Annotated in this window: 98 protein-coding genes, 1 tRNA gene and 1 pseudogene; 63 read left to right on the plus strand and 37 right to left on the minus strand. The window is 63.7% G+C overall.

Annotation, left to right across the window (positions count from 1 at the left end):
• The first annotated feature begins 23 nt into the window (after positions 1 to 23).
• Complete coding sequence (locus AC0YKC_RS18185; RefSeq protein ID WP_320295813.1) at positions 24 to 854, plus strand: UDP-2,3-diacylglucosamine diphosphatase; 831 nt, start codon at positions 24 to 26, stop codon at positions 852 to 854.
• A gap of 196 nt (positions 855 to 1,050) precedes the next feature.
• Positions 1,051 to 2,265: an MFS transporter gene (locus AC0YKC_RS18190; RefSeq protein ID WP_488512038.1), complete on the plus strand. Its 1,215-nt coding sequence runs from the start codon at positions 1,051 to 1,053 to the stop codon at positions 2,263 to 2,265.
• Here the strand turns inward: AC0YKC_RS18190 and dgcA are convergent.
• Positions 2,236 to 3,219: an N-acetyl-D-Glu racemase DgcA gene (gene dgcA, locus AC0YKC_RS18195; protein WP_488512039.1), complete on the minus strand. Its 984-nt coding sequence runs from the start codon at positions 3,217 to 3,219 to the stop codon at positions 2,236 to 2,238. The genes AC0YKC_RS18190 and dgcA overlap by 30 nt on opposite strands.
• 77 nt (positions 3,220 to 3,296) lie before the next feature.
• Here dgcA and AC0YKC_RS18200 point away from each other — a divergent pair, with 77 nt between their 5' ends.
• From AC0YKC_RS18200 to AC0YKC_RS18215, 4 genes are read left to right on the plus strand one after another with little or no spacing between them, the layout of a single operon-like run.
• Positions 3,297 to 4,481: an ABC transporter permease gene (locus AC0YKC_RS18200; protein WP_488512040.1), complete on the plus strand. Its 1,185-nt coding sequence runs from the start codon at positions 3,297 to 3,299 to the stop codon at positions 4,479 to 4,481.
• 1 nt (position 4,482) lies between these two features.
• On the plus strand, positions 4,483 to 5,295 hold the full coding sequence (locus AC0YKC_RS18205) for an ABC transporter ATP-binding protein (RefSeq protein WP_488512041.1): 813 nt from the start codon (positions 4,483 to 4,485) through the stop codon (positions 5,293 to 5,295).
• Positions 5,296 to 5,309: 14 nt separating this feature from the next.
• Positions 5,310 to 6,683 (plus strand): MlaD family protein, encoded by a 1,374-nt coding sequence (locus tag AC0YKC_RS18210; RefSeq protein ID WP_488512043.1) that lies wholly within the window; start codon positions 5,310 to 5,312, stop codon positions 6,681 to 6,683.
• A gap of 37 nt (positions 6,684 to 6,720) precedes the next feature.
• Positions 6,721 to 7,374 (plus strand): ABC-type transport auxiliary lipoprotein family protein, encoded by a 654-nt coding sequence (locus AC0YKC_RS18215; protein ID WP_320295807.1) that lies wholly within the window; start codon positions 6,721 to 6,723, stop codon positions 7,372 to 7,374.
• An 89-nt stretch (positions 7,375 to 7,463) separates the two neighbouring features.
• On the opposite strand, the gene AC0YKC_RS18220 is transcribed toward AC0YKC_RS18215, so the two are convergent.
• Positions 7,464 to 13,880 (minus strand): coiled-coil domain-containing protein, encoded by a 6,417-nt coding sequence (locus AC0YKC_RS18220; RefSeq protein WP_488512044.1) that lies wholly within the window; start codon positions 13,878 to 13,880, stop codon positions 7,464 to 7,466.
• 301 nt (positions 13,881 to 14,181) lie between these two features.
• Here AC0YKC_RS18220 and AC0YKC_RS18225 point away from each other — a divergent pair, with 301 nt between their 5' ends.
• The 3 genes from AC0YKC_RS18225 (at position 14,182) to AC0YKC_RS18235 (ending at position 16,327) form a co-directional block, all read left to right on the plus strand.
• On the plus strand, positions 14,182 to 14,550 hold the full coding sequence (locus AC0YKC_RS18225) for an Hpt domain-containing protein (RefSeq protein WP_320295805.1): 369 nt from the start codon (positions 14,182 to 14,184) through the stop codon (positions 14,548 to 14,550).
• 99 nt (positions 14,551 to 14,649) lie between these two features.
• A complete protein-coding gene (locus AC0YKC_RS18230) occupies positions 14,650 to 14,970 on the plus strand; it encodes a 2Fe-2S iron-sulfur cluster-binding protein (protein ID WP_127253704.1) in 321 nt (106 codons plus the stop codon).
• Positions 14,971 to 15,295: 325 nt separating this feature from the next.
• Positions 15,296 to 16,327: an NAD(P)/FAD-dependent oxidoreductase gene (locus AC0YKC_RS18235; protein ID WP_488512045.1), complete on the plus strand. Its 1,032-nt coding sequence runs from the start codon at positions 15,296 to 15,298 to the stop codon at positions 16,325 to 16,327.
• A 220-nt stretch (positions 16,328 to 16,547) separates the two neighbouring features.
• On the opposite strand, the gene AC0YKC_RS18240 is transcribed toward AC0YKC_RS18235, so the two are convergent.
• On the minus strand, positions 16,548 to 18,023 hold the full coding sequence (locus AC0YKC_RS18240) for an MDR family MFS transporter (protein WP_488512046.1): 1,476 nt from the start codon (positions 18,021 to 18,023) through the stop codon (positions 16,548 to 16,550).
• 200 nt (positions 18,024 to 18,223) lie between these two features.
• Positions 18,224 to 18,844, minus strand: a complete 621-nt coding sequence (locus AC0YKC_RS18245) for a DUF922 domain-containing Zn-dependent protease (RefSeq protein ID WP_488512047.1) — start codon at positions 18,842 to 18,844, stop codon at positions 18,224 to 18,226.
• Between the two features lie 84 nt (positions 18,845 to 18,928).
• On the opposite strand from AC0YKC_RS18245, the gene folP reads away from it, so the two are divergent.
• Genes folP through folK form a run of 3 tightly spaced genes read left to right on the plus strand, consistent with a single transcriptional unit; the run spans position 18,929 to position 20,641 of the window.
• Positions 18,929 to 19,783: a dihydropteroate synthase gene (folP, locus tag AC0YKC_RS18250; protein ID WP_488512048.1), complete on the plus strand. Its 855-nt coding sequence runs from the start codon at positions 18,929 to 18,931 to the stop codon at positions 19,781 to 19,783.
• 2 nt (positions 19,784 to 19,785) lie between these two features.
• Entirely contained in the window at positions 19,786 to 20,145 is a 360-nt protein-coding gene (gene folB, locus AC0YKC_RS18255; protein WP_140642958.1) for a dihydroneopterin aldolase, read from the plus strand.
• A complete protein-coding gene (gene folK, locus AC0YKC_RS18260) occupies positions 20,129 to 20,641 on the plus strand; it encodes a 2-amino-4-hydroxy-6-hydroxymethyldihydropteridine diphosphokinase (protein ID WP_488512049.1) in 513 nt (170 codons plus the stop codon). The genes folB and folK overlap by 17 nt, the downstream gene beginning before the upstream one ends.
• 10 nt (positions 20,642 to 20,651) lie before the next feature.
• On the opposite strand, the gene AC0YKC_RS18265 is transcribed toward folK, so the two are convergent.
• Together AC0YKC_RS18265 and AC0YKC_RS18270 are read right to left on the minus strand one after the other, a co-directional pair.
• The gene (locus tag AC0YKC_RS18265; RefSeq protein ID WP_488512050.1) at positions 20,652 to 21,200 is read right to left on the minus strand and encodes a DUF924 family protein; all 549 of its coding nucleotides are present in this window, start codon (positions 21,198 to 21,200) and stop codon (positions 20,652 to 20,654) included.
• A 10-nt stretch (positions 21,201 to 21,210) separates the two neighbouring features.
• Positions 21,211 to 23,046 (minus strand): monovalent cation:proton antiporter-2 (CPA2) family protein, encoded by a 1,836-nt coding sequence (locus AC0YKC_RS18270; RefSeq protein WP_488512052.1) that lies wholly within the window; start codon positions 23,044 to 23,046, stop codon positions 21,211 to 21,213.
• Between the two features lie 142 nt (positions 23,047 to 23,188).
• On the opposite strand from AC0YKC_RS18270, the gene AC0YKC_RS18275 reads away from it, so the two are divergent.
• The 3 genes from AC0YKC_RS18275 to AC0YKC_RS18285 all read left to right on the plus strand — a co-directional run bounded on the left by AC0YKC_RS18275 (position 23,189) and on the right by AC0YKC_RS18285 (position 25,894).
• Positions 23,189 to 24,178, plus strand: a complete 990-nt coding sequence (locus AC0YKC_RS18275; protein WP_488512053.1) for an AraC family transcriptional regulator — start codon at positions 23,189 to 23,191, stop codon at positions 24,176 to 24,178.
• A 59-nt stretch (positions 24,179 to 24,237) separates the two neighbouring features.
• Positions 24,238 to 25,446 (plus strand): MFS transporter, encoded by a 1,209-nt coding sequence (locus AC0YKC_RS18280; RefSeq protein WP_320295797.1) that lies wholly within the window; start codon positions 24,238 to 24,240, stop codon positions 25,444 to 25,446.
• A gap of 181 nt (positions 25,447 to 25,627) precedes the next feature.
• Complete coding sequence (locus AC0YKC_RS18285) at positions 25,628 to 25,894, plus strand: hypothetical protein (RefSeq protein WP_320295796.1); 267 nt, start codon at positions 25,628 to 25,630, stop codon at positions 25,892 to 25,894.
• A gap of 74 nt (positions 25,895 to 25,968) precedes the next feature.
• Here the strand turns inward: AC0YKC_RS18285 and AC0YKC_RS18290 are convergent, their stop codons facing one another.
• From AC0YKC_RS18290 to AC0YKC_RS18305, 4 genes are all read right to left on the minus strand, one after another.
• Positions 25,969 to 26,523: a hypothetical protein gene (locus tag AC0YKC_RS18290; protein WP_041000684.1), complete on the minus strand. Its 555-nt coding sequence runs from the start codon at positions 26,521 to 26,523 to the stop codon at positions 25,969 to 25,971.
• Between the two features lie 165 nt (positions 26,524 to 26,688).
• Entirely contained in the window at positions 26,689 to 27,771 is a 1,083-nt protein-coding gene (locus tag AC0YKC_RS18295) for a YcjF family protein (protein ID WP_488512054.1), read from the minus strand.
• Entirely contained in the window at positions 27,768 to 29,234 is a 1,467-nt protein-coding gene (locus tag AC0YKC_RS18300; protein ID WP_488512055.1) for a YcjX family GTP-binding protein, read from the minus strand. Before AC0YKC_RS18300 ends, AC0YKC_RS18295 begins: the two co-directional genes overlap by 4 nt.
• 63 nt (positions 29,235 to 29,297) lie before the next feature.
• Positions 29,298 to 29,801, minus strand: coding sequence for a SixA phosphatase family protein (locus AC0YKC_RS18305; protein WP_320295792.1), 504 nt, complete (start codon positions 29,799 to 29,801; stop codon positions 29,298 to 29,300).
• A gap of 249 nt (positions 29,802 to 30,050) precedes the next feature.
• Here AC0YKC_RS18305 and dksA point away from each other — a divergent pair, with 249 nt between their 5' ends.
• Entirely contained in the window at positions 30,051 to 30,467 is a 417-nt protein-coding gene (dksA, locus tag AC0YKC_RS18310; RefSeq protein ID WP_095765270.1) for an RNA polymerase-binding protein DksA, read from the plus strand.
• 214 nt (positions 30,468 to 30,681) lie between these two features.
• On the opposite strand, the gene AC0YKC_RS18315 is transcribed toward dksA, so the two are convergent.
• The gene (locus AC0YKC_RS18315; RefSeq protein WP_488512056.1) at positions 30,682 to 31,404 is read right to left on the minus strand and encodes a hypothetical protein; all 723 of its coding nucleotides are present in this window, start codon (positions 31,402 to 31,404) and stop codon (positions 30,682 to 30,684) included.
• 211 nt (positions 31,405 to 31,615) lie between these two features.
• On the opposite strand from AC0YKC_RS18315, the gene cckA reads away from it, so the two are divergent.
• On the plus strand, positions 31,616 to 34,195 hold the full coding sequence (cckA, locus tag AC0YKC_RS18320) for a cell cycle histidine kinase CckA (protein ID WP_488512057.1): 2,580 nt from the start codon (positions 31,616 to 31,618) through the stop codon (positions 34,193 to 34,195).
• A 168-nt stretch (positions 34,196 to 34,363) separates the two neighbouring features.
• Complete coding sequence (locus AC0YKC_RS18325; RefSeq protein ID WP_434722745.1) at positions 34,364 to 35,071, plus strand: purine-nucleoside phosphorylase; 708 nt, start codon at positions 34,364 to 34,366, stop codon at positions 35,069 to 35,071.
• A 96-nt stretch (positions 35,072 to 35,167) separates the two neighbouring features.
• On the opposite strand, the gene AC0YKC_RS18330 is transcribed toward AC0YKC_RS18325, so the two are convergent.
• A complete protein-coding gene (locus AC0YKC_RS18330; RefSeq protein WP_320295788.1) occupies positions 35,168 to 35,473 on the minus strand; it encodes a ribbon-helix-helix domain-containing protein in 306 nt (101 codons plus the stop codon).
• A gap of 120 nt (positions 35,474 to 35,593) precedes the next feature.
• A complete protein-coding gene (locus AC0YKC_RS18335; RefSeq protein ID WP_488512058.1) occupies positions 35,594 to 35,839 on the minus strand; it encodes a hypothetical protein in 246 nt (81 codons plus the stop codon).
• Here AC0YKC_RS18335 and AC0YKC_RS18340 point away from each other — a divergent pair.
• The 3 genes from AC0YKC_RS18340 (at position 35,817) to AC0YKC_RS18350 (ending at position 38,457) form a co-directional block, all read left to right on the plus strand.
• The gene (locus AC0YKC_RS18340; RefSeq protein WP_320295786.1) at positions 35,817 to 36,212 is read left to right on the plus strand and encodes a VOC family protein; all 396 of its coding nucleotides are present in this window, start codon (positions 35,817 to 35,819) and stop codon (positions 36,210 to 36,212) included. The two genes, AC0YKC_RS18335 and AC0YKC_RS18340, sit on opposite strands and share 23 nt — an antisense overlap.
• Before the next feature lie 76 nt (positions 36,213 to 36,288).
• A complete protein-coding gene (locus AC0YKC_RS18345; RefSeq protein ID WP_488512059.1) occupies positions 36,289 to 36,837 on the plus strand; it encodes a gluconate 2-dehydrogenase subunit 3 family protein in 549 nt (182 codons plus the stop codon).
• Between the two features lie 48 nt (positions 36,838 to 36,885).
• Positions 36,886 to 38,457: a GMC family oxidoreductase gene (locus AC0YKC_RS18350; RefSeq protein ID WP_488512060.1), complete on the plus strand. Its 1,572-nt coding sequence runs from the start codon at positions 36,886 to 36,888 to the stop codon at positions 38,455 to 38,457.
• 59 nt (positions 38,458 to 38,516) lie between these two features.
• On the opposite strand, the gene AC0YKC_RS18355 is transcribed toward AC0YKC_RS18350, so the two are convergent.
• Positions 38,517 to 38,906: a hypothetical protein gene (locus tag AC0YKC_RS18355; RefSeq protein ID WP_488512061.1), complete on the minus strand. Its 390-nt coding sequence runs from the start codon at positions 38,904 to 38,906 to the stop codon at positions 38,517 to 38,519.
• Positions 38,907 to 39,214: 308 nt separating this feature from the next.
• Between AC0YKC_RS18355 and urtA the strand changes: the two genes are divergently transcribed.
• From urtA to AC0YKC_RS18385, 6 genes are all read left to right on the plus strand, one after another.
• Entirely contained in the window at positions 39,215 to 40,525 is a 1,311-nt protein-coding gene (gene urtA / locus AC0YKC_RS18360) for an urea ABC transporter substrate-binding protein (RefSeq protein ID WP_320295782.1), read from the plus strand.
• A 108-nt stretch (positions 40,526 to 40,633) separates the two neighbouring features.
• Complete coding sequence (gene urtB, locus AC0YKC_RS18365; protein ID WP_488512062.1) at positions 40,634 to 42,250, plus strand: urea ABC transporter permease subunit UrtB; 1,617 nt, start codon at positions 40,634 to 40,636, stop codon at positions 42,248 to 42,250.
• Positions 42,247 to 43,458 carry an urea ABC transporter permease subunit UrtC gene (gene urtC / locus AC0YKC_RS18370; protein WP_488512063.1) on the plus strand — a complete coding sequence of 404 codons (1,212 nt, stop codon included), beginning with the start codon at positions 42,247 to 42,249 and terminating at the stop codon, positions 43,456 to 43,458. Before urtB ends, urtC begins: the two co-directional genes overlap by 4 nt.
• A gap of 6 nt (positions 43,459 to 43,464) precedes the next feature.
• Complete coding sequence (urtD, locus tag AC0YKC_RS18375) at positions 43,465 to 44,211, plus strand: urea ABC transporter ATP-binding protein UrtD (RefSeq protein WP_488512064.1); 747 nt, start codon at positions 43,465 to 43,467, stop codon at positions 44,209 to 44,211.
• 70 nt (positions 44,212 to 44,281) lie between these two features.
• Positions 44,282 to 44,977, plus strand: a complete 696-nt coding sequence (gene urtE / locus AC0YKC_RS18380) for an urea ABC transporter ATP-binding subunit UrtE (RefSeq protein WP_488512065.1) — start codon at positions 44,282 to 44,284, stop codon at positions 44,975 to 44,977.
• Between the two features lie 266 nt (positions 44,978 to 45,243).
• A complete protein-coding gene (locus AC0YKC_RS18385; protein ID WP_095765283.1) occupies positions 45,244 to 45,420 on the plus strand; it encodes a hypothetical protein in 177 nt (58 codons plus the stop codon).
• Between the two features lie 23 nt (positions 45,421 to 45,443).
• Here AC0YKC_RS18385 and AC0YKC_RS18390 read toward each other — a convergent pair whose 3' ends face one another.
• The 10 genes from AC0YKC_RS18390 to AC0YKC_RS18435 all read right to left on the minus strand — a co-directional run bounded on the left by AC0YKC_RS18390 (position 45,444) and on the right by AC0YKC_RS18435 (position 54,765).
• Positions 45,444 to 46,589 carry a GGDEF domain-containing protein gene (locus AC0YKC_RS18390; RefSeq protein ID WP_488512101.1) on the minus strand — a complete coding sequence of 382 codons (1,146 nt, stop codon included), beginning with the start codon at positions 46,587 to 46,589 and terminating at the stop codon, positions 45,444 to 45,446.
• 112 nt (positions 46,590 to 46,701) lie between these two features.
• Positions 46,702 to 46,956, minus strand: a complete 255-nt coding sequence (locus AC0YKC_RS18395; RefSeq protein ID WP_488512066.1) for a hypothetical protein — start codon at positions 46,954 to 46,956, stop codon at positions 46,702 to 46,704.
• A 312-nt stretch (positions 46,957 to 47,268) separates the two neighbouring features.
• On the minus strand, positions 47,269 to 48,072 hold the full coding sequence (locus AC0YKC_RS18400; RefSeq protein WP_488512067.1) for a DUF72 domain-containing protein: 804 nt from the start codon (positions 48,070 to 48,072) through the stop codon (positions 47,269 to 47,271).
• A 27-nt stretch (positions 48,073 to 48,099) separates the two neighbouring features.
• Positions 48,100 to 48,558, minus strand: a complete 459-nt coding sequence (locus AC0YKC_RS18405; RefSeq protein ID WP_488512069.1) for a GNAT family N-acetyltransferase — start codon at positions 48,556 to 48,558, stop codon at positions 48,100 to 48,102.
• Positions 48,555 to 48,965: a DUF302 domain-containing protein gene (locus tag AC0YKC_RS18410; RefSeq protein ID WP_488512070.1), complete on the minus strand. Its 411-nt coding sequence runs from the start codon at positions 48,963 to 48,965 to the stop codon at positions 48,555 to 48,557. The genes AC0YKC_RS18405 and AC0YKC_RS18410 overlap by 4 nt, the downstream gene beginning before the upstream one ends.
• Positions 48,965 to 51,886, minus strand: a complete 2,922-nt coding sequence (uvrA, locus tag AC0YKC_RS18415) for an excinuclease ABC subunit UvrA (RefSeq protein WP_488512071.1) — start codon at positions 51,884 to 51,886, stop codon at positions 48,965 to 48,967. Before uvrA ends, AC0YKC_RS18410 begins: the two co-directional genes overlap by 1 nt.
• Positions 51,887 to 52,991: 1,105 nt before the next feature.
• Positions 52,992 to 53,273: a hypothetical protein gene (locus AC0YKC_RS18420; protein ID WP_320295959.1), complete on the minus strand. Its 282-nt coding sequence runs from the start codon at positions 53,271 to 53,273 to the stop codon at positions 52,992 to 52,994.
• Positions 53,274 to 53,351: 78 nt separating this feature from the next.
• Positions 53,352 to 53,954 carry an ATP-dependent Clp protease proteolytic subunit gene (locus tag AC0YKC_RS18425; RefSeq protein WP_347349926.1) on the minus strand — a complete coding sequence of 201 codons (603 nt, stop codon included), beginning with the start codon at positions 53,952 to 53,954 and terminating at the stop codon, positions 53,352 to 53,354.
• Positions 53,955 to 53,980: 26 nt separating this feature from the next.
• Positions 53,981 to 54,454, minus strand: a complete 474-nt coding sequence (locus AC0YKC_RS18430) for an SRPBCC family protein (RefSeq protein ID WP_488512072.1) — start codon at positions 54,452 to 54,454, stop codon at positions 53,981 to 53,983.
• Positions 54,451 to 54,765: an ArsR/SmtB family transcription factor gene (locus AC0YKC_RS18435; RefSeq protein ID WP_127863847.1), complete on the minus strand. Its 315-nt coding sequence runs from the start codon at positions 54,763 to 54,765 to the stop codon at positions 54,451 to 54,453. Before AC0YKC_RS18435 ends, AC0YKC_RS18430 begins: the two co-directional genes overlap by 4 nt.
• Positions 54,766 to 55,001: 236 nt before the next feature.
• Between AC0YKC_RS18435 and AC0YKC_RS18440 the strand changes: the two genes are divergently transcribed.
• From AC0YKC_RS18440 to AC0YKC_RS18450, 3 genes are read left to right on the plus strand one after another with little or no spacing between them, the layout of a single operon-like run.
• Positions 55,002 to 55,526: a single-stranded DNA-binding protein gene (locus AC0YKC_RS18440; protein WP_488512074.1), complete on the plus strand. Its 525-nt coding sequence runs from the start codon at positions 55,002 to 55,004 to the stop codon at positions 55,524 to 55,526.
• 28 nt (positions 55,527 to 55,554) lie between these two features.
• Complete coding sequence (locus tag AC0YKC_RS18445; protein ID WP_488512075.1) at positions 55,555 to 55,953, plus strand: DUF2306 domain-containing protein; 399 nt, start codon at positions 55,555 to 55,557, stop codon at positions 55,951 to 55,953.
• A gap of 28 nt (positions 55,954 to 55,981) precedes the next feature.
• Complete coding sequence (locus tag AC0YKC_RS18450; protein WP_488512076.1) at positions 55,982 to 56,407, plus strand: OsmC family protein; 426 nt, start codon at positions 55,982 to 55,984, stop codon at positions 56,405 to 56,407.
• Positions 56,408 to 56,470: 63 nt separating this feature from the next.
• On the opposite strand, the gene AC0YKC_RS18455 is transcribed toward AC0YKC_RS18450, so the two are convergent.
• From AC0YKC_RS18455 to AC0YKC_RS18465, 3 genes and pseudogenes are all read right to left on the minus strand, one after another.
• Complete coding sequence (locus tag AC0YKC_RS18455; protein WP_488512077.1) at positions 56,471 to 57,100, minus strand: MarC family protein; 630 nt, start codon at positions 57,098 to 57,100, stop codon at positions 56,471 to 56,473.
• A 92-nt stretch (positions 57,101 to 57,192) separates the two neighbouring features.
• Positions 57,193 to 57,569, minus strand: a pseudogene (locus AC0YKC_RS18460) (VOC family protein).
• Positions 57,570 to 57,601: 32 nt separating this feature from the next.
• Positions 57,602 to 58,132, minus strand: a complete 531-nt coding sequence (locus tag AC0YKC_RS18465; protein ID WP_488512078.1) for a hypothetical protein — start codon at positions 58,130 to 58,132, stop codon at positions 57,602 to 57,604.
• 85 nt (positions 58,133 to 58,217) lie between these two features.
• Between AC0YKC_RS18465 and AC0YKC_RS18470 the strand changes: the two genes are divergently transcribed.
• On the plus strand, positions 58,218 to 59,045 hold the full coding sequence (locus AC0YKC_RS18470; protein WP_488512079.1) for a helix-turn-helix transcriptional regulator: 828 nt from the start codon (positions 58,218 to 58,220) through the stop codon (positions 59,043 to 59,045).
• A 27-nt stretch (positions 59,046 to 59,072) separates the two neighbouring features.
• Here the strand turns inward: AC0YKC_RS18470 and AC0YKC_RS18475 are convergent, their stop codons facing one another.
• Both AC0YKC_RS18475 and AC0YKC_RS18480 read right to left on the minus strand, forming a co-directional pair.
• Positions 59,073 to 59,696: a ParB-like protein gene (locus AC0YKC_RS18475; protein ID WP_320295764.1), complete on the minus strand. Its 624-nt coding sequence runs from the start codon at positions 59,694 to 59,696 to the stop codon at positions 59,073 to 59,075.
• Positions 59,693 to 61,420 (minus strand): SulP family inorganic anion transporter, encoded by a 1,728-nt coding sequence (locus AC0YKC_RS18480; RefSeq protein ID WP_488512080.1) that lies wholly within the window; start codon positions 61,418 to 61,420, stop codon positions 59,693 to 59,695. Before AC0YKC_RS18480 ends, AC0YKC_RS18475 begins: the two co-directional genes overlap by 4 nt.
• A 173-nt stretch (positions 61,421 to 61,593) precedes the next feature.
• Here AC0YKC_RS18480 and gyrA point away from each other — a divergent pair, with 173 nt between their 5' ends.
• Positions 61,594 to 64,380 carry a DNA gyrase subunit A gene (gene gyrA, locus AC0YKC_RS18485; protein ID WP_320295762.1) on the plus strand — a complete coding sequence of 929 codons (2,787 nt, stop codon included), beginning with the start codon at positions 61,594 to 61,596 and terminating at the stop codon, positions 64,378 to 64,380.
• A gap of 51 nt (positions 64,381 to 64,431) precedes the next feature.
• Here gyrA and AC0YKC_RS18490 read toward each other — a convergent pair whose 3' ends face one another.
• The gene (locus tag AC0YKC_RS18490; protein ID WP_127883694.1) at positions 64,432 to 64,584 is read right to left on the minus strand and encodes a hypothetical protein; all 153 of its coding nucleotides are present in this window, start codon (positions 64,582 to 64,584) and stop codon (positions 64,432 to 64,434) included.
• Positions 64,585 to 64,776: 192 nt separating this feature from the next.
• On the opposite strand from AC0YKC_RS18490, the gene coaD reads away from it, so the two are divergent.
• The 9 genes from coaD (at position 64,777) to AC0YKC_RS18535 (ending at position 71,081) form a co-directional block, all read left to right on the plus strand.
• Positions 64,777 to 65,277 carry a pantetheine-phosphate adenylyltransferase gene (coaD, locus tag AC0YKC_RS18495; RefSeq protein ID WP_320295760.1) on the plus strand — a complete coding sequence of 167 codons (501 nt, stop codon included), beginning with the start codon at positions 64,777 to 64,779 and terminating at the stop codon, positions 65,275 to 65,277.
• A gap of 18 nt (positions 65,278 to 65,295) precedes the next feature.
• Positions 65,296 to 65,901, plus strand: a complete 606-nt coding sequence (locus tag AC0YKC_RS18500) for a peptidylprolyl isomerase (RefSeq protein WP_430699249.1) — start codon at positions 65,296 to 65,298, stop codon at positions 65,899 to 65,901.
• A gap of 30 nt (positions 65,902 to 65,931) precedes the next feature.
• A complete protein-coding gene (locus tag AC0YKC_RS18505) occupies positions 65,932 to 66,444 on the plus strand; it encodes a peptidylprolyl isomerase (protein WP_040987166.1) in 513 nt (170 codons plus the stop codon).
• A gap of 10 nt (positions 66,445 to 66,454) precedes the next feature.
• Entirely contained in the window at positions 66,455 to 66,904 is a 450-nt protein-coding gene (locus tag AC0YKC_RS18510) for a DMT family transporter (RefSeq protein ID WP_434722728.1), read from the plus strand.
• Entirely contained in the window at positions 66,904 to 67,992 is a 1,089-nt protein-coding gene (gene queA, locus AC0YKC_RS18515) for a tRNA preQ1(34) S-adenosylmethionine ribosyltransferase-isomerase QueA (RefSeq protein ID WP_488512081.1), read from the plus strand. Before AC0YKC_RS18510 ends, queA begins: the two co-directional genes overlap by 1 nt.
• Positions 67,982 to 68,251 carry a hypothetical protein gene (locus AC0YKC_RS18520; RefSeq protein WP_434722726.1) on the plus strand — a complete coding sequence of 90 codons (270 nt, stop codon included), beginning with the start codon at positions 67,982 to 67,984 and terminating at the stop codon, positions 68,249 to 68,251. Before queA ends, AC0YKC_RS18520 begins: the two co-directional genes overlap by 11 nt.
• Positions 68,244 to 69,374, plus strand: coding sequence for a tRNA guanosine(34) transglycosylase Tgt (gene tgt, locus AC0YKC_RS18525; RefSeq protein WP_488512082.1), 1,131 nt, complete (start codon positions 68,244 to 68,246; stop codon positions 69,372 to 69,374). Before AC0YKC_RS18520 ends, tgt begins: the two co-directional genes overlap by 8 nt.
• A gap of 207 nt (positions 69,375 to 69,581) precedes the next feature.
• The gene (locus tag AC0YKC_RS18530; protein ID WP_488512083.1) at positions 69,582 to 70,001 is read left to right on the plus strand and encodes a hypothetical protein; all 420 of its coding nucleotides are present in this window, start codon (positions 69,582 to 69,584) and stop codon (positions 69,999 to 70,001) included.
• A 39-nt stretch (positions 70,002 to 70,040) separates the two neighbouring features.
• The gene (locus AC0YKC_RS18535) at positions 70,041 to 71,081 is read left to right on the plus strand and encodes a hypothetical protein (RefSeq protein WP_488512084.1); all 1,041 of its coding nucleotides are present in this window, start codon (positions 70,041 to 70,043) and stop codon (positions 71,079 to 71,081) included.
• Here the strand turns inward: AC0YKC_RS18535 and AC0YKC_RS18540 are convergent.
• A complete protein-coding gene (locus tag AC0YKC_RS18540; protein WP_434722721.1) occupies positions 71,071 to 71,490 on the minus strand; it encodes a DUF4864 domain-containing protein in 420 nt (139 codons plus the stop codon). The two genes, AC0YKC_RS18535 and AC0YKC_RS18540, sit on opposite strands and share 11 nt — an antisense overlap.
• Positions 71,491 to 71,704: 214 nt before the next feature.
• On the opposite strand from AC0YKC_RS18540, the gene AC0YKC_RS18545 reads away from it, so the two are divergent.
• From AC0YKC_RS18545 to glpK, 15 genes are all read left to right on the plus strand, one after another.
• Positions 71,705 to 71,941: an Lrp/AsnC ligand binding domain-containing protein gene (locus tag AC0YKC_RS18545; RefSeq protein ID WP_040995065.1), complete on the plus strand. Its 237-nt coding sequence runs from the start codon at positions 71,705 to 71,707 to the stop codon at positions 71,939 to 71,941.
• A gap of 168 nt (positions 71,942 to 72,109) precedes the next feature.
• Positions 72,110 to 73,522 carry a circularly permuted type 2 ATP-grasp protein gene (locus tag AC0YKC_RS18550; protein WP_320295752.1) on the plus strand — a complete coding sequence of 471 codons (1,413 nt, stop codon included), beginning with the start codon at positions 72,110 to 72,112 and terminating at the stop codon, positions 73,520 to 73,522.
• 155 nt (positions 73,523 to 73,677) lie between these two features.
• A complete protein-coding gene (locus AC0YKC_RS18555) occupies positions 73,678 to 74,619 on the plus strand; it encodes an alpha-E domain-containing protein (protein ID WP_488512085.1) in 942 nt (313 codons plus the stop codon).
• Between the two features lie 21 nt (positions 74,620 to 74,640).
• Entirely contained in the window at positions 74,641 to 75,435 is a 795-nt protein-coding gene (locus tag AC0YKC_RS18560; RefSeq protein ID WP_320295750.1) for a transglutaminase family protein, read from the plus strand.
• Positions 75,436 to 75,467: 32 nt separating this feature from the next.
• Complete coding sequence (locus AC0YKC_RS18565) at positions 75,468 to 76,199, plus strand: proteasome-type protease (RefSeq protein ID WP_320295749.1); 732 nt, start codon at positions 75,468 to 75,470, stop codon at positions 76,197 to 76,199.
• Positions 76,200 to 76,300: 101 nt separating this feature from the next.
• Positions 76,301 to 77,713 carry a pyridoxal phosphate-dependent decarboxylase family protein gene (locus AC0YKC_RS18570; RefSeq protein ID WP_488512086.1) on the plus strand — a complete coding sequence of 471 codons (1,413 nt, stop codon included), beginning with the start codon at positions 76,301 to 76,303 and terminating at the stop codon, positions 77,711 to 77,713.
• Between the two features lie 125 nt (positions 77,714 to 77,838).
• Positions 77,839 to 78,606 (plus strand): DeoR/GlpR family DNA-binding transcription regulator, encoded by a 768-nt coding sequence (locus tag AC0YKC_RS18575; RefSeq protein WP_320295747.1) that lies wholly within the window; start codon positions 77,839 to 77,841, stop codon positions 78,604 to 78,606.
• A gap of 126 nt (positions 78,607 to 78,732) precedes the next feature.
• Positions 78,733 to 80,259 carry a glycerol-3-phosphate dehydrogenase gene (glpD, locus tag AC0YKC_RS18580; RefSeq protein WP_488512087.1) on the plus strand — a complete coding sequence of 509 codons (1,527 nt, stop codon included), beginning with the start codon at positions 78,733 to 78,735 and terminating at the stop codon, positions 80,257 to 80,259.
• Between the two features lie 39 nt (positions 80,260 to 80,298).
• Positions 80,299 to 81,378, plus strand: coding sequence for an ABC transporter ATP-binding protein (locus tag AC0YKC_RS18585; protein ID WP_488512088.1), 1,080 nt, complete (start codon positions 80,299 to 80,301; stop codon positions 81,376 to 81,378).
• Positions 81,379 to 81,388: 10 nt separating this feature from the next.
• The gene (locus AC0YKC_RS18590; RefSeq protein WP_488512089.1) at positions 81,389 to 82,456 is read left to right on the plus strand and encodes an ABC transporter ATP-binding protein; all 1,068 of its coding nucleotides are present in this window, start codon (positions 81,389 to 81,391) and stop codon (positions 82,454 to 82,456) included.
• Positions 82,457 to 83,323, plus strand: coding sequence for a carbohydrate ABC transporter permease (locus AC0YKC_RS18595; protein WP_320295743.1), 867 nt, complete (start codon positions 82,457 to 82,459; stop codon positions 83,321 to 83,323).
• A 1-nt stretch (position 83,324) separates the two neighbouring features.
• Positions 83,325 to 84,239 carry a carbohydrate ABC transporter permease gene (locus AC0YKC_RS18600; RefSeq protein ID WP_488512090.1) on the plus strand — a complete coding sequence of 305 codons (915 nt, stop codon included), beginning with the start codon at positions 83,325 to 83,327 and terminating at the stop codon, positions 84,237 to 84,239.
• Positions 84,240 to 84,242: 3 nt separating this feature from the next.
• Positions 84,243 to 84,530 carry a DUF2160 domain-containing protein gene (locus AC0YKC_RS18605; RefSeq protein WP_320295741.1) on the plus strand — a complete coding sequence of 96 codons (288 nt, stop codon included), beginning with the start codon at positions 84,243 to 84,245 and terminating at the stop codon, positions 84,528 to 84,530.
• Positions 84,531 to 84,609: 79 nt separating this feature from the next.
• The gene (locus AC0YKC_RS18610) at positions 84,610 to 86,334 is read left to right on the plus strand and encodes an ABC transporter substrate-binding protein (RefSeq protein ID WP_320295740.1); all 1,725 of its coding nucleotides are present in this window, start codon (positions 84,610 to 84,612) and stop codon (positions 86,332 to 86,334) included.
• A 93-nt stretch (positions 86,335 to 86,427) separates the two neighbouring features.
• Positions 86,428 to 87,921, plus strand: coding sequence for a glycerol kinase GlpK (gene glpK / locus AC0YKC_RS18615; RefSeq protein ID WP_488512091.1), 1,494 nt, complete (start codon positions 86,428 to 86,430; stop codon positions 87,919 to 87,921).
• Positions 87,922 to 87,995: 74 nt separating this feature from the next.
• Here the strand turns inward: glpK and AC0YKC_RS18620 are convergent, their stop codons facing one another.
• The gene (locus AC0YKC_RS18620) at positions 87,996 to 88,457 is read right to left on the minus strand and encodes a BA14K family protein (RefSeq protein ID WP_320295738.1); all 462 of its coding nucleotides are present in this window, start codon (positions 88,455 to 88,457) and stop codon (positions 87,996 to 87,998) included.
• Between the two features lie 291 nt (positions 88,458 to 88,748).
• Between AC0YKC_RS18620 and AC0YKC_RS18625 the strand changes: the two genes are divergently transcribed.
• The 3 genes from AC0YKC_RS18625 to AC0YKC_RS18635 all read left to right on the plus strand — a co-directional run bounded on the left by AC0YKC_RS18625 (position 88,749) and on the right by AC0YKC_RS18635 (position 90,430).
• A tRNA-Lys gene (locus AC0YKC_RS18625) sits at positions 88,749 to 88,824 on the plus strand.
• Between the two features lie 19 nt (positions 88,825 to 88,843).
• Positions 88,844 to 89,188: a hypothetical protein gene (locus AC0YKC_RS18630; protein WP_488512092.1), complete on the plus strand. Its 345-nt coding sequence runs from the start codon at positions 88,844 to 88,846 to the stop codon at positions 89,186 to 89,188.
• Between the two features lie 96 nt (positions 89,189 to 89,284).
• A complete protein-coding gene (locus AC0YKC_RS18635; protein WP_488512093.1) occupies positions 89,285 to 90,430 on the plus strand; it encodes a hypothetical protein in 1,146 nt (381 codons plus the stop codon).
• A 31-nt stretch (positions 90,431 to 90,461) separates the two neighbouring features.
• Here AC0YKC_RS18635 and dprA read toward each other — a convergent pair whose 3' ends face one another.
• From dprA to AC0YKC_RS18655, 4 genes are all read right to left on the minus strand, one after another.
• Positions 90,462 to 91,589 carry a DNA-processing protein DprA gene (gene dprA, locus AC0YKC_RS18640; protein ID WP_488512094.1) on the minus strand — a complete coding sequence of 376 codons (1,128 nt, stop codon included), beginning with the start codon at positions 91,587 to 91,589 and terminating at the stop codon, positions 90,462 to 90,464.
• Positions 91,586 to 92,167, minus strand: coding sequence for a glycerol-3-phosphate 1-O-acyltransferase PlsY (plsY, locus tag AC0YKC_RS18645; protein ID WP_434722710.1), 582 nt, complete (start codon positions 92,165 to 92,167; stop codon positions 91,586 to 91,588). The genes dprA and plsY overlap by 4 nt, the downstream gene beginning before the upstream one ends.
• A 286-nt stretch (positions 92,168 to 92,453) precedes the next feature.
• Complete coding sequence (locus AC0YKC_RS18650; RefSeq protein WP_488512095.1) at positions 92,454 to 93,740, minus strand: dihydroorotase; 1,287 nt, start codon at positions 93,738 to 93,740, stop codon at positions 92,454 to 92,456.
• Positions 93,737 to 94,702 carry an aspartate carbamoyltransferase catalytic subunit gene (locus tag AC0YKC_RS18655; protein WP_126082627.1) on the minus strand — a complete coding sequence of 322 codons (966 nt, stop codon included), beginning with the start codon at positions 94,700 to 94,702 and terminating at the stop codon, positions 93,737 to 93,739. The genes AC0YKC_RS18650 and AC0YKC_RS18655 overlap by 4 nt, the downstream gene beginning before the upstream one ends.
• Before the next feature lie 175 nt (positions 94,703 to 94,877).
• Between AC0YKC_RS18655 and AC0YKC_RS18660 the strand changes: the two genes are divergently transcribed.
• From AC0YKC_RS18660 to AC0YKC_RS18670, 3 genes are all read left to right on the plus strand, one after another.
• Positions 94,878 to 96,506 (plus strand): DNA alkylation response protein, encoded by a 1,629-nt coding sequence (locus AC0YKC_RS18660; RefSeq protein WP_320295732.1) that lies wholly within the window; start codon positions 94,878 to 94,880, stop codon positions 96,504 to 96,506.
• A 212-nt stretch (positions 96,507 to 96,718) separates the two neighbouring features.
• Complete coding sequence (locus tag AC0YKC_RS18665; RefSeq protein ID WP_488512103.1) at positions 96,719 to 97,276, plus strand: hypothetical protein; 558 nt, start codon at positions 96,719 to 96,721, stop codon at positions 97,274 to 97,276.
• Positions 97,276 to 97,617, plus strand: a complete 342-nt coding sequence (locus AC0YKC_RS18670; RefSeq protein WP_488512096.1) for a DUF6105 family protein — start codon at positions 97,276 to 97,278, stop codon at positions 97,615 to 97,617. Before AC0YKC_RS18665 ends, AC0YKC_RS18670 begins: the two co-directional genes overlap by 1 nt.
• On the opposite strand, the gene ruvX is transcribed toward AC0YKC_RS18670, so the two are convergent.
• Positions 97,559 to 98,041, minus strand: a complete 483-nt coding sequence (gene ruvX, locus AC0YKC_RS18675; RefSeq protein ID WP_320295730.1) for a Holliday junction resolvase RuvX — start codon at positions 98,039 to 98,041, stop codon at positions 97,559 to 97,561. The two genes, AC0YKC_RS18670 and ruvX, sit on opposite strands and share 59 nt — an antisense overlap.
• A gap of 115 nt (positions 98,042 to 98,156) precedes the next feature.
• Between ruvX and AC0YKC_RS18680 the strand changes: the two genes are divergently transcribed.
• The coding region (locus AC0YKC_RS18680; RefSeq protein WP_488512104.1) for an MBL fold metallo-hydrolase at positions 98,157 to 98,268 on the plus strand (112 nt) is incomplete at its 3' end.

Consider the following 98,268-nt stretch of genomic DNA (forward strand, 5'->3'; position numbering starts at 1 on the left):
CGAAAGCCAAGGGTAAAATCGTGATGTCAGACCCAGAGCCCCGCACTTTCCGCGCCCTGTTCATTTCCGACGTGCATCTCGGCTCGAAAGCGGCCAAGGCCGATTTCCTGATCGACTTCCTGCGCTATCACGACGCCGAGATCATCTATCTGGTCGGCGATATCGTCGACGGCTGGCGGCTGCGGCGCAGCTGGCACTGGCCGCAGAGCCACAACGACGTGGTGCAGAAGTTGCTGCGCAAGGCGCGCAAGGGCGCCTCGATCACCTATATCGCCGGCAATCACGACGAATTCGCCCGCCAGTTCCAGGGCGTGCATTTCGGCGGCATCGTCGTCGCCGACCGCGCCATCCACGAGACCGCCGACGGCCGGCGCCTGCTGGTCATCCATGGCGACCAGTTCGACACGGTGGTGCACAACCAGCGCTGGCTCGCCTATCTCGGCGACCATGCCTACGACGCGGCGATGCTGGTCAACCGTGTCGTGACCAGGCTGCGCCACCTGCTCGGGCTGCCTTACTGGTCGTTCTCGTCATGGGCCAAGGTCAAGGTCAAGAAGGCGGTCAACTTCATCGGCTCGTTCCAGACCGTGCTTTCGGAAGAAGCGCGGCGCTCGCATGTCGACGGCGTGATCTGCGGCCACATCCATCATGCCGCAATCGAAAGCTATGGCGACGTGCAGTACATCAACACCGGCGACTGGGTGGAAAGCTGCACGGCGGTGGTCGAACATTTCGACGGCCGCATGGAGATCCTGACCTGGGCGCATGTGCTGCCGGAGGCTTCGGCCGGCAATGAAGCGCTGGTGCCGGTCGATATCATCGACCTCAAGGGCAGGGCGGCCCAGGCGGCTTGAACGCAGCTGCCTTGTTCCCGGTTCAGCCTGCCGCCTTCGTCGCGCTGATGTAAAGGCGAGCCGCGCTCGCTCCCAGGCCTCGTTCGTAACAACTTTGCTCTTGATCGATTGGTCCAGCCAGTTCCGCCGCGCTTTGCCGCATGTTAGGGATCGGACACGTTGCATGGACTAGAATGCAGCGAAATTGGATCGATTCATGTCGCTGCCGCCGCTATCGCCCGAACAGCTTGTCAAGCCAAGCCATTTCGAACTGCGCATGAGCCTGATCTTCGCGACCTTGTTCGTGTCGCAAGGCACCCACCTGCCTTACTTTCCGCTCTGGCTGCAGGCGAAAGGTTTTCATGCCGAGCAGATTGCGGTCATCCTGGCGGCGCCGATGTTTCTGCGCGTCGTGACGACGCCGATGCTGACCGCGCTTGCCGACCGCGCGAAGGACCGCGCCGACGTCTATATCGCGCTGGTCGCCGGGTCCATGGTCGTCTCCGCCGGCTATTTCCTGCCGGCCACCTACGCCATCGTGCTTGCCGTGTCGCTTTTGCTGACGACCGCGTGGACGCCGCATTCGCCGATGGCCGACTCGCTGGCGCTCTCGGGCGTGCGCCGCTTCGGCTCGAACTACACGGCGATGCGCAAATGGGGCTCGGTCTCGTATCTCGGCGCCAATGTCGTGGGCGGCTTCATCCTTGCGGCTACAGGCCCCCAGGCGGTTCCGGTCATCATCTTCGTCGCGCTCGGCGTGGCCCTGGTCGCGGCGCTGGCGGCGCCGCGCATGGGGCGGCCGCGCAAGGCCTCGCCGCTTTCGGCCACCGAGATGCAGCATAAGGCGCCGAGCCTGTTCAACGCCTATTTCCTCTATTTCACCCTCGGCGTTGGCATCATCACCGCCAGCCACGCCTTCCTCTACGGCTTCGTCTCGATCTACTGGAAATCGATCGGCATCGGCGATTCCGTCGTCGGCCTGCTATGGGCCTGGGGTGTGGTGTCGGAAGTCTGCATGTTCCTGTTTTTCAACCGTATCTTCGCGTCCGTCTCGGTCGCCAGGGTGATGGTGATCGCCGGTATCGGTTCGATCGTGCGCTGGATCGCCTTTCCGCTGGTCTGGCCGCTCGGCCTGGGCGTTGCCGGCTTCTTCGGTGTGCAGACGCTGCATTCGGTGTCGGTGGCGATGGTGTTGATCGGCCTGCAGAAGATGATCGGCGAGACGGTTTCCGAGGAACGCACCGGTGCTGCGCAAGGTATCGCCTATTTCTTCAACGGCTTCTTCATGGCGGCGGTGACACTCGCCTCGGGCCCGCTCTATGATCGCCTGGGCGTCGACGGTTTCTGGGCGATGATCCCGATCGCGATCATCGGCATGGTGTTGATAGGCCTCGCTTCCCGCTCAGCCCCAAAGCACCCTGTCAGGGGGTGAAACGACCGATCCCTGGTAGACAAGGCCAGGTTCGCGATCGCGCGCCAGCAGCAGTGGACCGTCGAGGTCGACGAAGTCCGCATCCTGCGCCAGGAGCACCGCCGGGGCCATGGCGAGCGAGGTGCCGACCATGCAGCCCACCATGATACCGAAACCCAGGTCGCGCGCGCGGTCGCGCAACTTCAACGCCTCCGTCAAGCCGCCTGATTTGTCGAGCTTGATGTTGACGGCGTCGTAGAGGCCGACCAGCGCATCGAGGTCGTTTGCGGCATGCACGCTTTCGTCGGCGCAGACCGGCACCGGATGCGCGATCCGGCGCAGGATGTCGTCCTTGCCCGCCGGCAGCGGCTGCTCGACGAGCGTGACGCCATGCTGCGCGGCGAAGGCGAGGTTCGCTTCGACATTTTTGTCCGTCCAGCCTTCATTGGCATCGAGGATGATGCGGCTTTGGGGAGCGGCTTCGGTTACTGCGCGGATTCTGGCCATGTCATTGTCGCCGCCGATCTTGACCTTGAGCAAGGGCCGCGCGGCATTGGCGCGCGCCTGCGCCGCCATGGCCTCCGGCGTGGCGAGCGACAGGGTGTAGGCGGTTTCCAGCGGCTTGGCCGGAAGGGCCCCGATCGTCGCCGCCACCGACGTGCCGGTCAGCTTGGCTTCCAGGTCCCACAGGGCGCAGTCTATGGCATTGCGTGCCGCGCCTGCCGGCATGGCATCAAGCAGCGCGATCCTGCTTATGCCGCCGGCGATCTGGTCGCGCATCGCCTCGATAGCGGCGTATACGCCTTCCATGGTCTCGCCGTAGCGCTTGTAGGGCACGCATTCGCCGCGTCCGGAACGTCCCCCGTCGGTGATCGTTGCGGTGATGACTTCGGCCTCGGTTTTGGATCCGCGTGAGATGGTGAAGGTGCCGGCGATCGGGAATCGCTCCATTTCGACCGAAATGACACGCGCCATAATTTTCTTCTCCGGCTGTGCGACACCGGTCTGCCGGCAAATCGACACGCAAGTCCCGCCACGCTAAACAGGACGCCATGTTGACCATCCGCAAACGCGAAGCAAGCGGCGAGGCCAAGGACGCCGAGCACCGGCCGCGCGTTGCCGTGGGCGAGGAAGGAGGCGTGCTGGGTTGCGCCTTTTCCGGCGTGTGGACGACGCGAACCGTGGCGTTGGTCGATGCCGACATGCGCAAGATCGAGCAAAAACGCGGCGCAAAACAGCTGATGCTCGACCTTTCCCATATCGAAAAGATGGACACGGCCGGCGCCTGGCTGATCGACCGACTGGCCAGCGCCTTCGAGAAGAAGGGCGTCGAGGTCCATTTGCAGGGGCAGAGCGAGATCGCCTCGATCCTGCTCGGCGCGGTCGGCGATGCGGTTCGCCGCGAGCCCGAATCGGGCCCGTCCGGGCCGCCCAACATCATCCTGCGCGCGTTGGAGCTGGTCGGCCGGCGGGTCTATGAGATGCGCGACGATTTCTTCGCCTCGATGAACATTCTCGGCGCCACGATCCGCGGCGCGCAGATGAAGCTTGGCCGCGGCCACGCGGTCAATCCGGCCGCGATCTTCAACCAGATCGACCGCATGGGCGTCGGCGCGATACCGGTGGTGGTGCTGATGTCGGCCATCGTCGGCGCCATCGTCGCCCAGCAGGGCGCCTACCAGCTCAGCTATTTCGGCGCCAACATCTTCGTCGTCGACCTGGTCGGCGTGCTGATCCTGCGCGAGCTCGGTGTGCTGATGACGGCGATCATGCTCGCGGGACGTTCAGGCAGCGCCATCACCGCCGAGATCGGCTCCATGAAGATGCGCGAGGAGGTCGACGCGCTGAAGGTGATCGGCCTCAATCCGATCGGCGTGCTGGTCTTTCCGCGCCTCGTCGCGCTGGTGATCGGGCTACCGTGCCTCACCATCATCGCCAATTTCGCAGCCCTTGGCGGCGGCATCGTCGCTGCCTGGCTCTATTCCGACATTCCGCCGGCCGCGTTCATCGACAGGCTGCGCGTCGCCATCGATCTCAGCACCATCTTTGCCGGCCTGATCAAGGCGCCGTTCATGGCCTTGATCATCGGCATCATTGCGTCGGTCGAGGGCATGAAGGTCGGCGGCAGCGCCGAGTCGCTCGGCCTGCACGTGACCGCGTCGGTGGTGAAGTCGATCTTCGTCGTCATCATCCTCGACGGGCTTTTCGCCATGTTCTACGCAGCGATCGGGTTCTGAAATGGCGAACGGCAACGGCGCCACGGCAGCAGAGCACACGGACGACGACGAAATCGTGCTTTCGGTGCGCGACGTCACCGTCGCCATAGACGGCAAGCTGATCCTCGACAAGCTTTCACTCAACATCAAGCGCGGGGAAATCCTCGGCTTTGTCGGCGCTTCCGGCGCCGGCAAATCAGTGCTGTTGCGCACCATATTGGGACTGATGCCGAAGCAATCGGGGACGATCAGCCTGTTTGGCGTCGACGTCGACAAGGCAAGCGACGCCGACCGCCTGCGCATCGATATGCGGCTTGGCGTCCTTTTCCAGCATGGCGCGCTGTTTTCGGCGCTGACGGTGCTGGAAAACGTGCAGGTGCCGATGCGTGAATATCTCGACCTGCCCAAGGCGCTGATGGACGAACTCGCCTTGCTCAAGATCGAGCTGGTCGGGTTGCCGGCCGACGCGGCGCGGAAATTTCCCTCCGAGCTTTCCGGCGGCATGATCAAGCGCGCCGCGCTGGCGCGCGCCTTGGCGCTCGATCCCGACATCGTCTTTCTCGACGAGCCGACATCGGGGCTCGATCCGATCAGCGCGGCCGAGTTCGACGAGCTGGTCGTCAAGCTGCGCGACACTATGGACCTGACGGTCTACATGGTCACGCACGACCTCGACACGCTGTTCACCGCTTGCGACCACGTCGCGGTGCTCGGCAAGAAGAAGGTGCTGGTCGAAGGCACGATCGACGACATGCTGAAGAGCGATGAGCCGTGGGTGAAATCCTATTTCCGCGGAAAACGTGCCCGGCAACTTGATCTTGCGGCGCGCGCATAGCCATAAGTGAGGCGATGGAAACAAGAGCCAACTACGTAATTGTCGGCATCTTCACACTGGGCGCGATCCTGGCGGCCTTCGCCTTCGTCTATTGGACCGCGGCGATCGGCGACAAAGGTGAAACGATCATGCTGCGCGTGCGCATTCCAGGGTCGGCCTCGGGCCTCGGCCGCGGCAGTTTCGTGCTGTTCAACGGCGTCAAGGTCGGTGACGTCAAACGGGTTTACATCGACGTCGACAATCCGACGGTGGCCATCGCCGATACCGAGATCGACCGCTTGACGCCGATCACCAAGTCGACACAGGCCGATATCGGCCTGGCCGGCCTGACCGGCCAGGCCAATATCGAGCTGCGGGGCGCCGACCCCAAGGAAGTGAAGCTGCTCGACGAGGCGGAGAAAGAGGGCAGGATCCCCGAGATAACGGCCAATCCGTCGGCGGTCACCAACCTTCTGCAGACGGCGCAGAACATCTTCACCCGCGCCGACAAGGTGCTGAGCGAGCTCGAAGGCTTCACCAAGGACGTTCGCGGCCCGCTGACGCAGACGGTCAAGAATGTCGAGACCTTCTCGGACGCGCTGGCCAAGAATTCCGACGGCATCGACAAGTTCCTGACGGCCGTCAGCTCGCTTTCCGATCAGTTGAAGAATGTCTCGGGTCGCCTCGACAGCACGCTGAAGGCCGCCGAAGGCCTGCTCAATTCCGTCGACAAGGACCAGATCAAGAGCATCGTGGCCAATGTCGACACGGTGACGGCGAACCTGAAGGAGACCTCGAAGCAGTTCGATACGGTCATCGGCAACGTCAACACGGCGGTCGGCTCGATCAACGATTTCGCCAAGCAGACGCAAGGGACGCTGGCCAAGGTCAACGGCGTGCTCGACGGCATCGATCCGGCCGACGTCAAGGCCGCCTTGGCCAACATCCAGAAGGCCAGCGCCAGCGCCGACAAGGCGGCCTCGGACATCGCCAAGGTGACCGACAAGATCGCCAACCGTTCCGACGATATCAATGATACGATCAAGAATGCCCGCCAGCTCTCGCAGCGGCTCAACGATGCCTCGGTGCGCGTAGACGGCATCCTGGCCAAGGTGGACAAGCTCCTCGGCTCCGGCGAGGCCAACGGCGTGATGGCCGATGCCAGGGCGACGTTGAAATCCTTCAAGCAGGTGGCCGACACGCTGAATGCGCGGCTTGGCACCATCACCGACAATCTGGCGCGTTTCTCCGGCCAGGGTCTGCAGAATGTCGAAGCGCTGGTGCAGGACAGCCGGCGCTCGATCAACCGCATCGAGGAAGCGGTGACCGACCTCAGCCGCAACCCCCAGCGCATTCTGTCCGGCGGCGACGGCGAGGTCCGGCAGTTCGATGGAAGGGCACGGCGTTGACTTCGGCCGCCGCGACCGCCAAGAAAATAAACCGTGAATGCGGGTTGATCGTAAGATCCGGGGACAACGGGGATCACGCGTGAAGTCGGTCAGGGTGGTAGCGGGTCGTTTGAGATTGTCCGCAGCAGCGTTGCTGGTGCTTTCGCTTGCCGGCTGCGCGGCCCTCGGCGGCAAGCCGACGCCGCTCGACACGTTCGAGTTGTCGGCGCCGTCGGTCGACGTGCATGCCCACAGCCGCCGCCAGATCCTGATAGCCCAGCCATCGGCGCTGAAGGCTCTGGACAGCCAGAACATCGTCATCCGGCCGTCCGATCAGTCGATCCAGTTCCTCAAGGGCGCGCAATGGGCGGACCGGCTGCCGCTGATCGTGCAGGCGAGGCTGGCCGAAACCTTCCAGCGCTCCGGCAGCTTTGCCGGCGTCGGCAAGCCGGGCGAGGGGCTGGCGATCGACTACCAGATCATCGTCGAGGTGCGCGCCTTCGAGGTGCGCGTCAATGGCGGCGAGCATGCCGAAGTCGAGCTGTTCGTGCGCATCCTGAACGACCGCAACGGCGAGGTGCGCGCTTCGAAGAATTTCACCGCGAGCGCACCGGTCTCCGGCAGCGGCAACGCGGCTTACGTCGGCGCGCTGGACAACGCCTTCGGCCAAGCGGCGAAGGACATCGTCCGCTGGACGGATTCGGCGATCTGAGCCTCTCGGCCAGGCCGACAATCCAACTTATGGACATGAAAAAGGCGGGTCGAGACCCGCCTTTTTAGTTCCGATTCTGCTTGGCTGCGTCAGTGCAACCGGCCGCTGGCGTGGGCCAGCATGGTGTAGACCTTGCCGGTGTCCGACGTCAGATAGGTCTGTGCCATGATGTTGTCGCGGTCGTTGCGCGCGACATCCTTGAGCAACTTCTCGAAATCCTCGCAGTAGCGATCGACCGCGGCGCGGAATTCCGCCTCTGCCTGGTACTTGCGACGGATCTCGTCGAAAGTCTGCTGGCCCTTCAGCGTGTAGAGGCGACGCGTGAACACGTCGCGCTCGCCGCGCCGGTAGCGGTTCCAGAGCTCGATCGAGGCGTCATGGTCGATGGCCCGCGCGATGTCGACGGAGAGCGAGTTGAGCGACTCCATGACATGTAGCGGCGAGCGCTGGGCAGGCGTCGCGCGCGGCGCCTCCACCGGCGCTGCCGGCCGCAGCTCTTCCTCGCGCGAGGCGTTGGTGAGGAGATCGCGCACCCAGCCACCCTGCGGGGGCTTGCCGTTCGGATCGCGGCGCGGCGCCTCGGCGGGACGTTCCAGGTCGAGCGTGCCGCGCAGCGTGGTCTCTGCAAGCGGCGCCTGCGGAGCGCGAGCCGTTGGCTGTGGTTGCGGCTGTGGCTGCGGCGCGGGCGGACGGCGCAGCGGCGGCTCGGTGGCGCGGGCCGGCGCCTGCGGAGCAGGGCGCAGACCGCGCGGTTCGCTCTGTTCGCTTGAGCCGCTGCGGCCGGATTTCGCAACGATATCCGACAGTTCCTTGAGCGCATTGATCTGCTCGGCGACAGCGCGACGGATGGCCGAGGTCGATTCCTTGGCCTCTTCCGGCATCTCGATGACGCCCTTCTTCAGCTCGGCGCGGGTCAGGTCGAGCTCGCTCTTGATCGAGCCAGCGGTGCGACGCATCTCCTCGGTCGCGTCGGCAAAGCGACGCGTCGCCGAATCGACGACCTCGGCGATGGCGGTGCGGATCTTTTCCGCCGATTCCATCGTGCGGCCCTCCGCCGTCTGCATCGTCTGGCCGACGAGGCTTTCGAAGGAACGCATCACCTTCTCGAGGTCTTCCGACTTCTTGACCAGGCCGACGGCGAGGTCTTCCAGCGAGGACTGACGCTCCAGCGTGTGCTCGAGATTGCTCTGCGCGGAGCTGAGCAAATTCGAGGCGCTGGAGAGCAGGCGGCTGTGCTCGTCGAACTTGGTGGCGATCGAGGCCACCTCGCGCAGCGTCGCCGAGGACAGGTCGGTGAGCCGCGTCGTGTTGGAATCGACCAGACGCGCCGAGCTGGCGAAGGTCTGTGCGGCCTTCTCCGTGGTCGTGGCGAAGCTCTGCGTGCTGCCCGAGAGCCGCTCCTCGACCTGGCCAAGGTTGACGGCAGCCTGCTCGATCAACTGGCCGAGCTGCGCGCTGGAGGTCGTCATGCGGCCGATGAGATCGGCCACGCTGTCGGAAAGCGAGGAGCGAGCGCCTTCGACGGCCGAAAGCGTCTCGGCCGTGCGGCTGGCCAGCGCGTTGACGAGGTTCGTGTTCTCGCTGCGCAACTTCTCGGCCGCCCGTTCGGTGACTTCTTCCATACTGCGCTGCAGTTCGGAGCCGCCCTGGGCGAAGCGCTCGACCAGCGGCTTGGCCGTCTCGTCGAGGATCTTGGCCATCTCGGCCGAACGCGCCGCCAGCATGGTGTTGAGCTCGCGGGTGTTGGCGCCGATGGTCTTGGCGGCTTCGTTGGTGCTCTGGCCAATATGCTGGCCGACCGCAGTGAAGGTCTCTGCGATGACGTTGGCGCGCGCGATCAGCTGGGCCTCGGCGCTGGAGACCTGCTCGTTGAGCTTCTGGCCCATGGTCTCGGCGGTGTAGGCGAGGCGGTTTTCCACGCTCGCGACCTGGTCCTCGACGCGGGCGGCAGCGGCAGAGGCGCTTGCGGCCAGCCGCTCGTCGGCGCCGGCCAGCGCCTGCTCGATCTCGCGGGCATGCACGGCAAGCTCCTGCCCGGTCTGGCGGGCACGGTCGGCGACACGCTGCTCGGTGGCGGCGAAGGCACCGACGATCGTGTCGGCATGCTCGCCGATGGTCGAGCTGGTCGAAGCAATGCGCGACACTAGGCGGTTGTCGGCGTCGTCGAAGATTCGGCCGATTTCGCCGGCGCGGGCGGAAAGCGCTTCCGAACCCTCGGCGATGCGCGCCATCAGCTGCTGGTCGGCACCGTCGAAGATGCGGCCGAGATCGGTGGCACGGGCGGCCAGCGCTTCGGCCGATTCCGTGATGCGCATCGAGAGCCGCTCGTCGGCTCCCTCGAAGTTGCGCAGGATGTCGCCGGCGCGGGCAGCCAGCGACTGCGCCGTTTCGACGGCGCGGGCAACCAGCTTCTGGTCGGCGGCATCGAAGGTATTGGCGATGTCACCGGCGCGTGCAGCCAGCTTGTCGGCGGTTTCCTCGGCGCGAGCCATCAGCGCGTTCGAGGCGTCGTCGGCGCGCGCCATCAGCATATTGGACGTATCCTGGGCGCGCTCGTGCAGGCGGCGGTCCGCCGCCTCGAAGGCCTGGGCGATGTCCTCGGCCCTGGAAAGCAGTGCGGCGGAAGTCTGCTCGGCGCGTTCTGCGATTTTGCGGTCGGCGTCGCTGAAAGCCTCACCGGCCTGCTCGTGCAGGGTGCTGGTGACTTCCATGACCTTGTCGCGCAACGCGCCCGCCACGAACACGGCGGTCTTTTCCAGCACGCCGCGGACATTGTCGACGCCGGTCGACAGCGCACGCTCCATGGTGCCGGCGCGCTCCTCGATGACACCGGTCTGCCGGTTGAAGGCCTGCTCGATCTTCTCGACGTCGGCGGCAATGGCGGCCGAGATGTCGCTGCTCCTGGCGGCGATCTGGTCGATATGGCCGGACACCGAACGATCGACGTCCTTGCGCGCGTCGGCGAGCTTGACGAGATCGTCTTCCAGGGCCTTGGCCAGGATGTTGCGGCCTTCGGACAGCTTGCCGACATGGCCGGCGATGACGTCGTCGATCTCCGAGCGGCTTTCCCTCAGCTTTTGAAGGTCCGCTTCGAGGGCGCGCTTGAGGATATCGCGTCCCTCTGCGAGCTTTTCGACCTGGCCGGCGACGAGGCCGTCGATGCCGGAACGGCTTTCGGCCAGCTTGGCGAGATCGGCCTCAAGGGCGCGTGTAAGCACATCGCGGCCTTCCGCCAGCTTCTCGACCTGGCCCGCGACAAGGCCGTCAATGCCGGCGCGGCTCTCGGCGAGCTTGGCGAGGTCGGCTTCAAGAGCGCGGGTAAGGATGTCGCGGCCTTCCGAAAGCTTCTCGACCTGGCCGGCGACAAGGCCGTCGATCGAGGCACGGCTTTCGGCAAGCTTGGCGAGGTCGGCCTCCAGGGCGCGCTTGAGGATGTCGCGGCCCTCGGCGAGCTTCTCGACCTGGCCGGACACAAGGCCGTCGATGCTGGAACGGCTCTCGGCGAGCTTGGCAAGATCGTCCTCGAGCGCCTTGGACAGCGTCGCGCGGTTCTGCAACAGCTGGTCGGCATGGGTCTGCATGAGGCCGCTGGCATTGGCCATATCGGCATCGAGGGCGCGCGAAAGCTCGGCGCGGTGGCCGGTGATCTTATGCGAATGATCGACGATGGCGCCCTGGATGGTGTTGAGGTCGGCCTCCAGCGCGCGCTTGAGGATATTGCGGCCCTCGGCGAGCTTCTCGACCTGGCCGGCTACCAGCCCGTCGATGCTGGAACGGCTCTCCGCCAGCTTGGCGAGATCGTCTTCCAGCGACTTCGACAGCACCGAACGGTCCTGGACGAGCCTGTTCTGATGGTCGGCGATGGCGCCGCTTACATTCTGCAGATCATCCTGCAAGGCGCTAGACAAGGTCGCGCGATCCTGCGCGAGCCTGTTCTGGTGATCGGCGACGGCGCCGCTGACGGCCTGCAGGTCGGCTTCGAGCGCTTTCGAGAGCTGCGAGCGATCCTCCAGCATCTTGTCCGAGTGTCCCGCAATGGCACCCTTGATGGTGTTGAGGTCGGCCTCCAGGGCGCGCTTGAGGATATCGCGGCCTTCGGCGAGCTTCTCGACCTGGCCGGCGACCAGCCCGTCGATGCTGGAACGGCTCTCCGCCAGCTTGGCGAGGTCGGCTTCCAATGTCTGCGACAGCAGGCTGCGGTCGTCGGCGAGCTTGCCGGCGTGGCTGTCGATCAGGCCGCGGATGCCGCTCAGATCGCTTTCAAGCGCGCGGCTAAGTTCGCCGCGGTCCTCGGCGAGCTTGGTCGAGTGGGTCTCGATCAAGCCGCGGATGCCGATGATGTCGGTTTCGAGCGCCTTGGCGAGCACGGCGCGGCCCTCGGCGATCTTCTCGACCTGACCGGCGACAAGGCCGTCGATCGAGGCGCGGCTGTCCTGCAGCTTGCCGAGATCGGCCTCCAGCGCGCGCGCCAGGATGTTGCGGCCCTCGGCCAACTTCCCGACATGGCCGGCGACCATTTCATCAATCATTGTACGGGCTTGGACAAGTCTGCCCGAGTCTTCGTTCATGGCCTGAGACAGGCGGTTGCGGCCTTCCTCGAGCTGCTCCAGATGGCTGCCCAGCGACGCATCGATGGCGGCGCGCGACTCGTTGACCTTGCGCAGATCCTCTTCCAGCGCACGCGAGATCAGGCCGCGGCCTTCCGCCAGCTTCTGCACCTGGTTGGTGACGGCGGCATCGATCGCGGCGCGGCCCTCTGCGAATTTCGCCAGGTCCTCCTGCATTGCGGCAGCCATGCGTTCGCGGCTTTCCGAGAGCGCGCGGCTGTGGTTGTCGACGGCTTCCTCGATGCCGACACGGGCATCGGCCAGCCGCTGGATGTCGGAATCGAAGGAGCGCGACACCACATGTCGGGCTGCTTCCATACGCCCGGCGAAGTCGGTGGCGCGGGCTTCGAGCATGGAGGAGGTCGAGGAGATGATGTCGGCCATATCGGCGCCGATCTGGGTCTTGCCCTGATCGATCATCGCCGACAGCGTGTCCTTGCTCTCCGCGAAGGCGTGGGCGATTTCCTTGGCGCGCTCCACCATCGTCTCGTTGATCTGACGGGCGCGCGCTTCGAGGGCGGCGTTGAGCTTCTGCGTGCCGGTGTCGAGCGCCTCGGCGCGGGTCTGGAATTCGCTGATCAGCGCCTGGCCGCGTTCGGCAAGCGTCCGTTCGATGCCGCTGAGGCTCGCCTCGAACTCCGAGTTCAAGGTGCGCGCCGCGCCGCCCAGCAGCGAGACCATGCCATGGGTGCGGTCGTCGAGCAGGTCGGTCAGCGAACGGGTCAGGCCGTCCGTGGTGTCGGTCAGCTTGGCGATACGGGTGTCGAGGAGGCTCGCGAAAGCCTCGCCGGAAGTCGAAAGACGGTCGGTGATGTTGTCCAGGCGCGATTCCACGGAATCGAAGATCGACGTCGAGCTTTCATTGATGCGATCGATCAGCGTGTCGCCGGAATTGTTGATCGTCATCGACAGCTTGGTCGATGCGTTGAGGATCGAGTCGCGGATGATGTCGCTGGCCGCGCCGATCTCGTCGCGCAGCGTCTCGTGAGCGCCGGCAATGGAGGCGCGCACGCGCTCGGCATGGGTGACGACCGCCTCGCGCTCGCTGCCGAGACCATCGACCAGCGAACGGATGCGGGCTTCGTTCTCGGAATAGGAGCGTTCGATCTGGCTGACTTCGCCGTGGACAAGCGTTTCGAGCTCGACCGCTCGGGCCAGGGTGCGCTCGATGCCTTCGCCCATGGCCGCCACCTCGCGGCGAACGGCCTGGCCGATCATCATGACACGGTCCTGGGCGAGGTTTTCAGGCTCCGCAAGGCGGAAGGCGACCTCGGTCATGGATTGCGCGGCGATGCGCATTTCCTGCGCGCGCCGGATCATGGCGGCAAACGCCCAGAACAGGATGACCGGAACGATCGCGGCAACCGCAAGGCCGATCAGCTCTGGACGGGCGAAGAACTGGTCGAAGGTACGGATCTTCCAGATGCCGGGGCCGAACAACAGGTTGGCCAGGCCGCCGGCGCCGGCGATCCAGGCCAGCGAGATAAAGGCGATCACCCAGTAGACGGTGCTCGACGCACGCCGGTTGAGGCTGTGCAGCAGCGTCTTGTAGTCCTTCTGGCGGTCGTCATTGGCGGGCGTGAAACCTGCGGGAGGGGTAAAGCCGGTCGACTGCCCATTGCGCGGCTCGACCGGACGCAACTCGGCAGGCTTGGCCGCTGGCGCCCTGGGAGCCTGGGAGGTGGCAGGCTGGGGATTGTTTGCCGGCTCGGTCCTCTGGCTGCGGCCCTCGCGCGCCAACTCGTCGGCTGCCGCCGAAATCTGCGCTTCGAGGTCCTCCATCGACGCCGCCATGTCGAGGCCGCCGTCGTCGCCGTCAAGGTCAAGGTCAAGCGCCTTTTCCAGTTCCGCGGCTACGTCACTCTCGAGAGACTTGGTCGTCGTTGGTTTCTTAGCCATGCCTTCGCTACCCTGTACTAGCTGCCGCGGGACTTATGATTTTGGCCTGATTCTGGCCCGATTCTGGCTTGTCTATCCCGAGCAGGAGGCTGAAAAATGGACCTTCGTATCGTAATGACACACAGGGGTAAAGAAAACATGCATTCCGGGCGATACGTAAAACTTTAAATATAAGGTTAACGGAGACGTGATCCGACTGCCTCCGTGACAACATTTTTCGCCTGCAGTCGTTAACCCGTTGGCGACCGGTGTCGCCTATTTTCTTGGGCCCGTCTGCCCGCTTTATGGAGTTGCAGTGCGTATGCGTGGCGAAAGTGGTATTGCGTTTTCCATGCCGGGGGGAGATGCCTCCGGAACGGCTGGAGCCCGACCGGTTGATCTCGGCCATCTGGCGCGCCAGACGATGGGTGACCGCGACCTCGAACGCGAGGTGCTGGCGCTGTTCGTCCACCAGTCGCTCACCGTCCGCGACCAGATCGCCGACGCCGACGCGAGGCAAAGGGTGCTCCTAGCGCATGGCCTGAAGGGCTCGGCGCGCGGCATCGGCGCCTTTGCGGTGGCCGATTGCGCGGCGATCATCGAAAGTCAGCCGGAAGACGTCCGGGCGCTCAAGAGGCTCAGCACGCTGATCGAGGAAGTGCGCGACTTCATCGCCGGGATCAGCCGCTAGCACCATCTTTTTGAAAAACGTCATTTCGTGGCGCTTTCGCGCCGCAGTTGACTTGTCCGGTGGAGTGATTATCTCGGCTGCGACTCCTCAGGTGACTTAATGACAAAGCTGACTTACATCGCCCATGACGGGACCCGGTTTGACGTGGAGGCCGAAAACGGCTCGACCGTCATGGAAAACGCGATCCGCAACGCGGTGCCCGGCATCGAAGCCGAATGCGGCGGCGCCTGCGCCTGCGCGACCTGCCATGTCTATGTCGATGAAGCATGGACGGCCGAGGTCGGCGAGCCGGAGGCGATGGAAGAGGACATGCTGGACTTCGCCTATGACGTCCAGCCGAACTCGCGTCTCTCCTGCCAGATCAAGGTGCGCGACGCGCTCGATGGGCTAATCGTTCGGGTCCCCGAACGCCAGGGTTAAGGTGCGTCGATATTCAGGTGAGGCCGGCCTGCAAATGCCGGTTCCTGCGCTTCCGGTGCTCACGTAGTTTAAGTACGCTCCGCTCCGGCCTTCGCCGGCCGAAGCCCTCATAAGGGTCTCCGCTCCATGAAGGCTACGGCCGGCGTAGGCCGGTTCTCGGAACCCGCCCAGTTTGGTCGCTTCGCGCCCGTCTTCGACTCCGGCTCGGCCTGACCTGAATCTCGACACACCTTAATCACCTTCCAAATTTTCTTTCGCGCTGGCTGCTTGGCAGCAGGCGATAGCTCATGCAGTCTCGCTTCATTCCCAAAAAGGGGCGCAGCGCATGAGCGAGACCATCAAGACGGACGTTCTCATTGTCGGGGCAGGGCCGATCGGGCTGTTTGCCGTGTTCGAGCTCGGCCTGCTCGACATGAAATGCCATCTCATCGACATTCTCGACCGTCCCGGCGGGCAATGCGCCGAGCTCTATCCGGAGAAGCCGATCTACGACATTCCCGGCTGGCCGACGATCTCCGCGCAAGGCCTTGTCGACAAGCTGATGGAGCAGATCCATCCGTTCAAGCCGGAGTTCACGTTCAATCGCATGGTGTCGAGCCTGGAAAAGCTCGAGGACGGAACCTTTCGCGTCGCGACCGACGAAGGCGAGATGTTCGAGGCCAAGGTGGTGGTGATCGCCGCCGGTGGCGGCTCGTTCCAGCCCAAGCGCCCGCCCATTCCGGGCATCGAGGCGTATGAAGGCAAGAGCGTCTTCTATTCCGTCCGGCGCATGGAGGAATTCCGCGGCCATGACCTCGTCATCGTCGGCGGCGGCGATTCGGCGCTCGACTGGACGCTCAACCTGCAGCCGATCGCCAAAAGCGTGACGCTGGTTCATCGCCGCCCGGAATTCCGGGCCGCGCCCGACAGCGTCAACAAGATGTATGCCATGCAGGAAATGAAGCAGCTCGCATTCCTGGTCGGCCAGGTCAGCGGCCTTGCCGGCGCCGACGGTCAGCTTGCTTCAGCGATCATCAAGGGCGGCCCGGGCGGCGACGTCGAGGTGCCGTGCACCCGCATGCTGCCATTCTTCGGCCTCACCATGAAGCTCGGGCCGATCGCCGAATGGGGCCTTAACCTGCACGAGAATCTGATCCCGGTGGATACCGAGAAGTTTCAGACGTCGGTCCCGGGAATCTTCGCCGTCGGCGACATCAACTGGTATCCCGGCAAACTGAAGCTGATCCTGTCAGGCTTCCACGAGGTGGCGCTGATGGCGCAGGCCGCCAAGCGCATCGTCAGCCCGGGCGAGCGCATAGTCTTCCAGTACACGACCTCGTCGACCAGCTTGCAGAAGAAGCTCGGCGTCCACGACTGAGGTACGCCGTATTCAGGTGAGGCCGGCCTGCGAACGGCAGCTTCCTGCGCTTCCGGTGCTCACGTACTTAAAGTACGCTCCGCTCCTTCGCCGGCCGAAGCCCTCATAAGTGTCTCCGTTCTATGAAGGCTACGGCCGGCGTAGGCCGGTTCTCGGAAGCCACCATTCTCGACTCGGCCTGACCTGAATCTCGACATACCTCAACACGCCGCAGATGAGTCTACTCCGCGAGCACGGGCGCGGCATGCTCTTCGCGGCCGCGCAATTCCTTTTCCGGCATCAGGAAGAGCGCGACAAGCGTCAGAACGAGCGTGATGCCGGCGGCGACGAAGATCATCACGAACGGCAACGCCGATGCCAGCTGAATATGCGTCTGCGAGCCTTCTGCGGAGAGCGGCAGGCCGTAGCCGAGCGCAACCGCGCCAAGCATGGCGACACCGAGCGCGCCGCCCAGCGTGCGCAGGAAGGTCAGCACGCCCGTCGCGACGCCGAGATGCGCGCGATCGACGGCATTCTGGACCGAGACGGTGGCAACCGGGAATGTGGTTCCGCTGCCCAGGCCGATCAGAGTGGTCAGGATTTCCACCTCGAGCAGCGAGGCGTGTTCGGCAATGGCACTGAGCAGACCAATGCAGACAATGGCCAGGCTGACGCCGATCATGGCGATGCGCTTGTAGTGGACGAAGCGTGGGATCATGCGGCCGCTGAAGGTCGCGCCGGCGACCGTGCCGAGCAGGAGGCCGAGCATCGCGGTGCCGGATTCGCTGACCGAAAGCCCGACGATCGATTGCAGATAGACCGGCAGGTAGACCGACGCGCCGATGTTGGCGGCCTGCAGCAGGAACATCGATAGTGTGCCGGCGAGCACGATCGGGTTGCTCAGGACTTCCAGCGAGATCAAAGGCTCGGCTGCCCTCAGCAGCCTTAGCGCGAAGAAGGCCCAGAACACGGCCGAGCAGGCGACCAGCCCGAGGATTTCGCGGGAGAACCAGGGATAGGCGCTGCCGCCCCAGTTGAGCGCCAGGAGCAGCAGCGACGTGGCGATGACCAGCAGCACCGCGCCCAGGCCGTCGATGCGGTGGTTCTTGGCCGCGATCGGCAGCTTCCTCAGCGGATTGTTGATGATGGCCATGGCCAGGAAGCCGATCGGCAGGTTGATCCAGAAGATCAGCGACCAGTGCAGGTGCTCGGCGAAGACTCCGCCGAGCAGCGGACCGGCGACGCTGGCGACCGCCCAGGTGCCGGAGATCCAGGCTGCATAGCGCGCTCGTTCGCGCGGCGGCACGAGATCGCCGATGACCGTCTGGGCCAGCGCGAAGAGACCGCCGCCGCCGGCGCCCTGGATGGCGCGGCCAATGACCAGCACCAGCATGTTGGGAGCAAGCGCGCTGACCAGCGACCCGAGCAGGAAGACAAGGATGGCGGCGTAGATGACCGGACGGCGTCCGTAGACATCGGAAATCTTGCCGTAGAGCGGCGCCATGGCGGTCGCGGTCAAAAGATAGCCGGTGACGATCCACGGCAGATACTCGGCATGACCGAGCGAGCGAGCGATCGTGGGCAGGGCAGGAGCTACGATGGTCTGATCAAGGGCCGCCAGCAGCATCGATAACAGCACGCCGCCGATGATGGCGTTCTTCTCGCTCTCGCTCATCGGCGCGGCTTTCGCCGCCATCGTTTCGACGGTCTGGTCCATGCGTCATTCTTTCAAAGGCTGATGCCTGGCGCGCCAAGACGGCTTTGGCCGGTCGCGCCGTTCATTCCCATCGCGGATGAGGGTCCGGGGTGTTTCGAACCGCTATATGTCGTTCGATATAGGCCGATTTCGACCGCCGCTCGAAAATTTTTGCGATCTGGCACCATGTTTGGGTGAGATTGGCCTTGGGCTCCCGCAGGTCAAGGCGGCGGCAGTTGGCCGGCTTCAACGCGCTCCATGCGGTAGCGCATCAGCCGAAGGATACGGCTTTCGAAATTGACGCTCTCGACCCGGTCGAAGCGCAACTGGTCCTGGTCGTGCCTGGTGAGCTCTTCTGCCTGGATCGCGGCGGCCTTCACCTTCGCCTGTTCGCAAGTCTTCTGCACAGGAGCGGCCTTCAGCGCATCCTCGAGCGCGCGCGCATGGTTCTTGGCGATCTCGACATGGCGCTCCTCATGCCGCTTGATGTCGGCCGACAGCGTGTCCCAGAACAGCCTGACATCGGGGTCGGCTTTGCGCGGGCGCCGCCACTCGGGGAGGATCACCTTGACCTTCACGGTAACGACCGCGTCAGCGATGCGGCAAGAGTCCGCGCCTTGCGCATAGCTGATGCGGGTGGTGAAGGCCATTTGCGTGGCGCCTGGATGCCGCGAGCCGGTGCTCTTCACCTCGGGGCCGTTTCTCGACAGCTGGTTCTGGATATCGTCGAGCGTGCGGCCGCCGACGCTGAAATAGCTGTAGGTCTTGACCAGATTGGCCGCGCCCGCCGGCATGGCGGTCAAGGCGAGCATCAGGGCGCAGAGCAGGGGTCGCTTCATCATATTGCCTCTTCACGCACCTTGCTTTAGGGCCGTCGCCAGCGCAACGAAATTGATTTCGCGCGGATCACGCATGGTTGATGGACAATGACGACAAGGCGATGGCAGCTGGCGCATGGACGCTATCTCGACCTCGGTCCGAAGGCGGTCGTCGTCGGCATCCTCAATGTGACGCCCGACAGTTTTTCGGACGGCGGGCTGTTCATCGCGCCTGAAAAGGCGCTGGAGCAGGCGCGCCGCATGGTGAAAGAGGGCGCCGCCGTCATCGATGTCGGCGGGGAATCGACGCGGCCGGGTTTCGCCCCGATCTCGGCCGAGGAAGAGCAGGCGCGCGTGCTGCCGGTCATCGCGGCGCTCGCCGCTTCCGGCGAGGCGCTGATTTCGGTCGACACCTATCGCGAGGACACCGCTCGGCTTGGCGTCGCCGCCGGCGCCCATATCGTCAACGACGTCTGGGGGCTGCAGCGCGAGCCGGGCATCGCGCGCGTCGCCGCTGAGACCGGCGCCGGGCTCGTCATCATGCATACCGGGCGCGAACGGCAGAAGCTGCCCGACGTGATCGAGGACCAGTTCCTCTTCCTGCGCAAATCGCTGGAGATCGCGCACGCCGCGAAGGTCGCCGACAGCCAGATCGTGCTCGATGCCGGCTTCGGCTTCGCCAAGGAAACGGCGGAGGAAAACCTCGACCTGATGGCGCGGTTTTCCGAGCTCCAGGCGCTCGGCTATCCGTTGATGGCCGGGACCTCGCGCAAGCGCTTCATAGGCAACGCGACGGGGCGCGAGCCCGCCGACCGGGCAGCCGGCACGGCGGCTACCAGTGTCATCCTTCGCTTGAAGGGAGCCGACCTGTTTCGCGTCCACGATGTCGCAATCAACGTGGATGCGCTGGCGGTCACCGATGCTATGCTTGCCCGCGAAACCGAGCTTCCTCCCGGACACTGATCATGTACGTCATCCGCATGAAGAACTGCGCCTTCTTCGCCCGCCACGGCGTGCTGGACGAGGAGGAGACGCTTGGCCAGCGTTTCTATGTCGATGCCGAACTGACGGTCGAACCCAGCCGTCCGCTGACGGAGGATTCCATCGAGGATACCGTCAATTACGGCGTCGCCTTCGCGGTCATCGAGAAGATCGTGACAGGACATCGCCGCTTCCTGATCGAGGCGCTGGCGCTGGAGGTCGCTAAGGCGCTGACGGCCAGGTTTTCGCAGATCAGGAAGGCCGAGATCACCGTGCGCAAACCCAACGCGCCGGTGCCTGGCGTGCTCGATTACGTCGAGGTGACCGTTGTCTGGCCAGAATAGCGCTGTCTACCTCAGTCTCGGCGGCAATCTCGGCGACCCGGCGAAGTCCATGGGCGCGGCATTGCGTATGCTGGATGGCGACGACGCGACGCGTATCACCGCCGTCTCCTCGCTTTACCGTACGCCGCCCTGGGGCAAGCTCGACCAACCCGATTTCCTCAACGCCGCCGCCGCGATCGAGACGACGCTTTCGCCACGCGCGCTGCTCGACCTTTGCCTCGATGTCGAGAAGCGATTGAAGCGCGTGCGCGAGGAGCGCTGGGGCCCGCGCCTGATCGATATCGACATATTGGTGTTCGGCGACCGGGTGATCCACGAGACCGGGCTCGAAGTGCCGCATCCGCGCATGCTGGAGCGCGCCTTCGTGCTGGCGCCCTTGGCCGAGATCGCGCCGGGGCTTTCGGTCGCCGGCAGGAGCGTGTCGGAACGGCTCGGCGCCGTCGATATTTCCGGCATCGAGCGGCTGCCGTCCGGCCGCGAATGGTGGCTTGGGTAAAGCCGGCTGCTCAGCCGGAAAAACCGCCGCCGTCCAAAAATGCCTGCTCCTCGGCGGTCGTCGCGCGGCCGAGCATCCGGTTGCGATGCGGGAAGCGTCCGAAGCGCCGGATGATCTCGAGATGCTCCTCGGCATATTTCAGGTAGTCGGGCGCCTTGGCGGCTGTGAGTTGCACCGACCGCTCCTGGTCCGCCAGCAATTCGGAATGCTCGAAGGGCAGATAGAGAAAGACGCGAACCAGTTCTTCCAGTTCCATATCCTGGCCCGCTGCGATCGCCCTGTCGGCGAAGTATCTGGCCAGCGGATCGGTTGCGCACATGTGGCCGGTGCCGCGGAAGCAGTTGCGCGGGAACTGATCGAGCAGGATCATCAGCGCCAGCGATCCTTCGGCATGCGCGTTCCAGTCGTCGCATTCGCGCCGCGCGGCGGCGTAGTGCAGCTCCAGAAAGCGGTTACCGAAATCCGTGTCGAAGGCGTCGCTCTTTTCGAACCAGGCGTCCTCGCCGGCATCACGCCAGAATTTCGTAACGGAAAGCGCTCGCGGATCGAGCTCTGCCATGCGTTGCCCTTCAGTTCTTGGTCTCTGCGTTGTTCAGCACGACCGCGGTTTCCTGGTTCAGCGCCCGGCCGGCACGGCGCGGCTGGGTGAGCGGCGTCGGGATCGGCGTGCCGATGTTGCCCTTGAGGAAGCGCTGGCCGGCGCGCACGCCCTCGGCCAACTGCGTCTCGAAGCGCGCTTCGTCGCGGCGCCGCACATCCTCGATGACCTCGGCGACTTCTTCCGGATCGACGCCAAGCGCCTCCAGGGCGGAGCCGCCGAAGACCAGCGCCGATTCGAAAGTCTCGCGCATCTGATAGTCGACGCCGGCGCGCACCAGCTGCAGCGCGGTGCCTCGGTCGAAGGCGCGCGCCAGGATGGTGACTAGAGGGAACTCGGCCTTGATCAGCTGGGCGATGCGCACGGCCGCGTCCGGCTTGTCGACGCAGATCAGGACGGCCCGGGCGCGCCCGGCGCCGGCCGCATGCAAGATGTCCAGCCGCGTGCCGTCGCCGTAATAGACCTTGAAGCCGAAATCGGCCGCCGCCTGGATCATCTCCACCTCGTTGTCGATGATCGAGACGTCCATTCCGCGCAGCAAGAGCGGCTGGCTGGCGATCTGGCCGAAGCGGCCGAAGCCGATGATCAAGACGCTGCCGGTGAGGCCATCGGCGATGTCGACGCCATCGAGGGACTGCTCGTCGCGCGGGGTCAGGTAACGCAGCGCAATGATCGCCAAGGGCGTCAGCACCATGGAGATGATGACGATGGCGGTCAGCGTGGCGTTGGCCTGCCCATCGATGATGCCGACCGCGGCGGCGGAGGAATAAAGCACGAAGGCGAACTCGCCGCCCTGCGCCATGAAGACGGCGCGTTCGAGCGCCTCGCGGTGGCTGCTCTTCAGAATACGCGCGACGGCGTAGATGCCGACAGCTTTCATGACCATGTAGGCGACGACATAGACGGCGACGAGCCGCCAGTTCTGGGCCACGACTGCAAGGTCCAGCGACATGCCGACGGCGAGGAAGAACAGGCCGAGCAGGATGCCGCGGAACGGCTCGATATCGGCTTCGAGCTGGTGGCGGAAGGTCGATTCCGACAGGAGCACGCCGGCGAGGAAGGCGCCCATCGCCATCGACAGGCCGGAAAGCTGCATGGCCAGGGCCGATCCCAGCACCACAAGCAGCGCGGCGGCGGTCATGACTTCCCGGGCGCGGGCGTCGGCCAGGATGCGGAAGAGCGGATTGAGCAGGTAACGGCCGGCCACGACCAGTCCGACGATCGCCGCGATGCCGATGCCGACTTCGATCAGCCGCTCCGAAAGGCTGGTTTCGGCGCCGCCGGGCGCGAGGAACGCCACCAGCGCCAGCAGCGGCACGATCGTCAGGTCTTCGAGCAGGAGGATCGAGACGATGCGCTGGCCTTTCGGCGCGGCGATCTCGCCGCGTTCCTCCAGCAACTGCATGACGATCGCCGTCGAGGTCAGCACGAAGCCGGCGCCGGCGACGAAGGACTGCGCGATGGGAAAGCCTCCGGCCAGTCCGACCAGGGTCAGAAGCACGGCGCAGACGCCGACCTGCAAGGCACCCAGGCCGAAGATCTCGCGACGCAGCCCCCAGAGCCGCGACGGCTGCATTTCCAGGCCGATGATGAACAGGAACATGACGACGCCGAGCTCTGCGACATGGAGGATCGATCCCGATTCGGAAAAGACGCGCAGGCCGAACGGGCCGATGACCACGCCGGCGGCGAGGTAGCCGAGGATCGAACCCAGCCCCATGCGCTTGAAGATCGGCACGGCGACGACGCCCGCGGCGAGCAGCGCCACCACCTGCACCAGATCGCTGCCCGAGCCTTCAACCGCCATGCCTGCCTTCCCTGTTGTCTCGAAGCACTCCTTGCATGCACCGGGAGCGGGAGGCAAGGGCAGCGGGCCTGCCAGGTCGGGTAGGCGGCCGTTGAAGCGGCCTCCGCTTGCCTGCCGGACGTTCGGCATCTATATCACGCCAATGCCTGACTATTCGTCCCGGCCGTCGCCGGCGACTTATATCCCGATGGATGCGCTCAGCGAAGTCCTGCAAGACTTTCGCTTGAGTGGCGTCAACTATGGCCGCTGCGAGCTGCGCCATCCATGGAGCATCGCGTTTCCGCAACAGCCGTTGCTTCGCTTTCACTTTGTCGGCCAGGGTCCGTGCTGGATCCATACCGATGCGGAAGGCTGGCAGGAGTTGCGCGATGGCGATCTGGTGCTGCTGCCGCAAGGCATCGCCCACCGGCTGGCCAGTGCGCCAGACGTCGCTGGCGATTCGCTCGAAGGTTGCCAGGTGACCAAGTTGGGGAGCAATGTCTGCGAGGTGGTGCGGCAAGGAACGGGCGCGACAAGCACCCTTTTCTGCGGCTCCATGACCTTGGGCGCCTGTGCGCTTAACCCGCTGATCACGTTGATGCCGCCGATCATCAAGGGGTGCGACGTGGCTGGCAATGACCCGGTCGTTGGTCCTTTGCTGGCGGCCATGACGGCCGAGGCCGCGCAACCGCAGATGGGCAGCGCCACTATTCTGTCGCGCATGGCGGACTTGCTGGCAGCCCGGCTTATCCGCTGCTGGGTCAATTGCACCGGAGCCTCGACCACAGGTTGGCTCGCCGCCATCCGCGACCCTCATATCGGACGCGCTCTGGCAGCAATGCACCGTGACCCCGGCCATAACTGGACGCTCGAAAGCCTCGCAACCCTGGCAGGCCAATCGCGCTCGATTTTCGCCGAGCGCTTCAGCGCGATGTTGGGGGAGGGTGCCGCACGCTATCTCGCACGTCTGCGCATGCAGCTTGCCCGGGAGTTGCTGGGCCAAGACGGCTTGTCCGTCGCCGAGGTCGCCACCCGTTTGGGCTATGATTCCGAGGCATCCTTCGCGCGCGCGTTCAAGCGCATCACCAACGTCTCGCCGGGCGTTGTGCGTCGCACAATTTCCGGACGAATTGACATGAATTTCGGATTTTAGGATACATATCATCCGAAAGGACTCGTCTATGAGTATCTCCAATCTTTGGAGATATTCTGATGACAGACACAACATTACAGCTTGAAGACGGGGCGCTGGAGCTTGATGCCGCCGCGCCAGTCGCGTGGAACGCAACCACTTGGTTCGCGGTCATTTCGCTGGCCGCCACCAGCTTTGCCCTGGTGTCCGCCGAATTCCTCCCGGCAGGTCTGTTGACGCCGATGGCGCGCGATCTCGGCATCAGCGAGGGAACGGCCGGGCAGGTCGTCACCGCCACCGCTTCCGTCGGCGCCGTGACGGCCATGCTGAGCAATGTCCTCATCGGCCGATTGAACCGCAAGACGGTGTTGGTTGGCCTCAGCGCCTTGGCGGTCGGTTCCAATATTCTTGCGGCGCTGGCGCCAAATTTCTGGCTGTTGTTGCTCGGCCGGGCTGGGCTCGGAATTGCGATCAGCGCCTTCTGGGCCCTTTCGGTTGCGGTCGTAGCAAGGCTCGTTGGCGCCAATGCGACAGGTCGAGGCATGGGTATCGTCACCCTCGGCGTCTCGCTTGCCACCATCGCCGCGCCGTCGATGGGCGCGTTGATCAGCGACTGGCTGGGATGGCGTAGCGCCATGGCCATGACAGCGGGACTGGCCGTGGTTGCCGGGCTGCTGCAGTTGCTGAGCTTGCCGACCTTGCCTGCAACAGCCAGCAACAGTCTTGGGGACGTGTTCCGGTTGACACGGCGGCGCGGCATTCAACTCGGCATGCTTGCCATTCTTCTGCTGATGACGGGGCATTTTGCCGGCTCAGTCTATGTGCGTCCCTTCCTCGAACAGGTGACGCTCCTGGCAACCGGGCCAATTGCGCTGGCCCTGCTCGGATTTGGCATCGCCGCCGTGGTCGGCAACGTTGCCGGCGGTCGCATGGCCGACGCCAATATCCGCGTGGCTCTGGTGGTTACTGCGGCGTTGATGGCATTCGCGGCGCTGGCATTGGTGCTTTGGGGTGTGCACATCGGCGTTGCATTCGGGTTCGTCACACTTTGGGGCTTGGCCTTCGGCATGGGGCCGGTGGTGCTGCCGACCAATCTGTCGCGCGCGGCGCCTGATGCGCTGGAAGCAGCGGGCAGCCTGATGGTCGTCTCTTTCCAAGTTGCCATCACCACCGGCGCGGTTGTCGGCGGCTATGTCGTGGACACCTATGGCGCAACGGGGCCCTTGACCCTGACCGCCATCCTTGCCGTGTCGACGGTGGTGTTGGCGCTGCTGCAGCCTCGCGACTGAACTTTGCTCCAGCTGACGCGGAGGACTGAATTCCGGTCCGCCGCGATATTGCAGCCTGGTTACACAAGTTTATGCGGTTCGCTCGTTGCGTGCCGCCACAATCAGCGGTTATGGCACGTTCGGCTTCGGCCATTGGAGGCGGCCGCGATGGGCGGCTGCCTTTTTTGAGGAGATGATTGACATGAAGAAGTTTTTGCTCGTTGCCGTCGGTGTTGCGGCGCTGGCCGGTTCCGCTTGCTCCAAGGCGCCGGAATGCACGCAGGAGATGGCCGCCAAGAAGGCGCAGGACATGGCCACCGCGCTCCAGGAAGCCATCACCAAGGATCCGACCAAGGCGGCCGACCTGACCGCAAAGGTGCAGGCCGTGACGACGAAGTATCAGGGCGCGACGACGCTCGACGAAGCCTGCAAGGCCTATGACGAGCTGACCGCCACCATCAAGGGTTGAGCTCAACCATCGATGAATGCGAAGGCGGTGGCCAAGTGGCCGCCGCCTTTTTGTTTGCGCGACCGAGCGCCCGATCAGTTCTTGGCGATGGCGCCGACTTCGACCGAATCGATCCGCTTCAGGCTCATGCCGATCACCGGGACCAGCTGATCGTTGACGCGCACGGCCACTGTCACGGTCATCGAATTGCCGTCGGGGACACGCGCCTGCATGACGCCGTTCAACTGCTTGCGGTTGATGGTGAAGACGACCTTCTGGGCGTCGACGACATTGCCGCCGACAATGTCCATGCCGCTTTCGGTCGAGCCGCCCATGAAGGTGCCCCTATAACCATCGCGTCCCTTGCGTTCGACGCTGGCCGACATCTTTTGCGTGAACACGCCGACCCTGCAGCCGCCGTCAAGCGTCATGCCGAGCTTGCTGGCGGGCGTCGAGCCATTGAAATCGCAGGTGAATTTGGTGCCCTTGTACTTGCCGGCGATGATCTCGCCAGGGCCGACCCATCTGCCTTCGACGGAACGGAAAAACTGCTTGTCCGGCTCTGCGCCAAAGGCCTTTTCGACGAGGCCGAGTGGCGCGGCAATCGCAACGGCGGCAGGCAGGACGCAGGACAGGATTACGCTTCTCATAGACGACACCCGGCACGACAGGTTCTATTCTTGGGACTAGGCTGACCATGGAGAAGATTGGTTAATGCTTCGTCACTGGAGCATGATGCCGATAAGTGTGAAGCGGTTTTCGGACGACATCATGCTCCACTTCTTTGACTCAGAGCGGTGGCATTCGCGTTTACCCTATTGGTCCGTCCGACCGTCTTTCTTTGTCGCGAAGGAGGTCAGTGCCGAGAGGAAATCGCCGAGGCCGGGGCGCTTCACGGCGATGAACGGCAAGGGGCGGGCGGTTTCCATTGCGGCGATGCCGATACGCGCCGTCATCATGCCGTTGACCACGCCTTCGCCGAGCTTTGCCGAGAGCTTCGCGGCAAGCCCGTGGCCGACGATCTGCTGCACGAAACTGTCGCCCACCGCGATCGAGCCGGTCACCGCCAGATGCGCGAGAACGCCGCGCGCCAGGCGAAAGAAGCCGAGCGTGCCTGGACGGCCGCCGTAAAGCTCGGATAGGCGCCGGATCAAGCGCCCAGCCTCGAACACGACATAGGCGATGTCGACCAGCGCGCGGGGGCTGACCGCCGTGATCAGCGACACGCGCTTGGCGGCCTCGAGAACCATGATCTTGGCGCGGGCATCGAGGGGCGACAGGATTTCGGTCTCGGCCAGCCGCACCAGATTGGCGCCGTCGATGATCTCGCCGCGCAGCTCGGCAAGCGAACGGCGTCCGGCCGCGGTCTCGGGTTTCGCTGCGACGAAGGCCGAGAGCTCGTCGACCAGGGCGCGTGCGGCCTTGGGATCGTCGCGCGCCACGGCATCCAGCGCCCGTTTCTGCATCTTTTCGACTTCGGCCAGGCGGGCGATGGCGAGGAATTCGCGGATGAGGATGACGATCAGCGAAAGCAGCGCGATCGCCGCCATGCCGGCCGCCAGCCAGCCAAGCCATTCGGCGCGCGCGAACAGGTCTCGGATCAGCTGGTCGGCCCAGAGGCCGACCGCCAGCGAGACGAGCACGCCGAGAGCGCCGAAGAACAGTCGGGCCAGCAGCGAACGCTTTCTTGGCGCGGTTGTCGGCGGCGGAATTGCGGCCTCGATGTCCGGCTCGTCGAAGACGTCGACTGCCGAGGGGATCACAACTGCTACGTCGGCCCGCGCGGCCCGTGGCCTGCGCGCCGGTTGTTCCTCGGCGATGCGGTTCTGCGGCGCTTGCGGCCTCGGCTCCGCCTCGGGCTCGATGCGGAAGGCCGCCGGTTTGCGGGGCACGGTCATGCCAGATGATCTCCGATCAGGAACTGCAGCGCGCGGTCGAGCCTGATATGCGGCAAGGACAGCGTGACGCCTTCGGCGGTGCGTTCGAGCTTCGGCGGGCGGAAGCGCACGAAGCGGATCGCCAGCTCGGTGCTGTCGGGCGGCGATCCGGCGAACACCGCATCGACTTTTTCCGGCAAATCGCCTGGGAATATGGCGGTTTCGGTCTTTCCGTCGAATGTCTCGCCGTTGATCTTCTCGCCCTTCAGCGGGGTGCCGATGATGACCGGCAACGTCTCGCGGCCTTGCCTCACCGTGCCCTCGCGGGTCGAGCGAACCGCGGCCATGGCGACGACATCGACGGCGGCGCCGCTGAAATTCGCCCGCGCGACGGCGCGGTCGGTCAGCCGGCGCACGATCGCCTGCAGCCGGTCATGGCTTTCGTGATGCAGATGGTCCGCCTTGGTCGCGGCCACCAGGATGCGGTCGATGCGGCGCGAGAAGAAATCGGTCAGGAAATTGCTCCGTCCGGGCCTGAAGCAGGACAGGATCTCGGTCACGGCGCGCTCCAGATCGGCCATGGCGGCCGGACCGGCGTTGAGCGCCTGCATGGCGTCGATCAGCACGATCTGCCGGTCGAGGCGGGTGATGTGCTCGCGAAAGAACGGTTTGACGACATGCGTCTTATAGGCCTCGTAGCGGCGCTCCATCATCGCCTGCAGCGATCCGGAGCGCGGCCGGCCTTGCGCCAGCGTCATCAGCGGCGCGAAGGTGAGCGCCGGCGAGCCTTCCAGATCGCCCGGCATCAGGAAACGGCCGGGCGGCAGCGTCGACAGCGCGCGCTCGTCGAGCTTGCAGGCCTTGAGATAGGCGGCGAAGCTTTCGGCCAATCGCCGCGTGGTCATCTCATCGGCATCGGCATCGGGATCGATGGCCGAGGCCAGCTCGCGCCAGGCTTGCGACAGATCGGAACGGACGGGCAGGGCGGCCAGCTCGACCGCCTCGCGCGAAAAGTCGGCGAAAGATTTGCCAAGCAGCGGCAGGTCGAGCAGCCATTCGCCGGGATAATCGACGATGTCTACGGATAGTTTTCCGGCTGAAAACAGCCGATTCCAGCCGGAAGCCGACTCATATTCAATGGTGAGCCGGAGTTCGGAGATGGCGCGCGTGGAGTCCGGCCAGACGCGGTCGTTGACCAAAGCCGCGACATGGTCCTCGTACTGGAAACGCGGAACAGCGTCGTCCGGCTGCTCCTCAAGGAAGGCGCGGGCGATGCGGCCGGATTTCTGCGCCTCGAACAGCGGGAGGCGCCCGCCATGGATGAGGTTGTGGACGAGGGCGGAGATGAACACCGTCTTGCCGGCGCGGGAAAGGCCGGTGACGCCAAGACGCAACGACGGAGAGAAGAGCCCGGCGGCGCGGCCCGACAGCGTGTCGAGCGCAATCCTTGCCTCGTCGGTGAAACTAGTCAGCGATGATGCCAAATCGGGCCTCTGGTTGCGCGTCAGCGCCCGATATAGGCGCTGGATTGCGCGTTTGAAATGGGCTCAGAGATCGGCGGGCGTGAGAAAGGCTTCGAGATAGCCGTTGCCCTGCGCCGCCTCGGCAAGGTTGCCGGGAAAGCGCACCACGGCGAGGCCGGAGGTCGGAAAACCGTGGTTCATCATCCCGCGCGCCGCCTCGTCGCCGTCGCCCGACACCGCCATGGCAAGATCCTCGGTCATGGGGTTGTGGCCGATCACCAGAAGCTGACCGGCGCCGCCGTTTTTACGGATGATGTCGAGATAGCCAGCCGCGTCCTCGCTGTAGAGCGTGTCGAAGAACAGGACCCGGCCGGTGTCGGCGCGTCCCGCCAGGCCTTCCAGCGTCTGCCTTGCCCGCTTGGCGTTGGAGCAGAGGGTGACGTCCGGCACATAGTTGCGGGCCCGCATGGCCTCTCCGATCGCTTCGGCATCGGCCATTCCCGTTTCGTCGAGCGGGCGGTCGAAATCGCGCACGCCGGGCATCGCCCAGCCGGCTTTGGCATGCCGCAACAGATAAAGCCTACTCAACCGAACCCCCATGGCGCCACCTTCCTGGCAAAGCGCGATTAGTCACCAGAACCAAGTCATGCACAATGGCCGGCGCCAGCAACTGCAACGAATCATGTGCGAATTCGTTTTTATGCGGTTGAAACAAAGTCGTCGTTCGGACGGCCGATGCGAGACTAACAATTGCGTGAAACTGTAGCCGATAGCGCTTGTGCAGGCTCTTATCCCCGAATATATAGGCGCCAAATTTGGGGTTGTTGGGTGAGTCGAATGAACGATATCGTAACCGCCAATTACGTACCCTCCGAAGACGAGCCGTTCATGAACGAACGGCAAAAATCGTACTTCCGTCAAAAGCTTATCACCTGGAAGAACGACATTCTCCGCGAAGCACGCGAAACCCTCGAAATCCTGCAGCAGGAAAACGCCAACCACCCCGACCTAGCCGATCGCGCCTCCTCCGAAACCGACCGCGCCATCGAATTGCGCGCCCGCGATCGCCAACGCAAGCTCATCTCGAAAATCGACTCCGCGCTCCAGCGCATCGACGAAGGTACCTACGGCTATTGCGAGGAGACCGGGGAGCCGATCGCGCTGAAGCGGCTCGACGCGCGTCCGATCGCGACGCTGTCGATCGAGGCGCAGGAGCGTCACGAGCGTCGCGAGAAGGTTTATCGCGACGACTGACACGCGGGCTGGAAAGCAAAGAACGTCAAAAATGGCCGGGTTTCCGGCCATTTTGTTTTTCAGTTCCTAAAGCATGTCTCCCGAAAGTGGGCCCGGTTTCGGGACAAAGACATGCTTAAAATCAAACACTTAAAGCAGGTCGCGTGAATCCTTTTTCACGCGACCTGCTTTAAGCTGCGGAGAGGTGCGCCTGTGCCGGCAAGCTGTCGCCAGGTCAGCGCTTGTGGCTGCCCAACTCGCCAAGGAGCTTGGTCATCTCGTCATCGAGCGAAGGCTTGGCCGCGGGCTTGGCGATTGCCGGCTGGGAATGCTGGTCGTCGAGAGAGGTCTCGAGCTCGTGCATCAGCGTGTCGTCAATGGAGTCGTTTGAAGGCGGCGGCGCATATCTGGTGCTGCCATTCGTCGTCCCATAGCTCGGCAGCGGCGTGACTTTCGCCGTCGGCTGGCTCGGCGCCGCCGGCTTGGGCGCGGGTGCCGGCGCGCGCGGACGTGCGGCGGCGGCTGGCTGGGCGGCAGGCGGCGGCGCCTGCCTGGCCGGGGCGGGTGCGGGAGGTGGCGCCGGTTGCGGCGCGCGCGGGCGCGGGGCGGTGGCTGCCGCCTGCTGCTGCCCGCTGTCGCCGGTCAGCGCAGGGCGGCGAGGTGCCGCCAGCCTGATGTCGCGCTCGACCACGACATCGGTCGGCCCGCCGATCAGGATCAGGTGCTCGATGTCGTCGCGGCGCACCAGCACCAGCCTGCGATGGCTGTCGACGGCGGTGGCATCCATGACCGCAAGGCGCGTCTTGCGGTTCCTGCCGCCGGCGACGAAGGTGCCGAAGGTCAGGTTGCGGACCACCTTGATGGCGAGCAGGACGACAACCAGCAGGATGAGGGCCGCTACCGTCCACAGGATTGCAGCGACATAACCCGGGCCCGCCACGTTATCCAGCCACTGCATCGGTGCACCCCAGTCGCCATCTTTGAAGTGAGGGGACACTAGACCGTTGGGACCAGCGACCGCAAGTTGGCATCACCTTTCGTGAACAGTTTGAAACATGAATCGTTGATTTTATCGGACATTTGCCGCCGGGGCCTTTTCCGTTACAGGAGAATGTGATTCAACCGGCCGTCCGCGCCCGTCGGACACCGGAATCACGAGCAGGGGGAACATGGCCAAGGAAGCGCGCGGCGATTTCTATCCGGTACCGATCGTCGACCAGAACACGCGTCCGGGCGCCGTCACCAGGCTCATCGTCTTCATCGTCGTGCTGACCGGCGCCGCGATCGTCTTCGGACTTTTCCGCGAGCGCCTCGGCGATCCTTTCCTGCTCGGCATGCTCGGCGTGCTCGCCATGATCGGTGTCGGCTTCCTGTTCGCGACCGCGATCGGCTTCGTGCAGATCGCGCCGCGTTCGACCGGCGACGAACTGTCGAAAGCCTTCGTCGACTCGATGTCGCAGGGCTTGCTGGTCACCGACACCAAGGGCCGCGTCGTCTACGCCAACCGCGCCTATGCCGATATGACGGGCGCTGCCTCGGCCGCCGATCTCAAGACCGTCGAAGGGTTATTGTCGGACGTCCCCGAGGCGTCGATGACGATCTACCGGCTGGCGTCGGGCCTGCGCGACGGCCAGCCTGGCGACGGCGAGTTCCGGCTGGCGCAGTCGATCAAGCCGGGCGCCGAGCCCGGCGCGCGCTGGTACCGCGCCCGCGCCCGCGCCTTCAGCATGCCCGGGCAAAGGCTGCCGATGCTGGCCTGGCAGCTCGCCGACATTTCGCAGGAACGGGCGGAGCAGGAGCGTTTCTTCCTCGACCTGCAGAAGGCCATCGACCATCTCGACCATGCGCCGGCCGGGTTCTTTTCGGCCGATCAGGAAGGCCGCGTCACCTATATCAACGCCACGCTGGCCGAGTGGCTGGGCATCGACCTCGCTTCCTTCACGCCGGGCGCCATCACGCTGCCGGAAATCATCGCCGGCGACGGCATGGCGCTGGTGCGCTCGGTCAAGGCCGACCCGGGCACCACCCGCAACGCCGTCATCGACCTGGACCTCACCACCATGAGTGGCCAGGCGCTGCCGGTGCGCTTCATGCACCGCGTTTCGGCGAGCCGCGAGGGCTTGAACGGCCCGACCCGCACGATCGTGCTCAACCGCACCCAGGGCGAGGACGCGTCCGCGGAGCTGCGGGCCTCCGAGGTTCGCTTCACGCGTTTCTTCAACTCGACGCCGATGGCTATTGCCGGCGTCGATGCGAACGGACGCATCCTGCGCACCAACGCGCCATTCCTGCAGCTGTTTTCATCCGTGGTCGACCGCGATGCCGTCGACCGGCGGGTGCGCTTCGAGACCATCATCCATGAGCGCGACCGGCCCGCTTTCGCCGCCGCCTTCGAGAAGGCCCGGCAGCGGCAGGCCAATATCGAGCCGATCGACTCCGTGCTGCCCGGCAACGAGGAGCGCCACATCCGCTTCTACGTCAATGCCGTCGCCGACAGCGCGGGCAGCGAAGGCGCCGAGGAATCGGCCATCGTCTATGCGGTCGAGACCACCGAGCAGAAGGCGCTCGAGGGCCAGATGGCGCAGAGCCAGAAGATGCAGGCGGTCGGCCAGCTTGCCGGCGGCATCGCGCACGACTTCAACAACGTTTTGACCGCCATCATCATGGCGTCCGACCTTCTGTTGACCAACCACCGTCCGTCGGATCCATCCTTCCCCGACATCATGAACATCAAGCAGAACGCCAACCGCGCGGCCTCGCTCGTGCGGCAATTGCTCGCGTTCTCGCGCAAGCAGACGCTGCGGCCGGAAGTGCTCAACCTGACCGATGTTCTGGCAGATCTCAGGATGCTGCTCGCCCGCCTGGTCGGCAACGACATCAAGCTGAAGATCGACCACGGCCGCGACCTGTGGCCGGTCAAGGTCGATATCGGCCAGTTCGAGCAGGTGGTGGTCAATCTCGCCGTCAATGCGCGCGACGCCATGCCGAGCGGCGGCGATCTCACCGTGCGCACCCGCAACGTCACGGCGGAAGAGTGCAAGTCCTTCGCCTATCGCGAGCTGACGCCGGCCGACTATGTGCTCGTCGACGTCGAGGATACCGGCAGCGGCATCGCGCCCGACGTGCTGAAGAAGATTTTTGAGCCGTTCTTCACGACCAAGGAAGTGGGCAAGGGCACCGGCCTCGGCCTGTCGATGGTCTACGGCATCATCAAGCAGACCGGCGGCTTCATCTTCTGCGATTCCGAAGTCGGCAAGGGCACGGTGTTCCGTATCTTCCTGCCGCGCCACATCGCCGAGGTGAAGAAGCAGGCAGAGCCCGGCGAGGCGCCTGCGGCCGCGGTCCCGGCCAAGCCGGCCGACACTGCCAAGGATCTCTCCGGCTCGGCCACCGTGCTTCTGGTCGAGGACGAAGACGCGGTGCGCATGGGCGGCGTCAGGGCGCTGACCTCGCGCGGCTACACCGTGCATGAGGCGTCATCGGGCGTCGAGGCGCTGGAAGTGTTCGAGGCGCTCGGCGGCAAGGTCGATATCGTCGTGTCCGACGTGGTGATGCCGGAGATGGACGGGCCGACATTGCTCGGCGAGCTGCGCAAACGCCAGCCGGACATCAAGTTCGTGTTCGTTTCGGGTTATGCCGAGGACGCCTTTGCCAAGAACCTGCCGGCCGATGCGCAGTTCGGCTTCCTGCCGAAGCCGTTCTCGCTCAAGCAACTGGCGACGATCGTCAAGGACGTGCTGGAATCCTGAGCAATTCCAGGAAAAGTGTGAGCGGTTTTCCGTTCGGAATTGCGTAGGACAAGGAGATAAGTCCGTTCGGCATTTTTCTGGGATTGCTCTAGGTAAGCCAGCGCTTGCGCATTGCGGCCACCCTGTCATGATGGCGACCGGATGGGTTTATCATGGGGATGGTAGCGCGTGACGCCGCATATCGAGGCGCAGAGGGGGGATTATGCCGAAACGGTGCTTTTGCCGGGCGATCCTGAGCGCGCTCAATGGATGGCGGAAACCTTTCTGGAAGTGCCGCGCTGCGTCAACCGCCGAAGGGGCGCGCTGGGTTTCACCGGCCGGTTCCGCGGCAAGCCGGTCAGCATCCAGGCGACCGGCATCGGCGTTTCATCGTTCCTGATCTACGCCCATGAACTGCTCGACTATCATGGCGTGAAGACGCTGATCCGCACCGGCACATCAGGCGGCTTGTCGCAAGATGTGCCCCTGCGCGGCATCGTCATCTCCAGCGAAGCGCGGGCGGAGGGCGCAATCAGCGGACAGGTGTTCGGGCTTTACCAACCGGCGGGACCGGACCAGGCACTGCATGCGCTGGCTTTGCGACGCGCGGCCGATCTCGGCATCGCCTGCAGCGCGGGTCTGACGATCTGCAGCGACGTGTTTCATCATCCCGACGGGCGCGCCCGGTTCGACGAACCGATGGCGCTGGGGGCGTTGGCCGTCGATATGGAAACCAGTGCGCTCTATCGGATTGCTGCGCAGTTCGGCGCGCGAGCGCTGTCACTGCTCACCGTTGTCGATCATATCGCCACCGGCGAGTTGACCGAGTATTCGGAACGCCAGGCCTTGTTCACCGACATGACCCGGCTGGCGCTCGAAGTCGCCGCGGAGAGCTAAAGCGGTTCGGCGATTGGAAGAGTCGCTGAACCACCTTGGCCGTTTCTTGTCCCGCAGTTGCGGACGGAAACCGCTAAGCACTATTCCTGGAATTGCTTAGGCGGCTTCCCGCTTCAACGCGGCCTGGTCCTCGGCGCTGGGCCGATGGCCGCGCAGATAGAGCGCGCAGGTGGTGCGCAGCATGGAAGCGAAGTTCGGGATCTGGCCGTTGATCTCGATCGCCTCGTCATAGAGCTTCGAGATGAATTTCGGCGTCGTCAGTCCCTGGCTGTCGGCGATCTCGTCAAGCAGATCCCAGAACGTCGCCTCGAGCTGGATGCTGGTTGAATGACCGTCGATACGGATCGACCTGTTGATCTGCCGATAGCCTTCCGGATCCTGTCCGGCAAAGACTCTGCACATCGGTACCTCCCATTGTTGTTTGTCTTGGGCGCCGATTGGGTTGGCTGGCGCCTTTTTGAACACTGCCTGCGTTTATCATTTTCGATCCGATAGCCGGCGACGGCAATCGGACTTTCGTCCTTAAAGCGCGCCGCTCGAAATCGTTTCGGCGCGACGCGCTTCAAGCCTTTGTTTGCTGCATGCCGGTCCCCAAAACCGCGGCACGCTTTTTGGGCGGCATGCAGCTAAACCTGGGGCGACATTAGCCTTTTTCCAGCCCCATGCGTGGTAATCGGCTGCCACCACCTTTTTTCGCCGGCGCGCATAATCGTTTTCGTAAGCACCAGAAGCTGCGGAGACCGATTTGGCGAAGGCGATCCATTCCATGATCCGGGTTCTCGACGAGGCGCGGTCCGTCGATTTCTACAACAAGGCATTCGGCCTTGAGGTGGCGCAGCGGCTCGATTTCGAGACCTTCACGCTCGTCTATCTCAGCAATGGCGACTCGCCTTTCGAGGTGGAACTGACCGTGAACAAGGGGCGTACCGAGCCCTATGCGCTCGGCGACGGCTATGGCCATCTCGCAGTCTCGGTCGCCGATCTCGACAGCGAGCACGACCGGATCGGCGCGCTCGGCCTCAATCCGAAGAAGATCGTCGAGTTCAACCGCGACGGAGCGCTGATCGCCCGCTTCTTCTTCATCGAGGATCCCGACGGCTACAAGATCGAGGTCCTGCAGAGAGGGGGGCGCTTCCAATAGGGGATATTGCCGCGCGGAGGCGCGGCGCCAGCAACGGCACTCTCAAAGGGTGCGCACAGCAAGCAGGGAGGAAATCATGGTCACAGTCTACGAAAAGAGGCCGGTCGATGAGAAGAAGATTGGGCTTTCGCGGCGCGAGCTTCTCAAGCGCGGCGGCGCGGGCGCGCTGCTCATCATCTCCGGCAGCGCAGTCATCAGCCCCGAACATGCCTGGGGTCTCGAAACCGCGGCGCTGAAGCCCGAGACGATGGCGACGCTCATCCAGATGGCGCGCGACATCTATCCGCACGACCAGGTGCCGGACAAATACTACGCCATTGCCGTCAAGGGTCACGACGAGACGGCCGCCAAGGACCCGGCTCACAAGGAGCTGATCGAAAAGGGCATCGCCGAGCTCGACAAGAAGGCCGGCAAGGGCGGCTATCGTGGGCTCGGCTGGGAAGAGGAGCGGGTCGCGCTGCTCACCGGCATCGAGAAGACGCCGTTCTTCCAGACGGTGCGCGGCGGCCTCGTCGTCAGCCTCTACAACCAGAAGGAGGTGTGGCCGATCTTCGGTTACGAAGGCGAGTCCTACTCCAAGGGCGGCTACATCGCGCGCGGGTTCAACGACATCGAGTGGCTCTGAGCCGCTCTGTCTCGAACCGCATTTCGACAGATTTCATGGGAGGAAACCATGGCAGCATCATTTGATCTCAACAACGACGGCGTGGTCGTCATCATCGGTTCCGGCGCCGGCGGAGGCACGCTTGGCAACGAACTGGCGCAGAAAGGCATCGACGTCGTCATCCTCGAGGCGGGCGCCCGCCACGAATATGAGGACTTCATCAACGACGAGTGGGATTCCTTTGCCCAACTTGCCTGGAAGGACAAGCGCACCACCTCGGGCGACTGGCGCGTGGCGAAGGATTTCCCGAACCTGCCGGCCTGGATCGTCAAGTCGGTCGGCGGCTCGACGACACACTGGGCAGGCGCCTCGCTGCGCTTTCAGGAGCATGAATTCAAGGCGGCCACGACCTACGGCAAGGTCAAGGGCGCGAACCTGCTCGACTGGCCGGTGACGCTGGCCGAGATGGAGCCCTATTACGCCAAGGCCGAAGCCAAGATGGGTGTGACAGGCACCAACAACTGGCCGCGGCTGCCTGGCAACAACAACTTCAAGGTGCTCAAGGCCGGCGCCGACAAGCTCGGCTACAAGGAGTGCCATACCGGCAACATGGCCATCAATTCGATCGAGCGCGACGACCGCAATTCCTGCCAGCAGACCGGCTTCTGCTTCCAGGGCTGCAAATGGGGCGCCAAATGGTCGACGCTCTACACCGAGATCCCGAAGGGCGAAGCGACGGGACATCTGGAGGTCCGGCCGAACTCCATGGCGATCAAGATCAACCATGACGCTTCAGGCAAGGTGACCGGCGTCGTCTACGCCGACAAGGACGGCAAGCTGCAGGAGCAGAAGGCCCGCATCGTCGCGGTCGCCGGCAATTCGATCGAGAGCCCGCGCCTGCTGCTCAATTCGGAATCGAGCAAGTTCCCGCACGGGCTTGCCAACTCGTCCGGCCATGTGGGCAAGAACTACATGCGCCACACCACCGGCTCGGTCTATGCGATCTTCGACAAGCCGGTGCACATGTACCGCGGCACCACCATGGCCGGCATCATCCGCGACGAGGCGCGCCACGATCCCTCGCGCGGCTTCGTCGGCGGCTATGAGATGGAAACGCTGTCGCTCGGCCTGCCGTTCATGGCGGCCTTCCTGAACCCTGGCGGCTGGGGCCGTTCCTTCACCACGGCGCTCGATCATTACGACCATATGGCGGGCCTGTGGATCGTCGGCGAGGACATGCCGCGCGAGGAGAACCGCATCACGCTGCACAAGGATGAAAAGGACGAGCACGGCATGCCGATCGCCGACGTCCATTTCGACGACCATCCGAACGATGAAGCGATGCGCGGCCACGCCTACAGCCAAGGCCAGGTGCTCTATGCCGCCGTTGGGGCGACCAGGACCTTCCCGACGCCGCCTTACCCCTCGACCCACAATCTCGGCACCAACCGGATGAGTGAGAAGCCACAGGACGGCGTCGTCAACAAGCACGGCCAGTCGCACGACATCAAGAACCTGTTCGTCTCCGACGGCAGCCAGTTCACCAGCGGCGCGGCGGAGAACCCGACGCTGACCATCGTGACGCTGGCGATCCGCCAGGCCGACTATATCGCAGCCCAGATGTCGGCAAAGACCATTTGACCTCCCGACTGCCTGCTGGCGCGGGACCCGCGAGGGTTCCGCGCCTTTTTTATGCGGGGCTATCTTTTGGTGCAGGTCGAGGCCGTGAAGGCGCCGTCCTGCTGCTTCATGATGATGTCGAAGGAGGGACCGCTCGGGTCGTCCAGCGTCGCCTGCGTCATCGAGATCGAATTGCCGCCGCTGGTGTAGCCGCCGAGCGGACCAAGCCAGGCGATCTCGCCATTGGGGTTCATCTGGTAATTGTAAGGCGGCGGCGCGGCGCCGAAGGTCACCGGGCCGCTATAGAGGCTGCCTTTGACGGTGATCTCGCCCAGGTCGAGGAACAGGCCGAGCAGGTAGACCTCGCAGTGATAGACGCCGTCCGGCAGCTTGCCATCGGCAAACGCGGCGCGGGCGCCGCCGGCGGCGGACACGAGAAGCAGGAAGGTCAGGATCGTGCGCAGGGCCATGACGTTGCTCGTTTGCGCCGCGACCTTGCCCCATTTTGCCATAGGCCCGCAACAGGGCTGATCAGTCTTGCTTCGCTCGCGTGGTGAAAGTTTGGGCATTTTTACCATTTGGGCAAAATCTAGGCAGCGTTGCGTAAACTTTTCTCAACCTGCCGCATCCCAGCGGATGCGAAAACTTTCCCGGCTACCGGATAACAGACTGTAATCTCTTCGTTATCCCGAAATCCCGTTGAGCGCACTCAAGTCTGGCACGTCGCTTGCACAGTCTATGCTGCGATGCAAAACAACCACGCTTGGGAGTGTGTCATATGAGGGGTAACTTCGCGAAAATAACAAAAATCCTGTCGGCGGGTGTCGTCGCGGCCGGTCTGCTGGCGTCGGCTTCCGCCAAGGCGGCTGAAGACACGATCAAGGTCGGCATCCTCCATTCGCTGTCGGGGACCATGGCGATTTCGGAGACGACGCTGAAAGACGTCATGCTGATGCTTATCGAAGAGCAAAACGCCAAGGGCGGCCTGCTCGGCAAGAAACTGGAAGCGGTGGTCGTCGATCCGGCATCCAACTGGCCGCTCTTCGCCGAAAAGGCGCGCGAGCTGATTTCCAAGGACAAGGTCGCGGCCGTGTTCGGCTGCTGGACCTCGGTGTCGCGCAAATCGGTGCTGCCGGTGTTCTCGGAACTCGACAACATCCTGTTCTACCCGGTCCAGTATGAGGGCGAGGAGAGCGAGCGGAACGTCTTCTACACCGGCGCCGCGCCGAACCAGCAGGCCATTCCGGCCGTCGATTACCTGATGAGCGCCGATGGCGGCTCGGTGAAGCGCTGGGTGCTCGAAGGCACCGACTATGTCTATCCGCGCACCACCAACAAGATCCTCGAAGCCTATCTGAAGGCGAAGGGCGTGCCGGCGGAAGACATCATGGTCAACTACACGCCGTTCGGTTTCTCCGACTGGCAGACCGAAGTCTCGGCGATCAAGAAATTCGGCTCGGCCGGCAAGAAGACGGCCGTGGTCTCGACCGTCAACGGCGACGCCAACGTGCCGTTCTACAAGGAACTCGGCAACCAGGGCATCAAGGCCGAGGACATCCCGGTCATGGCATTCTCGGTTGGTGAGGAAGAACTTGCCGGCCTCGACACCAAGCCGCTGGTCGGCCATCTCGCCGCGTGGAACTATTTCGAGAGCGTCAGCACGCCTGAGAACAAGAAGTTCATCGCCGACTGGCACAAGTTCATCAAGAACAACAAGCGCACCACCAACGACCCGATGGAAGCTCACTATATCGGCTTCAACATGTGGGTGAAGGCGGTTGAAAAGGCCGGCACCACCGATCCGGACAAGGTCATCGATGCCATGGTCGGCGTTTCGGTGCCGAACCTGACCGGCGGCTATTCGACGATGATGCCGAACCACCACATCACCAAGCCGGTGCTGATCGGTGAAATCCAGGCCAATGGCCAGTTCCAAACGGTTTCGAAGACGCCGGGCCTGGTGATGGGCGACGAATGGTCCGACTACCTGCCCGACTCCAAGGACCTGATTTCCGATTGGCGCGCGCCGCTCGGCTGCGGCAACTTCAACGTCAAAACCGGCAAGTGCGGCGGCAAGGGCACGAACTGATCCTCCCCGGGCTGGACCTTCAGGTCCATGCCCAAGACCGCGCGCGTCCGGACAGTTCCTCCACTGTCCGGACGCCCCACTTCAAGCTTCAAGGGTCACCAAAAACCGATGAAGATTTTGCATGCGATTGGCCTGACGCTTTTATTCCTGCTGACGACGCTGTCGTCTTCGGGCGCTGCGGAAGCCGATCTGCGTGCCATTATCGCCAAATTCGCGACAGTAACGGACTTTTCCGAGACGGGAACAGTCGTTCAAGAGTTGACGGCCACAGGCGATCCGGCTGTCGAACGGCCGCTTGCTGCATTGGCGGACGGCAATCTTTACATTCGTACGGCCGACTCGATGGTGTTTGTCGGCAAGGAAGGCGACGAGAACATCCAGCTTTTCGACCCTCTGAGCGGCGAGGCAGCAGGCGAGGCCTCCGAGGACGACATAACCAAGATCAGCGTCAACAACACGTTGCGCCGCACTATCCGCGATGCATTGGGCACGTTGACGCTTGGTTCCAAGGATCCGACTGTCCGCATCGCCGCCGCAGACACAATGTTCAAGACACCGGACGCCGCCAATATCAGCCCGCTCGACGCAGCCATCGCCAGCGAAAGCGTGGCGAGCGTCAAGGCTTTGCTGGAACAGGCGCGTGCCGCTTCCATTCTGGTTTCAGACAAGCCCGATGCAGACAAGCTCGCCGCAATCGCCGTGATCGGTGCGCGTGGCGACCGTAGCGCGGTTTCGCTGCTCACCTCGGTCGAGGCCAACGCCTCTGGAGCAGTCAAGGAAGCCGCGACAGCTGCAATCGCGGCCATCAATTCGACGTTGGCCTTTTGGGATGCCGGACAGAACATCTGGTACGGCATTTCGCTGGGTTCCGTGCTGCTGCTGGCCGCGATCGGGCTCGCCATCACCTTCGGCGTCATGGGCGTCATCAACATGGCACATGGCGAGATGGTGATGCTTGGCGCCTACACCACCTTCGTCGTCCAGCAGGTGATCCGCACCTCGTTCCCTGGCCTGTTCGACTGGTCGCTGGTCATCGCGCTGCCGCTCGCCTTCCTTGTGGCAGGGCTGGTCGGTCTTGCCATCGAGCGCGGCATCATCCGGTTCCTCTATGGCCGGCCGCTGGAAACGCTTCTGGCTACCTGGGGCGTCTCGCTGATCCTGCAGCAGGCGGTGCGCACCATTTTCGGGCCGACCAACCAGGAGGTAGGCAACCCGTCCTGGATGTCCGGCTCGTTCGACGTCGGCCAACTGGCCATCACCTGGAACCGACTCTGGATCCTGGTTTTCGCGCTCACCGTCTTCGGCGTGTTGCTCTATGTGATGAAGCGCACGCCCTGGGGCCTACAGATGCGCGCCGTCACCGCCAATCGGCGCATGGCCGCCTCGATGGGCATCAGCACGCCGTGGGTCGACGCGCTGACCTTCGCGCTGGGATCCGGCATCGCCGGCATTGCCGGCGTGGCGCTCAGCCAGATCGACAATGTCTCGCCCAATCTCGGCCGCGGCTACATCATCGACAGCTTCATGGTCGTGGTCTTCGGCGGCGTCGGCAATCTGTGGGGCACGCTGGTCGGCGCCTTCTCGCTCGGTATCGTCAACAAGTTCCTCGAGCCCTATGCCGGCGCGGTGCTCGGTAAGATCGTCGTGCTGGTGCTGATCATCCTGTTCATCCAGAAGCGCCCGCGCGGCCTGTTCGCGCTCAAGGGCAGGGCGGTGGAAGCATGATCGCGCAGCGCTTCCTTTCCGCCGACCGCCGCATCGCCGCCACGATCCTCGCCTTGCTCGCGGCCGCCATCGTCGTGCCGCTGCTCAACCTGGCGGTGTCGCCGCAAAGCGCCTTCTACATCCCGCCCTACATCGTGGCGTTGGTCGGCAAATATCTGTGCTACGCGCTGCTGGCGCTCGCGCTCGATCTGGTCTGGGGCTATTGCGGCATCCTTTCGCTCGGCCACGGCGCCTTCTTCGCGCTCGGCGGCTATGCGATGGGCATGTATCTGATGCGCCAGATCGGCTCGCGCGGCGTCTACGGCAATCCGATCCTGCCGGATTTCATGGTGTTCCTGAACTACAAGGAACTGCCCTGGTTCTGGCACGGCTTCGATCATTTCTGGTTCGCGGTGCTCATGGTGCTGGCGGTGCCGGGCCTGCTCGCCTTCGTTTTCGGCTGGTTCGCCTTTCGCAGCCGCGTCACCGGCGTCTATCTGTCGATCATCACCCAGGCGATGACCTATGCGCTGCTGCTCGCCTTCTTCCGCAACGACATGGGGTTCGGCGGCAACAACGGCCTGACCGACTTCAAGGATATTCTGGGCTTCAACGTGCAGGCCGATGCGACGCGCTCGGCGCTGTTTGCGGCGAGCGCCGTCACGCTGGCGCTCGCCGTCTTCGTCACCGCGGCGATCGTGCGCTCCAAATACGGCAAGCTGCTGATGGCGGTGCGCGATGCCGAGAGCCGCACCCGCTTCCTTGGCTGGCGGGCCGAGAACGTCAAGCTCTTCGCCTTCACCGTCTCGGCCATCATGGCCGGCATCGCCGGCGCGCTTTACGTGCCGCAGGTCGGCATCATCAATCCCGGCGAGTTCGAGCCGTCGAATTCGATCGAGGTGGTGATCTGGACCGCCGTCGGCGGGCGCGGCACCATCGTCGGCCCGATCATCGGCGCGCTGCTCGTCAACGCCGGCAAGTCCTGGTTCACCGGCGTGCTGCCGGAATTCTGGCTGTTCGCGCTGGGCGGGCTGTTCGTCGCCGTCACGCTGCTTTTGCCCAAGGGCATCGTCGGAATGTGGGACGGCTGGCGCGGCAAGGCGAGGGCGCTGCGCGCCGCTTCGCTCGCGGCCGATCCACAGGCGCCGGAGCCAAAGATCGTGCGCTCGGCGGCGAGAACACCGGGCGCCTGGTCGACCGCCGGCGCCGAACCGCAGCCGGCGGAGTGAGCGATCATGAGCAAGTCGAACACCATCCTCTATCTCGACGGCGTCTCGGTTTCCTTCGACGGCTTTCGCGCCATCAACAATCTGTCGCTGGTGCTCGACAAGGGCGAGATGCGCGCGATCATCGGACCCAACGGCGCCGGCAAGACGACGATGATGGACATCGTCACCGGCAAGACGCGGCCGGACGAGGGCGAGGTGTTCTTCGACGGCCAGGTCGATCTTACCCGGCATGACGAGGCCGAGATCGCCATGATGGGCATCGGCCGCAAGTTCCAGAAGCCGACCGTCTTCGAGAGCCACAGCGTCGAGGACAATCTCATGCTGGCGCTGAAGGGACCGCGCTCGATCTTCCCGGCGCTGTTCCATCGCCGCTCGGCGACCGAGACGCGGCGCATCGACGACATACTCGGCGTCATCCGTCTCGGCGACAAGCGTGACGAGTTCGCCGCCAATCTCAGCCACGGCCAGAAGCAATGGCTGGAGATCGGCATGCTGCTTGCGCAGGATCCGAAGCTACTGCTCGTCGACGAGCCGGTCGCCGGCATGACCGATGCCGAGACCGAGGAGACCGCGCGCCTGCTCAAGGACATCGCGCGCGACCATTCGGTGGTCGTCGTCGAGCACGACATGCATTTCGTGCGCGAGCTCGGCGTCAAGGTCACCTGCCTGCACGAGGGCTCGGTGCTGTCGGAAGGCACGCTCGATTTCGTTTCGGCGGACGAGCGGGTCGTCGAAGTCTATCTGGGGCGCTGAGCATGGTCTGGCGAGTTTCGTTCCACCGTTTCGATTTCGCTTTTCTGAAGCGCTGGAGAAGGGGCTGACCATGCTCGAAGTCTCCAACGCCACGCTGCATTACGGCGCCGCCCAGGCGCTGCGCGGCGTTTCGCTGAAGGCCGGCGCCGGCAAGATCACTTGCGTGCTCGGCCGCAACGGCGTCGGCAAGACCAGTTTGATGAGATCGATCGTCGGCCATCACCGGCTGACGAGCGGAAGCGTTGCCTTCGAGGGGAAGGCGCTCGACCGGAGCGCGGCGTATGATCGCGCCCGGTCGGGCATCGCATTCGTGCCGCAGGGCAGGGAGGTTTTTCCCCTGCTGACGGTGCGCGAGAACCTGGAATCCGGTTTCGCGCCGCTCAGGCGTGCCGACCGTAATGTTCCAGCGCATGTCTTTGAGCTGTTCCCGGTCTTGAAGCAGATGCTGTCGCGCCGCGGCGGCGACCTTTCCGGCGGGCAGCAGCAGCAGCTCGCCATCGGTCGGGCACTGGTGATGCGGCCGAAGCTCCTGGTGCTCGACGAGCCGACCGAAGGCATCCAGCCTTCGATCATCAAGGATATCGGTCGCGCCATCCGGTATCTGCGTGACCAGGCGGGGATCGCCGTGCTTCTGGTCGAGCAATATCTCGACTTCTGCCGGGAGCTTGCCGACGAGGTCAACATCATGGATCGCGGCCAGATCGTGCATACCGGTCCCGCCGAGGACCTCAACCGCGCGGATGTGCGGAAGTTCCTGACAGTCTAGAATCGTCGCTCGACTTCGGCTGACACCGCGAACCGATAGCAAGCCCAATATTTCTCTCCGTCGGCTCTGCGCAACTCTGGTGCGCCGAATACCGCATGCTAGTCTTTTCTTGGCCTTGGTGAGTCGGCCGCTTTCCGTATCAGTCGCGAATGAGGGGGAAGGCGCGCGGACACCGCCCGCAAGTTCCACGCAAGCAAGCCTGCTTAGCTTTCCCCGCAGTGATTGTCGGTCAATGCGTCCAAAAAGAATCTTGCCAGGGGACGGCGATGGAACGTTTTGTCGAGGACTATCAGAAGCGACGGCTCACCGAGCGCGTCGATATCATGACGGCGATCAACATCCTGATGTCGCAAGGCTATGACGAGGACCATCTGCTGGATGAGATCACCAAGGTCTTCTACGTCGATCTCGACGCTTTCAACGAAGTGATCTCACACCATTGAGAGTTCGCACGCCGCGGTAGAATTCAACCGGCGCGACGAAAATCCAGGACGCGGTTGCGGCCGCCGCGCTTGGCCGCATAGAGCGCCTTGTCGGCCGCGCTGAGCACTTTGTCGAAGCTCATGCCGTCCGCGCTGCCGAAGGCGAAGCCGGCGCTCACCGTGCAGCGCAATGGCCCGCTCTCGGTCTCCACCGTGCGCGCGGCGAAGGCGGACCTGACACGTTCGGCCGTCGCCTCGGCTGTCTCGGGCAAGGTGCGTCTCAACACCATGGCAAATTCCTCGCCGCCCATGCGGGCGACGGAGTCGCTCGGGCGCAGATCCGTGGAGAGCACCTCGGCAAACACCTTCAACACCTCGTCTCCGGCGGCGTGACCGAACTGGTCGTTGACCGCCTTGAAGCCGTCGAGGTCGAACACCACCACGGCCGTGAAGGCGCCGACGGCTGTCTTGCCGTGCAGGTCGAACAAGGCGCGGCGGTTGAGCAGCCCGGTCAAGGCATCGGTTTGCGCCTCGCGTTGATGATGGCGGGCAAGCCGGCCCTGGTTGAGCGCCAGCGACAAGGCGCCGATGCCGGTCATGGAGGCGATTACGATGACGAGGCTCAGATCCTCCGCCCAATTGCTCGGTGCATGGCCGAGGACGAGCTTGCCGTCCCATGCCAGCACGGCCGCGCACAGCACGAAGGATACGGCGGTCAGCGAATAGAGCAGTGACACGCCAATGAGATGGACGGGTGCTTCCGCGCGACCCCGCCAATATTCATACGCGGTGCCGAACAGGAGCAGCGCGGCCAGCGCATTCTCCAGAATGAAGCCCAGGCCGTCATAGCCGAGCGCCATCGGCGGCAGGGCCAGCGCGAAGGACAAGCCCGCGCCAAGCGCGATCCGCAGCACGGGCGAGCGTCTTGTCCTGTATTGGTAAGCGGCACCCAGCATGACCGAAAAGCCGAGCAGCAGCAGCGCCAGCGTCAGCACGCCAAGCGCCGCTCCGGGCTGCTTGATATAGGCGTCATAGGCAAAGACCTCGACCACCACGACCAGCACGCTGATCGCCCAGGTCAGCAGGAACCTGTCGGAGCGCGCGGCCAGCCAGGTTCCGAACAGCGTGAGGCTGAGGCAGGCGGCGGAGAAGCCGACGGCCAGAAGCAATGAATTGTAGTCGAGCAGCATGTAGGCTTCCTTGCCGCCGCCGGGCTTCTGCAACCTGGCGTAGGTCCATTAGTGCAGCAAGGAAGTATCGATTACGTTACGACAGCGATGAAGGTGCTATAATTCCGCAACGTCAGAGGACCGCCATCGACAGCAGCAGGAGGACGCCGACCGCCATCATCAGCAGACCCGGCCAGTTCTGCGACAGGCCGAGGAAACCAAGTCCGCGCCGCCGCGGCTCCAGTGTCGGGCCCGGTGTTGCCAGGTTCGGCGCCGGGCGATCCGGCGCTGTTGGTGCTGGGTCACTCAGTCGTCCGCGCCGCAGAGCGGCGCCTGCCATGTACACGATGCCGGCGACCGTAAGCAACGCACCGAGGATGACGGTCATCTTTCCTCGCTCCTTTTCCGACGCAGCGGGATTTGGCGAGCGTTTTGCGAGGCGGCAACCTCGCCGTACCGGCCCTCGGCGGTGTCCTGCGGCCGGCGGTTGAGACCAGAACGGTCAAGATGGCCGGCAGGTTCCGACAAGCTAGCCGCCGATAGCGCCGCATCGCCCCGGCAAAGCTCAAGCGTGGGAATAAAGGATTGGCTAGGTCTAATGCATGTCGTTCAGAAGTGTGCAGCAGTTCTGGGACAACGACATGCATCAAAACAAAGACTTAAAGTACGCCGCCTGAATCCGTTTCAGCGCGACGCGCTTTTAGGCTGCCACCCGTTTCATCAGCGCCATCGCACCGAAGGGCGCCCGCACCTTGCCCTCGGTGATGAAGTAGACGAACACATCGCGCGGCTTGACCGGCGCATCGGTCTTGGGATCGGCGCGCGGCAGATCGGCTGGCTGCTTGCCCTGCGCCCAGGCCTTCACGCGTCCCGCCCATTCGTCGAGGCCTTTCGGCGTATAACAATCCGGATTGTCGTCGCTACCGGTCTGCAACCGCGCGTAGACGAAATCGCTGGTGACGTCGGCGATCGCCGGATATTGTGCATGGTCGGCATAGACGATCGCGGCGTTGTATTTTCGGGCCAGCGCCGGGAATTCCGGCACGACGAAGCTGTCATGGCGCACTTCAAGCGCGTGGCGCAAAGGCACGCCGTCCTGCTTCTCGGGCAGAAGTTTCAGGAAGGCTTCGAAATCGTCGGCGTCGAATTTCTTGGTCGGCGCGAATTGCCAGAGAATCGGGCCGAGCTTCTCGCCGAGCGCGGCGACGCCGGAGCCGAGGAAGCGCATCATCGATTCACCTGCTTCGCCGAGCACCCTGCGGTTGGTGACGAAGCGGTTGCCCTTGAGCGAGAAGACGAAACCCTCCGGCGCGTCATTGGCCCATTTGACGAAGGTCGGTTCCTTGAAGCTGGAATAGTAGGTGCCGTTGACCTCGATGCTCGGCACCTGGCGGCTGGCATAGTGCAGTTGCTTGGCCTTGGCGAGTTTGTCCGGATAGAAGGAGGTATCCCAGGGCTCGAAAGTCCAGCCGCCCATGCCGGAGCGGATCTTTCCTTGGCTCATCGTCTTCTCCTCCGTTTCGAAATGCGATCAGGCTGCTTTATCGACCGGCTTCGCCATGTCGACCAACGTCCATCCTGGCCGGTACGGGTTGGCCCGGCGACCCGTTTCGCGATAGCCATAGGCCGCATAGAGCGCGATGTTCCGCTCCATGCGCGAATTGGTGTAGAGCCGTACCTCCGGCACGCCCCATGACCGCGCCTGCTCCTCGGCGAAGTCGAGCAATTTGATGCCGAGCTTCCTGCCCTGGAAAGCCGGCGCGACGGCGACACTGAAGATCATGGCGTGGTCGGAATGACGCTCGAGCACGATCAACCCGGCGAGCTTTGTGTCTTCTTCCAGCAGCCAGACCTCACCGCGCTCGATGCGCGGCGTGTAGTCCTCGGTGACCGGGACCGGGGGTCCGCCGAAGATCGGCGTGTAAGGCGCATAGGCTTCGGCGGTCAGTGCGACGATGGCGGTGAGATCGTCGGGGCGGGCAAGTCTCACGATTGATCTACCCCGGCAGCAGCCGCGACAACCTTTTTCATGCCGGCGGCAATCGCTGCAACAGCATCGCGGCTTGCATCGCCCAGGCCGTGCCGTTCCGCCAACCACCGCGCGTCGTTGTAGGACAGCCAGACCTTGCCTTGTTCGTCTTCCCAGGCCAGCGCCTTGATCGGCAGGTCGATGCCGGCAAGCTGCTGGTCCTGCATCAACGGCGTGCCGCCCTTCGGATGGCCGAAGATCAGCAATTCCGTTGGACGCAGCGGCGCGCCGATCTCCTGCGCGCCGGCGGCGTGGTCGATCCGTGTGAAGACGCGCAGCCCAGCGCCGATGACCGTCTCGACCAGCCGATCGATGGTTTCACCGACACCGAAGCGGCTTTCGATGGAGACTAGGCCGTTACCTGCCATCACTCGGCCGCTTCGCGTTTGCCTCCGGGGCGCCGTTCCAGAAGCTCCTTGAGGAACTGGCCGGTGTAGCTGCGCTTCTCGCGCACGATCGCTTCCGGTGTGCCCGATGCCACCAGTTCGCCGCCGCCGTCACCGCCTTCTGGGCCGAGATCGAGCACCCAGTCGGCGGTTTTTATCACCTCGAGATTGTGCTCGATGACCACCACCGTGTTGCCCTGGTCGACCAGCTCGTGCAGCACTTCGAGCAGCTTCGCCACGTCGTGGAAATGCAGGCCGGTGGTCGGCTCGTCGAGGATGTACAGCGTCTTGCCCGTCGCCTTGCGCGACAGTTCCTTGGCGAGCTTGATGCGCTGCGCCTCGCCGCCCGACAGCGTCGTCGCCTGCTGGCCGATATGGATATAGCCGAGGCCGACCTGGTTCAGCGTTTCCAGCTTGTCGCGAACGCCAGGCACCGCCGCGAAGAAATCGACGCCTTCCTCGACCGTCATGTCGAGCACGTCGGCGATCGACTTGCCCTTGAACAACACGTCGAGCGTCTCGCGGTTGTAGCGCTTGCCGTGGCAGACGTCGCAGGTGACGTAGACATCGGGCAGGAAGTGCATCTCGATCTTGATGACGCCGTCGCCCTGACAGGCCTCGCAGCGGCCGCCCTTTACGTTGAAGGAGAAGCGGCCCGGCTGATAGCCGCGCGCCTTCGCCTCCGGCAGGCCCGCGAACCAGTCGCGGATTGGCGTGAAGGCGCCGGTGTAAGTGGCCGGGTTCGAGCGCGGGGTTCGTCCAATCGGCGACTGGTCGATGTCGATGACCTTGTCGAGGAATTCCAGCCCCTCGATACGGTCGTGCTCGGCCGGATGCTCGCGCGAGCCCATGATGCGGCGCGAGGCCGCCTTGAACAGCGTCTCGATCAGGAAGGTCGACTTGCCGCCGCCTGAGACACCGGTAACGGCGGTGAAGGTGCCGAGCGGGATCTCCGCGGTCACGTTCTTCAGATTGTTGCCGCGCGCGCCGACGATCTTCAGCCGCCGGTTTTTCTTGGCCTCGCGCCGCACGCCAGGCGTCGCCACTTCGAGCGCGCCCGACAGATATTTGCCGGTGATCGAATTGGGATTGGCCATCACCTGCTGCGGCGTGCCCTGCGCGATGATCTCGCCGCCATGGATGCCGGCGGCCGGACCCATATCGACGACATAGTCGGCATGCAGGATGGCGTCCTCGTCATGCTCGACGACGATGACCGTGTTACCGATGTCACGCAGGTGCTTAAGCGTGTCGAGCAGGCGCGTGTTGTCGCGCTGGTGCAGGCCGATGGACGGTTCGTCCAGCACATAGAGCACGCCGGTAAGGCCGGAGCCGATCTGCGAGGCAAGCCGGATGCGCTGGCTCTCGCCGCCCGACAGCGTGCCGGAATTGCGCGACAGCGTCAGATAGTCGAGGCCGACATCGTTGAGGAAGCGCAGGCGCTCGCGGATTTCCTTGAGCACGCGGACCGCGATCTCGTTCTGCTTCTCGTTGAGCTGCGTCGGCAGGTCGGTGAACCACTGGTCGGCCTTGCGGATCGACTGCTCGGTGACTTCGCCGATATGCTTGCCGCCGATCTTCACCGCCAGAGCCTCGGGCTTCAACCGGTAGCCGTTGCAGGCGGGGCAAGGGGTGGCCGACATGAAGCGCTCGATCTCCTCGCGCATCCAGGCCGATTCCGTTTCCTTCCAGCGCCGGTCGAGATTGGGGATGACGCCCTCGAAGGTCTTGGTGGTCTTGTAGGAGCGCAGGCCGTCATCATACTGGAAGGTAATCTCGCGCTCGCCGGTGCCATGCAGCACGGCTTCTTTAGCCTCCGCACTCAGATCCTTGAACTTGTCGCCGAGCTTGAAGCCATAGGCCTTGCCGAGCGCTTCCAGCGTCTGCGCGTAATAGGGCGAGCTCGATTTCGCCCACGGGCTGATGGCGCCGTCGCGCAGCGAGACGTTCTCGTCCGGCACGACGAGGTTGGGATCGATGGCGCGCTGGCTGCCGAGGCCATCGCAGGTCGGGCAAGCGCCGAACGGATTGTTGAAGGAGAAAAGCCTCGGCTCGATCTCGGGAATGGTGAAGCCGGATACCGGGCAGGCGAATTTTTCCGAGAACAGGATGCGCTCATGCGTCTCGTTCTTCGACTTGTTGACGGCATCGTCGCCGGTCTGGCTGGCATCGAGCGGCCGGTCGGCAAACTCGGCCACCGCCAGGCCCTCGGCGAGCTTCAACGCCGTTTCCATCGAATCCGCGAGCCGCGTCGCCAGGTCGCCGCGCACGACGATGCGGTCGACCACCACGTCGATGTCGTGCTTGTACTTCTTGTCCAGCGCCGGCACGTCGGCGATCTCGTAGAAGACACCGTCGACCTTGACGCGCTGAAAGCCCTTCTTCTGCAGCTCCAGCAGTTCCTTGCGGTACTCGCCCTTGCGGCCGCGCACGATCGGCGCCAAGAGGAACAGGCGCGTGCCTTCGTCTAGGGCCAGCACGCGGTCGACCATCTGGCTGACCGTCTGGCTCTCGATCGGCAGGCCGGTAGCCGGCGAATAGGGGATGCCGACGCGCGCGAACAGCAGGCGCATGTAGTCGTAGATTTCGGTGACGGTGCCGACCGTCGAGCGCGGGTTCTTCGAAGTGGTCTTCTGCTCGATCGAGATGGCGGGCGACAGGCCGTCGATCTGGTCGACATCCGGTTTCTGCATCATCTCCAGGAACTGGCGGGCATAGGCCGACAGGCTCTCGACATAACGGCGCTGGCCCTCGGCATAGATGGTGTCGAAGGCGAGCGACGACTTGCCCGAGCCCGACAGGCCGGTCATGACGATCAGGCTGTCGCGCGGCAGGTCGAGATCGACGTTCTTGAGATTGTGTTCGCGCGCCCCGCGAATGGAAAGGTATTTATGGTCGGCCATCGCCGGTCGCCGCCTCAGATCTGGAATTTGCTGGATTGGGCGGGTTTGTCCCGGCCATCCCTTATGTAGGTTGTTTTACCGCCGCGTCGAGAGACGCCACAATCTCGACGGAAGAAGCCAATCATGGGTTTAACCGTCTTTCGCGCGGGCGGGCAAGCGGAAAGAACAAAGGTCGAACACGCTCCTGACAAAGCGTTGTGGAAACAGCCGCGTTGGGAGCGCTGTGGAAACAGTCGCCCTAAGCGTTATCGAAAGCGTTGTGGAAACAAGTGCCGCCGATACCCGGCTCGTTGATCCACAAAGACGCTGGACTTACCTGCACGTAACCTGCGCGCGATCACATTTTTTGGTAACCGGCTATTCAACGGTTGACGTGCCAGGCCCTGGGGAGCAGTCTCGAAGGCGTCAACGAAGCCGGCCGTCTTTCGATGGCCTCGCCGCCCAACAGGCGGCCTGCGAGACGCCGCAGGCGATAGCGATTTGCGCTTCGAACGACATTGTCGCAACGGACCCAGGAGCGGAGCATGACGCCACCGGACAGTCCCTTGAGGCTCCACACGGAGATGGAGCCGCGGCGGGCATAAGTGCCAGGGCAGACTTGAAACGCCAGCCCGACAAACCGTGACTCGCCGATTCCCAACAATCAGAGACGATAGTCGGATCGTCGGCTGAACGCCGCGTTGCATCCGAAATCAAACGCCGGCTGTCCACTCCCGGCTAAAGTTGGATTTCAGATCCATGAAGCCCCATCCATCTGCCAAGCAGGGATGGGGCTTACATTTTGTGGCACTGCTTTGTGACACTGCCAGGTTCGCAGTTGGCCGGAGCCTTCGCAACGTCGTCATTCTAGGGCGGAGCGATGCGAAGCGTAGCGCAGACCCTAGAATCCATGCCGTTACCTCAGCCGAGGGGCACAACGGTGCAAAATTCTGCACCGTCGCATCGCATTCGCGTAACGGCATGGATTCTATGGTCTACACCGCGTCGCTTCGCTCCTTGCTTCGCCATAGAATGACGAGTTGAGAAGCGCCTCGGCCAATCGCCACAGCGCGCTGACAGTGCTAAGGGGACACACCCAATCCGGCAAAATTTCTGTGCAGGATGATCAGTGGTTCGGCAGCTTCATGCCGCCCGTTGCCATGTCGATCGTTATGCTGCCGCCGATCCTGACATCGGTATTGCCGATTTTGAACGTGCCGTCGTTGCCGGCTGGCAGCGCGTCGTCCGGTTCCGGTTGCGGCGCCGGCTTGGCGATGCGGTAGTCGCCGCTGACGCCCGGCAGTTTCTGCGACGAGCTGTCGTCGGCAAAGGCGAAGCCAGCCATCAGCACGCCGGCAAGCACGGCGAGGGCAGCGCACAGACGCCTGGATTGAAGCGGATTGATCATGCGCGGACTATAGAGACGCGGCTGGGGCGATGCCAGAAGCGCGGCGATCAAATTGCCGCGCGTCTGCCCCCGCGATGTTCAGGCGGCCTTCTTGCGCGTGTCGTAGACGTGGTCGACGAGGCCCCATTCCTTGGCTTCCGCCGCGCTCATGAAATAGTCGCGGTCGAGCGTGCGTTCGACCTCCTCGTAGCTGCGGCCGCAATGCCTGGCATAGAGCTCGGTCATGTGCTGCTTGGTGCGCACGATGTCCTCGGCATGGCGCTGGATGTCGGAGGCCTGGCCCTGGAAGCCGCCAAGCGGCTGATGCAGCACTATTCTCGTGTTGGGCAGCGCGATGCGCCGCCCCGGGGCGCCTGCCATCAACAGGAAGGAGCCCATCGAGGCGGCAAAACCCATACACACCGTCGAGACCGGGCAGGAGATGTACTGCATCGTGTCGTAGATGGCGAAGCCGCTGGTCACCATGCCACCCGGCGAGTTGATGTAGAGCGAGATCTCCTTGTCGGGATGGTCCGATTCCAGCGACAGAAGCTGGGCGCAGACCAGCGCCGAGACGTTGTCGTTGATCTCGCCGTTGATGAAGACGATGCGCTCGCGCAGCAGCCGCGAAAAGATATCGAAGGAGCGCTCGCCGCGGCTCGACTGTTCGATGACCATCGGCACCAGATTGGCAATGCTCATGACGGGTTTCCTCGGTTCTCTTTTGATCAGGCCGCGCGCAGCATCATTGAGGGCGCATTGGCGGCGATCGGATTCCTGCGCGCGTCGAGCGAAAGCCCGCATCCGGCGCCGGCAATGGCAACGGGCTCAGCCACCCGCACGAAGCCGTCATGGACGATGCTGAGATGCGTGCCGCCCGAGGCAGTGCGCGCCAGCGTGAAGGTGACGACGCTATCGAAAGCGGGCAGCCGGCTGGCATCATCGGCACCGGGCCGCTCGCGCCACGAATAGCGCAGCACCCTGCCGGGCTCGGCCTCGAGCACCTCGCATTCGATCGGCGCATCCGGTCCGGCAAAGGCGAAGCGGGTGCCGGCCTTAGCCATCATGTCGTTCGGCATCAGCCAGGCGGCGAGCAGTTGCGGCTCGGTCAGCGCGCGCCAGACCTTTTCCGGCGGCTCGGCAACCTCGCATTCGAAGCCGAGCGGCGCCTCGGCCGCTGCCGGGTTCTTTCTCTTGGTCATTGGTCCATTCCCTTCAGAACCGTCTTCAACTTCTCGATGCGTTCCGGCCAGAAGGCGCGGTAGCGTTCGACCCAGCCGAGCAGCGGGTCGAGCCCTTGCGGATCGGCGCGGTAATAGGCGTTGCGGCCGGCGCGTCGCTCGACCACCAGACCGGCGCCGCGCAGCACGGCGAGGTGCTGCGAGACCGCTGGCTGCGACACGCTCATGCCGGCGCGCAGCTCGCTCACGCTCATCTCGCTGGCGGTAAGCCGCTCGTAGACGGCGCGTCGTGTCGGGTCGGCGAGCGCCCGGAAAATCTCTGCTTCGATCATGGATAAAGCATAAGTCGATACTTATTGATTTGGCAAGCCTCCATTTGATCGCCATATCAAGGAGCATGTTCAGCCAAGGCCTTTGCTGACATTCCTTGACAGAAAGGGCGGTTGTGACTAGAACGAAAAGAGAACAAAAACCTTGTGGGAAAAGCCAGCCTTTGCGGGCGGCGGCGACCCGCAGGCTGTAAGGTGAGCGACTTAAAATTTGTTTCGGATGAGCGCGGAGAAATAAGATGGCGGGTAGCGTCAACAAGGTCATTCTGGTCGGCAATCTCGGGGCGGACCCTGAAATCCGCCGCCTGAATTCCGGTGATCCGGTCGTCAACATCCGTATCGCCACGTCGGAAAGCTGGCGCGACAAGAACTCGGGCGAGCGTAAGGAAAAGACCGAGTGGCATAATGTCGTCATCTTCAACGATCAGCTCGCCAAGGTGGCGGAGCAGTATTTGAAGAAGGGCATGAAGGTCTATGTCGAGGGCCAGTTGCAGACCCGCAAATGGCAGGACCAGACCGGTGCCGACAAATACACGACCGAGGTCGTGCTGCAGAAGTTCCGTGGCGAATTGCAGATGCTTGACGCGCGCGGCGAGGGCGGCGGCGGGCAGGTGGGCAATTACTCCGGGGGCAGCAGCAGCCGTGGCTCGGATTTCGGCCAGTCCGGCCCGAATGAAGGTTTCAGCCGCGGCGGCGGCGGTGGCTCCAGGGGCGGCGGTGGCGGTGGCTCGTCGCGCGAGCTGGACGACGAGATCCCGTTCTAAGCGTCTGGTCGGTTGAGGGGAAGGCGCGATGTCGCTCGGACCGCTTCTGTCGGCGCCGCCTCCCATTCCATGGCATGCGTTCGCGGCCTTCGCCGCTTTAGCCATCGGCGGCGCCCAGTTGGCGCTGCCGAAAGGCACTGTGCGTCATCGCGTGCTGGGCTATGCCTGGGTGGCGCTGATGCTGGTCATCGCCATATCGAGCTTCTGGATCCAGCAGATACGGCTCATCGGTCCTTTCAGCCCGATCCACCTGCTGTCGATCCTGGTGCTGATTACGGTGCCGCTCGCGGTCTGGCACGCGCATAACCATCGGGTGGCAAAGCATCGTAAGGTGATGATCTCGCTGTATGTCTTTGCACTGATTGGCGCGGGCGTTTTCACGTTGCTGCCCGGCCGGATCATGCACGCCGTGGTGTTTGGCCAATAAGGCGGCCAACTCAGTAAGGAAGATCATCGTGAAAGCACGTGTCAAATGGGTCGAGGAACGCACTTTTGTCGGCGAATCCGGCAGCGGCCACAAAGTGGTGCTGGGCACCGCGCACGGACCGGACGGCAAGACGCCGGGACCGAGCCCGATGGAGTTGGTGCTGATCGGCACCGGCGGCTGCTCGGCCTTTGACGTCGTCCACATCCTCGAGAAAGGCCGCGAGGCGGTCGAGGATTGCGTGGTCGAGCTCGATGCCGATCGGGCCGAGACCGATCCCAAAGTGTTCACCCGTATCCACATGCATTTCATCGTCAAGGGCCGCGCGCTGTCGCACGACAAGGTGAAGCGCGCGATCGATCTGTCGATCCAGAAATACTGCTCGGCCAGCGCCATGATGGCGAAGACGGCGACGATCACGCATGACTTCGAGGTGGTCGATACGGCGGCGAAGTAGGCAGTAGGCAGTAGGCAGTAGGCAGTAGGCAGTAGGGCGGTAGGTCGACTGCTTCGCAGCCGGTTAGGCCGCTATCAGCGCCCTGACGCCGTCGGCCACGAACTGCACCGCCAATGCCGCCAGGATGACGCCCAGCAGCCTGGTCAGGATCGAGCGGCCGGTCTGGCCGAGGATGCGGTCGATGCGTTCCGACAGCACGAACACCAGATAGGTGATGACGAGGCAGAGGAAGATGATGCCGACCAGCGCTGCCTGGGCGGCAAAGCCTTCAAAATGTCCCGACAGCAGCACCGTTGCCGAGATGGCGCCCGGACCGGCGATCAGCGGGATCGCCAGCGGGAAGGCGGCGATGTTGTGGATCATGTCCCTGGTGATGGCGACGTCGCCGATCTTCTCCTTGCGGTCCTGGCGGCGCTCGAACACCATTTCGAAGGCGATGAAGAACAAGAGGAAGCCGCCGGCGACGCGGAAGGCCGGCAGCGTTATGCCGAACACCGACAGGATCGAGGCGCCGGCAATGGCAAACAACGCCATGACCAGGAAGCCGATCACCGAAGCGCGGACCGAGACCTGCTGACGCTCCTCGCGGTTCATGCCGCGCGTCACGGCGAGGAAGAGTGGCGCCAGCCCGGGCGGGTCGATGGTCACCAGTATGGTGACGAAGGCGTTGAACAGGCTGTCGAAACTCGGCATCGCTGGTCCCCTCCCGCCGGGCGAAGCCAGGCTACCAATTGGTAGAGCAAAGCCGGGGCGCTGAAAACAGCGCGGAAGAGGAAATCAGCCGGCTATTCGGGCCTGCCGCAATAGGCCTCCAGGCGGTAGCCGTCCGGGTCGATGACGAAGGCGGCGTAATAGTTGTCTCCATAGGCCGCTCGGAGCCCAGGCGGGCCATTGTCCTTACCGCCTTGGCGCAATGCCGCGGCATGAAAAGCGTCAACGCTGGCGCGCGTCGGCGCCGCGAAACAGAAATGCAGGCCAGACTCCGTTTCGGCCGGAACCGGCCGCCCGGCGTCGTTCACCCAAAGCTGGATCGCTTGGGCGCCGTAGCCGAGGGAACCGGCGACTGGCTTAGACAGGAATAGCCGAGCGGCTTGAGCGCCGCGTCGTAGAAGGGTTTCGAAGCGCCCGCGTCGCGGACGCCGATCGAGATGTGGTCAAGCATTGTTTCCTCCATGATTACAATTGGTTGGTCGCTCAGGCCGGAGTCGCGCGACGGGCCAGGAATTCGACCTCCATGCGCCAGGTTGAGCCGCCGTCATGCGAGCGTTCGCCGAGCCAGCGGAACGAATTCCCGGTGATGCGTGAAAAGCTCCAGCGCACCGAGGCACCGGTGCCGTCGGCGCCGATCTGGACGATCGTCTCGCCCTCGGCGCGGCCTTGCTGCCGGCTGTAATACTGGTTGCGCGGATCGCTCCAGAAGATGTGCCACGTGTCGGCGGCGGGATCGTAGACGCGCAATGTCGTGCCGTAGAAGGTCCATGGCCCGAGCGACGGGGAGGGGCCCGCATCGCGCGCGGGCAGGATCCAGACATCCTGCACGGCGCGGCCTTCGAGAACCCAGCCGAAATGCACCTCGCCGCGACCCGTGAGCCTGGTCCCATCCTCGAGAATGCGGGTGGCGTCGAATGTCCAGGCGCCGATGAAGCGGCCGTAGAGCTTGAGTTTTTCGGCGAGATCCGGATTGGGCCCGTCGCTATGCAGGGCCTCGGCAAAAGGATCGGTCATTGTTGCGGCCTCGTTTGTCAGGAGAGGCCAAGCAATAGGGGCGCAGCAGGGTTCTTCGCTTGGGAAAAATTGCTATCTTTTCGCCATGACGACCACCCAGAGAACTTTGGCTTCCGGGCATGGCTGGCAGGTGTCCGACGTGGTGTGCGCTGCGGTCGCCGGCGACAGGCCATTCGAGGAAGAGCACCGCAGCTTCTGCGTCGCTGCCGTGACCAGAGGCACGTTCCGCTATCGCACGCGCCAGGGCACTGCGATGCTGGCGCCGGGCGCCATCCTGCTTGGCAATCCCGGCGCCTGCTACGAATGCGGGCATGAGCACGGCGCCGGTGACCGCTGCATCTCCTTCCATTTCTCGCCTGCCTATCTGGAGCGCGTTCTGACCGACTTGCCGGGCGTGAAACGGCTAGGCTTTGCCGATCCGCGCCTGCCGCCCTTGCCGGCGCTGGCGCCTTTGCTCGCCGAGGCGGAAGCGGCGCGGGAAACGGGCGACGGCGAAGCGTTCGAGGAACTCGGCCTGCGCATCGCCGGCGCGGTCGCCCTAGCCGCGGCCGGATCTTCCACGACTGCCCGGACGCCCAGCCGCCGCGACCAGAAACGCGTTGCCGAGGCGGTGCGCCTGATCGAAATCAACGCCGATCGACCCTTGTCGCTGACCGAGCTGGCCGACGGCACGGCCACCAGCCCTTTTCATTTCCTGCGCATTTTCCGGCACGTCGCCGGCATGACGCCCTATCAATTCCTGCTGAGGACGAGGCTGCATCGGGCCGCGGTGCGACTGCGCGCGTCGAACGCCGCGATCTCGACGATCGCGTTCGATGCCGGTTTCAGCGACCTGTCGACCTTCAACCGCCGCTTCCGGCGCGAAATGGGAGAAAATCCCGGCGCCTATCGCTCCCGCCGCGCGGGCCAATGAGGTTTGCCACTTTCGGCGGGTGCGCGGTCAATCCGATGTCGGGCCGCACCAGCCAGGCAGATAGTCCGCGTCCTTGCTCCTGGCGAGCGCCAAGGCATCCTTCATCGCCTTGTCGAAATTCTTCGCGACCGCGTTGCGGTCGATGCGGCGGCGCAGGAAATCCGCCCAGATGAACTCGCTGAACGGCGTCGTGTCCTTGGCGTAACCGCCCTGGCGGCGCAGTTCGCCCGCCATGCTCCGGTAGGGATCGTCGACCAGCTCGCCGATGGTCTTCGGGATCGCCGCGTAATCGCGGCGCCGACCGTTCTCGTCGAACGGGTGCATCCAGCCGCGATTGTCGAGCACGAAAAGAAACGCGTCCTTGTCGAGCGCGGACAGGTCGCTGATCACGGTCACCAGCACGTCCTTGACGCCTTCCTCGAGCAGGGCGCGGGCGAGATGATGGTGATCGGTGACGTAGTTGCGGTTTTTGGGGCCCAGCACCACCGGCACCATGTGTCTGCCGAGAAAGGCGCCGGTCTTCTTCTTTGCGTCTTGCGCCCGGATCATCTGGCGCTTCAGCCCGACCTCCCGCATGCCGACCGTTATCTGCGTAGGCCGCAAGTCCTCGACGGGGACCGGGGTCACAATGGGTTCTCGGGGATCGATCATGGCACTCCATCCTGTTTCTGCTGTTGCGGTTTCCCCGGACCAAGTGATTTGATCGCCGCGTCGACGCTGTGGAATATGCGCTCTGTGCCGACGATTTCAGCGATGCCGAACCGCTTCAGCGCCGCCTGGGCGCGCAGCGATTCCATGCGCGCGATCGCAAAGACCGCGCCTTTGTCGCGACAATGGCGGATGGTGTCGATCAGCGCCTGGGCGGCGGTGTAGTCGATCTCGACGATGTTGCTGGCTTCCAGCACCACCAGCTTCAGGTCCTCGCTGGCGTCGATCAGGTCGCTCAGGCCACGCTTGAAACGGTCGGCATTGACGAAGGAAAGCGGTGCCTGGAACGCTGCCACCAGCACGCCGGGATGCTGTTCGCCGGCGCTGAAATCGCTCGGCGGCCACCAGACCGACGTGCCCGGTACCTGCGCCAGCTCGATCGGCTCGGTGCGCGTCGAGCCCCAGATCCCGTGCAGCAGCGACAGGCCGATGCCGATCGCGACGCCGGTTTCGATCGGCAGGACGACGATGGCGATCATCGTGATCAGGATCAGCGCGAACTCGCCCTTCGCCTGGCGCCAGACCTTGGCGAACACCTGCCAGCGCAGGATATGCTGGGCCACGAACATCAGCACGCCGGCGAGCGCGGCCTGCGGCACATTGGCAAGCAGGCCGCCACCGAAGGCGCCGAGCGCCAAGACGATGGCCGCCGCGATCAGGCCCGAGAGCTGCGAGCGACCACCTGTCTGGGCGACGATGGCCGTGCGCGGCGGGCTGGCGTTAACGGCAAAGGCGCCGAACAGGCCGGACAGAATGCTGCCCGCGCCGACGCCGACGAAGTCGCGGTTGACGTCCGGCGCGTCGCTGTCCCGCGGCGCGAAGGAGCGGCTGGTGGCCGCCGTCTGCACCATGACGACGATGGCGATCAGCAGCGCGAGAGGGACAAGCGCCTGCGCGTCCTGGAAGTCAACGGTCGGCATGCCTGGGGCCGGCAACCCGTTCGGCAAGGCGCCGAGCACTTCGACGCCCCGGTTCTTCAAGTCGAAGGCGATGACTGCAAGCGTCGCCAGAACCACGCCGATCAACGCGGCCGGAATCCGAGCGCTGATATGCTCCGCGACGAAGACGATGCCGAACACGCCGAGCCCAAGCGCCAGGCTCCACGGATTGGTGAGGTGGAGATTGGTCGCGATTTCGCCGATGCGCCGCACCGTCTCGCCACCTTCCGTCGGCAGACCAAGCAGACCCGGCAGCTGCGAGACGATGATATGGACGGAAATGCCGGCGAGGAAACCGGTCGTGACTGGCACGGACAGGAGATCGGCGATCCAGCCGAGACGGAAAACGCCGCTGAGCGTCACCAGCAGCCCCACCATCAGCGCCAGCATGGCCGCCAGCGCCAGGTAGTGCGGCGAGCCGGACGTGGCGATCAGCGCCAGCCCGCCGGCGAACAAGGGCGTGATCGTCGAATCCGCCCCGGCCGACAAATGCCGGTTGGCGCCGAACAGCGCGAAGGCCAGCGAGCCGGCGACGAAGGCAAAGAAGCCGATCTCCGGCGCGAAGCCGCCGAGGCGCGCCGTCGCCATCTGCTCGGGAATGGCGATCGCAGCCAGTGTGATGCCGGCCGCCAGATCGCCGTTGAGGTCCTTGACGCTCCAGCCGCTCAGCGCCCGCAAGGGCAGCCATGAGGCCAGGTTCACAGCACTTGCGGTTTTTGCCCGATCCATCGCCGACCTTGCCGCATGACGGCGAAAACGAAGGTGGCCATATCGTCGCAATCAGCGGTATCCATTTGAAATTACCATCAAAATTGTCTCTGGAAAAGTCCGGCCGAGATTGGAGTTTCGGCAAGGCTTCCTATATAAGCATGCAGTGATTCCCGACTGGATTGTGACCTGATTTGACCGACCAGAAGACACCGCGCGGGCCGGACGGCGGCCCCACCGGCATCGAGCCGATTTCGATCATCGAGGAGATGCAGCGCTCCTATCTCGATTACGCCATGAGCGTGATCGTTAGCCGCGCGCTTCCCGACGTGCGCGATGGCCTGAAGCCCGTGCATCGCCGCATCCTCTATGCCTCGCATGAGAGCGGCTACCACTGGAACCGCAAATATGTGAAGTCGGCCCGCCCGGTCGCCGACGTGATGGGTAAATACCATCCGCATGGCGACGCCTCGATCTATGATGCGTTGGTACGCATGGCGCAGGACTGGTCGCTGCGCGTGCCGCTGATCGACGGTCAAGGCAATTTCGGTTCGATCGACGGCGATCCGCCGGCGGCGATGCGCTATACCGAGTCCAGGCTCACCAAGGTCGCGCATGAGCTCCTGGAGGACATCGACAAGGAAACCGTCGATTTCCAGGACACTTACGATGCGTCCGGCAGCGAGCCCAAGGTGTTGCCGGCCCGTTTCCCGAACCTTCTGGTCAACGGCTCCGGCGGCATTGCCGTCGGTATGGCCACCAACATCCCGCCGCACAATCTCACTGAGGTCTGCAACGGCGCCATCGCCCTGATCGACAATCCGGCGATCGACCTGACGGCGTTGATGGAGATCGTGCCCGGTCCGGATTTCCCGACCGGCGGCATCGTGCTCGGCCGTTCCGGCATCTACAACGCCTATTCGACGGGCCGCGGCTCGATCGTCATGCGTGGCCGCGTCGAGATCGAGCAGCGCGGCAATGACCGTGAATCCATCATTGTCACCGAGATTCCCTATCAGGTGAACAAGGCCTCGATGATCGAGAAGATGGCCGAACTGGTGCGCGACAAGCGCATCGAGGGTATCTCCGACATCCGCGACGAGAGCGACCGCCAGGGCTACCGTGTCGTCGTCGAACTGAAGCGCGACGCCGTGGCCGACGTTGTCCTCAACCAGCTCTATCGCTTCACGCCGCTGCAGACGTCGTTCGGCGCCAATATGGTGGCGCTCAACGGCGGCAAGCCGGAAGTGCTGACGCTGATCGACATGCTGAAGGCCTTTGTCAGCTTCCGCGAGGAAGTCGTCAGCCGTCGCACGAAATACCTGCTGCGCAAGGCGCGCGAGCGGGCGCATGTGTTGGTCGGTCTGGCGATTGCCGTCGCCAATATCGACGAGGTGATCAAGCTCATCCGCACCGCGCCCGATCCGCAGACGGCGCGCGAGCAGTTGATGGAGCGGCGCTGGCCCTCGCACGACGTCGCGCCGCTGATCAAGCTGATCGACGATCCGCGCCACCGCATCAACGAGGACGGCACCTACAATCTCTCCGAGGAGCAGGCTCGCGCCATCCTCGAACTGCGCCTGCAGCGCCTGACCGCGCTGGGTCGCGACGAGATCGCCGACGAGTTGAACCAGATCGGCGCCGAGATCGTTGATTTCCTTGACATTTTGTCGTCGCGTGCTCGTATCCAGCAAATCGTCAAGGACGAGCTGGTCGCTGTCCGCGACGAGTTCGGCACGCCGCGCCGCACCGAGCTCTCCGACGGCGGCTCGGATATGGAAGACGAGGATCTGATCCAGCGCGAGGACATGGTCGTCACCGTCAGCCATTCCGGCTACATCAAGCGCGTGCCGCTCTCGCTCTACCGGGCGCAGCGCCGCGGCGGCAAGGGCCGCTCCGGCATGTCGACCAAGGAAGAGGATTTCGTCACCCGGCTGTTCGTCGCCAACACGCATACGCCGGTGCTGTTCTTCTCCTCGCGCGGCATCGTCTATAAGGAGAAGGTCTGGCGGCTGCCGATCGGCAACCCGCAATCGCGTGGCAAGGCGCTGATCAACATGCTGCCGCTGGAGCAGGGCGAGCGCATCACCACGATCATGCCGCTGCCGGAGGACGAGACCAGCTGGGGCGAGCTCGACGTGATGTTCGCCACCACGCGCGGCACCGTGCGCCGCAACAAGCTCAGCGACTTCGTCCAGGTCAATCGCAACGGCAAGATCGCCATGAAGCTGGAGGAAGAGGGCGATGAGATTCTCGGCGTCGAGACCTGCACCGACAATGACGATGTGCTTCTGACGGCGAATTCCGGCCAGTGCATCCGCTTCCCGGTCTCCGATGTCCGCGTCTTCCAGAGCCGCAATTCGGTCGGCGTTCGCGGCATAACCATGGCCGAGACCGACCGCATCATCTCGATGTCGGTGATCGAGAATGTGGATGCGTCACCCGCCGAGCGGGCCGCCTATCTCAAGCGCGCCGCGGCCGAGCGCCGGCTGGCAGTCGGCGCTGCCGGCGAGGAAGAAGAAATCGCGCTGACCAATGAGGAAATCGGCGAGGAGGCCGAGCTCTCCGAGGAGCGCTACGAATTCCTCAAGGCGCATGAAAAGCTCGTGCTGACGGTGACCGAATATGGCTACGGCAAGCGGTCGTCGTCCTACGATTTCCGCCTGACGGGCCGCGGCGGCAAAGGCATCCGCGCCACCGATGTGTCGAAGGTAGCTGAGATCGGCCGGCTGGTCGCGACCTTCCCGGTCGGCAATGACGATCAGATCATGCTGGTTTCGGACGGCGGCACGGTCATCCGCGTGCCGGTCAACGGCATACGCTTCGCCAGCCGCGCCACCAAGGGCGTGACGATCTTCAATACGGCCGAAGGCGAGAAGGTTGTGTCGGTGGAGCGGATTTCGGAGCCGCAGTCGGACGAAGAGGCCGAGGACGTGGCCTCGGGCGAAAGCGGCGCGGACGATACGGGCGAAAGCGAATAGGTTCGTCCAGGTTTCACCGGCCCCTTTGGGCCGGTTCGGTCATGGCGGGGATCAGTGGCGACGGTAAACGTTGCGATGGGCGAAACCATCGAGCCGCTTGGTATTGACCTTGACGCGCACCCGCGCTGCTTCCTGATGCAACCCGAATGCAGTCGCGATCAGCATCACGATGGTCATTGCAGTGGCAAGCATGTAGATCAGCATTTGCGTGTTCTCCTGCACCTTACAACGATAAGATGGGAATTTGGTTTCATCCCTTGAAGCGGCAACCTAGTGAACGCTGCGTGAAACGTTCGTGATCGTCGCATTCATCTGTCGTTCATCGGGGCGAAAAGGTTCACGCACGCCTCATCAATCGGATTTGCCTTTGTTTGAGAGGCTCGCTAGAAGCCTGCCATGACCGAACGCACCGCCCTTTACGCCGGCTCCTTCGACCCGCTGACCAATGGCCATCTCGACGTGCTCAAGGCGTCGCTAGCGGTGGCGGATACCGTCTATGCGGCGATCGGCATTCATCCTGGCAAGAAGCCGTTGTTTTCCTTCGAGGAACGCGTGAAGCTGATCGAGGCCGCGACCAAGGCCGAATTCGGCCGCGACAGCGACCGCATCAAGGTCGTGTCCTTCGACGGGCTGGTCATCGACGCTTCCCGCAAGCATGGCGCCTCGATCATGATCCGGGGGCTGCGCGACGGCACCGACCTCGATTACGAAATGCAGATGGCCGGCATGAACGAGACGATGGCGCCGGAACTGCAGACGGTTTTTCTGCCCGCCAGCCCGTCGGTGCGCACCATTACCGCCACACTTGTACGCCAGATTGCGTCGATGGGCGGCGACATCCGCCCATTCGTGCCAGCGGCGGTTGCCGGCGCGCTCACCGCCAAGTTCACCAAATAGGCTTTCCCGGAGATTCCTATGCAGCTGAAGAAGCTCGCTTCGTTCCTTGTCGTGCTTGCCGGCCTTTTCGCGGCATCCATTTTTTCGGCATCCGGCCCGGCCGTCGCCGCCGACAAGGAAAACACCATGATCATCACGCTCAAGGATGGCGACGTGACGATTGCGCTGCGTCCCGATCTGGCGCCGAAGCATGTCGCGCAGATCAAGAAGCTGGTGCGCGACGGCGCCTATGACAATGTCGCCTTCCACCGCGTCATCGACGGGTTCATGGCGCAGACCGGCGACGTCAAGTTCGGCAACATGAAGAAGGGGTTCAACCCCGAAGCCGTCGGCACCGGCGGCTCCGATCTTCCCGATCTGCCGGCCGAGTTCTCGCAGAGCGAGCAGTTCACGCGCGGCGTGCTCGGCATGGCCCGTTCGCAGGACCCGAATTCGGCGAACTCGCAATTCTTCATCATGTTCGCGCCGGCGCCGAACCTCGACGGCCAGTACACCATCGTCGGCAAGGTCGTCGGCGGCATGGATCTCGTGGACAAGATCAAGAAGGGCGACGAGGCCGACAACGGCACGGTCACCGACCCCGACCGCATGATCAAGGTTCGCATCGCCGCCGACAGCAAATAACTCCCTCAATTTTCAAAAGGATTTCCTGACATGGCTGAGATCAAGGATCGCGAGAACGCGCTCATCATGGAAACGACCAAGGGACAGGTCGTCATCGAGATGTACCCTGAATTGGCGCCCGGCCACGTCGCGCGCATCAAGGAGTTGGCGCGTGAAGGCGCCTATGACGGCGTGGTGTTCCACCGCGTCATCGACGGCTTCATGGCGCAGACCGGCGACGTCAAGTTCGGCAATTCAAGCAAGCCCACCTATGCGCCGTCGCGCGCGGGCATGGGCGGCTCCGACAAGCCGGACCTGAAGGCCGAGTTCTCCAACGCCAATCACGGCCGCGGCGCCTGCTCGATGGCCAGGGCCCAGAACCCGAATTCGGCGAATTCGCAGTTCTTCATCTGCTTCGACGATGCCGCTTTCCTCAACCGCCAGTACACGGTGTGGGGCCAGGTCATCGAAGGCATGGAGAATGTCGACAAGATCAAGCGCGGCGAGCCGGTGCAGGATCCCGACAAGATCGTCTCGCTGAAAGTCGCGGCGGACGTCAAGTAAAGGCGGAACGATGATGGGCGCTGTCTGGTCCCTGCTCGGCATCCTGTCCGGCGCCTTCATCGCCATCCAGGCGCCGATCAATTCGCAGCTGGCGAAGGGCCTCGGCCTTCCGGTCGCGGCGGCGGCATTCTCCTTCCTGTCGGGCGCTATCGTTCTCGGCATTATCGCCTTCGCGGTGGTGAGGCTGCAGGGCATATCACTCGACTGGAAGGCGCCGGCACCCTGGCTGTTCATCGCGGGCGGTATGCTCGGCGGCTTCTATGTCACGCTCTCCACCATTCTGACGCCGCGCATCGGCGCGGCGGCGCTGATGGCCTTCCTGGTCGCCGGGCAGCTGCTTGCCGGCATGCTGATCGACCGCGCCGGTTTCCTTGGCGTGGCGGTGCGCGAAATCTCGCTTGGCCGCGTCGCCGGCGCCGTGCTCTTGCTTGCCGGGGCGCTGCTCATCCGGCTCTACTGATGCGCGTCGACCTGTTCGACTTCGACCTGCCGGAAGAGCGCATCGCGCTTCGCCCGGCCGAGCCGCGCGACGGCGCCAGGCTTCTGGTCGTCAAACCGGGCGAACCGCTGCAGGACCGCATCGTCGGCGAATTGCCGTCGCTGCTTCGCGAAGGCGACGTGCTGGTGTTCAACGACACCAAGGTTATCCCGGCGCAATTGAAGGGCGTGCGCAAGCGCGGCGAGGCGGTGGCGCAGGTCGAGGCGACGCTGCATATGCGCGTGGCGCCGGACCGCTGGCAGGCCTTCATGCGGCCGGGCAAGCGCATCGCCGCCGGCGACCGCATCCATTTCGGCCATGACGGCAGTTCCTGCTTTTTGGGCCAGCTCGACGCCACGGTGATCGAGAAGGGCGAGGCGGGCGAGGCGCTGCTCGGCTTCGACCTTTCCGGGCCGTTCCTCGACGAGGCGCTGCACGCCGTCGGCCATATTCCGCTGCCGCCCTATATCGCCTCGAAGCGCGACGACGACGAGCGCGACCGCGCCGACTACCAGACCATCTATGCCAGGGAAGAGGGCGCGGTCGCTGCTCCCACCGCCGGCCTGCATTTCACGCCGGAGCTGTTTGCCGCGCTCGACGCCAGGGGTGTCGATCGCCGCTTCGTCACGCTGCATGTCGGCGCCGGCACCTTCCTGCCGGTCAAAGCGGACGACACGGTCGATCACAAGATGCATGCCGAGACTGGCTCGGTAAGCGCGGAGACGGCGGCGGCGCTCAACGCGGCCAAGGCACGGGGAAGGCGGATCGTCTGCGTCGGCACGACATCGCTGCGGCTTTTGGAAAGTGCCGCGCGCGACGACGGCGGGATCGACCCGTGGTCCGGACCGACCGACATCTTCATCACGCCCGGCTACCGCTTCCGGACGGCCGACATGCTGATGACCAATTTCCATCTGCCGCGCTCGACGCTCTTCATGCTGGTCTCGGCCTTCAGCGGGCTTGAGACGATGCGCTCGGCCTATGCGCATGCCATCGAGAACCGCTACAGGTTCTACTCCTACGGCGACGCAAGCCTGCTTTACCGGGCGGAGACGAGCGATGGACGATGATCTCGACAGCATGGACCGCGATATGCTGACCGCGGAGGTGAAGAAGCTGCGCGCCGGCATCCGCGCTCATCGCGACACGACCGGGCATGATCTGTGCTGGCATCACCCCGACCTCTGGGACCTTTTGCCGGAAAAGACCGAGCCGTCGATCGCCGTGCCGCCATGGCCGAAATTCATGCGCGGCTGCATCCGCTACCGGCAGTCGCTCGACGAGCAGGCGGCCGGCGCTCCGGTGCACGACAAGGAATTCAATGGCTGAGACTTTTTCCTTCAAGGTGCTTGCCGCCGACGGCAAGGCACGGCGCGGCCTTGTCTCGATGCCGCGCGGCGAGATCCGCACGCCGGCCTTCATGCCGGTCGGCACCGGCGGCACCGTCAAGGCCATGTATATGGACCAGGTGCGCGGCGTCGGCGCCGACATCATCCTCGGCAACACCTACCATTTGATGCTGCGGCCCGGCGCCGAGCGCGTGGCCCGGCTCGGCGGCCTGCACGAGTTCGCCCGCTGGCCTTATCCGATCCTGACCGACAGCGGCGGCTTCCAGGTGATGTCGCTGTCGAAGCTGAGGAAGCTGACCGAACAGGGCGTCACCTTCCGCTCGCATATCGACGGCGCGCCCTACGAGATGTCGCCGGAGCGGTCGATCGAGATCCAGGGGCTGCTCGATTCCGACATCCAGATGCAGCTCGACGAATGCACAGCGCTTCCCGCCAAGCCCAAGGAGATCGAGCGCGCCATGGAATTGTCGCTGCGCTGGGCCGAGCGCTGCAAGGCGGCCTTCGGCGACCAGCCGGGCAAGGCGATGTTCGGCATCGTCCAGGGCGGCGACAGCGCGGCCTTGCGCGTGCGCTCCGCTCAGGCGCTGAAGGCGATGGACTTGAAAGGCTATGCCGTCGGCGGGCTGGCGGTCGGCGAGCCGCAGCCGGTGATGCTGGAGATGCTCGACATCACCTGCCCGGAGCTGCCGGCCGACAAGCCGCGCTACCTGATGGGCGTCGGCACGCCTGACGATATCCTGAAATCGGTGGCGCGCGGCATCGACATGTTCGACTGCGTGATGCCGACGCGTGCCGGCCGCCATGGCCTTGCCTATACGCGCCGCGGCAAGGTCAATCTCAGGAACGCCCGCCATGCCGACGATCCGCGGCCGCTCGACGAGGAAAGCGATTGCCCGGCCGCGCGCGATTATTCGCGCGCCTACCTGCATCACCTCGTACGCTCGCAGGAGGCGCTCGGCGCCATGCTGCTGACCTGGAACAACCTGTCCTATTATCAGAGGCTGATGCAGGACATCCGCGCGGCCGTCGAAGCGAAGGCCTTTGAAGTGCGCGCCGCCGAGATCACCGAAGGCTGGGCGAGGGGCGACATCCCGGCCCTTTGATTGGAGCAATTCCAGGAAAAGTGTGAGCGGTTGGGCTCGGCGACTTCGCCGTAGCCTTCCGTCCGGAGTTGCGTCAAACAAAGAGATGGGGCGTTTCGCCGTTTCTATGAAACGGTCAAACACCCCAGTGAACCCTCAGAGAACCTTTCATAAATCAGATGAGGAGTAAGTATCCCTTGCCATATCGAGGCAAAGGGCGGCACGGCTTTGGTGAAAATAGACGCGTCGACTGCTGACGATCATGTAGCAGGCGCTAATGTCGGCCGGTCAGGATCGGCGGCGATCCGGCCATGGAGCTACAGTCTATTACTCGTAATTTCAGCGGTCGTTCTTGCCGGCTTGACCTTGCGTCTGCTCGGCGCGCGCGGGGACCTCTGGCACGATGAGATCTGGAGCATCGTGCTGCTGAAGCCCCTGACGTCGGTCGACCAGATATTCTGGCGCATAAACCACGACAACAATCACTTCCTGAATTCGATATATCAGTATGTCGTCGGCCCCGATGCCGCGCCGCTCGTCCAGCGCGGCCTGTCGATAACGCTTGGTGCGTGCACCGTCATTGCGGCCGCGGCGATATCGCGCGGACGCTGGGCCATGGTTGCGTCGGCGCGCTGCTGTTTGCCCTGAGCTACCCGATGGTCCACTACGGCTCGGAGGCGCGCGGCTATGCCGGCCTGGTGCTGTTCACGCTCGTTTCCGTGGGTCTTCTGGAGCGCTGGGTTCGACAAGCGGGGGCCGTATGGCATCGCTCTTGCCATCGCCATTCTGCTTGGCTTCCTTTCCCATCTGACGATGATCGAAGCGGTAGCGGTGCTCGCGGTCTGGACAATGTGGCTAAGCTGGCGACGCAGCCGCAGCCTGATTGTCGTCAACAGGGACGTTATCCAGGCCTTCCTGCCTGCTTTCCTAGCCGTGCTTCCGCTCGCCGCGGCAATCCTCGTGGGCGCGCGATTGTTCAGCTTCAACGTCGGCGGGTATTCGTCCTTCTCGCTTGAGAAGTTCGCCGCCGGCTATGGCGGAATGATCCGCTATCTTTTCGGTCTGCCGGACTGGATCGGCGACTGGACATGCGTCGCGATCGTTTGCGCCCTGGTTTTGGCATATGCAGGCGTCTCGCGCGATCGCCGGGCCAGTCTCTATGTTGTCGGCGTCGTCGGGCTGCCTGCCTTGATGGCGGCCGCGCATCTGCCGAATCTCGAATTCCCGCGCTATTTCATCGTCAGCGGAGCCTTGTTGCTGCTTTGGGCTGGAGAGATGATCGGACGCGGCTTCGACGCCGGCGGTGTGAGAAGGCTTTGCGCCGCCGGGGTGCTCATGCTTGTGGCCGGCGGCAACGTGGCGTTGCTGGCTCGTTTCTATGAGCAAGGGCGCGGTTCCTATTCCAGCATGGTGGACGAGATGACAAGGAGCGGCGCCGCCACATATGCCACCAACGCCGATTTCCGCACCGGCATGGTTGTCGATTATTTCGCGGCGCGCATGGGCCGCCAGGCCTCGCTCGTCACCCAGGATAAGATTTGCGCCGGGCGCGCCGACTGGCTCGTTCTCGAAGGTGATCCCCAAAAAACAGCCGGAGCGCGTGGGCTTCGATTGCGCGCTTGCCTACGAACGAGCCGGAGCCTCGACCTACTGGGGTCTCTCCGGTTTGGGCTGGACACTCTATATCCGCCGGGATTGAGCGGTCACGCAGGCGGTCTCAGGTGCTGACCGAAGTCGAAGCGCGCAGGCTGCAGCCGGTGATCTTGAAACTGCCGTCCGCCTGCTGCTGCAGCGTATAGACCGCCTCATAGTCCTTGCCGTCGGGCCCGACGATCAGCACCTGCTGGACGATCGAACCGGGCCCGGTCTCTTCGACCTTGCCGAAGGAATAGGATTGGGGCTTGCGCACCGGCGCGTAGCCATTGGTCACCATGTTCATGAAGGTGTCGACGGTCGGAAAGATCTGCTTCACGTTCGGCGCGGCGAAGCTGTAGGCGGTGGCGCCGTCATCGGCGATGAAGGCTTTCAGTTGGCCGTCTATGGCCGTCTGCGCGGCCTTGATCTCGGCATCGCCGGCAAAGGCAAGCGAAGCTATCAACATCGGAACAAGAGCTAGTGCGAACAATGCGCGGCGCATGGCCTGCCTCCCGGAACTCGCGCTTGGCGAATGCAATCTAACATACGCGCTTCGGCATGGCCTGGTTTCACCGAGCTGCGAAGATTCCGCCATTTCGGCGTCGGGAGGCGGGATCAGCTACTCTTTGAGGTGCGCGGTGCGTGAAGCTTGAAAGCCGGGCGGCAGTCTGCCACAAGGGCCGCTTAATCTTGAAGCAGGCTGGCAGGACCGGGCAATGAAGGCATTTTTCGTGCAGATCAAGTGCGACCTGGGCAAGTCCTATGAGGTCGCCAGCGCGCTCGCCGATGCCGAGATCGCCTCCGAGATATACTCGACCGCCGGCAATTACGACCTGCTCGCCAAATTCTATATCGACGACGAGGAAGACGTCGGCCACTTCGTCAACGAGCGGGTGCAGATTCTGCCTGGAATCAAGGACACCTTCACGATCGTGACCTTCCGGGCGTTCTGACGGACCTGGCGATGCCCCGCCGGGAAGCAGCAGCTGACCCGGCCTTGCCGTTGGTGCCTTAAATTTAGGCAATTCGCATAGAGCGGACCCCATCGGCTCTTAAATCACCGATTGCCCTTGATTTTCTCCGGCTAGGCCAGTGAAATGGCCTGAGAGGGGAGTAAGCGATTGGCAGCTTTCGACGAAATGCTTCCGGAAGTTTCCGGATTGAGAAGACCTTATGAGGCTTACGATCGCTGGCTGAAGGAGCAGGACCCGGCCAGGCTTACCCAGAAAATGCAGGACGCCGAGCGCGTCTTTCGCAAGACCGGCATCACCTTCGCCGTCTATGGCGAGCAGGAAGCTTCCGAGCGGCTGATCCCTTTCGACATCGTCCCGCGCATCCTCTCCGGCCAGGAATGGCGCCGGCTGACGCAAGGCATCGAGCAGCGCGTGCAGGCGCTGAACGCCTTTCTCGACGATATCTACCACCGCCAGGAGATCCTGCGCGCCGGGCGCGTGCCGAGGGAGCTCGTCGCGAAGAACGAGGCCTTCCTGCCCGAGATGATCGGGGTCAGGCCTCCGGCCGGGGTCTACACCCATATCATCGGCGTCGATATCGTCCGCATCTCGGAGAACGAGTTCTACGTGCTGGAGGACAATGCCCGCACGCCGTCCGGCGTCTCCTACATGCTGGAGAACCGCGAGACTATGATGCAGCTCTTTCCGGAGCTGTTCCAGAAGATCAAGGTGCGGCCGGTCGAGAACTATCCGCAACTCCTGCGCCAATCGCTCGCCGCGGTGCGGCCGCAAAGCGCCAAAGGCGCACCGACCATCGCCGTGCTGACGCCGGGTTCCTACAACTCGGCCTATTTCGAGCACGCCTTCCTCGCCGACCAGATGGGCGTGCAGCTCGTCGAGGGGCAGGATCTGCGCGTCGTCGACGGCCATGTCGCGATGCGCACCACCGAAGGCTACAAGCAGATCGACGTGCTCTACCGGCGCGTCGACGACAACTTCCTCGATCCGCTGACCTTCCGGCCGGACTCCGCGCTCGGCGTGCCGGGCATCATGGATGTCTACCGCGCCGGCAACATCACCATCGCCAATGCGCCCGGCACCGGCATCGCCGACGACAAGGCGATCTATTCCTACATGCCGGAGATCGTCGAGTTCTACACCGGACGCAAGGCGATCCTCGGCAACATCCCGACCTGGCGCTGCTCGGAGCCGGACAGCCTGAAATACGTGCTGGAACACATCAGCGAGCTGGTGATCAAGGAAGTGCACGGCTCAGGCGGCTACGGCATGCTGGTCGGCCCGGCTGCGACCAAGAAGGAATGCCAGGAGTTCGCCAAGAAGCTGCAGGCAAAACCCTCGAACTACATCGCCCAGCCGACACTGGCACTGTCGACCTGCCCGATCCTGACCGAAAAGGGCCTGTCGCCACGCCATGTCGATCTTCGGCCTTACGTGCTGGTCTCCGATCGCATCCAGATCGTGCCGGGCGGCTTGACGCGTGTCGCCCTGAAGGAAGGCTCGCTGGTTGTGAACTCATCACAAGGTGGCGGGACGAAGGACACGTGGGTGTTGGATGATTGAAACAGCGAATAGCGAGTAGTGAGTAGGCAGTAGGCAGTAGGCAGTAGGCAGTAGTGGAAGGATAGGGGACAGGGAAATGCCATATTCCATTGAGGTTCAAATGTTTACTACTCCCTACTGCCTATTCCCTACTCACTAGCCCGAAGGGCGTTCCCATGCTTCTCGGCCGCACCGCCAACGGTCTCTACTGGATGAACCGCTATATCGAGCGGGCCGAAAACATGGCGCGCTTGGTCGACGCCGGCCTGCGCATGGCGCTGACGCGCACGCAGAGCGCTTCTGAGGAATGGAATTCGGTGCTGCTCAGCGCCGGCTCGGACATCGCCTTCAGCCAGAAGTACCAGGATTATACCGCCGCCAACGTCTCCGACTTCCTGCTGCGCGACACCTCGAACCCGTCGAGCACGATGTCGTCGATCGAGACGGCGCGCAACAATGCCCGCATGGTGCGCACGGCGCTGACGCGCGAGACCTGGGAAAGCATCAACGAAGCCTGGATGGCGCTGAAGCGCATGCTGGCGAGGCCGATCGACGAGCGCGACCTGCCGACCGTGCTCGATGCCATCAAGCGCGAGACGGCGCTGATCCGCGGTTCGTTCTACGGCACGATGCTGCGCAACGAGATCTTCGATTTCTCGCAGTTGGGCACCTATGTCGAGCGCGCCGACAACACGGCGCGCATCCTCGACGTGAAATATTATGTGCTGTTGCCTTCGCTCTCCTGGGTCGGCTCGACGCTGGACAATTACCAGTGGGAGTCGATCCTGCGCTCGGTGTCGGCGCACCGCTCCTATCGCTGGGTTTATGAAGCCGACTACACGCCGACGAACATCGCCGATTATCTGATCCTCAACGTGCGCATGCCGCGCTCGCTGACCTTCTGCTACCGTTTCCTCGGCGAGCATCTGAAATTCCTCGCCGACGATTACGGCGAACGCCATGCCTGCCATGGAACGGCCGAGAAGATCCAGGCGCTGCTCAAAAGGGGGTCGATCAAGGACATATTCGATCACGGCCTGCATGAATTCCTGGCCGAGTTCATTCGCGACAACACCAGGCTGGGCGACGAGATCGCCCAGGATTACCGGTTCAATTGAGCACAGCCGAGGGCGAGCGCTATGCGGCTCAAGATCACCCATCGCACCGAGTACCACTACGATCAGCCGGTGCAGTATCTGCTGCAGCGGCTGCGCCTGCTGCCGTTGAGCGGGCGTACGCAGACCGTCGGCTCCTGGGCGATCAAGGTTGAAGGGGCTCGCGAGGAGGTGCGCTTCACCGACCATTTCGGTAACGACACGCGGCTGGTGAGCGCCGAGAGCGGCCAGAACGCGATCACCGTCGAGGCCGCCGGTGACGTGACCACGCATGATACGGCGGGCATAACGGGTCCGCATCAGGGCTTTGCGCCGCTTTGGCTGTTCGGACAGCAGACGCAGCTCACCACAGCCGGCGAGGGCATACGCGAATTGGCCGGCGCGGTCGGGCAGGGCACCGAAATCGAGCGACTGCACCGGTTGATGGGCGCCATCGGCGAACGCGTCGTTTACAGGCCGGGCACGACCAGCGTCGTGACGCCGGCGGAAGAAGCCCTGGCGTTGAAGACCGGCGTCTGCCAGGACCACAGCCACATCTTCATCGCCGCGGCCGGCGTGCTTGGCTTTCCCGCCCGCTACATCAGCGGCTATCTGATGATGGATGCGGCCGTCGAGCAGGCCGCGAGCCATGCCTGGGCCGAGGCCTATGTCGTGGGGCTCGGCTGGGTTGCCTTCGACCCGGCGAACGGCATCTCTCCCGACGAACGCTATGTGCGGGTGGCGACGGGGCGCGACTATCGCGACGCCTCGCCCGTGTCGGGGATACTGCTGGGGCAGTCGCAGGAGAAGCTTGCCGTCACCGTCACGGTGGAGCAGTAATCTTCGCAAGATTCTCTGCCGGAAGAGCGACCATGACCTATTGCGTCGGCCTCAAGATCGATCGCGGGCTCGTGTTCATGTCGGACACGCGCACCAATGCGGGTATGGATTCGATCTCGACCTTCAAGAAGATGCATGTGTGGGAACAGCCCGGCGAGCGCGTCATCGTGCTGATGTCGGCGGGCAACCTTGCCACGACGCAGGCCGTCGTCAGCCTGCTCGACGAGCGCAACAAGGCGGTCGGCGACCGCCACGAGAAGCTGCTCGAGACCCCGTCTATGTACCAGACGGTGCGGCTGGTCGGCGAAACGGTCAAGGAAGTGATCGCGCATGCGTCGCCCGACGGCGAGAAGGCGGATTCCTATTTCAATGCTTCCTTCATCCTCGGCGGCCAGATCAAGGGCAGCCCCCCCAGGCTGTTCATGATCTATCCGGAAGGCAATTTCATCGAGTCGACCGACGACACGCCATTCTTTCAGATCGGCGAGACGAAATACGGCAAGCCGATCATCATTCGCGCCTATGACCGGGCCATGAGCCTGGCGGAGACGGTGAAGCTGCTGCTGGTGTCCTTCGACTCGACGCTGAAATCCAACCTTTCGGTCGGGCTGCCGCTTGATCTTCTGTTCATGGAACAGGATGCGTTCAAGGTGGGGCTGAGCCGGCGGATCGGCCAGGACGATCCCTATTACCGCACCATTTCGGACGGCTGGTCCAAGGCGCTGAAATTGGCCTTTTCAAACCTGCCGGATTTTCCGGGGTAAGCTTTCGGTTCTCACCGTTGCTTCACTATATTTAACATGTTAATTAAAAGCCAAGGGCGGTTCGACCGGCCGGTATCTTTGACGGCTGCTGGGAGGAAACTATGGACAATGAGGAATTCCGCGACTGGTCAAGGCGGGCGGCCGATTGGGGCGCCGATTACCGCGCCGGCCTGCGCGACCGCCCGGTGCGGCCAGCGATCGCGCCCGGCGAGATTTTCAGGAGCATCGAAGCCTCGCCACCCGAAATGCCCGAGCCGATGGAGAAGATCTTCGCCGATTTCGAAGAAAAGATCGTGCCGGGCATGACGCATTGGCAGCATCCGCGCTTCTTCGCCTATTTCCCGGCCAATGCGGCGCCGGTGTCGGTCGTGGCGGAATATCTGGTCTCGGCGATGGCCGCGCAGTGCATGCTGTGGCAAACCTCGCCGGCGGCGACCGAGCTCGAGATGCGCATCGTCGACTGGATGCGCCAGGCGCTCGGCCTGCCCGAAGGCTTTTCCGGCGTCATCCAGGATTCGGCCTCGTCGGCGACGCTTGCGGCGGTGCTGACCATGCGCGAGCGCGCGCTCGACTGGCAGGGCAACAGACAAGGCCTCGCCGGGCAGGGCAAGTTGCGCGTCTATTCCTCCGACCAGGTCCATACCTCGATCGATCGCGCCATCTGGGTCTCCGGCATCGGCGAGGAAAACCTCGTCCGCATCCCGGTCAGCGGACGTTTTCGCGCCATGGACAGGGCCGCGCTGGAGGCGGCGATCATTGCCGATCGCAAGGCCGGCCTGTTGCCCGCGGGCATCATCGCCTGCGTCGGCGGTACCAGCACCGGCGGCACAGACGACATCGCGGCGGTGGCGGAGGTCGCGAAGCGGCACGGGCTTTACCTGCATGTCGATGCAGCCTGGGCCGGGTCGGCGATGATCTGCCCGGAATACCGGCATTTCTGGACAGGCGTCGAGGGCGCCGATTCCATCGTCTTCAATCCCCACAAATGGCTGGGTGCGCAGTTCGACTGCTCGATCCAGTTCGTGCGCCAGCCCGAAGACCTGGTGCGCACGCTGGCGATCAAGCCGGACTATCTGAAGACCCGCGGTCATGACGGCATCATCAACTATTCGGAATGGTCGGTGCCGCTCGGGCGCCGCTTCCGTGCGCTCAAACTCTGGTTCCTGCTTCGCGCCCATGGCCTCGAAGGCTTGCGCAACATGATCCGCAACCATGTCGCCTGGAGCGAAGGGCTTGCCGCGCGGCTGGCCCGGGAAGCGGATTTCGAGCTCAGCAGCGAGCCGATGCTGTCGCTCTTCTCGTTCCGGCATCGCGCGGCACCAGGCATCGATCCTGACGAGCACAATCTGCATCTGGTCGACGCCATCAATGCCGATGGCCGCATCTATCTCACGCAGACGAGGGTCGACGGGCGCGTGGCGATACGCTTTCAGGCGGGACAGTTCGAGTCGACGGCAGCGGATGTCGACGCAGCGTTCGACGTCATAACCGAGATCGCCCGGCGCCCGTCCTGAGGCGGCGGACGTGTTCCGAACTGGTTTGCCTTTTGCAATCAGGTGATTTTCGTTAGCCGGCTTATACCTTTTCTTCGCTTTCGTTTTCCGATATAGACGGAAAAAACGAAAATGGAGGACCAGCAATGTTTCTTTCGCCACGCCATGCCGAGATCATCCAGATGGCGAAAGACCATGGCCGGGTGCTGGTCGACGACCTGGCGACGCATTTCAATGTGACGCCGCAGACCATCCGCAAGGACCTCAACGATCTGTGCGATCAGCGACTGCTGACCCGCATCCATGGCGGCGCCTTGTTTCCGTCCGGCATCGAGAACATGGAGTACGAGGCGCGCCGCAAGATCGCCGCCGACGAGAAGGAAGCGATCGGCAGCGCTGCGGCGCGTCTGATTCCGGACAATGCCTCGCTGTTCATCAATATCGGCACCACCACCGAGGCAGTCAGCAAGGCGCTGCTCGACCATAACGGGCTTATGGTCATTACCAATAACATCAATGTTGCCAATAGGATGCGTATCTATCCTACCATCGAGGTGGTGATCGCCGGCGGCGTGGTGCGCGGTTCCGACGGCGGCATTGTCGGCGAAGCGGCCGTCGATTTCATTCGTCAGTTCAAGGTCGATTACGCCGTCATCGGCGCCTCGGCGATCGACCATGACGGGGCGCTGCTCGACTTCGATTTCCGCGAGGTGAAAGTCGCGCAGGCCATCATCGCGAATGCCCGCCACGTCATCCTGGTCTCCGACCAGACCAAGTTCGAGCGCACGGCGCCGGTTCGGATCGGCCATCTCTCGCAGGTGAATACCTTCATCACCGATCGTTGCGAGATCCCGTCGATCCGCCGGATCTGCGAGGAAACCGAGGTCCGGCTCATCGAGACGGCGCTCGAATAGGCGCGTACCACGGCTGGCTCACGCAGCGGTGATATTTCGTTTGACATTCGGTTTGAGTTCGAAATAATTCCGTCACGGTTTCGTAAAACACAAAAATGGTGCAATGCGAAATCGTTGGAGGACTCCTTGGACGCAATTCCGATCCATGACATTTTCGTCATCGGCGGCGGCATCAACGGCTGCGGCATAGCCCGCGACGCTGTCGGTCGCGGGTTTTCAGTATACCTCGCCGAGATGAACGATCTGGCGAGCGGGACCTCGTCAGGCTCGACCAAGCTCATCCATGGCGGCCTTCGCTATCTCGAATTCTACGAGTTCCGGCTGGTGCGCGAAGCGCTGATGGAGCGCGAGGTTCTGTGGAAGAACGCGCCGCACATCATCTGGCCGATGCGCTTCGTGCTGCCTTACGCCAAGGGCCTCAGGCCCGCCTGGCTGATCCGGCTCGGGCTGTTCCTCTACGATCATATCGGCGGGCGCAAGCTCCTGCCGGCGACGAAGACGCTGGACATGGCCAGCGATCCGGCAGGCAAGCCGCTCAAGCCATTGTTTCGCAAGGCTTTCGAATATTCGGATGGTTGGGTCAATGACGCGCGCCTGGTGGCGCTGAACGCCCGCGACGCCGCCGACCGGGGCGCCATTATCCGCACCCGCACCAAGGTCGTCAGCGCGCAGCGCGACGGTTCGACCTGGATCATCAAGACGCAGAACCTGCTTACGGGTGAAAACGAAGAAGTTCGCGCGCGGCTTCTCGTCAACGCCGCCGGCCCCTGGGTCGATCACGTGCTCTCGACCGCCGTCGGCCAGAACGACGTCCACAATGTCCGCCTCGTGCAGGGCAGCCACATTGTCATCGCCAAGAAGTTCGACGATCCGCGGGCCTATTTCTTCCAGAACAAGGATGGCCGCATCATCTTCGCCATTCCTTACGAGGAAGAATTCACGCTGATCGGCACCACCGACCGCGACTATCCCGGCGATCCGCATGACGTGAAGATCTCCGATACGGAGATCGACTATCTGTGCGCCGCGGCGAGCGAATATTTCGCGCAACCGGTAAAACGCGCCGACATCGTCTGGACCTATTCGGCGGTGCGCCCGCTCTATGACGACGGCGCCTCGAAGGCGCAGGAGGCGACGCGCGACTATGTGCTGAAGGCCGATGGCGGGGAGGGCGTCGCCCCGCTGGTCAACGCCTTTGGCGGCAAGATCACGACCTTCCGCCGGCTGGCGGAATCGATGCTGGAGAAGATCGAAGGTTTTCTCGGCAAGCGCGGCAAGCCTTGGACGCATGACGCGCCGCTGCCGGGTGGCGATTTCCCCGCGACCGGTTTCGATGCCCAGGTCGCCAGGCTGAAGACCACCTATCCGTTCCTGGACCAGCGGCTGGCGCGTCGCTTTACCCGGCTCTACGGCACGCGCGCGGAAAAGCTGCTCGGCCTCGCCAAGTCGAATGCGGATCTCGGCCGCAATTTCGGCGCCGACCTTTACGAGGCCGAGGTGCGCTATCTGGTCGAAAACGAATGGGCGGTCGCCGCCGAGGACGTGCTGTGGCGGCGCACCAAGCGCGGCCTGCATTTCAGCCGCGAGCAGACGGCGGCGCTGGAAGAATTCATGCGCGGACTGAGCAACCGTCATGTCGCGGCGGCGGAATGAGGATCGACCGCTGATGCGCAAGGCCTGGGAGGAGGCGTGATGCTGGAACTGAGGAACGTGACGAAGACGGTCGGCGCGCAGGAGCATATCCGCGACGTGTCGCTGACGCTTCAGCACGGCTCGCTGAATGTCCTGCTTGGGCCGACGCTTTCCGGCAAGACCAGCCTGATGCGGCTGATGGCGGGCCTCGACGCGCCGACTTCCGGCTCGGTCTGGTTCGACGGCAAGGACGTCACCGGGCAGAAGGTGCAGAAGCGCAACGTCGCCATGGTCTACCAGCAGTTCATCAACTATCCGGCGATGACGGTCTACGAGAACATCGCCTCGCCGCTCAGGGTGGCCGGCGTCGAGCAGGCGAAGATCGACAAGGAAGTGCGCAACGCGGCCGCGCTCTTGAAGCTCACGCCCTTTCTCGACCGCACGCCGCTCAACCTGTCCGGAGGCCAGCAGCAGCGCACCGCGCTTGCCCGCGCCATCGTCAAGAATGCCAGCCTGGTGCTGCTCGATGAGCCCTTGGCCAATCTCGACTACAAGCTGCGCGAGGAATTGCGCGCCGAATTGCCGAAGATCTTTGCCGCCACCGGCACCATTTTCGTCTATGCGACGACCGAACCGCACGAGGCGCTGCTGCTGGGCGGCAACACGGCCACGCTGTCGGAAGGCCGCGTCACGCAGTTCGGCCCGACGGTCGAGGTGTTCCGCAAGCCTGTCGACCTGGTGACGGCACGGACCTTCGCCGACCCGCCGCTCAACACCATCGTGCTCTCCAAGAAGGGGGCGGACTTCCTGCTCGAAGGCGGTGTCAAGCTGCCGGTGCCGCCGGAACTCAACGGCATTCCCGATGCCAGCTACACGATCGGCTTCCAGCCGCATCACCTGTCGCTGGGGCGGCCGAACGCTTCAGCCGTGCCCGTGCGGGCGAAGGTCACCATCACGGAGATCACCGGCTCGGAAAGCTTCGTCCATATGGATTTCGCCGATGCGCGCTGGGTCATGCTTGCGCATGGCATTCTCGATTTCGAGACCGATGACGAGGTCGAGGTGTTCATCGACCCGCGCCACATCATGGTGTTCGACCAGAACGGCCGCGCCGTGACGGCGTCGAAACTGGCGGCCTGAGGAGCAAACGATGGCGCGTATTGATGTCAACCACATCCGCCACTCCTACCTGCCCAACCCGCAGAAGGATTCAGATTTCGCGTTGAAAGAGGTGCACCACATCTTCGAGGATGGCGGCGCCTATGCACTGCTCGGGCCGTCGGGTTGCGGCAAGACCACCTTGCTCAACATCATTTCGGGACTTCTGCACCCCTCGCACGGCCAGCTTTTGTTCAACGGCCGGGACGTGACCAAACTGTCGACGCAGGAGCGCAACATCGCGCAGGTGTTCCAGTTCCCGGTCATCTACGACACCATGACCGTCTACGACAATCTGGCCTTCCCGCTGCGCAACCGCCGCGTGCCGGAAGCCGATGTCGACCGCAAGGTGCGCGAGACGCTCGACATGATCGATCTCGCTTCGCTGGCCAAGAAGAAGGCGCGCGGGCTCACCGCCGACCAGAAGCAGAAGATCTCGCTTGGCCGCGGCCTGGTGCGCTCGGACGTCAACGCCATCCTGTTCGACGAGCCGCTGACGGTGATCGACCCGCATATGAAGTGGGTGCTGCGCTCGCAGTTGAAGCAGTTGCACCGCCGCTTCGGCTACACCATGGTCTATGTCACGCATGACCAGACCGAGGCGCTGACCTTCGCCGACCAGGTCGTCGTCATGTATGACGGCGGCATCGTCCAGATCGGCACGCCGGCCGAATTGTTCGAGCGTCCGCGCCACACCTTTGTCGGTTATTTCATCGGCTCGCCGGGCATGAATGTGCTGCCGGTTGCGCTGGAAGGCAGGACGGCGAAGCTCGGCGCGCAGCGCATCGAATTGCCGGGCGTGCCGAAGGCCGAAGCCGGCGCCGTCGAGCTCGGCATCCGCCCCGAATATGTGCGGCTCGGCCGCGAAGGCATGTCCGTCCAGGTCAGCAAGGTCGAGGATGTCGGCCGCCACAAGGTGGTGCGCGCCAATCTCGAGGGCAAGGAGATCGCGGCGGTCATCGGCGAGGACGACGAGGTGCCTGCCGAGCCGAAAGTCCGCTTCGATCCCGCCGGCATCAACATCTACGCCAACTCCTGGCGCGTCGAGATGGGGGCATAGATGGACAAGACCTGGAACAACAAGGCCTGGTTCCTCGTGCTGCCGGTGCTGGTGCTGGTTGCGTTCTCGGCCGTCATCCCGCTGATGACCGTCGTCAACTATTCGGTTCAGGACACGTTCGGCAACAACGTCTTCTTCTGGGCAGGCACAGAGTGGTTCGAGGAATTGCTGCATTCGTCCCGCTTCTGGGAAGCGATGGTCCGCAACCTGATCTTCTCCTTCATCATCCTGGCGATCGAGGTGCCGCTCGGCATCTTCGTCGCGCTCAACATGCCGAAGAAGGGCTGGGGCGTGCCGGTCTGCCTGGTGCTGATGGCGCTGCCGCTGCTGATCCCGTGGAATGTCGTCGGCACCATCTGGCAGGTGTTCGGCCGCAACGACATCGGCCTGCTCGGTTACTATGTCAAGGCGCTCGGCATCGACTACAACTACGTGCAGGATCCGATCGACGCCTGGGTCACAGTCATCATCATGGATGTCTGGCACTGGACGAGCCTGGTCGTGCTGCTTTGCTATGCCGGCCTGGTCTCCATTCCCGATGCCTTCTACCAGGCGGCCAAGATCGACGGCGCCTCGCGCTGGGCGGTGTTCCGCTACATCCAGCTGCCTAAGATGCAGCGCGTGCTTCTGATCGCCGTGCTTTTGCGCTTCATGGACAGTTTCATGATCTACACCGAACCCTTCGTCGTCACCGGCGGCGGTCCCGGAAACTCGACAACCTTCCTTTCGATCGATCTCGTCAAGACCGCGCTCGGCCAGTTCGATCTCGGTCCGGCGGCGGCGATGTCGCTGGTCTACTTTCTGATCGTCCTTTTGCTGTCATGGGTCTTCTACACCGTGATGACCAACTACGACGCGGAGCGCTGAGATGAGCGGCGCCAACGAAAGAACGGACAGAGTGAGCGAGACAGCGGTTTCCGAAGGACTGGCCAGCACCCTGTCGCAGGATGAAGTGGCGCGGCTGATGCGGCGCCGCGGCGAGGAATCGCGCTGGTGGTGGATCGTGCCGACGATCTACATCTTCGTCTTGCTGCTGCCGATCTACTGGCTCGTCAATATGAGCTTCAAGACGAATGAGGAAATCATCTCTTCGCTGACGCTCTACCCGCACGCGCCGACGCTGAACAATTACTACATCATCTTTACGCAGTCGGCCTGGTACTCGGGTTACATCAATTCCATCACCTATGTTGTGATGAACATGGTGATTTCGGTCGCCGTCGCACTGCCGGCGGCCTATGCCTTCTCGCGCTACCGCTTCCTCGGCGACAAGCACCTTTTCTTCTGGCTGTTGACCAACCGCATGGCGCCGCCGGCAGTCTTCGCGCTGCCGTTCTTCCAGCTTTACTCGGCCTTCGGCCTTATCGACACCCATATCGCGGTGGCGCTGGCGCACTGCCTGTTCAACGTGCCGCTGGCGGTGTGGATCCTGGAGGGTTTCATGTCCGGAGTGCCGAAGGAGATCGACGAGACCGCCTATATCGACGGCTATTCCTTCCCGCGCTTCTTCGTGAGGATCTTCATGCCATTGATCGCCAGCGGCATTGGCGTCGCCTGCTTCTTCTGCTTCATGTTCTCATGGGTGGAACTGCTGATCGCCCGCACGCTGACCACCACTGACGCCAAGCCGATTGCCGCCACCATGACCCGCACCGTTTCGGCCGCCGGCATGGACTGGGGCCTGCTTGCTGCCGCCGGCGTGCTCACGCTGATCCCCGGCGCTTTGGTCATCTGGTTCGTGCGAAATTATATCGCCAAGGGCTTTGCCCTGGGGAGGGTCTAAGCCATGAACCTCGACTTCTCCTGGATGGCGTGGACGTGGCCGACGGCCGCTTTCTTCATCGTCATTGCACTGATGCTCTGCGGCATGGGCGTCTGGGAATATGTCTCGCCGGGTGGCAACCCGCGCGTCGGCGTGCTGCGCTTCGAAACGACGCGCGGTGACCGTCTCTTCCTATCGCTGCTCGGCAGCGCGTTTATCCATCTCGCTTGGCTGGGTCTCGTTGGGCCTAACCTGTGGTGGGCTCTCGCTCTCTCCGTGGTCTACGCCATCGGCGTGTTCCGTTACGTATAGAGGGGGAAATAGCTGGAGCGACCGCGTGCTGGCGGCCGCTCCATATCGCACTTGAAACCTTTAACTGTGGAGGAAACACATGCGACGGCAATTTTTAACATCAACGACTGCCCTTGTCCTATTGCTCGGCGCGGGCCACGCCTATGCCGGTATGGACGAAGCAAAAGCCTTTCTCGACAAGGAGATAGGCCCTCTATCGACGCTTTCGCGCGCCGATCAGGAAAAGGAAATGCAGTGGTTTGTCGACGCTGCCAAGCCGTTCGCCGGCATGGACATCAAGGTCGTCTCCGAAACCTTGACCACGCACCAGTACGAATCGCAGGTGCTGGCTCCGGCGTTCACAGCAATCACCGGCATCAAGGTCACGCATGACGTCATCCAGGAAGGCGACGTCGTCGAAAAGATCCAGACCCAGATGCAGACCGGCCAGAACATCTATGACGGCTGGGTCAACGACTCCGACCTGATCGGCACTCACTGGCGCTACCAGCAGGTGCGCAACCTGACCGACTGGATGGCTGGCGAGGGCAAGGACGTCACCGATCCGATGCTCGACGTCGACGACTTCATCGGCACCAAGTTCACCACCGCGCCGGACAAGAAGCTCTACCAGCTTCCCGACCAGCAGTTCGCGAACCTCTATTGGTTCCGCTACGACTGGTTCAATGACGAGAAGAACAAGGCCGACTTCAAGGCGAAATACGGCTACGACCTTGGCGTGCCGGTCAACTGGTCGGCCTATGAGGACATCGCTGAATTCTTTACCGGCCGCGACGTCGGCGGCAAGAAGGTCTATGGCCACATGGACTACGGCAAGAAGGACCCGTCGCTCGGCTGGCGGTTCACCGACGCCTGGCTGTCGATGGCCGGCAACGGCGACAAGGGCCTGCCGAACGGCCTGCCGGTCGACGAATGGGGCCTCAAGGTCGATGAGAATTCTCGTCCAGTCGGCTCCTGCGTCGCGCGCGGCGGCGACACCAACGGCCCGGCCTCGGTCTATGCGATCCAGAAATACCTCGACTGGTTGAAGGCCTATGCGCCGCCGGAAGCGCAAGGCATGACTTTCTCTGAATCGGGTCCGGTTCCGTCGCAGGGCAACGTCGCCCAGCAGATATTCTGGTACACCGCCTTCACCGCCGACATGGTCAAGCCCGGCCTGCCGGTGATGAATGACGACGGCACGCCGAAATGGCGTATGGCGCCGTCGCCGCACGGCTCCTACTGGAAGGACGGCATGAAGCTCGGCTACCAGGACGTCGGCTCGTGGACGTTGATGAAGTCGACGCCGACCGACCGCGCCAAGGCCGCCTGGCTTTATGCGCAGTTTGTTATCTCCAAGACCGTGGACGTGAAGAAGAGCCATGTCGGCCTGACCTTCATCCGCGACTCCACGATCCACGACAAGAGCTTCACCGAACGCGCTCCCAAGCTCGGCGGCTTGATCGAGTTCTACCGCTCGCCGGCGCGCGTGCAGTGGACCCCGACCGGCACCAACGTTCCGGACTATCCGAAGCTGGCGCAGCTCTGGTGGCAGAATATCGGTGACGCCTCGTCGGGCGCCAAGTCGCCGCAGGAAGCCATGAATGGACTCTGCGCCGATCAGGAGAAGGTCCTCGAACGTATCGAGAAGTCGGGCGTCCAGGGCGATATCGGTCCGAAGATGGCCGAAGAGCATGACCTTGCCTACTGGAACGCCGACGCGGTCAAGAAGGGCAACCTCGCGCCGCAGCTGAAACTCGACAACGAGAAGGAAAAGCCGGTCACCATCAACTACGACGAGCTGGTGAAGAGCTGGCAGAAGTAACAACTGCATGACACGGGCGGGCGCGTCCGTTTAGAAACTGTGGGGGAGGCGGCCTGCCGTCTCCCCCATTGCATGAATGGTGGAGGAAGTGGAATGAGCGGTTTTGTGCTGGCCATCGACCAGGGAACGACCTCGACCCGGGCGATCCTGTTCGACGACAACATGAAGGTCGCCGGCACCGGCCAGCAGGAATTCGCGCAGCATTATCCGGCTTCCGGCTGGGTCGAGCATGACCCGGAAGACATCTGGGCGAGCGTTCTCGTCACGGTGAAATCGGCGTTGAAGGCCGCCGGTCGCGCGGCATCGGATGTCGCCGCGATCGGCATCACCAACCAGCGCGAGACGGTCGTCATCTGGGACAAGGCGACCGGCAAGCCGATCCATAACGCGATCGTCTGGCAGGATCGCCGCACCGCGCCGCTCTGCCAGAAGCTCAAGAAGCAGGGACTGGAGAAGACATTCACGAAGAAGACCGGCCTGCTGCTCGATCCCTATTTCTCCGGCACCAAGATCGCCTGGACGCTGGACAAGGTGAAGGGCGCCAGGAAGCGCGCCGAGAAGGGCGAGTTGCTCGCCGGCACCATAGATAGTTTCCTGATCTGGCGGCTGACTGGCGGCAAGGTTCATGCCACCGATGCCACCAACGCCTCGCGCACGCTGGTCTACAACATCGAGAAGAATGTCTGGGACGACGAACTGCTTTCGATCCTGAAGATCCCGGCCGCGATCCTGCCGCAGGTGAAGGATTGCGCCGACGATTTCGGCGTCACCGAAAAGAACCTGTTCGGGACCGAAATGCGAATCCTCGGCGTGGCCGGGGACCAGCATGCGGCGACCATCGGCCAGGCCTGCTTCGAGCCCGGCATGATGAAATCGACCTACGGTACGGGCTGCTTCGCGCTGCTCAACACCGGCGCCGATCTGGTGCGCTCGAAGAACCGACTGCTCACCACGATCGCCTACCGGCTCAACGGCAAGACCACCTACGCGCTGGAGGGCTCGATCTTCATCGCGGGCGCCGCCGTGCAATGGCTGCGCGACGGCATCAAGGTGATCGGCAAGGCAGAGCAAAGCGGTGCGCTTGCGGCGACCGCCGACCCGGCGCAACAAGTCTATCTGGTGCCGGCCTTTGTCGGCCTCGGCGCGCCGCACTGGGACGCGGACGCGCGCGGTGCCATCTTCGGCCTGACGCGCAATTCGGGCCCGGCCGAGTTCGCGCGCGCGGCATTGGAATCCGTCGCCTACCAGACGCGCGACCTGCTCGACGCCATGCGCAAGGACTGGAAAGGCGCCTCGGCCAAGACGGTGCTCCGCGTCGACGGCGGCATGGTGGCCTCCGACTGGACCATGCAGCGGCTCGCCGACATTCTCGACGCGCCGGTCGACCGTCCGACGATCCTGGAGACGACCGCGCTGGGCGCGGCGTGGCTCGCGGGATCGAAGGCGGGCGTGTGGCCGAAGGCAAAGGAATTCGCCAAGAGCTGGGCGCTGGAACGGCGTTTCAAGCCGGAGATGGACGCCGCGACGCGCGGCGCGAAACTCGCCGGATGGCGCGATGCGGTGCGCAGGACGCTGAGCACGACCTGAGATCGGAAAAGAGAGAGCCCGCGCCTCTCGAGGCGCGGGCTCAGTCAACGACCCTGGGTACTGACTGGAGGCCGTCAGTAGGGCGAGATGCACTGCTGACGCGGGCCGTTGTAAGGCTGGAAGGTGTTGTCCGAGGCACGATACGAGCGGTAGCGGTCGTAGCACCACTCAACATGCGAGTTGCCGCGATAGACGCGGTTATTCTCGCTGTTGACGATCGCGCCGGTGATCAATGCGCCCGTCGCGAAAGCGGCAAGCGGGAACCAGTAGTCGCCATGACGGCGATAGCCGTGGCGGTATTCGCGATAGCCGCGATGGCCATTCCAATACATGCCGTCATTGCGCGAAAAACGCTGACCGCCGCGCCAATGGTTATGCCTCCAGCGGAAATCGCGCTCGGCGACCGTCTGGACATCGGACGAAGCCGGCGAAGCCTGCGGGACGAACACCTGCGCGGCATTGGCGGGGACCGCCGCGGCGGCGGCAAACGAAACCGACAAGGTGGCGGCAAGCAAGCCCGACACGATCTTTTTCATGGATCTTCTCCTTGAGAGGGTTGGTTTGACGTCCCTGTGCCGGAAAAACGGAAAATGATCGCGATGGTTCCCGTTTGATTCCCAAGCCGTTGTTATTTCGCCAACTTCTGAGATATCCGGGCGGTTGGAAACCGCTATCGGGGTCGACGCGACGGATGCACAATTGCCGGCCGTCAAAATTCGCCAGACCCGTTGATAACTCCGGCTGGCAGCCATCTTTTTCCGGTTGACCGGCCGCGGCACTCTCCCTATGTTCCGCGCAATTTCGAGGGCGGCGTTTCGAGCCCGCGGGAGCGCGTAGCTCAGCCGGTAGAGCAACTGACTTTTAATCAGTAGGTCATGGGTTCGAATCCCATCGCGCTCACCAGAATTTCAAAAATCAAAAGATGCCAGCACCGACCCGTGGGCTGCCATATCCCGTGCGACCGAAGCGGGACATCTCGTCTGCGTTCCGGGCGATCGGAACAAAAACTTATGCGCGGCTGTTTCCCCTGGTGAAGGGACTGCAATTCGGGACGCGAATAGTGGACGTATTAAATCTGGAACTGGACAGAGCCAGGCTGCGTGTCAAGCGCGCGGAGATTTCGCTCAATCATGCAAAGGAAATGCTGGATGAAGAATGCGGCGTCGGGATCAATCTCGCGCTGTGCGACCGCATAAGGTCGGAGAAGAAGCGCGTGGCGGAGGCAAGAAAGCGGCTGATGAAGATCGCTTCGACCGCCTCAGCCTGACGGGGTGACTTTCCCCAGCCAGGGGAGATCCTGCCGCGTTGCCTTGTCCCTGGACAGGGTCGTGGTTAAACTCGGGCCTGCGAGGGAGGCTCCAGGATGACACTTGACCTTTCGGTAGACGCTCAGGTTCCCAAGGCCGCGCCCAAGCCTGGAAAATATCTTTTCGGTCCGGTCGCCGACTTCCTCATGCTTGGCGGCAGCGCGTTTCTGATCCTGCCCGTGCTGTTCTTCGTGCCGCGTGAATACGAAGGCCCGTTAGCCGCGACGATGGTGGTCGTGGCCTATCTGGTGAACTACCCGCACTTCGCCCATTCCTACCAGATTTTCTACCGCAACTTCGGCCGCAAGGCGCGTGGCGACGGCTACGACAGAAGCCTGCAGCTTCGCTACATTTTCGCCGGCGTCGTCGTTCCGGCGATCATGGCATTGTTCTTTGCCTATGGCGCGGCGACGTCGAACACGCGGCTGCTCGGCTTCGCGGCCAACGCGATGTTCTTCTTCGTCGGCTGGCACTACGTCAAGCAAGGCTACGGCATGCTGATGGTCGATGCCGTCCTGAAACGCAAATTCTTCGACGATCGGGACAAGAAGGTGCTGCTCGTCAACAGCTACGTGGTGTGGATCCTGGCCTGGCTGCAGACGAATACGGCCGTGACGCGGGGGCAGTATTACGGCCTTCAATATTACACCTTCGCGGTTCCGTCCTGGATCACCGACATTGCCGTGCTGGCGGCCGTCGGATCGACGGCCGCCACGCTTTTGATGCTGGTCAACCGCTGGCGAAAAAATGGCGGCGGACTGCCTTACAACGGCATCGTGGCCTATGTCGCCTCGCTCTATCTCTGGATCCTGATCGCCAGGATAAACCCGCTCTGGCTGCTCGTGGTGCCGGCGCTCCACTCGCTCCAATACCTGGCCGTGGTGTGGCGCTATCAGACCAATGTCGAGCGAGACGTCGCGGATGCCACGCGCGATCCGGAGCCGAAAATGCTATCCGTGCTTGGGCCCCGCTACAGGCTGCGGGTGCTGGGCTTCATCATCGGGGGCGCGGCGCTTGGCTATCTCGGCTTCTGGCTGATCCCCTTCCTGCTGACCGCCCTGATCCCTTACGACAGCCAGGTTCTCGGTTCCTCATTGTTTTTCTTCATCGTGCTGATCTTCATCAATGTGCACCACTATTTCCTCGACAATGTGATGTGGCGCCGCGGCAATCCGGAAGTGTCCAAATATCTCTTCCGATAGGGAAGTCAGCGTTGTGGCCGCAGGTGCCAGATCACGCGATCAGCGAGACATTCCCGCCAGCGTGACGCTCGAGCCGTCCCGCCAGGTCGAGTTCAAGCAGCACCATCGCGATCTGCGCGGCGCTTAATCCCGTGTGGCGGATGATCTCGTCTATGCCTGTCGGCGTCGGCCCGAGCGCTTCCAGCACATCGGCGCGGTCGTTTTCGCCGGGCGGTGGCATGGCGGATATGTCGGGGGCCTCGGCAATCGGGGCGGTTCTTGGAGCCCGGGTGCCGGCGAGCGGCGCCAGCGCGCCGAGCACGTCGGCGGCCTCAGTGACGAGCGTGACACCGTCCTTGAGCAGCGCGTTGCAGCCGGCGGCGCGCGGGTCGAGCGGCGAGCCCGGCACGGCGAAGACCAGCCGGCCCATCTCGTTGGCGAGGCGGGCGCTGATCAGCGAGCCGGAGCGCTGCGCAGCCTCGACCACCACCAGTCCAAGCGCCATGCCGGCAACCAGGCGGTTGCGACGCGGGAAATCCTGGGCGCGCGGCTGCCAGCCGAACGGCATCTCCGACACGATGGCGCCGCCGCGATCGGCGATCTCATCGCACAGGCCGGCATTTTCGGGCGGGTAGGGCACATCGAGCCCACCAGCGAGCACACCGATCGTTCCGGTCGAAACGCTGCCTTTGTGCGCGGCCGTATCGATGCCGCGCGCCAGGCCCGAGACGATGGCATAGCCGTCGAGGCCGAGATCTGTTGCCAGCATCCGCGCCATCTTGATGCCGGCAAGCGAAGCGTTGCGGGCGCCGACGATCGCCACCGCGGGCAAACGGAAGACTGCGCCTTCGCCTTTCACCGCCAGCAGCGGCGGCGGGTTGTCCAGCGTCTTCAGCAGGGGCGGATAGTCGGCTTCGCCAATGCCGACAAAGCGGGCGCCGGCGCGCCGGGCAGCGTCCAGCTCGGCTTCGGCCTCGGCGACGGAAGGGATGCGGGCGATGCGATTGGCGCCGCCGGAGATCATCAGCTCGGGCAGCATTTCAAGCGCCGCTTCGGCCGAGCCGAAGCGGTTGATCAGCTCGCGAAACGAGGCAGGGCCGACATTGGGCGTGCGGATCAGCCGAAGCCAGGCAAGCCGCTGCCGGTCGCTGAGGCGCGGGCCGGCGGCCGGCGCGCTCATCCCTTCGCCCCGATCTTGCCTTCGGTGCCGGCCAGCAGCCGCGAGATGTTGGCATGATGCTTGACGATGACGATCAGACTCATCACGGCGAACAGGCCGGCGATCTGTGGCGTGCTTATGAAATAAAGCGCGATCGGCACGATCACCGCGGCAGCCAGCGCCGCCAGCGAGGAATAACGGAACAGGAAGGCCATCGCGAGCCAGACGACGGCGAAGACAAGCATGCCCTGCCAGGCAAGGCCGAGCAGCACGCCGAGATAGGTTGCGACGCCCTTGCCGCCCTTGAAGCCGAGCCAGACCGGGAAGAGATGGCCGAGGAAGGCTGCGAAACCGGCCAGAAGCCCGTAGTCCGGCGAAAAATGCCCGGCGATCAAAGCGGCGGTCGTGCCTTTCAGCGCATCGAGCAGCAGCGTGGCGGCGGCAAGGCCTTTGTTGCCTGTCCTCAGCACATTGGTCGCGCCGATATTGCCGGAGCCGATCTGGCGAACGTCGCCGAGCCCGGCCGCACGAGTGATCAAGAGCCCGAACGGGATCGAGCCGAGCAGATAGCCGAAAATGAGCGCGATCACGTAACCCATTGTTTCCCCTACATTCCTGTCGCGCATCTTGCTCTCTATGATTGAGACAATGTGCGCGATACAACCTTAATTTGCAAGAGCTCGCCTTGCTCAAGCATCAGTTGGTCATAATGGTAGAGTCGGTAGGGTTCGCCAAGCAAGCCTGTGCCGTGCAGGCTCGGAAGAGCTCAAGGTGATAGGTGGTCTGGATCAGGATGACGTTTCGTTGAATCGCCATCCTGATCCAACTCTTTGTTGGAGCATGATCTTCTGCGCAAACCCGGTTCCCACGTCTCGGGATCATGCTCTAGGCAGAAAACACCGTGCGGCCCGCGACCACCGTCTGCAGGACCTTGCCCTGCAGGCGCGCGCCTTCGAAACACGTGTTCTTCGAGCGTGAGTGCAAGCCGCTTTCGCTGACGATCCACGGCTCGTCGAGATCGACGACCGTGAGATCGGCCGGCGCGCCGGGCTTCAGCGTGCCGCCCGGCAGGCCGAACAGTCTTGCCGGCGCGGTGGACAGCGTCTCGACCAGCCGCAGCAGCGGCACGTCGCCATTGTGGTAGAGCCGAAGCGCCGCTCCCAGCAGCGTCTCCAGCCCGATGGCGCCGGCGGCGGCATCGGCAAAGGGCAGGCGCTTGGTGTCGACGTCCTGCGGGTCGTGGGAGGAGACGATGATGTCGATCGTGCCGTCCTTGATCGCCTCGATCATCGCCAGCCGGTCGTCCTCGGCGCGCAAGGGCGGGGTCAGCCGGAAGAAGGTGCGGTATTCGCCGACGTCGTTCTCGTTGAGCGACAGGTTGTGGATGGCCACACCTGCGGTGACATTGGCACCGTCGGTCTTGGCCCTGTTCACCGCGCCGGCCGCCATGGCCGACGAGATCTTGGCTGCGTGATAGGCGCCGCCGGTCAGCCGGGCCAGCGCCAGGTCGCGCTCGAGCGGAATGAGCTCCGCCTCGCGCGGGATGCCGGACAGGCCGAGCCAGCTTGCGTAGAGCCCTTCGTTCATCACGCCGGACGAAGCGAGGTCGGCGTCTTGCGTTTCATGCGCGATCACACCGCCGAAATCGCGCGCATAGGTCAGCGCCCGACGCATCACCAGGGCGTTGGCGATCGTGTGGCGGCCGTCGGTGTAGGCGACGGCGCCGGCCTCACGCAGCAGGCCGAATTCGGTCATCTCGCGGCCTTCGAGGCCCTTGGTGATCGCGGCCGCCGGGAAAATGTTGACGCTTGCGGTGTCGCGCGCCGTGCGCAGTACGAATTCGACCAGTGCCACATTGTCGATCACCGGGTCGGTGTCGGGCATCATGACGATGGAGGTGACGCCGCCGGCCGCCGCCGCGACACTTGCCGAGGCGATGGTCTCGCGATGCTCGCCGCCGGGTTCGCCGATGAAGACACGCGCGTCGACAAGGCCTGGAATGATCGTCTTGCCGGCGCAGTCAACGACGGTGGCGCCTTCCGGCACGCCCTGGTTCAACGCCGCTTTTCCGGCCGCGACGATCTTGCGGCCGTCGACGACGACGCTGCCGATCTCGTCCACGCCGCGCGACGGGTCGACGATGTGCGCCTTGCTGAAGACGGTCACGCTCATGCGCCGCGCCCCTCATGGTTGCGGCGTGGATCGAGCAGCGCCTCCATGACCGCCATGCGCACGGCGACCCCCATCTCCACCTGTTCCTGGATGACGCTTTGCGGTCCGTCGGCGATCTCGGAGGCGATCTCGACGCCGCGGTTCATCGGGCCGGGATGCATGACCAGCGCATCGTCCTTGGCGGCTTTCAGCTTTTCGGCATCGAGGCCGAAATAGCGGAAATATTCGCGGATCGAGGGCACGAAGGCGCCTTCCATGCGCTCGCGCTGCAGGCGCAGCATCATCACCACGTCGGCGTCCTTCAGGCCCTCGGCCATCGAGCGCGCGACGATCACGCCCATCCTGTCGATGCCGGACGGCAGCAATGTCGAGGGCGCGACGACGCGCACCTGCGCGCCCAGCGCGTTCAGAAGCATGATGTTGGAGCGGGCGACGCGCGAATGCAGGATATCGCCGCAGATCGCCACGATCAGCTTCGACAACGGTCCCTTGGCGCGGCGGATGGTCAGCGCATCGAGCAGCGCCTGCGTCGGGTGCTCATGCGCGCCGTCGCCGGCATTGACCACCGAGCAGCCGACCTTCTGCGCCAGCAGTGCCGCGGCCCCGGCCGACTGGTGGCGGATGATCAGGATGTCAGGGCGCATGGCATTGAGTGTCATGGCCGTATCGATCAGCGTCTCGCCCTTCTTCACCGAGGAGCTCGCCACCGACATGTTCATGACATCGGCGCCAAGGCGCTTGCCGGCAAGCTCGAAGGACGACTGCGTGCGGGTCGATGCCTCGTAGAACAGGTTGATCTGGGTGCGGCCGCGCAGTGTCGAGGTCTTCTTTTCCGATTGCCGCGAGATCGCCACGGCCTGGTCTGCCCGATCAAGCAACAGCTCGATATCGGCGGGGGAAAGATCGCGGATGCCCAGAAGATGGCGGTGGGGAAAGAGCGGCAGGGACGAAGCGTCGGTCATCTCAAGGCGCTGCTATAGGGTGCGGTCCAGCCTGCCGCAAGCGCCAGCTTTGGATTGCGGGCGTTCTCCCCGGTATTTTCGCTGCGTGGCTTGGGCTATAAGGCGGCGATGGCTTCGGATTCGCGACCGCGGCCTTCAAGATGCAAGGACCCTTCTGCCAATTGAAGGATTGGGCGTGACCGACGACGTGATCAACCAGCCGCCGCCGCTGACGGGCGGCAACGCATGGCGGGGCGATCCGTTGCTCATCCAGCTCGCCGAGCGTTTTTCCGACCCCGTGCGCAAGGATCTCGACGGGCTTGGCCGTTTCGTGATGACGCAGGAGGCCCAGGAGCTCGCTCGCCTCGCCAACACCGACACGCCGAAATTGCGGACGCACGACCGCCAGGGCCGCCGTCTCGACCTGGTCGAATATCATCCGGCCTATCACGCCTTGATGCGCCGCTCCGTCGCCGGCGGCCTGCATTCTTCCGTGTGGGAAAACGGCGATGCCGAGATCGGCCGCCGCCACCAGGTGAGGGCGGCGCGCTTCTACCTGACCGCCGAGCTCGAGACCGGACATCTTTGCCCGATCACCATGACCAGCGCCTCGCTGGCGGCCTTGATGGCGAGTCCGAAGCTGTTCCGCGAATGGGCGCCGCGCGTGACGACGCGCAAATACGACCAGACGCAGAAGCCGCCGGTGCAGAAGACCGGACTGACGCTCGGCATGGGCATGACCGAGAAGCAGGGTGGCACCGACGTGCGCGCCAACACCACCAGGGCGGAGCGCACCGGAAGCGGTTTCTACCGGTTGACCGGACACAAATGGTTCATGTCGGCACCGATGTCGGACGCCTTCCTGGTGCTGGGACAGGCTCCGGAGGGACTGTCCTGTTTTCTCGTCCCGCGCATCCTGGGCGACGGTTCCGGCAACGGTTTCCGCTTCCAGCGGCTGAAGGACAAGCTCGGCAACCGCTCGAACGCCTCGTCGGAGGTGGAGTTCGTCAACGCGATCGGTGAGATGGTCGGCGACCCGGGCGCGGGCGTGAAGACGATCATGGACATGGTGACGCTGACCCGGCTCGACTGCGCGGTCGCTTCGTCGGCGCTGATGCGGGCGGGCCTCGCCGAGGCCGTTCACCACACGCGCCATCGCCAGGTGTTCGGCTCGAACCTGATCGACCAGCCGCTGATGCAGCGGGTTCTGGCCGACATGGCGCTCGACGTCGCCGCGGCCACGGCGCTGTCGTTCCGGCTGGCGCGTTCTTTCGACGAGGCGGCGAGCGATCGCGGCGAGGCAGCCTTTGCCCGCGCCATGACGCCTGTCGTCAAATACTGGGTCTGCAAGATCGCGCCGCAGCTGCTTTACGAGGCGATGGAATGCCTCGGCGGCAACGGTTACGTCGAGGAAGCGCCGCTTGCCCGCTACTACCGGGAGGCGCCGGTCAACGCGATCTGGGAGGGCTCGGGCAATGTCATGGCGCTCGACGTGCTGCGCGTGCTTGGCCGTGCGCCCGGCTTGTTCGATGAAGTGCTGGCCGGCATCGACCGCGACCTCGGCGCCGGCGGGCGCGGCACCATCGGCGTGCTGAAGGCGGCCATGCAGGTGGCGGCGACCGACCAGGGCTCGGCGCGCCTGCTCACGGAACAGCTCGCGCTTTCGGCCGCCGCGGCGGAGCTTCGCAGGCTGGGAGCAGGGCGGATCGCCGACGCCTTCGTCGAAACGCGGCTCGGCGGCCAGTGGCGCACCACCTACGGCATGCTCGATTCGCGCCACGACGCGCGCATGATCGTCGACACGCTCTATCCTCCGGTGACCTGATCCGGCTCTAGATCAAAGAGATAGAACATGATGCCGAGAAACCGCTTCACACCTTTCCGCATCATGCTCTAACGGCACATTGCCGATCTGTGGATAGCTGTTAACCTTAACAAATGGTTTCCGTTGCGGCGAGCCGTTGCAAAGCCCAATCTCCGCTTTGGAGTAGGGAACGGTTAACCATGACCTCCTCGAGCTCCGCCAGCGGGAAGCGTATGCGGCACGTGTTGAGCTCAGTTCTGGCCTTGCATTGGGCGGTGGTTTTCGCCCTGCTTGCCTATATCTGCATGGACCGCAGCCGCGGCATAGCGGCGGCGCTTGGTGTGCTTGGCCTCTCACTCCAGGGCAGCCGGTTTCCCGAGCTTGATAATGTTGCCGTGGTCGCACCGCTTTCGATCGCGCTTTTGACCGTCGCCGTGTTGTTCTGCTGGGCCTTTGTCGAAACGCTGTTGAACGCAACGGCAAGGCCGGACGCGGGCGAGAGCGTGGCGCGGATCGCCTTCATCTCGGCATCCTTCCTGCTTTCGGTGATCCTCATCGGCGGCGTGGCGCAGGGGATCGATGGCCTGTTCATGATCGTCGCCATCCAGATGACGGCGCTGCTTGCCTCCTACATCGCCGTGCTGGCCGAACGCCGCTCCACCTTCGCCGCAATGAATCTGCCCGAGGGCGATATTCGCGCCGCCTCGCGCATGGCGATGGGGGCCGCGCACAGTTCGCTTCTTTCCCGTATATCCGGCCGCCCGGAAAACAAGCCTGGAGGCAGGCGCTGATGCGCACGATATTCACACTCTGGGCTGCTCCGATGGCCATCTTCTGGGGATGGTTCTTCCTATCGGCCAATGACATGAATTTCGGCTACGCGATGCTGAGCCGACAGGTGCACGATTTCGCTTTCCAGCTCTATGGCCAGATGCTCGGCGTCGATCCGGCTATCATCCCGGGCATGGTGGCGCGGACCTGCGTTTTCGACTTTTTCCTGCTCATGGGGCTTTGGGCCTTCCGCCGCCGGCACAACATCGCCGAATGGATCAGGCAGCGCCGGCAGGGCGATATCAGCTCCGATCGGCTCGGCCGAGCGACTGAAGCCGGTCCAACGCTCCCTGCAGAATAAAGGCGGCGGCCGCCGAATCGATCTTGCCGGCGCGCTTCTTGCGCGAGAAATCCATCTCGATCAGTGTCCGCTCGGCCGCGACCGTCGACAACCGCTCGTCCCACAGAACGAAGGGCAGGTCGCAAAGCGGTGCCATGTTGCGGACGAAGGCGCGCGATTTTTGCGCACGAGGCCCTTCCGAGCCGTCCATGTTGATGGGAAGGCCGAGCACGATGGCGCCGACGCCGTCCTTCTCGAGTTGAGCAAGCAGTTGGGCGGCATCGAGCGAAAACTTCTTGCGCAGGATGACCGGGCGCGGATGGGCGAAGGACAGCCCGCGATCGGAAACCGCCACGCCGATCGTCTTATCGCCGAGATCGAGCCCGGCGAGCGTCCTGCCGCCGGCGAGCCGCTCCGGCAGGTCCTCGATTGAAATAATGCCCAACGGCTTGTCCTGACATCCGGGCGTCACATCCTTTTGACGGTGGGAAGCGCCGCGCTACTTTCAATTTGCCGCCAGCGTTCTATCTTCCGGCAACGGAAAAATCGAGGAAGCATTCATGAAACTGACCTGGTACGGACATTCGGCATTCCGCGTCGAGACCAAGGACGCCACCATCCTCATCGATCCCTATCTGGTTGGCAATCCGTCCTGGACGGGCGGGTGGGAAG

The organism is Mesorhizobium sp. CNPSo 4661 (assembly GCF_057784215.1).

What these genes read in the sequence shown, in the direction of transcription:
- AC0YKC_RS18200 (WP_488512040.1), top strand. Translation starts at nt 3,297, where the DNA reads ATGTTGACCATCCGCAAACGCGAAGCAAGCGGCGAGGCCAAGGACGCC.
- AC0YKC_RS18535 (WP_488512084.1), top strand. Translation starts at nt 70,041, where the DNA reads ATGCCGGCCTGGTGCTGTTCACGCTCGTTTCCGTGGGTCTTCTGGAGC.
- AC0YKC_RS18445 (WP_488512075.1), top strand. Translation starts at nt 55,555, where the DNA reads ATGTCGCTCGGACCGCTTCTGTCGGCGCCGCCTCCCATTCCATGGCAT.
- AC0YKC_RS18410 (WP_488512070.1), bottom strand. Translation starts at nt 48,965, where the DNA reads ATGGCAGGTAACGGCCTAGTCTCCATCGAAAGCCGCTTCGGTGTCGGT.
- glpK (WP_488512091.1), top strand. Translation starts at nt 86,428, where the DNA reads ATGAGCGGTTTTGTGCTGGCCATCGACCAGGGAACGACCTCGACCCGG.
- dprA (WP_488512094.1), bottom strand. Translation starts at nt 91,589, where the DNA reads ATGAGCGCGCCGGCCGCCGGCCCGCGCCTCAGCGACCGGCAGCGGCTT.
- uvrA (WP_488512071.1), bottom strand. Translation starts at nt 51,886, where the DNA reads ATGGCCGACCATAAATACCTTTCCATTCGCGGGGCGCGCGAACACAAT.
- AC0YKC_RS18400 (WP_488512067.1), bottom strand. Translation starts at nt 48,072, where the DNA reads ATGAGCCAAGGAAAGATCCGCTCCGGCATGGGCGGCTGGACTTTCGAG.
- AC0YKC_RS18540 (WP_434722721.1), bottom strand. Translation starts at nt 71,490, where the DNA reads ATGCGCCGCGCATTGTTCGCACTAGCTCTTGTTCCGATGTTGATAGCT.
- AC0YKC_RS18265 (WP_488512050.1), bottom strand. Translation starts at nt 21,200, where the DNA reads ATGGCAGAGCTCGATCCGCGAGCGCTTTCCGTTACGAAATTCTGGCGT.
- AC0YKC_RS18290 (WP_041000684.1), bottom strand. Translation starts at nt 26,523, where the DNA reads ATGAGAAGCGTAATCCTGTCCTGCGTCCTGCCTGCCGCCGTTGCGATT.
- AC0YKC_RS18210 (WP_488512043.1), top strand. Translation starts at nt 5,310, where the DNA reads ATGGAAACAAGAGCCAACTACGTAATTGTCGGCATCTTCACACTGGGC.
- urtE (WP_488512065.1), top strand. Translation starts at nt 44,282, where the DNA reads ATGCTCGAAGTCTCCAACGCCACGCTGCATTACGGCGCCGCCCAGGCG.
- AC0YKC_RS18240 (WP_488512046.1), bottom strand. Translation starts at nt 18,023, where the DNA reads ATGGACCAGACCGTCGAAACGATGGCGGCGAAAGCCGCGCCGATGAGC.
- AC0YKC_RS18235 (WP_488512045.1), top strand. Translation starts at nt 15,296, where the DNA reads ATGAGCGAGACCATCAAGACGGACGTTCTCATTGTCGGGGCAGGGCCG.
- AC0YKC_RS18510 (WP_434722728.1), top strand. Translation starts at nt 66,455, where the DNA reads ATGATGGGCGCTGTCTGGTCCCTGCTCGGCATCCTGTCCGGCGCCTTC.
- AC0YKC_RS18395 (WP_488512066.1), bottom strand. Translation starts at nt 46,956, where the DNA reads ATGACCGTCATCCTCGGTGCGTTGCTTACGGTCGCCGGCATCGTGTAC.
- AC0YKC_RS18670 (WP_488512096.1), top strand. Translation starts at nt 97,276, where the DNA reads ATGCGCACGATATTCACACTCTGGGCTGCTCCGATGGCCATCTTCTGG.
- queA (WP_488512081.1), top strand. Translation starts at nt 66,904, where the DNA reads ATGCGCGTCGACCTGTTCGACTTCGACCTGCCGGAAGAGCGCATCGCG.
- AC0YKC_RS18505 (WP_040987166.1), top strand. Translation starts at nt 65,932, where the DNA reads ATGGCTGAGATCAAGGATCGCGAGAACGCGCTCATCATGGAAACGACC.
- AC0YKC_RS18345 (WP_488512059.1), top strand. Translation starts at nt 36,289, where the DNA reads ATGGTCACAGTCTACGAAAAGAGGCCGGTCGATGAGAAGAAGATTGGG.
- AC0YKC_RS18190 (WP_488512038.1), top strand. Translation starts at nt 1,051, where the DNA reads ATGTCGCTGCCGCCGCTATCGCCCGAACAGCTTGTCAAGCCAAGCCAT.
- dgcA (WP_488512039.1), bottom strand. Translation starts at nt 3,219, where the DNA reads ATGGCGCGTGTCATTTCGGTCGAAATGGAGCGATTCCCGATCGCCGGC.
- tgt (WP_488512082.1), top strand. Translation starts at nt 68,244, where the DNA reads ATGGCTGAGACTTTTTCCTTCAAGGTGCTTGCCGCCGACGGCAAGGCA.
- folB (WP_140642958.1), top strand. Translation starts at nt 19,786, where the DNA reads ATGTACGTCATCCGCATGAAGAACTGCGCCTTCTTCGCCCGCCACGGC.
- AC0YKC_RS18330 (WP_320295788.1), bottom strand. Translation starts at nt 35,473, where the DNA reads ATGTGCAGAGTCTTTGCCGGACAGGATCCGGAAGGCTATCGGCAGATC.
- AC0YKC_RS18385 (WP_095765283.1), top strand. Translation starts at nt 45,244, where the DNA reads ATGGAACGTTTTGTCGAGGACTATCAGAAGCGACGGCTCACCGAGCGC.
- AC0YKC_RS18665 (WP_488512103.1), top strand. Translation starts at nt 96,719, where the DNA reads ATGCGGCACGTGTTGAGCTCAGTTCTGGCCTTGCATTGGGCGGTGGTT.
- AC0YKC_RS18610 (WP_320295740.1), top strand. Translation starts at nt 84,610, where the DNA reads ATGCGACGGCAATTTTTAACATCAACGACTGCCCTTGTCCTATTGCTC.
- AC0YKC_RS18280 (WP_320295797.1), top strand. Translation starts at nt 24,238, where the DNA reads ATGACAGACACAACATTACAGCTTGAAGACGGGGCGCTGGAGCTTGAT.
- AC0YKC_RS18600 (WP_488512090.1), top strand. Translation starts at nt 83,325, where the DNA reads ATGAGCGGCGCCAACGAAAGAACGGACAGAGTGAGCGAGACAGCGGTT.
- AC0YKC_RS18595 (WP_320295743.1), top strand. Translation starts at nt 82,457, where the DNA reads ATGGACAAGACCTGGAACAACAAGGCCTGGTTCCTCGTGCTGCCGGTG.
- AC0YKC_RS18655 (WP_126082627.1), bottom strand. Translation starts at nt 94,702, where the DNA reads ATGACCGACGCTTCGTCCCTGCCGCTCTTTCCCCACCGCCATCTTCTG.
- AC0YKC_RS18355 (WP_488512061.1), bottom strand. Translation starts at nt 38,906, where the DNA reads ATGGCCCTGCGCACGATCCTGACCTTCCTGCTTCTCGTGTCCGCCGCC.
- AC0YKC_RS18575 (WP_320295747.1), top strand. Translation starts at nt 77,839, where the DNA reads ATGTTTCTTTCGCCACGCCATGCCGAGATCATCCAGATGGCGAAAGAC.
- AC0YKC_RS18475 (WP_320295764.1), bottom strand. Translation starts at nt 59,696, where the DNA reads ATGATCGATCCCCGAGAACCCATTGTGACCCCGGTCCCCGTCGAGGAC.
- AC0YKC_RS18440 (WP_488512074.1), top strand. Translation starts at nt 55,002, where the DNA reads ATGGCGGGTAGCGTCAACAAGGTCATTCTGGTCGGCAATCTCGGGGCG.
- AC0YKC_RS18560 (WP_320295750.1), top strand. Translation starts at nt 74,641, where the DNA reads ATGCGGCTCAAGATCACCCATCGCACCGAGTACCACTACGATCAGCCG.
- AC0YKC_RS18430 (WP_488512072.1), bottom strand. Translation starts at nt 54,454, where the DNA reads ATGACCAAGAGAAAGAACCCGGCAGCGGCCGAGGCGCCGCTCGGCTTC.
- AC0YKC_RS18585 (WP_488512088.1), top strand. Translation starts at nt 80,299, where the DNA reads ATGCTGGAACTGAGGAACGTGACGAAGACGGTCGGCGCGCAGGAGCAT.
- AC0YKC_RS18605 (WP_320295741.1), top strand. Translation starts at nt 84,243, where the DNA reads ATGAACCTCGACTTCTCCTGGATGGCGTGGACGTGGCCGACGGCCGCT.
- AC0YKC_RS18270 (WP_488512052.1), bottom strand. Translation starts at nt 23,046, where the DNA reads ATGGCGGTTGAAGGCTCGGGCAGCGATCTGGTGCAGGTGGTGGCGCTG.
- AC0YKC_RS18630 (WP_488512092.1), top strand. Translation starts at nt 88,844, where the DNA reads ATGCCAGCACCGACCCGTGGGCTGCCATATCCCGTGCGACCGAAGCGG.
- AC0YKC_RS18650 (WP_488512095.1), bottom strand. Translation starts at nt 93,740, where the DNA reads ATGAGCGTGACCGTCTTCAGCAAGGCGCACATCGTCGACCCGTCGCGC.
- AC0YKC_RS18480 (WP_488512080.1), bottom strand. Translation starts at nt 61,420, where the DNA reads ATGGATCGGGCAAAAACCGCAAGTGCTGTGAACCTGGCCTCATGGCTG.
- AC0YKC_RS18275 (WP_488512053.1), top strand. Translation starts at nt 23,189, where the DNA reads ATGCCTGACTATTCGTCCCGGCCGTCGCCGGCGACTTATATCCCGATG.
- urtB (WP_488512062.1), top strand. Translation starts at nt 40,634, where the DNA reads ATGAAGATTTTGCATGCGATTGGCCTGACGCTTTTATTCCTGCTGACG.
- AC0YKC_RS18350 (WP_488512060.1), top strand. Translation starts at nt 36,886, where the DNA reads ATGGCAGCATCATTTGATCTCAACAACGACGGCGTGGTCGTCATCATC.
- AC0YKC_RS18285 (WP_320295796.1), top strand. Translation starts at nt 25,628, where the DNA reads ATGAAGAAGTTTTTGCTCGTTGCCGTCGGTGTTGCGGCGCTGGCCGGT.
- AC0YKC_RS18465 (WP_488512078.1), bottom strand. Translation starts at nt 58,132, where the DNA reads ATGACCGATCCTTTTGCCGAGGCCCTGCATAGCGACGGGCCCAATCCG.
- AC0YKC_RS18565 (WP_320295749.1), top strand. Translation starts at nt 75,468, where the DNA reads ATGACCTATTGCGTCGGCCTCAAGATCGATCGCGGGCTCGTGTTCATG.
- AC0YKC_RS18245 (WP_488512047.1), bottom strand. Translation starts at nt 18,844, where the DNA reads ATGATGAAGCGACCCCTGCTCTGCGCCCTGATGCTCGCCTTGACCGCC.
- AC0YKC_RS18490 (WP_127883694.1), bottom strand. Translation starts at nt 64,584, where the DNA reads ATGCTGATCTACATGCTTGCCACTGCAATGACCATCGTGATGCTGATC.
- AC0YKC_RS18390 (WP_488512101.1), bottom strand. Translation starts at nt 46,589, where the DNA reads ATGCTGCTCGACTACAATTCATTGCTTCTGGCCGTCGGCTTCTCCGCC.
- urtC (WP_488512063.1), top strand. Translation starts at nt 42,247, where the DNA reads ATGATCGCGCAGCGCTTCCTTTCCGCCGACCGCCGCATCGCCGCCACG.
- AC0YKC_RS18435 (WP_127863847.1), bottom strand. Translation starts at nt 54,765, where the DNA reads ATGATCGAAGCAGAGATTTTCCGGGCGCTCGCCGACCCGACACGACGC.
- AC0YKC_RS18225 (WP_320295805.1), top strand. Translation starts at nt 14,182, where the DNA reads ATGCGTGGCGAAAGTGGTATTGCGTTTTCCATGCCGGGGGGAGATGCC.
- AC0YKC_RS18420 (WP_320295959.1), bottom strand. Translation starts at nt 53,273, where the DNA reads ATGATCAATCCGCTTCAATCCAGGCGTCTGTGCGCTGCCCTCGCCGTG.
- AC0YKC_RS18635 (WP_488512093.1), top strand. Translation starts at nt 89,285, where the DNA reads ATGACACTTGACCTTTCGGTAGACGCTCAGGTTCCCAAGGCCGCGCCC.
- AC0YKC_RS18315 (WP_488512056.1), bottom strand. Translation starts at nt 31,404, where the DNA reads ATGCAGTGGCTGGATAACGTGGCGGGCCCGGGTTATGTCGCTGCAATC.
- AC0YKC_RS18570 (WP_488512086.1), top strand. Translation starts at nt 76,301, where the DNA reads ATGGACAATGAGGAATTCCGCGACTGGTCAAGGCGGGCGGCCGATTGG.
- AC0YKC_RS18230 (WP_127253704.1), top strand. Translation starts at nt 14,650, where the DNA reads ATGACAAAGCTGACTTACATCGCCCATGACGGGACCCGGTTTGACGTG.
- folP (WP_488512048.1), top strand. Translation starts at nt 18,929, where the DNA reads ATGACGACAAGGCGATGGCAGCTGGCGCATGGACGCTATCTCGACCTC.
- AC0YKC_RS18215 (WP_320295807.1), top strand. Translation starts at nt 6,721, where the DNA reads ATGCGGGTTGATCGTAAGATCCGGGGACAACGGGGATCACGCGTGAAG.
- AC0YKC_RS18425 (WP_347349926.1), bottom strand. Translation starts at nt 53,954, where the DNA reads ATGAGCATTGCCAATCTGGTGCCGATGGTCATCGAACAGTCGAGCCGC.
- AC0YKC_RS18500 (WP_430699249.1), top strand. Translation starts at nt 65,296, where the DNA reads ATGCAGCTGAAGAAGCTCGCTTCGTTCCTTGTCGTGCTTGCCGGCCTT.
- coaD (WP_320295760.1), top strand. Translation starts at nt 64,777, where the DNA reads ATGACCGAACGCACCGCCCTTTACGCCGGCTCCTTCGACCCGCTGACC.
- plsY (WP_434722710.1), bottom strand. Translation starts at nt 92,167, where the DNA reads ATGGGTTACGTGATCGCGCTCATTTTCGGCTATCTGCTCGGCTCGATC.
- AC0YKC_RS18520 (WP_434722726.1), top strand. Translation starts at nt 67,982, where the DNA reads ATGGACGATGATCTCGACAGCATGGACCGCGATATGCTGACCGCGGAG.
- AC0YKC_RS18205 (WP_488512041.1), top strand. Translation starts at nt 4,483, where the DNA reads ATGGCGAACGGCAACGGCGCCACGGCAGCAGAGCACACGGACGACGAC.
- cckA (WP_488512057.1), top strand. Translation starts at nt 31,616, where the DNA reads ATGGCCAAGGAAGCGCGCGGCGATTTCTATCCGGTACCGATCGTCGAC.
- AC0YKC_RS18185 (WP_320295813.1), top strand. Translation starts at nt 24, where the DNA reads ATGTCAGACCCAGAGCCCCGCACTTTCCGCGCCCTGTTCATTTCCGAC.
- AC0YKC_RS18590 (WP_488512089.1), top strand. Translation starts at nt 81,389, where the DNA reads ATGGCGCGTATTGATGTCAACCACATCCGCCACTCCTACCTGCCCAAC.
- AC0YKC_RS18545 (WP_040995065.1), top strand. Translation starts at nt 71,705, where the DNA reads ATGAAGGCATTTTTCGTGCAGATCAAGTGCGACCTGGGCAAGTCCTAT.
- AC0YKC_RS18335 (WP_488512058.1), bottom strand. Translation starts at nt 35,839, where the DNA reads ATGGAATGGATCGCCTTCGCCAAATCGGTCTCCGCAGCTTCTGGTGCT.
- AC0YKC_RS18295 (WP_488512054.1), bottom strand. Translation starts at nt 27,771, where the DNA reads ATGACCGTGCCCCGCAAACCGGCGGCCTTCCGCATCGAGCCCGAGGCG.
- urtD (WP_488512064.1), top strand. Translation starts at nt 43,465, where the DNA reads ATGAGCAAGTCGAACACCATCCTCTATCTCGACGGCGTCTCGGTTTCC.
- AC0YKC_RS18455 (WP_488512077.1), bottom strand. Translation starts at nt 57,100, where the DNA reads ATGCCGAGTTTCGACAGCCTGTTCAACGCCTTCGTCACCATACTGGTG.
- AC0YKC_RS18220 (WP_488512044.1), bottom strand. Translation starts at nt 13,880, where the DNA reads ATGGCTAAGAAACCAACGACGACCAAGTCTCTCGAGAGTGACGTAGCC.
- dksA (WP_095765270.1), top strand. Translation starts at nt 30,051, where the DNA reads ATGAACGATATCGTAACCGCCAATTACGTACCCTCCGAAGACGAGCCG.
- AC0YKC_RS18555 (WP_488512085.1), top strand. Translation starts at nt 73,678, where the DNA reads ATGCTTCTCGGCCGCACCGCCAACGGTCTCTACTGGATGAACCGCTAT.
- AC0YKC_RS18620 (WP_320295738.1), bottom strand. Translation starts at nt 88,457, where the DNA reads ATGAAAAAGATCGTGTCGGGCTTGCTTGCCGCCACCTTGTCGGTTTCG.
- urtA (WP_320295782.1), top strand. Translation starts at nt 39,215, where the DNA reads ATGAGGGGTAACTTCGCGAAAATAACAAAAATCCTGTCGGCGGGTGTC.
- AC0YKC_RS18470 (WP_488512079.1), top strand. Translation starts at nt 58,218, where the DNA reads ATGACGACCACCCAGAGAACTTTGGCTTCCGGGCATGGCTGGCAGGTG.